Source organism: Polaribacter sp. (assembly GCF_965660385.1).
Taxonomy (GTDB): Bacteria; Bacteroidota; Bacteroidia; order Flavobacteriales; family Flavobacteriaceae; genus Polaribacter.
The window spans coordinates 1-92,367 of record NZ_CBFHZT010000010.1; the positions used below are offsets into that span (position 1 = coordinate 1).

At 29.0% G+C, this 92,367-nt stretch carries 77 protein-coding genes, 1 tRNA gene and 1 pseudogene; 42 read left to right on the plus strand and 37 right to left on the minus strand.

The window, feature by feature from the left end; genetic code table 11:
- The coding region (locus ACTG3V_RS04710) for a trans-sulfuration enzyme family protein (RefSeq protein ID WP_439130986.1) at positions 1-1,132 on the plus strand (1,132 nt) is incomplete at its 5' end.
- A 33-nt stretch (positions 1,133-1,165) separates the two neighbouring features.
- Here the strand turns inward: ACTG3V_RS04710 and ACTG3V_RS04715 are convergent.
- A complete protein-coding gene (locus ACTG3V_RS04715) occupies positions 1,166-2,995 on the minus strand; it encodes an SLC13 family permease (RefSeq protein ID WP_439130987.1) in 1,830 nt (609 codons plus the stop codon).
- Between the two features lie 308 nt (positions 2,996-3,303).
- On the opposite strand from ACTG3V_RS04715, the gene bshB1 reads away from it, so the two are divergent.
- Together bshB1 and ACTG3V_RS04725 are read left to right on the plus strand one after the other, a co-directional pair.
- The gene (bshB1, locus tag ACTG3V_RS04720; RefSeq protein ID WP_439130988.1) at positions 3,304-4,020 is read left to right on the plus strand and encodes a bacillithiol biosynthesis deacetylase BshB1; all 717 of its coding nucleotides are present in this window, start codon (positions 3,304-3,306) and stop codon (positions 4,018-4,020) included.
- Between the two features lie 53 nt (positions 4,021-4,073).
- A tRNA-His gene (locus ACTG3V_RS04725) sits at positions 4,074-4,149 on the plus strand.
- 148 nt (positions 4,150-4,297) lie between these two features.
- On the opposite strand, the gene ACTG3V_RS04730 is transcribed toward ACTG3V_RS04725, so the two are convergent.
- From ACTG3V_RS04730 to ACTG3V_RS04760, 7 genes are all read right to left on the minus strand, one after another.
- Entirely contained in the window at positions 4,298-4,678 is a 381-nt protein-coding gene (locus ACTG3V_RS04730) for a helix-turn-helix domain-containing protein (protein ID WP_439130989.1), read from the minus strand.
- Between the two features lie 396 nt (positions 4,679-5,074).
- Positions 5,075-5,821, minus strand: coding sequence for a LytR/AlgR family response regulator transcription factor (locus ACTG3V_RS04735; RefSeq protein WP_439130990.1), 747 nt, complete (start codon positions 5,819-5,821; stop codon positions 5,075-5,077).
- 29 nt (positions 5,822-5,850) lie between these two features.
- Positions 5,851-7,827: a histidine kinase gene (locus tag ACTG3V_RS04740; RefSeq protein WP_439130991.1), complete on the minus strand. Its 1,977-nt coding sequence runs from the start codon at positions 7,825-7,827 to the stop codon at positions 5,851-5,853.
- A 79-nt stretch (positions 7,828-7,906) separates the two neighbouring features.
- On the minus strand, positions 7,907-9,001 hold the full coding sequence (locus tag ACTG3V_RS04745; RefSeq protein WP_439130992.1) for a hypothetical protein: 1,095 nt from the start codon (positions 8,999-9,001) through the stop codon (positions 7,907-7,909).
- 312 nt (positions 9,002-9,313) lie between these two features.
- Complete coding sequence (locus ACTG3V_RS04750; RefSeq protein WP_439130993.1) at positions 9,314-11,251, minus strand: histidine kinase dimerization/phosphoacceptor domain -containing protein; 1,938 nt, start codon at positions 11,249-11,251, stop codon at positions 9,314-9,316.
- Positions 11,252-11,348: 97 nt separating this feature from the next.
- Positions 11,349-12,056: a response regulator gene (locus tag ACTG3V_RS04755; RefSeq protein ID WP_439130994.1), complete on the minus strand. Its 708-nt coding sequence runs from the start codon at positions 12,054-12,056 to the stop codon at positions 11,349-11,351.
- Between the two features lie 139 nt (positions 12,057-12,195).
- Complete coding sequence (locus ACTG3V_RS04760) at positions 12,196-14,394, minus strand: endonuclease MutS2 (RefSeq protein ID WP_439130995.1); 2,199 nt, start codon at positions 14,392-14,394, stop codon at positions 12,196-12,198.
- A gap of 83 nt (positions 14,395-14,477) precedes the next feature.
- On the opposite strand from ACTG3V_RS04760, the gene ACTG3V_RS04765 reads away from it, so the two are divergent.
- The 12 genes and pseudogenes from ACTG3V_RS04765 to ACTG3V_RS04820 all read left to right on the plus strand — a co-directional run bounded on the left by ACTG3V_RS04765 (position 14,478) and on the right by ACTG3V_RS04820 (position 25,605).
- The gene (locus ACTG3V_RS04765) at positions 14,478-15,143 is read left to right on the plus strand and encodes a uracil-DNA glycosylase (RefSeq protein WP_439130996.1); all 666 of its coding nucleotides are present in this window, start codon (positions 14,478-14,480) and stop codon (positions 15,141-15,143) included.
- 34 nt (positions 15,144-15,177) lie between these two features.
- Positions 15,178-15,792, plus strand: coding sequence for a LysE family translocator (locus ACTG3V_RS04770; RefSeq protein ID WP_439130997.1), 615 nt, complete (start codon positions 15,178-15,180; stop codon positions 15,790-15,792).
- A 452-nt stretch (positions 15,793-16,244) separates the two neighbouring features.
- Positions 16,245-17,102 (plus strand): ATP phosphoribosyltransferase, encoded by an 858-nt coding sequence (gene hisG / locus ACTG3V_RS04775; protein ID WP_439130998.1) that lies wholly within the window; start codon positions 16,245-16,247, stop codon positions 17,100-17,102.
- Positions 17,103-17,283: 181 nt separating this feature from the next.
- Positions 17,284-18,564, plus strand: a complete 1,281-nt coding sequence (gene hisD, locus ACTG3V_RS04780) for a histidinol dehydrogenase (protein ID WP_439130999.1) — start codon at positions 17,284-17,286, stop codon at positions 18,562-18,564.
- Positions 18,565-18,745: 181 nt separating this feature from the next.
- A complete protein-coding gene (gene hisC, locus ACTG3V_RS04785) occupies positions 18,746-19,798 on the plus strand; it encodes a histidinol-phosphate transaminase (RefSeq protein ID WP_439131000.1) in 1,053 nt (350 codons plus the stop codon).
- 57 nt (positions 19,799-19,855) lie between these two features.
- Positions 19,856-20,995, plus strand: a complete 1,140-nt coding sequence (gene hisB / locus ACTG3V_RS04790) for a bifunctional histidinol-phosphatase/imidazoleglycerol-phosphate dehydratase HisB (protein ID WP_439131001.1) — start codon at positions 19,856-19,858, stop codon at positions 20,993-20,995.
- A 72-nt stretch (positions 20,996-21,067) separates the two neighbouring features.
- Positions 21,068-21,649, plus strand: coding sequence for an imidazole glycerol phosphate synthase subunit HisH (hisH, locus tag ACTG3V_RS04795; protein WP_439131002.1), 582 nt, complete (start codon positions 21,068-21,070; stop codon positions 21,647-21,649).
- 45 nt (positions 21,650-21,694) lie between these two features.
- On the plus strand, positions 21,695-21,973 hold the full coding sequence (locus ACTG3V_RS04800) for a GIY-YIG nuclease family protein (protein WP_439131003.1): 279 nt from the start codon (positions 21,695-21,697) through the stop codon (positions 21,971-21,973).
- 43 nt (positions 21,974-22,016) lie between these two features.
- The gene (gene hisA / locus ACTG3V_RS04805; RefSeq protein ID WP_439131004.1) at positions 22,017-22,751 is read left to right on the plus strand and encodes a 1-(5-phosphoribosyl)-5-[(5-phosphoribosylamino)methylideneamino]imidazole-4-carboxamide isomerase; all 735 of its coding nucleotides are present in this window, start codon (positions 22,017-22,019) and stop codon (positions 22,749-22,751) included.
- A 73-nt stretch (positions 22,752-22,824) separates the two neighbouring features.
- Positions 22,825-23,580 (plus strand): imidazole glycerol phosphate synthase subunit HisF, encoded by a 756-nt coding sequence (gene hisF / locus ACTG3V_RS04810; protein ID WP_439131005.1) that lies wholly within the window; start codon positions 22,825-22,827, stop codon positions 23,578-23,580.
- Between the two features lie 88 nt (positions 23,581-23,668).
- A pseudogene (gene hisIE, locus ACTG3V_RS04815) lies at positions 23,669-24,277 on the plus strand (bifunctional phosphoribosyl-AMP cyclohydrolase/phosphoribosyl-ATP diphosphatase HisIE); the annotation flags it as partial.
- A gap of 20 nt (positions 24,278-24,297) precedes the next feature.
- On the plus strand, positions 24,298-25,605 hold the full coding sequence (locus tag ACTG3V_RS04820) for an MFS transporter (protein WP_439131006.1): 1,308 nt from the start codon (positions 24,298-24,300) through the stop codon (positions 25,603-25,605).
- Here the strand turns inward: ACTG3V_RS04820 and ACTG3V_RS04825 are convergent.
- Complete coding sequence (locus tag ACTG3V_RS04825; protein WP_439131007.1) at positions 25,583-27,091, minus strand: hypothetical protein; 1,509 nt, start codon at positions 27,089-27,091, stop codon at positions 25,583-25,585. The genes ACTG3V_RS04820 and ACTG3V_RS04825 overlap by 23 nt on opposite strands.
- Positions 27,092-27,242: 151 nt before the next feature.
- Here ACTG3V_RS04825 and yiaA point away from each other — a divergent pair, with 151 nt between their 5' ends.
- Positions 27,243-27,731 (plus strand): inner membrane protein YiaA, encoded by a 489-nt coding sequence (yiaA, locus tag ACTG3V_RS04830; RefSeq protein WP_439131008.1) that lies wholly within the window; start codon positions 27,243-27,245, stop codon positions 27,729-27,731.
- 117 nt (positions 27,732-27,848) lie between these two features.
- On the opposite strand, the gene ACTG3V_RS04835 is transcribed toward yiaA, so the two are convergent.
- The gene (locus ACTG3V_RS04835; protein ID WP_439131009.1) at positions 27,849-28,124 is read right to left on the minus strand and encodes a hypothetical protein; all 276 of its coding nucleotides are present in this window, start codon (positions 28,122-28,124) and stop codon (positions 27,849-27,851) included.
- Between the two features lie 257 nt (positions 28,125-28,381).
- Between ACTG3V_RS04835 and ACTG3V_RS04840 the strand changes: the two genes are divergently transcribed.
- From ACTG3V_RS04840 to ACTG3V_RS04850, 3 genes are read left to right on the plus strand one after another with little or no spacing between them, the layout of a single operon-like run.
- Positions 28,382-28,522, plus strand: a complete 141-nt coding sequence (locus tag ACTG3V_RS04840) for a hypothetical protein (RefSeq protein WP_439131010.1) — start codon at positions 28,382-28,384, stop codon at positions 28,520-28,522.
- A gap of 14 nt (positions 28,523-28,536) precedes the next feature.
- Complete coding sequence (hpf, locus tag ACTG3V_RS04845; protein WP_439131011.1) at positions 28,537-28,839, plus strand: ribosome hibernation-promoting factor, HPF/YfiA family; 303 nt, start codon at positions 28,537-28,539, stop codon at positions 28,837-28,839.
- A 50-nt stretch (positions 28,840-28,889) separates the two neighbouring features.
- Complete coding sequence (locus ACTG3V_RS04850) at positions 28,890-30,008, plus strand: alkene reductase (protein WP_439131012.1); 1,119 nt, start codon at positions 28,890-28,892, stop codon at positions 30,006-30,008.
- A gap of 79 nt (positions 30,009-30,087) precedes the next feature.
- Here the strand turns inward: ACTG3V_RS04850 and ACTG3V_RS04855 are convergent, their stop codons facing one another.
- A complete protein-coding gene (locus tag ACTG3V_RS04855) occupies positions 30,088-31,455 on the minus strand; it encodes an NAD-dependent succinate-semialdehyde dehydrogenase (protein ID WP_439131013.1) in 1,368 nt (455 codons plus the stop codon).
- A 4-nt stretch (positions 31,456-31,459) separates the two neighbouring features.
- Complete coding sequence (locus ACTG3V_RS04860) at positions 31,460-33,079, minus strand: acetolactate synthase large subunit (RefSeq protein WP_439131014.1); 1,620 nt, start codon at positions 33,077-33,079, stop codon at positions 31,460-31,462.
- Between the two features lie 201 nt (positions 33,080-33,280).
- Between ACTG3V_RS04860 and ACTG3V_RS04865 the strand changes: the two genes are divergently transcribed.
- Positions 33,281-33,790 carry a peroxiredoxin-like family protein gene (locus tag ACTG3V_RS04865; protein ID WP_439131015.1) on the plus strand — a complete coding sequence of 170 codons (510 nt, stop codon included), beginning with the start codon at positions 33,281-33,283 and terminating at the stop codon, positions 33,788-33,790.
- Positions 33,791-33,841: 51 nt separating this feature from the next.
- The gene (locus ACTG3V_RS04870) at positions 33,842-34,714 is read left to right on the plus strand and encodes a YihY/virulence factor BrkB family protein (protein ID WP_439131016.1); all 873 of its coding nucleotides are present in this window, start codon (positions 33,842-33,844) and stop codon (positions 34,712-34,714) included.
- Positions 34,715-34,782: 68 nt separating this feature from the next.
- Here ACTG3V_RS04870 and ACTG3V_RS04875 read toward each other — a convergent pair whose 3' ends face one another.
- Together ACTG3V_RS04875 and ACTG3V_RS04880 are read right to left on the minus strand one after the other, a co-directional pair.
- Positions 34,783-35,730: a hypothetical protein gene (locus ACTG3V_RS04875; RefSeq protein ID WP_439131017.1), complete on the minus strand. Its 948-nt coding sequence runs from the start codon at positions 35,728-35,730 to the stop codon at positions 34,783-34,785.
- A 93-nt stretch (positions 35,731-35,823) separates the two neighbouring features.
- On the minus strand, positions 35,824-36,633 hold the full coding sequence (locus ACTG3V_RS04880) for a LytTR family transcriptional regulator DNA-binding domain-containing protein (protein WP_439131018.1): 810 nt from the start codon (positions 36,631-36,633) through the stop codon (positions 35,824-35,826).
- A gap of 160 nt (positions 36,634-36,793) precedes the next feature.
- On the opposite strand from ACTG3V_RS04880, the gene ACTG3V_RS04885 reads away from it, so the two are divergent.
- Positions 36,794-37,693 carry a DMT family transporter gene (locus ACTG3V_RS04885; protein ID WP_439131019.1) on the plus strand — a complete coding sequence of 300 codons (900 nt, stop codon included), beginning with the start codon at positions 36,794-36,796 and terminating at the stop codon, positions 37,691-37,693.
- Positions 37,694-38,211: 518 nt separating this feature from the next.
- Positions 38,212-38,415 carry a hypothetical protein gene (locus ACTG3V_RS04890; RefSeq protein WP_439131020.1) on the plus strand — a complete coding sequence of 68 codons (204 nt, stop codon included), beginning with the start codon at positions 38,212-38,214 and terminating at the stop codon, positions 38,413-38,415.
- 74 nt (positions 38,416-38,489) lie between these two features.
- On the opposite strand, the gene ACTG3V_RS04895 is transcribed toward ACTG3V_RS04890, so the two are convergent.
- The 3 genes from ACTG3V_RS04895 to ACTG3V_RS04905 are packed head-to-tail and all read right to left on the minus strand — an operon-like array spanning position 38,490 to position 45,303.
- On the minus strand, positions 38,490-39,380 hold the full coding sequence (locus tag ACTG3V_RS04895) for a transglutaminase family protein (protein ID WP_439131021.1): 891 nt from the start codon (positions 39,378-39,380) through the stop codon (positions 38,490-38,492).
- A 1-nt stretch (position 39,381) separates the two neighbouring features.
- Complete coding sequence (locus ACTG3V_RS04900) at positions 39,382-41,946, minus strand: circularly permuted type 2 ATP-grasp protein (protein ID WP_439131022.1); 2,565 nt, start codon at positions 41,944-41,946, stop codon at positions 39,382-39,384.
- A 6-nt stretch (positions 41,947-41,952) separates the two neighbouring features.
- Positions 41,953-45,303 (minus strand): DUF2126 domain-containing protein, encoded by a 3,351-nt coding sequence (locus ACTG3V_RS04905; RefSeq protein WP_439131023.1) that lies wholly within the window; start codon positions 45,301-45,303, stop codon positions 41,953-41,955.
- Positions 45,304-45,539: 236 nt separating this feature from the next.
- Here ACTG3V_RS04905 and ACTG3V_RS04910 point away from each other — a divergent pair, with 236 nt between their 5' ends.
- Genes ACTG3V_RS04910 through ACTG3V_RS04920 form a run of 3 tightly spaced genes read left to right on the plus strand, consistent with a single transcriptional unit; the run spans position 45,540 to position 49,505 of the window.
- Entirely contained in the window at positions 45,540-47,006 is a 1,467-nt protein-coding gene (locus ACTG3V_RS04910; RefSeq protein ID WP_439131024.1) for a circularly permuted type 2 ATP-grasp protein, read from the plus strand.
- A gap of 9 nt (positions 47,007-47,015) precedes the next feature.
- Positions 47,016-47,966 (plus strand): alpha-E domain-containing protein, encoded by a 951-nt coding sequence (locus tag ACTG3V_RS04915; protein WP_439131025.1) that lies wholly within the window; start codon positions 47,016-47,018, stop codon positions 47,964-47,966.
- Positions 47,967-48,014: 48 nt separating this feature from the next.
- Positions 48,015-49,505 carry a transglycosylase SLT domain-containing protein gene (locus ACTG3V_RS04920; RefSeq protein ID WP_439131026.1) on the plus strand — a complete coding sequence of 497 codons (1,491 nt, stop codon included), beginning with the start codon at positions 48,015-48,017 and terminating at the stop codon, positions 49,503-49,505.
- A gap of 164 nt (positions 49,506-49,669) precedes the next feature.
- Here ACTG3V_RS04920 and ACTG3V_RS04925 read toward each other — a convergent pair whose 3' ends face one another.
- Positions 49,670-51,685, minus strand: a complete 2,016-nt coding sequence (locus tag ACTG3V_RS04925) for a sensor histidine kinase (protein WP_439131027.1) — start codon at positions 51,683-51,685, stop codon at positions 49,670-49,672.
- 285 nt (positions 51,686-51,970) lie between these two features.
- Positions 51,971-52,711 (minus strand): arylesterase, encoded by a 741-nt coding sequence (locus ACTG3V_RS04930; RefSeq protein ID WP_439131028.1) that lies wholly within the window; start codon positions 52,709-52,711, stop codon positions 51,971-51,973.
- Positions 52,712-52,737: 26 nt separating this feature from the next.
- Between ACTG3V_RS04930 and ACTG3V_RS04935 the strand changes: the two genes are divergently transcribed.
- The 3 genes from ACTG3V_RS04935 to ACTG3V_RS04945 all read left to right on the plus strand — a co-directional run bounded on the left by ACTG3V_RS04935 (position 52,738) and on the right by ACTG3V_RS04945 (position 56,275).
- Entirely contained in the window at positions 52,738-53,427 is a 690-nt protein-coding gene (locus tag ACTG3V_RS04935; protein ID WP_439131029.1) for an ABC transporter ATP-binding protein, read from the plus strand.
- Complete coding sequence (locus ACTG3V_RS04940) at positions 53,427-55,964, plus strand: ABC transporter permease (protein ID WP_439131030.1); 2,538 nt, start codon at positions 53,427-53,429, stop codon at positions 55,962-55,964. The genes ACTG3V_RS04935 and ACTG3V_RS04940 overlap by 1 nt, the downstream gene beginning before the upstream one ends.
- A gap of 134 nt (positions 55,965-56,098) precedes the next feature.
- A complete protein-coding gene (locus ACTG3V_RS04945) occupies positions 56,099-56,275 on the plus strand; it encodes an adenylosuccinate synthetase (protein WP_439131031.1) in 177 nt (58 codons plus the stop codon).
- Between the two features lie 339 nt (positions 56,276-56,614).
- Here the strand turns inward: ACTG3V_RS04945 and ACTG3V_RS04950 are convergent, their stop codons facing one another.
- Positions 56,615-56,839, minus strand: a complete 225-nt coding sequence (locus ACTG3V_RS04950) for a hypothetical protein (RefSeq protein ID WP_439131032.1) — start codon at positions 56,837-56,839, stop codon at positions 56,615-56,617.
- Between the two features lie 614 nt (positions 56,840-57,453).
- On the opposite strand from ACTG3V_RS04950, the gene ACTG3V_RS04955 reads away from it, so the two are divergent.
- The gene (locus tag ACTG3V_RS04955) at positions 57,454-61,011 is read left to right on the plus strand and encodes an SIR2 family protein (RefSeq protein WP_439131033.1); all 3,558 of its coding nucleotides are present in this window, start codon (positions 57,454-57,456) and stop codon (positions 61,009-61,011) included.
- Positions 61,012-61,973: 962 nt separating this feature from the next.
- Here the strand turns inward: ACTG3V_RS04955 and ACTG3V_RS04960 are convergent.
- The gene (locus ACTG3V_RS04960) at positions 61,974-62,786 is read right to left on the minus strand and encodes an RDD family protein (protein ID WP_439131034.1); all 813 of its coding nucleotides are present in this window, start codon (positions 62,784-62,786) and stop codon (positions 61,974-61,976) included.
- 21 nt (positions 62,787-62,807) lie between these two features.
- Between ACTG3V_RS04960 and ACTG3V_RS04965 the strand changes: the two genes are divergently transcribed.
- The 6 genes from ACTG3V_RS04965 (at position 62,808) to ACTG3V_RS04990 (ending at position 68,565) form a co-directional block, all read left to right on the plus strand.
- The gene (locus ACTG3V_RS04965; protein ID WP_439131035.1) at positions 62,808-63,773 is read left to right on the plus strand and encodes a stage II sporulation protein M; all 966 of its coding nucleotides are present in this window, start codon (positions 62,808-62,810) and stop codon (positions 63,771-63,773) included.
- Positions 63,774-64,478, plus strand: a complete 705-nt coding sequence (locus ACTG3V_RS04970; RefSeq protein ID WP_439131036.1) for a hypothetical protein — start codon at positions 63,774-63,776, stop codon at positions 64,476-64,478.
- A 101-nt stretch (positions 64,479-64,579) separates the two neighbouring features.
- Positions 64,580-65,749: a hypothetical protein gene (locus ACTG3V_RS04975; protein ID WP_439131037.1), complete on the plus strand. Its 1,170-nt coding sequence runs from the start codon at positions 64,580-64,582 to the stop codon at positions 65,747-65,749.
- A 6-nt stretch (positions 65,750-65,755) separates the two neighbouring features.
- Positions 65,756-66,781, plus strand: coding sequence for an AAA family ATPase (locus ACTG3V_RS04980; RefSeq protein ID WP_439131038.1), 1,026 nt, complete (start codon positions 65,756-65,758; stop codon positions 66,779-66,781).
- Positions 66,782-66,800: 19 nt separating this feature from the next.
- Positions 66,801-68,132: a DUF58 domain-containing protein gene (locus tag ACTG3V_RS04985; RefSeq protein WP_439131039.1), complete on the plus strand. Its 1,332-nt coding sequence runs from the start codon at positions 66,801-66,803 to the stop codon at positions 68,130-68,132.
- Positions 68,133-68,169: 37 nt separating this feature from the next.
- Entirely contained in the window at positions 68,170-68,565 is a 396-nt protein-coding gene (locus tag ACTG3V_RS04990) for a DUF805 domain-containing protein (RefSeq protein WP_439131040.1), read from the plus strand.
- Here ACTG3V_RS04990 and ACTG3V_RS04995 read toward each other — a convergent pair whose 3' ends face one another.
- Positions 68,566-69,099 (minus strand): DUF4251 domain-containing protein, encoded by a 534-nt coding sequence (locus ACTG3V_RS04995; RefSeq protein ID WP_439131041.1) that lies wholly within the window; start codon positions 69,097-69,099, stop codon positions 68,566-68,568.
- 113 nt (positions 69,100-69,212) lie between these two features.
- On the opposite strand from ACTG3V_RS04995, the gene ACTG3V_RS05000 reads away from it, so the two are divergent.
- Positions 69,213-69,917, plus strand: a complete 705-nt coding sequence (locus ACTG3V_RS05000) for a pseudouridine synthase (protein ID WP_439131042.1) — start codon at positions 69,213-69,215, stop codon at positions 69,915-69,917.
- A 25-nt stretch (positions 69,918-69,942) separates the two neighbouring features.
- Here the strand turns inward: ACTG3V_RS05000 and ACTG3V_RS05005 are convergent, their stop codons facing one another.
- The 6 genes from ACTG3V_RS05005 to ACTG3V_RS05030 form a co-directional block, all read right to left on the minus strand.
- Positions 69,943-70,128, minus strand: a complete 186-nt coding sequence (locus ACTG3V_RS05005) for a CPXCG motif-containing cysteine-rich protein (protein WP_439131043.1) — start codon at positions 70,126-70,128, stop codon at positions 69,943-69,945.
- Positions 70,128-71,135, minus strand: coding sequence for an NADP-dependent oxidoreductase (locus ACTG3V_RS05010; RefSeq protein WP_439131044.1), 1,008 nt, complete (start codon positions 71,133-71,135; stop codon positions 70,128-70,130). Before ACTG3V_RS05010 ends, ACTG3V_RS05005 begins: the two co-directional genes overlap by 1 nt.
- Before the next feature lie 40 nt (positions 71,136-71,175).
- The gene (locus ACTG3V_RS05015) at positions 71,176-71,718 is read right to left on the minus strand and encodes a PepSY-associated TM helix domain-containing protein (protein WP_439131045.1); all 543 of its coding nucleotides are present in this window, start codon (positions 71,716-71,718) and stop codon (positions 71,176-71,178) included.
- Positions 71,719-71,768: 50 nt separating this feature from the next.
- Entirely contained in the window at positions 71,769-73,760 is a 1,992-nt protein-coding gene (locus ACTG3V_RS05020) for an alpha-ketoacid dehydrogenase subunit alpha/beta (protein WP_439131046.1), read from the minus strand.
- Between the two features lie 104 nt (positions 73,761-73,864).
- On the minus strand, positions 73,865-74,344 hold the full coding sequence (locus tag ACTG3V_RS05025) for an Lrp/AsnC family transcriptional regulator (RefSeq protein WP_068359914.1): 480 nt from the start codon (positions 74,342-74,344) through the stop codon (positions 73,865-73,867).
- 75 nt (positions 74,345-74,419) lie between these two features.
- Complete coding sequence (locus ACTG3V_RS05030; protein WP_439131047.1) at positions 74,420-75,481, minus strand: M14 family zinc carboxypeptidase; 1,062 nt, start codon at positions 75,479-75,481, stop codon at positions 74,420-74,422.
- Between the two features lie 335 nt (positions 75,482-75,816).
- Between ACTG3V_RS05030 and ACTG3V_RS05035 the strand changes: the two genes are divergently transcribed.
- A complete protein-coding gene (locus tag ACTG3V_RS05035) occupies positions 75,817-76,170 on the plus strand; it encodes a helix-turn-helix transcriptional regulator (protein WP_439131048.1) in 354 nt (117 codons plus the stop codon).
- Between the two features lie 105 nt (positions 76,171-76,275).
- On the opposite strand, the gene ACTG3V_RS05040 is transcribed toward ACTG3V_RS05035, so the two are convergent.
- The 6 genes from ACTG3V_RS05040 to ACTG3V_RS05065 form a co-directional block, all read right to left on the minus strand.
- A complete protein-coding gene (locus ACTG3V_RS05040; protein ID WP_439131049.1) occupies positions 76,276-77,589 on the minus strand; it encodes a protein kinase in 1,314 nt (437 codons plus the stop codon).
- 50 nt (positions 77,590-77,639) lie between these two features.
- Positions 77,640-80,039, minus strand: coding sequence for a M1 family aminopeptidase (locus tag ACTG3V_RS05045; protein WP_439131050.1), 2,400 nt, complete (start codon positions 80,037-80,039; stop codon positions 77,640-77,642).
- Between the two features lie 189 nt (positions 80,040-80,228).
- Positions 80,229-80,774 (minus strand): DUF4252 domain-containing protein, encoded by a 546-nt coding sequence (locus ACTG3V_RS05050; protein WP_439131051.1) that lies wholly within the window; start codon positions 80,772-80,774, stop codon positions 80,229-80,231.
- 61 nt (positions 80,775-80,835) lie between these two features.
- On the minus strand, positions 80,836-81,354 hold the full coding sequence (locus tag ACTG3V_RS05055; RefSeq protein ID WP_439131052.1) for a DUF4252 domain-containing protein: 519 nt from the start codon (positions 81,352-81,354) through the stop codon (positions 80,836-80,838).
- Between the two features lie 42 nt (positions 81,355-81,396).
- Positions 81,397-81,831, minus strand: coding sequence for a hypothetical protein (locus ACTG3V_RS05060; protein WP_439131053.1), 435 nt, complete (start codon positions 81,829-81,831; stop codon positions 81,397-81,399).
- On the minus strand, positions 81,818-82,327 hold the full coding sequence (locus ACTG3V_RS05065) for an RNA polymerase sigma factor (RefSeq protein WP_439131054.1): 510 nt from the start codon (positions 82,325-82,327) through the stop codon (positions 81,818-81,820). The genes ACTG3V_RS05060 and ACTG3V_RS05065 overlap by 14 nt, the downstream gene beginning before the upstream one ends.
- A gap of 152 nt (positions 82,328-82,479) precedes the next feature.
- Here ACTG3V_RS05065 and ACTG3V_RS05070 point away from each other — a divergent pair, with 152 nt between their 5' ends.
- On the plus strand, positions 82,480-83,955 hold the full coding sequence (locus tag ACTG3V_RS05070) for a S41 family peptidase (RefSeq protein ID WP_439131055.1): 1,476 nt from the start codon (positions 82,480-82,482) through the stop codon (positions 83,953-83,955).
- 1 nt (position 83,956) lies between these two features.
- Positions 83,957-85,462, plus strand: a complete 1,506-nt coding sequence (locus tag ACTG3V_RS05075) for a S41 family peptidase (protein WP_439131056.1) — start codon at positions 83,957-83,959, stop codon at positions 85,460-85,462.
- Positions 85,463-85,729: 267 nt separating this feature from the next.
- On the opposite strand, the gene ACTG3V_RS05080 is transcribed toward ACTG3V_RS05075, so the two are convergent.
- The gene (locus ACTG3V_RS05080) at positions 85,730-86,698 is read right to left on the minus strand and encodes a patatin-like phospholipase family protein (RefSeq protein WP_439131057.1); all 969 of its coding nucleotides are present in this window, start codon (positions 86,696-86,698) and stop codon (positions 85,730-85,732) included.
- Positions 86,699-86,791: 93 nt separating this feature from the next.
- Here ACTG3V_RS05080 and ACTG3V_RS05085 point away from each other — a divergent pair, with 93 nt between their 5' ends.
- Together ACTG3V_RS05085 and ACTG3V_RS05090 are read left to right on the plus strand one after the other, a co-directional pair.
- Positions 86,792-87,835 (plus strand): WD40/YVTN/BNR-like repeat-containing protein, encoded by a 1,044-nt coding sequence (locus ACTG3V_RS05085; RefSeq protein ID WP_439131058.1) that lies wholly within the window; start codon positions 86,792-86,794, stop codon positions 87,833-87,835.
- Positions 87,836-88,162: 327 nt separating this feature from the next.
- Complete coding sequence (locus tag ACTG3V_RS05090; RefSeq protein WP_439131059.1) at positions 88,163-88,732, plus strand: hypothetical protein; 570 nt, start codon at positions 88,163-88,165, stop codon at positions 88,730-88,732.
- A gap of 325 nt (positions 88,733-89,057) precedes the next feature.
- Here the strand turns inward: ACTG3V_RS05090 and ACTG3V_RS05095 are convergent, their stop codons facing one another.
- Both ACTG3V_RS05095 and ACTG3V_RS05100 read right to left on the minus strand, forming a co-directional pair.
- A complete protein-coding gene (locus tag ACTG3V_RS05095) occupies positions 89,058-90,626 on the minus strand; it encodes a DndE family protein (RefSeq protein WP_439131060.1) in 1,569 nt (522 codons plus the stop codon).
- The coding region (locus ACTG3V_RS05100) for a DNA sulfur modification protein DndD (protein ID WP_439131061.1) at positions 90,619-92,367 on the minus strand (1,749 nt) is incomplete at its 5' end. The genes ACTG3V_RS05100 and ACTG3V_RS05095, both read right to left, overlap by 8 nt.

Consider the following 92,367-nt stretch of genomic DNA (forward strand, 5'->3'; position numbering starts at 1 on the left):
AAATACAACCTGCGTTCATGTAGGTGAAGTAATAGACGAACAATTTAAAGGAGCAGTTTCACCAATTTATATGTCTACCTCCTATGCTTTTGATGGCGTAGATGTAAAAAGATATCCACGTTATTACAATACACCAAACCAAGAAATGTTATGTAAAAAAATAGCAGCTTTAGAAAATACCGAAGATGCATTAATTTTTACATCTGGAATGGCAGCCATTTCATCTGCCATGTTTGCATTTTTAAAACAAGGAGATCATGTAATCATTCAACAAGTAATTTATGGTGGAACCTATAATTTTATTGTCTCTGAATTTGATAAATATGGTATTGAATATTCATTTACAGAATCTGATAAAGTGGAAGATTTTATCCCTTTAATAAAAGAGAACACCAAGATTTTATATATTGAAACACCATCTAATCCGTTATTAGGTATTACAGATATGCAAGCTATTGCAGACGTTGCAAAAGAAAAGAGTATTTTAACAATGATAGATAATACGTTTGCATCGCCTATTAATCAAAATCCTTATGAATTCGGAATTGATATTGTAATTCATTCTGCTACGAAGTATATGGGAGGTCATTCAGATATTTCTGCAGGTGCTGTTGCTGCCTCAAAAGAAAATATTGAGCAAATTTGGAAAACAGCTATTAATTTAGGTGGAAATTTAAGCGATCAAACCGTTTGGTTGTTAGAACGTAGTTTAAAAACTTTAAATTTACGTGTTAAAGCACAAACAGAAAATGCTCATAAAATGGCAGTATATTTAGAAGAATCTCTAGATATTGATGCTGTTTACTATCCTGGTTTAAAAAGTCATCCGCAGTATGAAATTGCTAAAAAACAAATGAAAGGTTTTGGTGCGATGTTATCTTTTGAATTATCATCAAAAATTGACGCCATGGATTTTCAAAGAAATTTAAGATTAATAAAGCCATCTATGAGTTTAGCAGGCTTAGAAAGCACCACTGTTAGCCCCACTCAAACTACACATGCACTTTTAAGTGAAGAAGAACGCTTGGAAAGGGGGATAAAAGATGGTTTAATTCGTTTTTCTGTTGGTATAGAAGAACCAGAAGATTTAATTGCTGATATAGAGCAAGCCATAAAAAAAGCGAAGAGTTAATTCTTCGCTTTTTTTTTATGTTACATTACTATTTTAAAAAGGCCAAATTATTGGTACTAAAATTATGGTTGTAATAAAAAATAGTATAAGTAAGGGTGCCCCAACTTTTAAATAGTCCATAAATTTATAATTACCAGCACTCATAACCATTGCATTAGTAGTTGTACCAATTGGTGTTAAAAATGCTGTTGACGCACTAATAGCAATAGTAATTAATAGTGGTTCTGGTGAAACCCCTAAAGTTTGCGCAGCCAATAAAACAATAGGCGCCATTAAAACTGCGGTTGCAGAGTTGTTAATAAACTGACTAAAAGTTGTGGTTAATAAGAAAATACCACCCAATAACAGTGTTGGGTTTTCTTTACCTAACATCGCTATTAATGAATTAGAAATTAACTCAGCTGTACCTGTTTTTTGTATGGCAACTCCCATAGGTATCATTGCTGCAATCATTACAACACTAACCCAGCTTATACTTTTGTAAGCTTTTGTAAACGGTACACAACCTGTAAACAATACGATACCTGCACAAATTAATGCAGCAATTGCCCCTGGTACAGCCTTTACAACCAATAAAACAATCATTAAAATTAAAGCACCTAAAGCAATATAAGATTTTGGAGTTAAGCTGTCTACATCTTTCAACATTTCTTCAGGACTACCAACAACTACAGTGTTTTTATAATCATTTTTTAGTTCTTCGATTTTTTCCCATGGTCCTCTAATAATAAAACTATCACCAGCATTTACTCTCATTTCTTCTTCTAAGAATGGTTTTTTGTTTCTTGATGTTGCTAATAACTGAATCTCGTAACGTCTAAAATATTCTCTCATTTTTATTTGTCTACCAACTAAGGCAGATTTTGGAGTAATAAAGATTTCAGAAACACCAACCTCTTGATTAATTAAGTTTTCTCTTATTTCTTTTTTAGCAGATTCTTTTGGTAATAACCCTAAACTAAAGGTTAACATTAGTTCATTAATGTGTTCTGTAGAACCTTTTACCGTTAAAATATCATGATATCTTAACTCTGTATCATGCTCTGGAAACTCAATAAAAGGTTGTGTTCCTTTTAAACGGTTTGGATGTCTTCTTTTTAAACGAATAACGTTTACTTGATATTTGTTTTCTAGATCCCAATCGCTTAATTTGGTGTTGATTAGATTAGAGAAAGATCTGATTCTAAGTCTATAATAATCATTTTCGATTTGATAAGCCTCAATCCACTCGTGTAAAGTTGAATCTATATTAATTGGTTTATTGTTGGTTTTATTTTTTGGTAGCAACTTAAAACCAATAAATCTAAAATAAAGAATTGCAATAATTAAAAGCGGTAAACCAATTAAACCAAACTCAAAGAAAGAGAAACCTTCATAACCAGCCTCAATCAAAGCATTGTTAGCGATAATGTTTGGTGGAGTACCTGTTAAAGTAAGTAAACCTCCTGTGTTTGAGCCAAATGCAACCGGAATTAAGATTTTTGAAGGCATTGTACCAATACTCCAAGCCGAAGAAATTGTAGCAGGTAGTAAAGTAGCCACTGTACCAGTATTACTTACAAAACCAGATAAAACTCCTGAACCCAAAGTGATAATAACTAGTAATCTAGGTACACTTTTTTTAGCCAAACCAATTAATTTTTTACCAGCTAAAGCTGTCCAACCTGTTTGAGATAATCCTTCACCTATAATAAACAAGGAGGCAATCATAATTACTGTAGGGTTACTAAAACCACTTAATGTTTCACTTAAATTTAAGATGCCACATAAAAATAAACTTAACATAGAAACTAAAGCTACCACATCTGGAGAATATTTTCCCCAAATAAATAATCCAATAGTAATTGTTAGAATAATCAACATTAAAACCATAATATTTTTTTTAGTATTTATTTTGTTATTTACTGATGTAAAATTACTAGTGTAAATTACCTTTTTTTATGACGAATGTCATACTATTCAATGTAAAATTATTTTTATCATTCTCATAAAAAATCAATCATATTTTAATGAAAATTAAAAACGAAAACGAAATAGAAATCTCAGTTACATAAATTATTATTACAAAAAGATTACTTTTGATTTTTAAGTTTTCAATATTTATTAATTAATAAGATAATTTTTTTTAATAAAAAGAATATACGAGAGAAAATAAAGATAATAATTAAACAATGAAATTAGATATTTTAGCATTTGGTGCGCATCCTGATGATGTAGAGTTAGGTTGTGGTGCAACCATAGCCAAAGAAATTGCTTTAGGAAAAAAAGTTGGTATTGTAGATTTAACAAGAGGCGAATTAGGAACCAGAGGTTCTGCAGATTTACGTGCTACAGAAGCAAAAAATGCCGCGGATATTTTAGGAGTTAGTGTTCGTGAAAATTTAGGTTTTGCAGATGGCTTTTTTACAAATGATAAAAATCATCAATTAGAAATCATAAAAATGATTCGTAAATATCAACCAGAAATTGTTTTATGTAATTCTGTAAAAGATAGACATATTGATCATCCAAAAGGGAGTCAGTTGGTTTCTGACGCCTGTTTTTTAAGTGGATTGTTAAAAATTGAAACATCAATAGGAGGGAAGTTGCAAAAACAATGGAGACCAAAACAAGTATATCATTATATACAGTGGAAAAATATTGAACCTGATTTTGTTGTTGATGTTAGTGATTATATTGACACTAAAGGAAAAGCAGTAATGGCTTATGCATCTCAATTTTTTGATCCCAATAGTAAAGAACCAGAAACACCTATAACAAGTAAAAATTTTATAGATAGTATACATTATAGAGCAAGAGATTTGGGAAGGCTTATCAATGTTGATTTTGCAGAAGGTTTTACCTCAGAACGTTACGTGGCAATAGAAAGTTTAGAAAAATTAATTTAATTTTTTCTTTTTTTTAAACTTAAAATATAATTATATTTGCACCCGCAACAAATGGTGGTTGTAGCTCAGTTGGTTAGAGCGTCGGTTTGTGGTACCGAAAGTCGTGGGTTCGAGCCCCATCTTCCACCCATTTTTTTCAAAAACCTATCTTAACGATAGGTTTTTTTTGTGATTAAAAATTCCTTATAAAATATTTTAGGTTTTTAAATTCAATGAATTTAAAAACTAACAAAACCTATTTTGATTTTATCAACTTAATTTATTGAGCTTAGTTTTTTTAATGAGAATTTTTAATAGAATCTTCAATATTGGATAGTTTTTGTAAAATGTCTTTTGACAAGTCTTTAAATTCTTCTCTAACAATTTTTTTAATATGAACTTCAATTGGTGACGCTTCTGGAGTGTCTTCCTGTTCAAATAGAATGGAATTACTTTTATAATTTCCATTACCAGTAAATAACCACATAGGATCTATACCTTCAATGTGGTCTAAAATTCCTAATAGTATAGTTTCATTTGGTTTTTTTGTATAATTTACAACTGCACTTACTAATTGTTGAGAAACCCCAATGAGTTTAGAAAATTCTCTTTGATTTAATCCAGTGCTATTAAAAACCTCAATAACTCTATTTGCTCTTTGTTTATCTGTATTTTTCATAATACGATTTCAAAGGTAATATATTTTTACCACAAATGATGATTTTGAAATTAATATCTGTGGTTTTCTAATGTTAGAAAAATTGATTCGTATAACAATTACAAGAGAACCAAATAAAAAGACTTTTTTTCAAGATTGAAGACTATTGATCTTTACAAAATTTAAATCATTGGAATATTCATATAACATGATAATCTAGTTATAGAATTTCGTTTTGTTTGTCTTTAAGAATTAGGTCCATAATCAATTTTTTTTTGAACTGAACGAAGTCTTTTGATGTTTATAAACATGTTTAATAGATGGATATCGTTAAGGATTTAGGATATTCTTTAGACATTGAATTTAAAAACTACTATTTATAATACATAAAATGTGGTAATATACTACAAATAATGATTATTTTTTTAATGCGGAAATTATTTCGCTTTTTTTCCTTGCTGAGACTGGGATGTTAGTTGTGTCTTTTAATACTAAATATCCACCATCTGACTTTATAAACTCTTTAATAAATGATTTATTTACTAAATGACTTTGATGAACTCGTAAAAAATTTACTTCTTTTAAAATATCTGCATAGTATTTCAAGGTTTTAGAAACCAATATTTTTGATTGGTCTTGCATATAGAAGGTTGTGTAGTTGTTATCTGCCTTGCATCGAATTATATCTTTTATGGGCACCACAATAATCTTTTCTGATGTATGCAATGATAATCTTGATGGTTGCTCTGTGGGCTTATTAACAAGTTGCTTTAAGACGCTTAATTGCTCTGTTTTAGGATGTATCTGTTCTTTAACTCTATGAATTGCTGTACTTAAATCTTCTATGGAATACGGTTTTAGAATATAATCTACAGCAGCAAATTTAAATGCTTTTATAGCATATTCTTCACTGGCAGTAACAAATATAACCTTAGCAGTGAGGTTGGATATAATTTCTAAAATATCAAATCCAGTGCCATCACCTAACATAATATCTAAAAATAAAATATCAGGTTTCTTTGTTTGTAGTAACTTTGATGCTTCTACAACGCTTGAAGCTTTTCCTATAATTTCTATTTCTGGGTGATATTCTTCGATATCATTACATAATAACTCCAAAGCTTCTGGAATATCATCTACCACAAATGATGTAAGTTTGTTCATTTCTAAAAATTTTATTCTTATTGATATGATTAATAATCAGTTTTTAAAGGTATTTTAAAACTAACTTTAGTTCCTTTTATAGCTTTATGCGCTATAATCTCATTAATCTCTAAAAAGCTTTTAGTATTTATGGCTAGCAAACGCTCTTTAGAGACCTTTAACGCAACTGATTTATAGGTTGAATTTACTTTTCTTTTTTGAGATTGGTAAATTCCTATGCCATTATCTTTAATTGTGCAATGTAAAAATTGGTGTTTTACATCAAAATTTAGTATAATTTCCCCTTTAGTATTTTTTTCAAAGGCATGTTTTATACAATTTTCTACAAAGGGTTGAATCAACATTGTAGGGATTAGTATTTCTTCTGGATCTATGTTATTTAAATTGGTATTTATATAATAATTAAAAGTTTTTGAGCTCATTCTTTGTTCTAATTCAATGTAATTTTTCAATAACAATATTTCTTCTTTTAATGTTGTTTCTTCTTTTCTAGAGTTGTTTAAAATTCCTCTTAATAAAACAGAAAATTTAGAAATAGTATTATTTAATTCTGTAGTTTCACCACTATTTCCCAGAGCTTTAATTCCATTTAAAACATTAAAAATAAAGTGTGGATTCATTTGAAGTTGTAATGCTTTTTGCTCTAAAGAAAGTAATCGATTTTGTAATTTTAGTTGATGAATCTTTTTACTGTTTATAGTGTTTATACGCTTTAAATAGAAATCTAAAGAAAGGTAACCAGCTAATAAAAAGGTAATTACTATTGAAAATATAAACCAAGCTTGTTGATAAAAAGGCGCATCAATAATAAAAGAAAACGTTTTTATTGAGCTCTTTTGATTGCCAATTTTAGATTGTATTTTAAATTGATATTTACCCGGAATTAAATTGGGGAATTGAACAGTATTATTAAATGACCATGGAGAAAAATCTTTATCAAGCTGATATCTGTATTGTATTTTTTTAGGATGGGATAAATTAACTGTTTTAAAAGTAATTGAAATGTTATTTTCTAAATGAGATAATTTTACCCTCTTTTTTGATAATAAAGTGTCTGCGTTTTGATGGTTTACTTGAAAGTTTTCGAAATAAATATCAAGTTTTTGATTGGTTATGTTTTTAAAAGCTGTTTTTTTTAAAATATATATTCCTTTTGCTGAAGCAATATAGATTGTATTTAAATTATCTTCAAAAACATTATAAATGGTGTTGGTTTGTAAAGAATTGTATTTGTTTATTTTTTGTTTAAAGGTAAAAGAGGGGAGTGTAAAAATCTCAATTCCGCTTGTTTTTGAGCAGATCCAAACCTCATTTTTTATTCTTTTTATCGAATTGATATCACTTATACTTTTAAAAGTATTTATGATTGAGTCATTTTTTATTTCAACGATATCATGATTTACTTTAGTAGCAATGAAGCTGTAATAAGATTTATCTATAGATGTAAAAATATCTTTTTTATAATTTATTAAAACATTAGTATTCAATAAATTATCAACTTTATATAAACCATTACTTGATGCTATAATTATACCTTTTTCAGTTGAGATAATATCATGAATAGAGGAGGAGTTTAGAGTAGAATTGATTTGAATTGGCTGTAATTCTGTGTTTTTTAAACTATAGAGACCTTCTATAGTGCCCACAATAACCTTATTTCGGTGTTTTATAATTGACAGTACTGCTTTTGATTTTAAAAACTGTATTTTCGATTTATCTTTAACCAATAATCCATTTTCTAAACCAGCATAAATTGTAGTACCATCAATAAAAAGATTGGTGGTTTTTTGAGTAGTAATAACTGTAAAATCATCACCATCAAATTTCACTAATCCTTTTTCTGTAGCTATCCATAAATATCCAATATTATCCTGTTGTATATCATAAACAATATTACTAGGTAAACCCTCTTTAATTGTTAAATTTTTAATGCTGTAATTTTGGGCATCAATTTTTACATGTACTACTAGTAAAACAATAATGATATATTTCTTTAAACCCCTCATAAAACAAACTTACTAATTAAAACGTCACCATACTATTTTGTATAATGACGTTTTTTGCAATCAATTTCCCCTTTTTCAATTATTTTATGGCATATAAACGTTTATTATTGGTATCTGGAGTTATGTATTCTAAATCTCCATAAGGTTTTATTAATGGTTTTAAAACTACTAATACTGTTGTTTTTCCTTTAATTGTTAATGTACTGTTGTGCATTGAGTAAGTCCATCTGAATTTTTCTATTGGTATATGAAGTTGTTCAACTTCATAAAATAATGGTTCTTGTTGCTCAATAAAATCAATAAGTTCATCTTGATTTTCAAAACTTGGTACTTCTTCATCAGAATTATGATAATCCAATTCAAATTTTAAAGGAATTGTGAATTGTTTCGTATAAGCTTCACCTATAAAACGTTCTTTAGAGTTGTTTAAAGCGTCCAACCAATTAATATCTTTTTCTTCGGCATATTTTTTTGCAATTTCTTTAGATAAATCAACTTTACCAGGTGAATTTGCAGTTGGATAAAATACATAATATGGTTTGGCTAAATAATGTTGTGTAAATTCGCCATCAAAAATAGTATAATATGGAGATGCTACAACATTTGGTAATTCGTCTGCACATAAAGCATCTTTAAAGGTATCTAATAATTCTTTGTTTTCGCCTAAACCATTTGCATGAAAAATTATTTTAGAATTTGCGTTTACACTTTCTTGTAAAATTGGTAAAGTACCTTTTGTAATATGCTTTCTTAGGCTTTCTGTACTTACTTTTTCTCCTTTAATTACCGTTTCTAAGGTTAAACCTTTAAATGCATTGCTTTTATTAACAATATGAATTTCCCCATAAGGCAGGTTAGTTTCGTTGTGATTTAACCAGTTAATAATTTCTTCTAATGAATATTGGTCTTCCACAATTTGATAGTTATGATCTTTAAAAAAAACTCTTGCGTTTTGATAAAAGGTTTCATTCCCTTTATCATATCCTGTAATAAAAACTAAAGGGTTTCTAGTAACAATAGCTTCAGCTTCTTGAAAATTATCAATAGTGTTTTCTGTGATTTCTGTTTTTAAATCATCATTTGTGGTAACTTCTTGATGGTTACAATTTGTTAGCATGCCTGATGTTAAAATTATTGCTGCTGCAAATACTGATTTTTTAAGTGATAGGTTCATAATTTTTATATTTTTAGTGTTAATACACTGTAAAAGTAGTACCTAACTTTACTTAAATTTTGGCTGTTTTAGAATTCGTATTAAGTAACTTAGAATTCGTTATTTCTTAAATTGATTGCATAAAAAAAACCTCACAAATTTTAATTATAAAATTTATAAGGCTCATAAATAGAAAATTGGGGGAATTATTTACTATTGAGTACAAGTTTACAAATTTATCTTAAAAAACAAGAAAATATGTTGTAAAGTACTTTTAGATTGTTGTAAAGAATAGTTTTGTTGTTGTTTGAAATTTTCTAATCTCTAATTTTTTTATGCATTAAAACTAAAGCTTATATGTACTCCTTCTTTTGTATTTATTTCAGCTTCTTCACCTAATTGATTGACCAATCTGAAAATTAAATTAAGACCTATGGATTTCGTTTTATCTAAATTTTCATAATCAAAACCTTGTCCATTATCTTTATAAGAAAAAAGATAATTATTGTCCTTTTCATAAATTGATATTGTAATTACATTTTTTGTTGTATTGGTAAAAGCATATTTGTAAGAATTGGTAATCAATTCATTTATAATTAAACCTAAGATTGTTTTTTTATCATTATTTATATACAAATTTGGCTGAATATCAATATAAAAATCAACTTTAATTTCTGGATTTGTTATAGAGTTTATTAAATAATCTTTTAATGTGGTAACATAACTTAATACATCTATTTCATTCAATTCATCTTGAGAAAATAAGCTATTATGAATTTTAGATAAAACTTTAATTCTATTTATAGCTGCATTAAAATGTTGTTTTGATTTAGTGTCTTTTAATTTTGATGCTTGTAAGGAAATAACACTACTTACCATTTGTAGATTGTTCTTTACTCTATGGTTCAATTCTTTTAATAAGATTTTATTACTATTAAGTGTACACTCAATTTTGTTTTTTTGTGCCTCTACAATTTTGTTTTTTTGTTTTACATTATAATATAGGTATAGCAATAAAAGAAACAGAATTACTACTATAAATGAGGTTACTAAATAGATTTTAATTTTATTTGATTTAGCAATATCTACTGCCTCTAAATTAGCTATTTGATGTTGTTGTCTTTTTATTTTATCATTTAAAGCTAGTGTATTTAAAGATTCAATATCTTTTTGCATAATTTTTTGCTTATAAATAGAGTCAGAAGTTTTTATGTAGCGATTTTTAAAAAAAAGTGTAGAATCTTTATTTCCTAATTGGCTGTAATATTCACTTTTTAACTTGTAGTATTGATCTTTATATTTTTTTATTTTATTAATATAGACTCTTGCCTTTTTAAACTGATTTGTTTTAATGTAACAAAGTGCTATTCTGCGATAAGATTTATCAGAATCTATCCAGTTTTTGCCATTATAATAACTACTTATAACTTTAATTTCATTAAGGTATAAAGGAATAGCTTCTTTGTATTTGCCTTTTTTTAAAAAACAAGTAGCAATATTTCCTCTGGTTACACTAAGCATTAACGTTATATCTTTTGCCTTGTATGTGCTATCTTTGGTAATTTGATTTTTAAATAAAGTTATTGCTTTGTTGTAATGGTAAATTGCGGAATCTATTTTATTATCATACATATAATAAACTCCAATGTCATTATTATGAAAAGCTTGATTATACAAATCATAATTTTTATAACTAGGTTTATCATAACCAATATATTCTTTGTAACTTTTTAATGCCAAATCATATAACCCCATGTTGTAATAAGCAGAATGATAATTTACTGCACCTTTACCACAAACTTTAAATTTTTCTTTATTGATTTTTATCAATTGTAAGTTATTGTCTTTTTTATGGTAGCACCACTCAACGATATTTAACAAATTACATAAAAATCTATTTTTATTCGGGATCTTAAATTTTGAATAGTAAGTTGATAAGCCTAATTCTATTGCTTTATCTAGATTGTAATTAGTTTGGTATAAATAAACAAGAATAAAATTTATATATACTACTTCTGTTTGTTGATTATATTTAGTTTTTTGTTTTTCAAAAAAACGAATCCACTCATCAATATCTTCAAATTCGTTATTACTAACATAAAAAAACCTATTAAAATACCGGTATTGCTCAATTATACTTTCTATTTTTTGAATTTCTTTGAGTTGGTTGGTATCTTGAAAAAGATTATTAGAAAATGATTGTAAACTAGATAATAGAAAAAAGACAACTATGAGCGCTGTTTTAAAAGACTTTATGAATAAACATTTCATTTTTTATAAAATTGTGGAATATCAATAGTTTAGAATTATAATATACAATTATACGAATTAAAAAAACTCGAAAAATTGTTTCAATATATGGTAAATATTAATTCACTAAAGATTTTAAATACGTTTTAAATTCTTTAGAAACAGATATTTTTACATTATTTATAAATACATAATTCAAGTTAAAACTTTGAATTTCGTTACTATTTATAATGTAAGATTTATTACATTTAAAAAAGTTAGGAGGTAAGTTTTTTAGAAAATCTTTTAATGTATTCCTTACTACAAACTTTTCGTTATCTTTTGTAAAAATTTCTATATAAATATTGTTAGACTTTATGTAATATATATTTTTGGTGGCAACTTTATGATAAAGATTGTTTTTCTTTAAAAATAAGAATTTTTTATGCGATGGTTCGTCTTGATTATTTTTTATAAAGTTTGTTAGGGCTATTTCTATACTGGTGTAGATAGTGTTATTATCAAATGGTTTTACTAAATAGGCTGCAGGCAATGTTTTAGCTGCCTCGCTAATAGTAGTATCATCTAAATTAGAAGTTAGAAAAATAAAAGGTATTTTTAAATGCTGATTGATAAATTTAGCCAAATCAATACCTGTTTTATTGGTCGCTAAATTAATATCAATTAAAACCAAATCTGGACTGTTATTTGTTAAAAAATCAATCGCTTTTTCATAAGAAATTACATTACCACAAACATTGTAACCAAAGTTTTCAATGATTTGTTGCAAATCGTCGGCTATAATAACGTTGTCTTCAACAATCAGTATTTTAAATTTTGTGGCCAAATGAGTAATAATTTCAACTAAATGTAAGAAAATTTATAGAATTATAAAAAATATTTAATAATTATAAATTAATAGTATTACCTCTATAATAACAAAGTTTAGCATTTAACTTCGCGATTTTAAGAATAGTGAATTTTATTTACTTAACTTTTTGTACAAGTTCTAATTTATTTAGCGTAGTTTTCGTGGTAAAAATACCATAATTGATAGTTACATTTTTTCGGTCAATTTTATCAATAGTACCTACAGAATTAGAGTCTCTAATTCTTACTTTATCATTTACTTTAAAAATGTATTCAGATTTTGCCTTAGCAATTTTAGCTTCTTCTATTTTCTTTTCTTTTCGCACTTCAACCACCTTTTCTAATACCTCTTTTTCAACCTTTTTTATGGTTTCTTGCAGTTGCTTTTTCACAATTTTAGCCTTTTGCTTTTGCGATTTTGTTTTTGGTTTTACAGGATTTTTCTTAACATGTTTCACTTTTTCATCAGCCACCCACTTGTTAAAATTTACATTCAACTCCTTTTTATTATTGGTTTGAAAGTATTTGTTTAACAGTTCATTCGTTTTTCTTCCTAAAGCTAACATTTTTTGATTCTGGTCATACAATTCTTGAAAACCAGCCAATTTATCTTTGATACGTTGTTCTTTTTCTTGTAAACTTTCTAAATGTTCTTGTCCTTTTGTTTTTTGCTTTTCTAAACTATCAGAATTTTTTTGAAGTCTATTTCTTTCTTTTTGTAGTTTAGAAATTGTTTTATCTAAACGAACTTTTTCAGTTTCGACGCGTTTTTTAGCTTTATTAATCAAACTAAAAGGAATTCCGTTTTTCTGAGCCACTTCAAACGTAAAAGAACTACCTGCTTGCCCTACAAATAGTTTGTATAAAGGCTCTAAAGTACGCTCATCAAACTGCATATTTGCATTGGTTACATGGGTTAATTCGTTGGCCAAAACTTTTAGGTTAGAGTAGTGGGTAGTGATAATGCCAAACGCTTGTTTATTATAAAATTCTTCTAAAAAAATTTCAGCCAAAGCACCTCCTAATTCTGGATCAGAACCTGTACCAAATTCATCAATTAAAAACAAGGTGTTTTCATTACATTTTCGTAAAAAATAACGCATATTTTTTAAACGATAACTATATGTACTTAATTGATTTTCAATAGATTGGTTATCACCTATATCTGTTAAAATTGTATCAAAAATATAAGTTTCACTACGTTCATCCACAGGAATTAAAATACCACTTTGCACCATTATTTGCAGCAATCCAATGGTTTTTAAAGTGATGCTTTTACCACCAGCATTGGGTCCAGAAATAACAATAATTTGTTGTTTTTCATTTAGCGTAATGGTTTGTGCAACTGTATCAATTTTTTGTGTTTTATTTTTTTTCCACAAAACAGGATGGTAAGCATTTTTAAAAAATATCTTTTTTTCTTTAGCTATTTTTGGCAGAATGGCATTCATTTCCACTGCATATTTTGCTTTTGCACCAACAGCATCAGTATGTATTAAAAATTCAATATACTCTTTTAATAAAGAAACCATTGGTCTAATGGTATCACCTAAAGCACGTAAAATTTTTACAATTTCTTGTTTTTCTTCGTACACTAAATTCTGATATTCTCTACTATAAGCCAAAGTAGCTTGTGGTGCAATATATACAATACCTCCAGATTTTGATGAACCCAATAAACTCCCTGCAACTTTTCTTCTATACATTGCAGAAACTGCCAAAACACGCTGATTGTCAATTACAGTTTCTTTAATATCATCTAAATAACCAGCAGCTATCGCTTTTGATAAAGCAGATGAAAAACTAGCTCCAATTTTACCGCGAATATTGTTAATGTCTCTTCTTATTTGTTTTAAAGCTGGGGATGCACTGTTTTTTACTTCACCAGAAATATCTATAATTTTCTTGATTTCATTATCAATATACGTAGTGAATTCAATTTGTTGTGAAAGTGCAAAAAAGGTGGGAAACTGAATTTGAAACTTCTTAAAAAATTTAATAAGCTCATTTACAGTTAATGAAGTCGTAGCTATTTTTAAAAACGCTTCAGTTTCTATAAAACTATTTTCTATAGCTAAACGTTTTACGCTTTCGGTGATATTATCAAAACCATGATTCGGAATTCTGTTTTCACTCTCAAAAGAGGCTAAGTATTCATCAACCAAATGTAATTCTTTAAAAAGTTGTTTTCTACTATGAATTGGTTTGGTTTCAAATATGCGCTCTTTTCCTAAACCAGTTATACAAAATGCTGAAATGTGTTGTAAAACTGTAGAAAACTCTAAATCCTGTAATGTTTTTTCTGAAATATTCAAATTTGTATCTTTACGAACTCATAAAGACCTCACAAGCTTTTAAAACCTGTGAGGTCTTTAATTCGTTACAAAAATAATAAACAATGCAAGTAAAAATAGCTGATTCTTGGAAAAATATTTTACAACCAGAATTTCAAAAACCATACTTTACAGAATTGGTAAATTTTGTAAAAAAAGAGTATCAAACGCATACTTGTTACCCAAAAGGCAATGCTATTTTTGCTGCTTTTGATTTTTGTGCTCTTAACGATTTAAAAGTTGTTATTATTGGTCAAGATCCTTATCATGGGCCAAACCAAGCGAATGGCTTATGTTTTTCTGTAAAAGACGAAATTGCTCATCCGCCTTCATTAATCAATATTTTTAAAGAAATTACTACAGATTTGGGAGCAGAATACCCAAAAAGTGGAAATCTAGAAAAATGGGCAAAACAGGGAGTTTTGTTATTAAACGCTACTTTGACAGTAAGAGCTCATGAAGCAGGAAGTCATCAAAAAAAGGGATGGGAAACCTTTACAGATCAAGTAATTCAACAAATATCTAATCAAAAAGAAAATGTAGTTTTTTTACTTTGGGGCGGATTTGCAAAAAGGAAAAAAAAATTAATTGATACCAAAAAACATCATATTTTAGAATCTGGGCATCCATCTCCTTTAAGTGCAAATAGAGGATATTGGTTTGGTAACCAGCATTTTTCTAAAACAAATACCTATTTAAAATCTATTGATAAAAGACCAATTGATTGGTAATTTCATAAAAGTAAAAACCAAATCAATACACTAAATGTTAGAAACCTTATTATCTTTTGCAATCGCAACTTCAGTTTTAGCTATATCTCCTGGTCCAGACAATATTTTTGTACTAACTCAAAGTATCGTAAACGGAAAAAAATATGGCTTAGCTACTGTATTTGGTTTAATTTCAGGCTGTTTGGTGCACACTACTTTATTGGCATTCGGAGTTTCAGCAATAATAAAACAATCGGAACATCTCTTCTTAAGTATCAAAATATTTGGCGCTATTTATTTGCTTTATTTAGCGTATAAAGTTTTTCAATCGGATGCTAATATTATTCTATCAAAGAATCATACAGAACAGAAAACCACAACGCAATTATTTAAACAGGGCTTTGTTATGAATGTTTTAAACCCAAAGGTTTCTATTTTCTTTTTGGCTTTTTTTCCTGGTTTTTTATTTTCGGATAGTATTTCTACTGTAATTCAGTTTTACGTTTTGGGTTTATTGTTTATGCTGGTTTCATTCATTATTTTTTCAACAATAGCAACTTTAGCAGGGGCAATTTCAGAAAAAATTAAAACTAATCATAAAATTGGTTTGTATTTAAAATGGATGCAAATTGGTGTTTTTGTGTTGATTGCTGGGTTTATTTTACTATAGTTTAGCTTTCTTTAAAAAATATAAAAGCAGTAGTTTTACTTAAATTTACTTATTAAAATCTTTCACTTTAAAATACATAATCAAATGGAAATTCATTCTTGTCGAGACATAAATTTTAACAAAAAAACAAAACTTGATAAATATTATAGACATCAAAAAAAAAATCATTATCATTTGGATGATATGAGAAATTAGTATGATATTTGCAATGTATTTAAAGAACAATGAAATTTAATCAAGCACATCACCATCATTTTTACAATTGCTCTCAAGCGATGTAGAAATGTATTGATTAAAGTCTAATATATTATACAAACCCGTTTGAGAAAATCAAACGGGTTTTTTATTTGCAAAATGCTCCTTTTGAGAAACAAAAGGTTTCAGACGAATTGTCATTCCCATGAATATGGGAATCTAAAAAAAATTAAAAAATAGTTCAAAAACACAGTAAAATGAACAAATTAAGAATTGCAGTACAAAAATCAGGAAGGTTAAACGAAGATTCTATGAGAATCTTAAAAGACATTGGCATTTCTATAGACAATGGCAAAGACCAATTAAAAGCAGCAGCTAGAGATTTTCCTGTAGAAGTATTTTATTTAAGAAACGGAGATATTCCACAATATTTACAAGACGGAGTAGTAGATGCAGCCATCATTGGCGAAAATGTATTAATAGAAAAAGGCAACAATATTGAGTTTGTAGAACGTTTAGGTTTTTCTAAATGCAAGGTTTCTATTGCTGTGCCTAAAGAGTCAAATGCTAGTTCTTTAAAAGATTTGGCAGGCAAACGTATTGCAACTTCGTATCCAGAAACGGTAAAAAAGTTTTTAGCATCACAAAATATAGAAGCAAATCTGCACATTATTAATGGTTCTGTAGAAATTGCCCCAAATATTGGGTTGGCAGATGGTATTTGCGATATTGTTTCCAGTGGTTCAACACTCTTTAAAAACGGTTTAAAAGAAATTGAAGTTTTATTAAAATCAGAAGCTGTTTTGGCAGTTTCTCCACAAATATCAAAAGAAAGAAAAGCCATTTTAGAGAAAATTCAATTTAGAATTCAGTCGGTTTTAAAAGGCAGAAATTCTAAATACGTTTTGTTAAACGCACCTAACCAAAAATTAGAAGCAATATTAGCATTATTACCAGGCATGAGAAGTCCTACTGTTTTGCCATTAGCAGAAAAAGGTTGGAGTTCTGTACACACCGTAATTTCAAAAAATCAGTTTTGGGAAATTATAGACGAGCTAAAAGCCAATGGAGCAGAAGGCATTTTAGTTTGCCCAATCGAAAAAATGGTGCTTTAAATTTTAATAAAAAATTTAAAGCAAGCTGAACTTGTTTCAGTTTTTAATTTTAAAAGACGAATATTTTTTTTGGGCGTTTTAACGGGCTTTCCGCACTCGCTTTTTTTCAGAAAAAGAAAAAAGAGCTCAAACAATTGCTACAATCCCTAACGCTCACGCAAGTTAATAAGAGAATAGAATTATGAAAGTAATTAGTAATCCATCAAAAAAAGACTGGTCTCAAATTTTAGAGAGACCTACAAAAACAGTAGATGATATAGAAGCTATTGTAAACGATGTTTTTACAGAAGTAAAACAACATGGAGATACAGCTGTTGCTAAATACACAACAAAATTTGATGGTGTCACTTTAGAAAACAATCTAGTTTCTAACTCAGAAATAGAAGAAGCTATCAATTTGGTTTCAGATGATTTAAAAGAAGCTATTAATGTTGCAAAAACCAATATCACTAAGTTTCATAAAGCTCAAAAAACAACAAAAGTAGCTTTAGAAACCACAAACGGAGTGTCTTGTTGGCAAGAAAAAAGACCTATTACTAAAGTAGGTTTGTACATTCCTGGTGGAACAGCACCTTTGTTTTCAACAGTATTAATGTTGGCAATTCCTGCACAAATTGCAGGTTGTAAAGAAATTGTTTTGTGTTCTCCACCAAATGCAGCAGGTAAAATTCACCCAGCAATTTTATATACAGCCAATTTATGTGGAGTTACTAAAATTATTAAAGTTGGCGGAATTCAAGCAATTGGCGGTTTAACTTTTGGTACAGCAACCATTCCTCAGGTTTATAAGATTTTTGGTCCAGGAAACCAATTTGTAACAGTTGCAAAACAATTGGCAACCAAATTTGGAGTTGCTATAGACATGCCTGCGGGTCCAAGTGAATTGTTAGTAGTAGCAGACGACACCGCAAATGCAAGTTTTGTAGCTTCAGATTTGTTAAGTCAAGCAGAACATGGAGTAGACTCTCAGGTTATTTTGGTATCTACTTCTAAAAACCTAATTTCTAAAGTAGAAAAAGAAATCAATACACAAATTTTAGAGTTACCAAGAGTTGATATCGCCAAAAAGGCAATAGAAAATTCGAAGTCAATTTTTGTGGAAACAGATGAAATTGCACTAGAGCTGATTAATGAATATGGTCCAGAACATTTTATTGTTTGTACTAAAAATAATGACTTTTATGTACAAAACATAGAAAATGCTGGTTCGGTTTTTATTGGTAATTATACACCAGAAAGTGCAGGAGATTATGCATCAGGAACCAATCATACATTACCCACAAACGGATTTACAAAAGCATATTCTGGGGTAAATTTAGATAGTTTTACAAAAAGTATTACATTTCAAGAAATTAGTAAAAAAGGAATTCAGAATATTGGTAATGCCATTGAATTAATGGCAGCAACAGAAGGTTTACAAGCGCATAAAAATGCGGTTTCTATAAGGTTGAAAACTTTATAGAAACCGTACTGAACTTGTTTCAGTGCCTTTATTGAGAAATAAAAAAGACCTTTCAGGTTTTTAGAACCTGAAAGGTGTAGAATAAAAGTAATATTGTCGTTAAAAAATAGAAAATAAGACACTTTTATGAGATTTCTCAATCACTTTTCAAATTCATTTCGAAATGACAACAGAAAGAAAAATGAAAACAAATTTCAACATAAATAATCTTATCAGAGAAAATATCAAATCTTTAAAACCATATTCCTCAGCAAGAGACGAGTATAAAGATGTTTCTATTGATGAAATGGTATTTTTAGATGCCAATGAAAATCCGTTTGAAAATGGTGTAAACAGGTATCCAGATCCGCAACAAAATTCGGTAAAAGACTTATTGTCAGGTATTAAAAATGTATCTAAAAAAAATATTTTATTAGGTAATGGTAGTGATGAAGTGTTGGATTTAATTTTTAGAGCATTTTGTGAGCCAAAAGAAGATAACATCATCACTTTACCACCAACTTATGGTATGTATTCGGTTTTAGCAAACATCAATAATATAGAAAATAGAGAAGTTTTATTAAGAAATAATTTTCAACCTAATTTAGATGAAATTTATAGAGCTGAAAGTACAAAAACAAAAATTCTGTTCTTATGTTCACCAAATAATCCATCAGGAAATAGTTTCAAAAAAAGCGAAGTAAAACATTTGCTTGAACATTTTAATGGCTTGGTAGTTATAGATGAAGCTTATATCGATTTTTCAGAAAAGAAAAGTTGGTTAGAAAAATTAGAAGATTATCCAAACTTAATCATCACCCAAACCTTGTCTAAAGCTTATGGTTTGGCAGGAATTAGATTAGGAGTTTGTTATGCTTCTGAGTCAATAATTGCTATTTTAAACAACATAAAACCACCCTATAACGTAAACGAGTTAACGCAACAAAAGGCTATTGAACGTTTGCAAAAGGTAGAAGTAGTACAAGAAGAAATCGTAAAAATTAAAGCCGAAAGAAATCAATTAATTGCTCGATTAAAAGAAATCAATTTTATTGAAGAAATTTACCCAACAGATTGTAATTTTGTGTTGGTAAAGGTAGATGATGCCACAAAACGATACAATCAATTAGTAGTAAAAGGAATTGTGGTTAGAAACAGAACCTCACAACCTTTATGTGAGAATACCTTGCGTTTTACAATTGGAACGAATTTGGAGAATGAAAAGTTGATTCGTGTTTTAAAAACAATCGAATAATGTAAATAAAGACCTCACAGGTTTTAAAAACCTGTGAGGTCTAAAAAATAATAGATAATGAGTAAGAAAGTATTATTCATAGACAGGGATGGAACATTAGTTCTAGAACCACCTGTAGATTATCAATTAGATAGTTTAGAAAAGTTAGAATATTATCCAAAAGTATTTCAATACATGGCAAAAATTGCCTCAGAATTGAATTACGAATTGGTAATGGTAACCAATCAAGATGGTTTAGGTACAGATTCTTTTCCAGAAGATACATTTTGGCCAGCTCAAAATAAAATCATTGCTGCTTTTGAAAAAGAAGGTGTTGTGTTTTCAGAAGTTTGTATCGATAAAACTTTTCCACATGAAAATGCTGAAACCCGTAAACCAAGAACAGGATTGTTAAAAAAGTATTTCTCAGAAGATTACGATTTAAAAAATTCTTTTGTTTTGGGTGATCGAATTACAGACATGGAATTGGCGAAAAACTTAGGCGCAAAAGGAATTTATTTATCAGAAAACCCAGAGTTAGGGGCTGATGAAATTGAGTCAGACAAAAAAGAAATAGTCAATTGTATTGCATTAACTTCTACAGATTGGTCAGCAATTTATCAATTTTTAAAATTAGAAGATAGAGTTGCAGAAATCACCAGAAACACCAATGAAACTAAGATTTACATCAAACTAAATTTAGACGGTTCTGGTAAAAATGATATTTCTACAGGTTTGCATTTTTTCGATCACATGTTAGATCAAATTGGGAGACATGGAAATATGGATTTAACTATTAAAGTTGATGGTGATTTAGAAGTTGATGAGCACCACACCATAGAAGATACCATGATTGCCTTTGGTGAATTATTCAACAAAGCTTTAGGTAATAAATTAGGCATCGAAAGATATGGTTTTTGTTTGCCCATGGACGATTGTTTAGCACAAGTTGCAGTTGATTTTGGAGGTAGAAATTGGTTGGAATGGGATGCTGAATTTAAAAGAGAAAAAATTGGGGATATGCCAACAGAAATGTTTTTTCACTTGTTTAAATCATTTACAGATGGTGCAAAATGTAATTTAAATATCAAAGCAGAAGGTGTAAACGAACATCACAAAATAGAAGGTATTTTTAAAGCTTTTGCAAAAGCCATGAAAATGGCTGTAAAAAGAGATGCTAATAAAATGTTTTTACCATCAACCAAAGGAGTGCTTTAAGAGTGTTGAGTTATAAATTTTTAGTTTTGAGTGATTCACTTAAAACTAATAACTAAAAATTAAAAACTAATTATGAAACTCATAATTATCGATTACGGTGCAGGAAACATCAAAAGCATTCAATTCGCTTTTAAACGCTTAGGTGTTGATGCTGTTTTAACAAATAATGTTGATGAAATAAAAGCGGCTGATAAAGTAATTTTCCCAGGAGTTGGTGAAGCAAGTTCTGCCATGAAAATGTTGCAAGAAAGTGGATTAGACAAAGTGATACCTACTTTAAAACAACCTGTTTTAGGTATTTGTTTAGGCATGCAGTTGATGTGTAATCACTCTGAAGAAGGAAATACAAAAGGGTTAGGGATTTTTGATGTAAACGTAAAAAGGTTTTCTAATTCAGTAAAGGTTCCACAAATGGGTTGGAACGTAATTTCTGATTTGAAATCCGATTTGTTTACAGGAATAAAAGACAAAGAATTCATGTATTTGGTACATAGTTTTTACGCAGAACAATGTGATGAAATGATTGCCAAAACAGATTATGAAATTGAATATGCATCAGCATTACAAAAAGATAATTTTTATGGAGTTCAGTTTCACCCAGAGAAAAGTGGAATTATAGGTTCAAAAATTCTTGAGAATTTTTTGAACCTATAATTCCATTCTGAACTTGTTTCAGAACCTTATATTAAAAATCAAAAATTGAATTATTATTGCTATATATTATCGAATAAAAATAGAAAAGTTTTATACATTGGGTATACAGATAATTTAAAAAGAAGAATTTCTCAACATAAATCTGGCAATGGAGCATATTTTACAAAAAAATATAACGTATTTGATTTAGTTTATTTTGAAATATTTGAAGATAGTAATTCAGCAAGAAAAAGAGAGAAACAAATAAAAAATTGGCACAAAGAATGGAAATGGAATTTGATAAAAAAGTATAATCCAACCTTTATAACACTAGAAATAAAATAAAAAGACCCTGAAACAAGTTCAGGGTTGATTAACAAATTAATCAATGAGAATAATACCAGCCATAGACATTATAGAAGGTAAATGTGTTCGTTTAACAAAAGGCGATTATAACACCAAGAAAATATATAATGAGAATCCGCTAGAAGTTGCGAAGGAGTTTGAAGCTGCAGGAATTGAATATTTACACGTTGTGGATTTGGATGGCGCAAAAGCAAGTCAGATTATAAATTACAAAGTGTTAGAACAGATTGCAACCAAAACCAATTTAAAAATAGATTTTGGAGGAGGATTAAAAGCGGATAAAGATTTAGAAATTGCTTTTAATTCAGGTGCAAATCAAATTACAGGAGGAAGTATTGCTGTTAAAAATCCAGCAATTTTTAAAAGTTGGATTGAAAAATACGGATCTCAAAAAATCATTTTAGGTGCTGATTTTTATCCAGATAATTCTGGTGGAAAAATTGCAACCAATGGTTGGCAAGAGGAGAGTAGTTTAGAATTAATTCCGTTTATAACTGATTATCAGCAAAAAGGAATACAATATGTAATTTGTACAGATATTTCTAAAGATGGAATGCTACAAGGACCAAGTTTTGAGACCTATGCTAACATATTGTCAGAAGTAAAAGATTTAAAATTAATTGCTTCTGGAGGAATATCAACTTTTGATGAATTGCCAAGATTAGCAGAAAATGGTTGTGAAGGAGTCATCATTGGAAAAGCGATTTATGAAAATAAAATTAGTTTAAAACAATTAGAAAAATTTATAATTAGTTGATGGTTTTTAGTTTTTGGTTAGTAGTTTAAATGCAACAACCAACAACCAACAACCAACAACCAAAAACCAACCTATGTTGACAAAAAGAATAGTACCTTGTTTAGATATTAAAAACGGAAGAACTGTAAAAGGTGTCAATTTTGTAAATTTAATTGATGCAGGAGATCCAGTTGTTTTGGCAAAACAATATGCAGATTTAGGAGCAGATGAATTGGTTTTTTTAGACATAGCTGCTACTTTAGAAAATAGAGGAACTACTTTAGATATGGTTTTAAAAGTGGCAGAACAAGTTAATATACCTTTTACTGTTGGTGGAGGAATTTCTTCTGTGGCACATGTAGATGCTTTGTTAAAATGTGGTGCTGATAAAGTTTCTATCAATTCATCCGCAGTAAAAAGACCTGAATTAATTAATGAATTGGCAGATAAATTTGGGAGCCAATGTGTAGTTGTTGCTATTGATGCAAAACAAATTGAAGGCGAATGGTTTGTACATTTGGCAGGTGGAACAATTCCTACAGAAATCAAATTATTTGATTGGGCAAAAGAAGTGGAAGAACGTGGAGCAGGAGAAATTTTGTTTACTTCTATGAATCATGATGGAACAAAAGCTGGTTTTGCAAATGAAGCGTTAGCACATTTATCAGCATTGGTAAATATTCCAATTATTGCTTCTGGTGGAGCAGGAACGGTACAACATTTTGTAGATACCTTTACCATTGGAAAAGCAGATGCAGCTTTGGCAGCAAGTGTTTTTCATTTTGGTGAAATTCCTATCTTAGAGTTAAAAAAAGAATTAAGAAGACAAAATATACCTGTAAGAATATAAGAATAGTTTATAGTTGTTGGTTTCTGGTTGATGGTTTGAGTTAGAACCAAAAACCAAAAACTAAAAACTAAAAACCAAAAACCAAAAACCAAATAAAATGAATATAGATTTCAATAAAAATAACGATGGTTTAGTGCCAGCAATCATTCAAGATGCAACTACAAAAAACGTTTTGATGTTAGGGTACATGAACGAAGAAGCTTTTGCAAAAACCCAAGAAACCAAATTGGTTACTTTTTTTAGTAGAACTAAAAATAGACTTTGGACAAAAGGTGAAGAAAGTGGAAACGTTTTAAATTTAGTGGATATAAAACTAGATTGCGATAATGATACTTTGTTGATTCAAGTAAATCCTAATGGACCAACTTGTCATAAAGGATCCGATACTTGTTGGAACGAAGAAAATAATTCGAATTTTGGTTTCTTTTCTGCTTTAGAAAATGTTATTGCTGAGAGAGTTGCCAATAAAGATACACAAAAATCTTATGTAGCAAGTTTGTTTGCAAAAGGAATTAATAAAATAGCACAAAAAGTAGGAGAGGAGGCTGTAGAAACTGTTATTGAGGCAATGGATAACAATGATGAGTTATTCTTATATGAATCTGCAGATTTGTTGTTTCATTATTTAATGCTGCTCCAAGCTAAAGGGTTTACCTTAAGAGATATAGAGGCTGAACTTAAAAATAGACATAAATAAATTGTATTGAAATTTTCGTGTTGAAAAATCCAAATTCACTTTCTTTTATAAAACCAAAAAAGTTTCCGTTTTTCTATGGATATGTTGTGTTGGTTTTTGGAAGTATAGGCGTTTTATTTAGTATTCCTGGGCAAACTGTAGGGGTATCTGTATTTACAGACCCTGTAAAAGATGCTCTCGGTTTAACTAGAAATCAATTTAGTAACGCATATATGATAGGCACTTTAGTAAGTGCTTTTTTTGTAACCAAAGCTGGTCGATTATTTGATAAATTTGGCGCAAGAATGGTAGGTTTTTTAGCGGCTATTTTATTAGGAATTTCATTATTGATTTTTTCTTTTTCTCAGAGAATATCCAACTCAATACAATCTATATTGGATTCACCCTCTTGGATTATACCCTTCATCTTACTATGTTTTTTATTCTTTTTAATTCGTTTTTGTGGTCAAGGTGTTTTAACCATGTCATCTAGAAATATGATAATGATGTGGTTCGATAAAAATAGGGGTAAAGTAAACTCTATAAGCAGTATTACCATTTCACTTGGTTTTTCTAGTTCACCAATATTTATAAATTATTTAATAGATAGCCATGGGTGGGAAGTGAGTTGGCAAATCTTAGCGCTTTGTTTATTGATTTTTAGTTTTTTTGTATTGCAATTTTACAGAAATAAACCTGAGGATTTTGAAATGATACCAGACGGATTTAAAAGTGCCACAAAACAAAAGCAAAAAGCTAAATCAGAGCTAAATTTTAATTTAAAGGAAGCTAAAAAAACAAGAGCATTTTGGATGTTTGGTTTAGCATTAGCTTTTAGTAGTTTTTTAATTACAGGATTTACCTTTCATGTAGTTTCTATTTTTGAGTCTAATTCGTTTACAAAAACAGAAGCAATTGCTATTTTTTTGCCCATTTCTTTAATTGCAATTACAGTATCTACGATTGCTAATATTTTAAGTGATTATATTGCCCATAAAATTTACTTATTTATAATGATTTTTAGTGGAATTTTAGCCATTTATGGTTTGTTAGTGCTAGAAAATGCAATGGGTATTTATTTTCTAATTGCAGGTATGGGGGTTTATAGTGGCTTATTTGCAGTAGTTAATGCAGTGACTTGGCCTAGGTATTTTGGTAGAAAATTTTTAGGAGAAATAACAGGTAAAGTAGCCAGTTTTTTGGTAATAGCAAGTGCAATTGCACCTAGTTTATTTAGCTATAGTTTTACATCTTTTGGTAGTTATAAATTTATCAGCTATATCTTATTACCCTTTCTTATTTTTATGTTTTTTGCTGCCTTTAAAGTTAAGAATCCACAGATGGATTAACCAAATCTAAAGTAACTGAATACGTGTCTTTTTTTATCATTTTTGCTTTTAACCAGGCATAAAAACTCATCATAAAAATGTCTTCCTTTTCTTTTTCAATCCAATTCAAAGAATTTTCAACTTTTTCATAAAAACTTTTTGAAGTTACTTTTTCTGGGGTTTTATAATAACTTTCTATTAGTTTTATAAAAGTAACTACATTTTCTTGATTCATGTTTTTAAGTTGTTCAAAATAATTGCGTTTAAAACTTTTTAAACGAGATTCAATAAAAGTAATATTCCCTAAGTCTATTTGTACAAGAATTTCTAAGATATTTTTTTTAATAGTCCATATTATCCCGGCTTTTTCTACATACCATTGGTCTGTGTGATATAATTTAGCCAATAAATTACTTGCTTTTTCGTTTTGGTTTTGTTGTGCATAAAATACAATTAAAGACAAATGTAAATCTAACTGTTCAACCGATTTAGATTTCTTTTTCTCTACTAAAGGGCGTAAAGTATTTATGGCAAAATCTTGATTTCCAATATAATTATTGTTTAAAGCGACTAACAATGTATATTTTATTTCAAATTCTTTAAAATATTTTTTTTGATCTTGCTGCATGTGCAAATTCATGAGTTCTAAATAATGTAAAGAAGCTGCAAATTTTTTATTTCTAAATAATGTGTTTGATATGATATAAAGCACCTCAATATGATAAAACAATTGTTTGTTTTTAGAAGAATGATGTTTTAAAATTTGATAGGTTTCTAATAAAAAACCTTCACTATTCCAGTATGCAAAGTTTTGTGAAGAAGATATATTTGTAATTTGAATAATTTGATATAAAGATTTGAAAGACAACACATCAGGTAATGATTTTGAATTCTCTTTCAAAGTATCTTCTATCATTGTTCTTATATCGATTACTTTTTGTTGATGATTTATTTCTATTAATGTTTTTCTAATTTTAGCATATGCAATATTCAAATTTTCTTCTATTTGATGTAATCTTTGATTTTCTTTGAAATTAGCCACTAATTCATCAAAATTAATATTATCATTATGATGTGCATATTCAATTTTTGTATGATAAATTTCATTAAGAATAGAATATAATTGATACTTTTTAGCAGTTTCTTCTGCCTTTGCTATAATTTTATACCCAACCTTAATTTGTCCTTTTTTTAAAAATGTTCTTGCAGCTATGATGTATTTTATCATTTGCATGTCTAAAGAATGTTCTTCTTTTAAGTTGCTATTAGCTGTAAAATCAATTAAAGACTGAAACAAACGTTTTCTTAAAGCGTGCAAAGCGGGTTTATGATCTTTTTGATACAATTGAATACAAATTTCTGCAGCAGACAAATTATAATTAGCCAAAAGTTTCACTAATTTTATATTCTTTGCATCTCTTCTTTTGTTCTTTTTATCTAAATAAGCGATAAATTCTTGTTGTTTTTCATTAGTAAACGAGCTTATTATATCTTTTAAATCTATCATTAAATCGTCAGTAATATTTTTATAAATATAAGTTATTGTTTTAATATATGATAATATGTGATTTTTTAAGTCGTCAGTAATATTAAATTATTGTGTTTTGTAGTTTGTTTTTATAGCTCAAATTTGTAGTATAATTATTAAACTAAACATTATGAATTATCAAACAAAAATGTCTTCTAAAGAAGAAACAAAAAAACAAAGTACAAAAGGAAAAGTGATCAATAATTTTCTTCAAAAACCTACATCAGCTTACGTTGGTGCAACTTGGGGAATTTTAATTATAGGTTTGCTTGCCTATTGTATTGGATTATGGAATGCTACAATGCAATTGAATGAAAAAGGCTATTATTTTGCCATTCTTTTAATGGGTATTTACGCTGTAATTTCACTACAAAAAGCAGTTAGAGATAAAGCAGAAGGCCTTAAAGTAAGTGACATGTATTATGGTATAAGTTGGGTTATTGTAATTGCTGCATTGTTGTTACTAATTATCGGTTTAAGAAATGTAGATTTGCTTTTAAGTGAAAAAGGTTTTTACGGAATTTCTTTTTTATTGAGTTTATTTGGAGCTATAACAGTACAAAAAAACATACGAGATATTGACTACATCAACACTTTAGCTGAAGAGGAAAAAAGTTAGTTTGATAATGGTTTTATAAACCAAAACCTCATAAGTTTAGGCTTATGAGGTTTGAAAATATTTTCAGTTTTTATTAAAATTAATAACTGAATCTTTTTATTGATTTTTTTTATTTCATTATTTCTTAGTAATAGTGTTTATTTCTAAATTTTCATTGTCTTCACTACCTAGGCTAAAATGTTTATTTTCCTCGTCTTTCAACACTTTTTCATTTTGATGATTTTTAGAGTTTCTTCCTGGTATATCTAAGTTTTTACCACTAAAATCTATGTTTTTATCTCGATTTTTTAAATATTGATCTTCATGACCATCTCTTCTTAAATTTTCGTTTTTATTACCTAGAATTTTTAAATCTTCTTTTGTAATTTCTGAGTTGTATTTTTTTTCTTTCATAATATAATGTATTGTTATAAGTGATTTTTATTTCATTTATTAAAGCTAGCATGCTTTACTGAAATAAAATATCTTAATGAGTATTTAATTTTTTAAATTAACATTCTTCTTAGCATTCTTTGACCTCAAATAAATTAAATTTTGATGCATTTCAAAAATGCAACGTATTTAACTTTTAGTAATTTCTTTTAACAACTCATTAACTGATAAACCGTCTAGTTTACTATAATTTTAAGTGAATCTTAAAAAAAATAATGATGAGTATAATTAAAGAAAATAAAAAGTTTGAAAGAAAAAAAACACAAGAAACAACTTTAAATCCTGATGGAAAGCTTGACAAAAATAAAAAGTTCGACATCAAAAATAAAACAATAAAAGAGCAACAAACCAAACACTAATAAAATAAAACATTATGAAATTTATATTTGAATATGACAATGTTGAACAAAGTAATAGGTTAGAAGCTTATGCAAAAGAAAAATTAGCAAACCTGCATAAAAAGTACAGTTTTGTAACAAGAGCAGATGTTTTCTTTAAAACTGAAAACACATCTAATGATAACAAAGGAATGATTTGTAATATTAGATTGAGTGTTCCAGGGCCGAGATTATTTGCAGAAGCTAGTAAAGAAAATTTTACAAGTTCTATTTCTGAATCTGTAAATGAGTTAGAGAAACAGTTAAGAAAAAAGAAGGAAAAAATGTTAACCTATTAGGCAATGTTCAGCGAACAAATTTATGTAAAATCAACAAAACACATCACAATATGAAAAAACAACCTTTACTACAAAATTTTAATAACATAGATAGTCTACCACTTAAAAATAGGGTAGTTATGGCACCAATGACACGAAATCGTGCAAATAATGATGGTAATTATCCAACTGAAGATTTACAAGGACTATATTATGCACAAAGAGCATCTGCAGGATTAATTATTACAGAGGGTTCTCAAGTATCTAAAGAAGCTGTGGGTTACATCAATACACCTGGCATACATAGTGAACAGCAAATTGCTGGCTGGAAAAAAGTTACTGAAAAAGTTCATGAAAACGGAGGTAAAATTTTTATTCAGCTTTGGCATGTAGGGCGAATTTCGCATCCAGATTTTCACAATGGAGATTTGCCTTTAGCTCCATCAGCAATAAACCCTAATGAAACCGTATATGCGCCAGATGGTGAAAAGAAAACAGTTACGCCTAAAGCTATGACAAAAGAAGATATTAAAAGAACTGTTAATGATTTTAAAACCGCAGCAAAAAACGCAATCTTAGCTGGTTTTGATGGTGTAGAGATTCATGCTTCTAATGGATATTTATTTCATCAATTCTTTAACAAAACTTCTAATAAAAGAACGGATGATTATGGAGGTAGCATAGAAAATAGAGCACGTTTCTTTTTTGAAGTTTTAGAAGCGATTAAAGAGGTATTGCCAGATAAAAAAATAGGTGCTAGGTTTAACCCTTCTTTAAATGGATTATTTGGCATGAAAATGGACAAAGAAACGATACCTACTTTTGAGTATATTATAAAAAAACTGAATAATTATAATTTAGCATACATACATTTATCAGAACCATTTACGGATATTTCTGATATTCCATACGCAGTACAAAATATTGCGGAACATTTTAGACCTCTATACAATGGAAATTTAATGATTAATGGAGGCTTTAATCAAGAAACTGGAAATAAAGTAATTGAAAACGGCTTTGCAGATTTAGTAGCTTTCGGTAAATTATTTATATCAAATCCTGATTTAGCTGAGCGTTTTGAAAAAAACTTAGAACTTGCAGATTGGGATAATGACACTTTTTACACGCCTGGAAATAAGGGGTATACAGATTACGAAAAAGCGAAAGAGAACCAACTTACATCTGTGTAGAATTAATTTATTAAATGCAACAAAAAAAAGCTTGTAGAAATTTCTACAAGCTTTTTTTAGTGTTTTTTTGAGCAATATATTAATCTACCCAAATTGTTTTTGTATTTACAAATTCTTTTATACCATAGCCAGATAATTCTCTACCATAACCACTATTTTTAATTCCTCCAAAAGGTAATCTGGGGTCAGAGGCTACTAATTTATTCACAAAACTATTACCTGCTTCTAGTTGAAGTGCAATTTTTTCACCTCTTTTTACATCACTTGTAAAAACACCAGAACCCAAACCAAATGCAGAATTATTCGCCAATTTAATTGCTTCATCTTCATCTTTAGCTTTAATTACAGAAGCTACAGGGCCAAATAATTCTTCATCAAAAGCAGTCATTCCAGGTTTTAAATCTGTTAATATTGTTGCAGGGTAGTAGGCACCTTTTTGCTTTGGTATTTGTCCACCTAAAATTAATTTTCCACCTTCTTCAATTGTTTTTTGAACTTGTTGATGAAGTTCATCTCGTAAATCAACTCTAGCTAAAGGGCCATAATAGGAATCTTTTTCAGTTGGATTCCCCATTTTAGCATTTTTCATTTTTTTAGTAAACAGTGTTAGAAAATCATCATATATTTTTTCTAAAACAATAAATCTTTTTGCGGCAATACAAGTTTGACCATTATTTTGTAATCTTCCATATAAAGCAAGATCAGTTACTTTTTCTAAATCTACATCTTCTAAAATGATGTAAGCATCAGATCCACCTAGTTCTAAAACACTCTTCTTTAAATTTTTCCCTGCAATTTCTGCAACAGAACGTCCTGCAGGTTCACTACCTGTTAAGGTTACAGCTACAATACTTTTATGTGCAATGATGTTTTTAATTTCGCTAGATGATACATTTAAATTGGTAAATACACCATCAGGAAAACCAGCTTTTTTAAATGCATCTTCTAAAGCAAATGCACAACCTTGTACATTTGATGCATGCTTTAAAACCCCTACATTACCTGTCATTACTGCAGGCGATGCAAAACGAATAACTTGGTAAAATGGAAAATTCCAAGGCATAACTGCTAAAGTAACTCCTAATGGTTGAAAAGTAACATAGCTTTTATGAGCTTCAGTTTCTATATGTTTATCCGCTATTAAAGTTTCTATATTTTTTGCATAATATCTACAAATCATTGCGCATTTTTCAATTTCTGCTTCAGATTGTTTGAGAATTTTCCCCATTTCTTCAGTAGCTAAAATTGCATATTTTTCTTTATTCTTATCAAGAATATCCGCTAAATTATACATGAATTTAGAACGTTCTTCTAAACTTGTTTTTTTCCAAGAATGATAAGTTTTGTTGGCTTTATCTATTTTTTTAAATGCTTCTTTTTGAGATATTCTTTCGTAAGAAGCTATTTCTTTTTCTGTTGTTGGATTTATACTTACTGTTGTATTCATTTTTTTAACTTAAAATTTTTTCATTTAAGGAATAATCAATAGCTAAATCTATTAAGTGTATTCCTTTTTGGTGTATTACTTTTTTAAACGTTTTTTTAAATTCAATTACAGAATTTGGTTTGTAACCTTTTGCTCCAAAACTCTCAGCATATTTTATAAAGTCTGGATTACTGTACTTTAATCCAAATTCTTCAAAGCCATCATTTTTTTGTTTCCATTCAATCATTCCATAAGCATTATCATTTAAAATAATAATAACTAAATCTAATTTCATTCTAATGGCTGTTTCTAATTCTTGAGAATTCATCATAAAACCACCATCACCATTTATAGAAACTACTTTTTTATTGGGATTAAGTTCTTTGGCCATAATTGCAGACGGAAAACCAGCACCCATAGTTGCCAAGGCATTATCTAGCAATAAAGTGTTTTGACTATAGGTTTTATAGTTTCTGGCATACCATAATTTATAAATTCCGTTATCTAGAGTGATGATGCCATCTTCTGGAACAATTTCTCTGGTAATTTTGACCAAAGTTTGTGGTAAAATAGGAAATCTATCATCATTCTCATAAACTTTATTTTGTGCATCAATTTGATTTTTTATCTCAAAATAAAAATCATTTTTTGTATTGATTTTAGTTTTAAGCGCTTCTGTAAGTTGATGAATTGTAGTGGCAATATCGCCAATTAAACTTAAATGCGGAAAATAGACTTCGTTTATTGCTGCACTAAAAAAATTAATATGAAGCACTTTCTTTTCATCAGAATGATTCATTATAAAAGGTGGTTTTTCTATACTATCATGTCCAACATTTAAAATCAAATCTGTATGATCAATAGCTTTGTGTAAAATATCATCTGAAGAAAGTGCAGCTGTACCAATGTAAAGCGGATTTCTTTCATCTACAATACCTTTACCCATTTGTGTGTTTATAAATGGTATTTTTAATGTATTTACAAAATTAGTCAATGCTTTACAAGCACTTTTTCGATTTGCACTTGCTCCAATTAACAATAAAGGAGATTTTGCATTTAACAAATAGCTTTTGGCTTCATCTAAAGAAGATTGATTTACACTAGGTATTTTGGTTTCTGTTATATTAAAAAGAGTATTATTTTCTACGTCATCTTGTGCAACATCTTCTGGTATTTCTATATGAGCAACGCCAGGTCTTTCTTCTTGTGCTTTTCTAAAAGCTTCTCTAAAAACAGCTGATGTATTTTTACCACAGGTTAATTGTTTAGAAAATTTAGTTAATGGTTGTAACATTTTTACAACATCAATAATTTGAAAATTACCTTGTTTACTTTCTTGTATAGGTTTTTGACCTGTCAGCATAACCATTGGCATAGCACCTAATTGTGCATAGGCAGCTGGTGTAAATAAGTTTGTAGCTCCAGGTCCTAAAGTAGCCAAACAAACTCCAGCTTTACCAGTAAGCCTTCCGTAAGTTGCAGCCATAAAACCAGCACCTTGTTCATGCCTAACTGTTATTAGTTTAATTTTTTTTGAGGTTCTTAAAGACTCTAAAAGGTCGAGATTTTCTTCTCCAGGCAATCCAAAAATATATGCAACATTTTCATTTTCTAATGCTTTAACAATTAAATCTGAAGTTTTCATGTAGTTGATTTTTCAAAATTAACTCCCTAAATTAATAAGAACTTGAGGGGTTTTAAGGAAAATCAACCCTAAAAAAAAGTTAATCTTATGCAGATTATGTTACAAAGAGTTAAATTTTTAATCGCGTTAATAATTGACTTAAATGCACAAATTAACCCAAGTGTAAATTTTTAATTTAGCGTATAAAATAAATAAGTAAAAATGATAAAACCTAGAGAGAAAACACCAGATTTAACCATAAACTTAATCAATGATACTCAATGGACTTTAAATGAGCAAAACCCTGAAAACTTTACCCTAATAATTTTTTACCGAGGAAAACACTGCCCAGTTTGTAAAAAACAATTACAAGAATTACAAAAAAATATACCTAAATTTACTGAAAAAGGAGTAAATGTAATCGCTATTAGTGCCAATACTAAAGAATTAGCCAAAGAAACGTATAAAGAGTGGGATATTGAAAACATTCCAGTTGGTTTTAATTTCCCAATTGATGAAGCGCGTAAATGGGGTTTATTTATCTCGAAAGCAATAAAAGACGATGAACCAGATACTTTTTTTGAACCAGGATTATTTTTAATTGATAAAAATGAAAAAGTGTATTGGGAATCGATACAATCTATGCCTTTTGGTAGACCAAAATTTAGTGAAATATTAAATGGAATTGATTATATTTTAGAAGAAGATTATCCTGCTAGAGGCAAAGCTTAAAAAAATTATCTTCACTAAATACAATAATATTCATAATGTAAAATAACGCAATTGAACACCAACTTTAAAATATTTCATCTACCCAAACTACTATTCCAAACTGGTAAAAATTGGCTTAATAATGAACCTTTTGCCTTAAGTGCAATAGTGGCTTATTATGCAATTTTATCTTTGCCTGCTTTGCTGGTAATTATTTTAAATTTAGTAGGTAATATTTGGGGTAAAGATATTGTACAAGGAGAACTTTTAGATGAAATTACTGCTGCTGTTGGTACCCAAACTGCAGAATCTATTCGACAAATGATGTTAGATAGAGGTAATGAATCTGTTTCTATTTTTACTACAATTGTAGGTTTTGGTACATTAATCTATGGTTCAACAGGTGTGTTTTATCAACTACAGGCAGCTTTTGATAAAATTTGGAAAGTGAGTGAAGAAGCCAAACCAACAGGAATTGTAGAGATTTTAATAAGCAGACTTAAAAGCTTCGGGTTTATTTTAATCATCGGTTTTTTATTGTTGATTAGTTTTGTATTAACATCACTTATAAGTGCTTTTAGCAAACGGTTGGAAAGTTTTTTACCCAATTCACTTTTTGATTATATGTATATTTTAGATTTTTTTATATCACTACTATTTATTTATGCTCTTTTTGCAGCAATGTTTAAATATTTACCATCTAAAACCTTACGATGGAGAGCGGTTAGTATTGGTGCAGGAGTTACAGCTATTTTGTTTGTTATCGGTAAATTTTTAATGGCTTGGTATTTTAGAGAAATGGAACCAGGGTCTACTTATGGAGCAGCTGGTTCTGTAATTTTAATTATGCTTTGGGTTTCTTATTCTAGCTTAATTTTATTTTTCGGTGCGCATTTTACAAAAGTATTTTCAGACCGTTATTTAATTGAAAAACCAAAACATTAATTTGTTATGTAAAATGAAAAAACCCTCTAATAAAAGAGGGTTATCTAATTAAAAGCACCATAGAAAGTTTAATACTCATTCATTAGAATTACTTTTAAATTTGGGTAGTTTTCTTTTAACTCTTGTTCTAAACCAATAACATGAGAGGCACCTACCATAACTATATTTTTTATTTTCTGTGATGCCAAAACTTGATTAGCAATATTCTTAGCCATTCTCATATTACGTTCATTCCAATATTTTTTTCCTTCTAAACATCCTTCAGAATCTTCTGTAACATAACTAAAAGAACTCATTTTATGCAATGTATTAAGAGATTTTCTTTTGTTAGTGTGTTTGCCTAATTTTCTTAAAATAGCTGGAATTTTTGCAGCATTATATTGTTTTTTATTAATTTTAGAACCTACTGCATTGCTACCATTTTTACGGCCTTCTTTTACACATTTATTCCAAGCAATATGGTATTCTTTATTTGTTTGCTGATCGTCCATATTATGAACTTTTAAATTTTTGTAAAGTGCTAATTTATAGGTTAAATCACCATCTTCGTGTCTCGTAGGTTTTTTAGCACCTTTAATTCCGTACTTTTTTAAATATAACATCAATTCGTAATTTCCATTATCCCTTTGGTATAAATAAGAACTGATTAAAAAATCAATTTCTGATGATGTTAGTTGGTGATATTGTTTACTTACTAATGTATCAAACTTATTTTTATTGAAATTAAATGTCTTTTGAATACTGTCTGATTTTCTATAAAAATTTTGATATCCTTTAGACCATCCATTTTTTAAATATTCCCAAGATTTATCATCATTTGCCATAGGCGATTCTACATAAATAGCTTCAGGATTGTATTTCTTTGCAAACTTCAACATAGGTTTGTAACTTTTTTTTACAATTTTTGGTACTGTATGCATCGTACCAATAATTAGAATTTCTTGCTGTTGTTTTTGGGCTGATAAATTAAAAATTGATATCAATAAAAGAATGGTTAAAGTGATTTGAGTTTTCATAATTCTAAATTTTGTGATTAAACTTTCTGAAACAAAATTACAGATCAACTTTCAATAAACTCAATAATATAAAGGGTTTGGGGCGAAATGCAGCTATTCTGTGGTAGAATTCAGAATGCTTTTTACGTTGTTTTGATACGTTCTAGAGACTGGCACTTCTATGTGGTGAAATAAAATTGCAAACAGTTTGCTTTTCTCTGTTTTCCATTGTAAAAAATGATATGGATTCACTACATAAGAACGATGTGTTCTTAAAAGTTCTGGAAATTCATCAGCAATAACCGACAATTTATTTCTAATTAACGTCTTCTTTAATTCTTGTCCGTTTACATAAAAAACTTCAATATAATTATCTGAAGATTGAATGCAAATAATGTCATTTAAAAATAAACGTAAGCCTTCGTAATTTCCTTCACCTTTAATTTCTATTTTTTTAGCATCCGTTTTTTTATCCTTGTATTTACCAAAAGCAAAACGACCAAAAATAATGATTGGTAAAATTGTTGCAATTGCAGGCAAAAAAATGTTTGTAAACATGTACCAAAACTCATAAGGGTTTCTTTCATTCGCCATTATAATATATAAATAATAAGCACGAGCAATACTTATAGCACAAACGCAAAAAGTAACAATGAACAAAAACTCACTTAAAATAGTCCATTTTTTATCATTCTTATTAAAAAGAAAATACTGAAAAGGTAAAAATAGGAGGTAACAAAATCCTCCAATCATACTATATCCTGATAAGAAAATTAGTTTTTCATCTTCGTTAAATTCATGGACATCTAAAGGCTCTGTAAAATAAAGAAAAATAAAAATCCATATTGCCAAACCAAAAGCAATAATAACGTGATGTTTTACAGAAGAATCAAAAGGGTATTTGGATTTTAAAATTTGTTTCATAAACGTTTCATGTAGTATTGAAAAACAATTTTAAATTTTCAATATTTTTCTATTCTTTTTTACAAAAGATTAATTTCAAATATACTATTTCTAAACTTTGTTTTAAAAAAATCAATAGCATTAATAATAGTAGTATTTTTGAACTTTTAAATTATAAAACTTGAAAAACTCTAAAGTACTCATTGTCTTATCTTTTATTGCTATTTATGTAATTTGGGGTTCTACCTATGTTTTTAATAAGGTTGCAGTTACAGAATTACCTGCCTTTTTTTTAGCCTCTATTCGGTTTTTTACTGCGGGTTGCATTATGATTTGCATTGCATATTTAACGAAAGCAAAATTAAAAATATCAAAAAAGGAATTTAAAAATATTTGTATTACTTCGTTTTTCTTTTTGGTGTATGGTAATAGTGTATTTGTTTGGGCTTTGCAGTTTGTAGATAGTGGTTTTGGTTCTTTAATTGCTTCTACAAATCCTTTATATGTGCTTATTATGATGCGCATTATTGATAGAAAACCAATGCAAAAGAAATCTATTTTAGGGGTGATTTTAGGTATCTCAGGAATGATTTTATTAGTAAGTCAACAAGAACTAACAGCTTCTAAAAATAGTATAATTGGTATTTTGGTAATGTTAACTTGTGTATTAAGTTGGAGTTATGGAAGTATTTTTGTTTCTAAAGCTACATTACCCAAAAATTTTCTAGTAAGCACTGGTTATCAAATGATTATTGGTGGAGTGTTTTTAGCATTTTTAAGTGGTACGTTTCAAGAACCTTGGTCTTCTCCAATTTCTTGGACAACTAATGTTCAAATCTCAATGTTTTTATTAGTAGTTTTTGGAGGTATTATTGCTTTTACTTCATTTAATTATTTACTAAAAGTGGTATCTCCAGAAAAGGTATCAACTTCGGCTTATGTAAATCCTGTAATAGCGTTATTTATGGGATGGTATTTTTTAGATGAAATATTTACTTTACAATCTATAATTGCTTCTATAATATTATTAACTGGTGTGTATTTTATTACTTCAAGAAAAAAAATAATAAATAATAAATAATGTTTTATTTTTTGATTGAGTTAATATGATATTAATAACTTAGAACCTTAATAAAGAAAATTTCATATTAAATTAACAATTTAATAAAAAAAGGGCTACATTTGTTTTAATCTTAAACATACCCCTAATGAATCACTCTAATCTAACTGCTATAGAGCAGTCTGTACTAAAAGCTGTGGAAAAAGAACACCTCACCAGTTTTGAAATTTTAAAGAAAGTTGAAAACGTTACTCTTATTTTATCCTTATATAATATCTTAGATAAGCTTAATAGTAAGGGTGTTATAAAGACGTACGTAAAACAAAATCGTAAGTATCATTACGCTTCTTAAGTTTTTTTTATTACGAGTTTTTTGTCTTTTATAATTTTTAAAAATTAGTTTAACCGTGTTTTACTCATTTTTAACCATTTATCGACAAATAAGCGCAATACGCATAACTTATTAAGGCTTTTGGCTAATAATTTTAAGTCAAACTCATATAAATTGTAATTTTATCTCGTCTCTAAATCACAAAACTATGCAACTTAATAATTTAACAGAACAGCAAATATCAGTATTAAACGCAATTAAAGATGAACCTTTAACAAGTTTTCAAATTTTAAGAAAAGTTGAAAATGTAAACATGATTTTATCACTTTATAATATTATGGATGAACTTAAAAATAAAGGTGCATTAAGAACAATTACAAAGAAAAATGTGAAATATCATATTGCTTCTTAGTACTATTTATTGCACACTAAAATAAGCATGCTTTAAAATTATTCATAAGTGTATAATTTTAAAGCATTTTATATTTAAAAAAAAGGTCTAATATCTACAGCAACTTCTAAAGTGCTTTCTCCAGAACCATAAATAACACCTTTTAAAGGTGGCACATCATAATAATCTCTACCATAAGCAACAGTGATATGTTGATTTTTAGGGATTTGATTGTTTGTTGGATCAAAATCTACCCAACCAAAATCTGGAATATAGACAGAGAACCAAGCATGAGAGGCATCTGTACCAAATAACTTTTCTTTTCCTGGTGGAGGAAAAGTTTCAATATAACCACTTACATATCTTGCAGGTAAACCCATAGAACGTATACAAGCAATGGCAACTTGAGCAAAATCTTGACAAACCCCTTTTTTTTCTTCCATAACTTCATCAATAGGAGTAGTTACAGTACTAAAACCGGCATCAAATTTAAATTCTTTAAAAATACGTTGCATTAACTCGTTAGTAGCCTCAAAAACAGAACGTTCTTTTTGAAAAGAAACCTTGGCATACTCATTAATTTTAATTGAAATGTTTTTGATAAAAACTGAATCTAAAATAAACTGTTTGGCTGCTATAATTTCTGGTGATAAAATTTTTAATTTAGCTAAGGCTTTTTCTAAGGTGATGCTTTTACATGCTTCTGTTATCACTGCGTTTTTTTGATGTTCAAAAGAACGTTTTACCTTACTTGTTGCAGTTACTACTAGTTTTTTATGCTGTTTTTCAATAGAAAAATGTGCAACTGAATTTCCGAAAAAATCTATATTTTCTTTAAATACTGTTGGTTTAGGTTCTATTTCTAATTCATATTCAAGCAATTCTTGACCAACAAACGTTTTGGGTTTTAAAATTGCTAAATTATGGCAATAGGTTACTGTATTTGAGTAATTGTATGTTGTTTTATGAATGACAGAAAAAACCATATTAAAAGGTATAATTTTGGTTAACTAACTGTATTTGTTCGTCAGAATGATTAAAATACATATCTGTTAAAGACATTGAAGTATTGTGAATCAAATCACTCAATGAAGCTAATAATTCCTCTAATTGAGATCTTGTATAGCCATTTTCATCAACTTTAATTAAGGTACTTGCTTTTGTATTTTCAATGACATCACATGCATTTAAAATTGCTATTTCTAAAGCCGTATGTTCGGTATCATTATTTCTTTTTGGCAATTTAAAAATATCTCTACGAATTCTGTTTATTTGATATTTTAAGGATCTAGAATATTTATCATCTAACAAAATTAGTTTGATAACGTTTTCAACATCTAAATAAGATTTAAAACTATATCTGTAAATGTTTAAACTTTCATGACTATTTAATAAAGATTCTAAGATTTCATACTCCACATCCTCATTATATGAAATGGTTAACAATGCTCTCGATTTATCTATAGTCATAATGGCTTGTTCCATTTGCAAACCAATAAAATAAAGCAATAAGCCTTGATCTACTAAAATACTTTCTTCAATTAAACCAATAAAAGCGATTAGTTTAGTAATCACTGTATCTAATAATTTGGTGAGTTTTTGTACATTATGATGGTCTTTTTTATCAAAATCTCTCCAAACTTTTTTAAGCATATCATAAACACGCCACATATCTTTAGACCAAAGATTTCTTAACGTGTAATACGAGTTATTGAATGACGAAAGTGCATGTGCTAAACTTCCCATTTTTGTTTTATCAAACAAAACTATGGCAATTTCTTCTAGTGGATTTTCAATTGCTTTTTCTTTGTTTTTACCTGTAAAACCTGGAAAAATAGAGGTTAAATGCGTGATAGATTGGTATAAGATGTGTAAACTCTCAGTGTCAGATTCACGTTTATTAAATTCAGAATTGCTCATCTGATTTAACACCATTCTAATATATCTAGCAGTTACCAAAGTTCTTGCTAGGTATCTTCCAGACCAAAATAAATTTTCAGCAGTATTACTTGGTAAATTTTCGATACCAGAAAAATTATTTGTATTTGCATGATGCCAATAAAATCGCTGACGTTTTTTAAAGGATTTATTTGCATTATTGGTAATCCAAAAATCTTTACTTGTACCCCCTTTTTGATTAGAAACTCGTAACTCTTCTCTCTCTGCAGCTACTCTAACTAAACCTCCAGGCATGATGCTGTAAGACTTATCTTTAGCCACAGCAAAAGTTCTACACATTACTTTTCTGGGTTCTAAACTATTTTTTGTAAGGTTTGGAGCCGTAGAAAATGAAATTTTTTCTTGTGCTACAAAACGATACGGTTTTGTTAAAATTTCTTTTTTTAAGGCTTCAATTTCTTGATCACTTAAAAATTCTCCAAAATAAATGTGTTCTCTCTGTGTATTATCTATAGGTTTTACAACCAACTTTCTAATATTTTCTAGAACATATTTGCGTTCTTTTTCTTGGCCACACCACCAAGACGCAATTTGAGGTAAAATTAAATCTTCTTTTAAAAAGTATTTACAGATTGAGTTCATAAAGGGAATTAATCCTGGGTTTTCTAAAACGCCACTTCCAATAGGATTGATGATGGATACATTTTGTTGTCTTACAACATTTAACAATCCTGCAACGCCTAAATATGAATCTCCTTTTAGTTCTAAAGGATCTGAGTAGGCATCATCTACGCGTCTGTAAATTACATCAATCTGAATTAAACCTTTTAAGGTTTTAATCCAAACTTTGTTGTCTCTAACCACTAAATCATTTCCCTTTACTAAAGGATATCCTAAAAATGATGATAAATAGGCATGTTCAAAATAAGTTTCATTATGAGGCCCTGGAGTTAAAATAACAATCGTAGGATTTTCTTTATTTGTTGATGCTGAATTCATCAATAAATCGTTAAAATCTTTAAAAAAACCAAAAGGTTGTTTTACATTGATTTCTTTAAAAAAATCAGGTACAACTTCTCTAACAGAAAACCTGTTTTCTAAAGCATATCCCATTCCAGAAGGTGCCTCAGCTCTATCATTAACTACCCACATTCTTCCATCTGGACCTCTAGCCAAATCTGCAGAATGCATTAATAATTGTTGGGCATTATTAAATTGAATTTGATGACAAGGTCTTAAAAAGCCACGATGTGCATAAATAATTTCTGAAGGAACTATTCCGTTTGTAATAAGTTCTTTTGCTCCATAAATATCTTTTAAAACCAAATCTAAAAGGTGTGCTCTTTGTTGCAAACCTTTTTCTATGGTTTTCCATTCTTTTTGGTCTAGTACAAACGGAATAATATTTAAATTCCAAGGTCTATTTAACCCATTAGGATCGTTATAAACATTGTAAGTAACTCCATTTTCAGACAAAAGCCAATCCAAATCATCCTGCCTTTTATTCAATTCAGCCATTCCTAATTTAGAAAAATTGGTTAACAATTTTTCCCAAGTAGGGTTTATGCTCATATCAGATTTTAAAACTTCGTCATAATTTTCAAAATCCTTAAAATAATCACTAAAAAAAGAGGTTATCGGTATTTTTGTCAATCTGTTTTATTTTTTGAGACGCAAATCTAAGGTATTTGGATATTCTGGGTTCACAGGAATCTCTTTAAAACTGAATTTTTTTGAACTTCCTTGTTTTGCCACAGATCTTCCAATATCATTTTTGTTGTCTAAACTACGTTCTTTCTTCTTTTCTTTTTTGGTTGATATTTCTCCTTGTGTATGTCCGAAGTCCCAGAATCTATTGATTCTACGAGACTCTGCTTCAAAACTATTTACAGGATATGTTTCGTAAGATCTACCTCCAGGATGTGCTACAAAATAAGTACAACCACCAATAGAGCGTTTGTTCCAAGTATCTACAATATCAAAAACCAAAGGCGTATCTACACCAATTGTTGGATGTAAAGCAGAGTAGGGGTTCCAAGCTTTGTAACGAATTCCTGCTACATATTCTCCATGAACTCCAGAGCTTTTCAATTGCACTTTTACACCATTACAAGTTAATGTATATCTTTCATCTGTAAAATTAGAGACTTTTACTTGTAATCTTTCTAAGGATGAATCTACATATCTTGCAGTTCCACCACCAGCCATTTCTTCACCTAAAACATTCCAAGGTTCAATTCCTGCTCGTAATTCTAAATGAATATTGTTGATATCCACCATGCCATATAATGGAAAACGGAATTCAAAAAATGGATCAAACCAATCTTCTTTAAATTTATAACCAGCTTTATTTAGTTGATTTACAATATCTTTAATGTCTTCTCTTACAAAATGTTCTATTAAAAATTTATCGTGTAATTCTGTTCCCCATCTTACCAAATCATGTTCGTAAGGTTTTTTCCAAAACCAAGAAACTAAGGTTCTTACCAATAAGTTTTGCATCAAACTCATTTGTGCATGTGGTGGCATATCAAAACCTCTTAATTCTAAAATACCCAATCTTCCAGAAGAAGAATCTGGAGAATATAATTTATCAATACAAAATTCAGCTCTGTGCGTATTTCCTGTTAAATCAGTTAATAAATGACGGAATAATCGGTCTGTTAACCAAAAAGGGACTTCACCATCTTTTGGAATTTGACTAAATGCAATTTCTAATTCGTATAAACTATCATGTCTCGCTTCATCAACTCTTGGAGCCTGACTTGTAGGGCCAATAAAAGAACCAGAAAATAAATATGATAATCCTGGGTGATGTTGCCAAAACGTTAATAAACTTCGTAGCAAACTTGGTTTACGCAACAATGGACTATCTTTTGGAGAAACACCACCTAAGGTTACGTGATTTCCACCACCAGTTCCTGTGTGTTTACCATCTAACATGAACTTTTCTGTGCCTAGTCTTGATTTTTTAGCTTCTTCATAAATGGTAAAAGTTGTATCTTTTAAATCTGACCAACTATGAGAAGGATGCACATTTACTTCAATCACACCTGGATCTGGCGTAATTTTCATCGATTCTAAACGATTGTCATGAGGTGGTCCATAACCTTCTAAAACCACAGGGATTTCTAATTCTCTTGCGGTTGCTTCTATTGAAGCTAATAAATCTAAATAATGAGCAGCTTCTTCTAAAGGTGGTAAAAATAAATGCAATTTACCATCTCTAACTTCTGAACACAATGCAGTTCTTACAAAATAATTTGGCATATTTTGCGGAATCCCATTTTCTAAAAAGTTTTGATGACGTTTAGAAACTAGTTGTCTAAAACTTGGCAAACGCTTCTTTTTAGAAAATAAATCTGGCTCGTAAATAGGAAACAGTTCGTGTTCTGGTTTTTGTTGCAAAGAATTTAAAGGCAAACGCAATCCAAGAGGAGAATTTCCTGGAGTTAAATACATATGATTTCTCCTAAATGTCCATTCGCTACTAAACCATTTACCTTCGGTTTTATTTAATGGTAATACATAACCAACAGGTTTTGAAGTACCATTTTCTAAAATTTCATTAATTTTTTGGGTTGCTAAAGTCGCATCTTTGTCATCTTCAGGATTATAATCAACAGGCATGTTACCTTGCTCATACATCAATAAAAATGCATCTTCAAAGGTTGGTTTAATATGATTTGGAGTTACACCTAAATATTGTGTTAGTTTTTCTAAAAATATAATATCTGCGTTTTGTGGCAGTTCAGTTTCTGATGCAATTGCCGCTAATAAATCTGGGTTGAACCATATTTTTCTGCCATCTTTTCGCCAACATAATTCAATAGACCATCTTGGTAATGGTTCTCCTGGATACCATTTTCCTTGTGCATGATGTAAAAATCCACCTTGTGTAAATTTATCGAGAAAACGTTTGGATAAATCTTTGGCTAAAGCACGTTTATGCTCACCATCTGCAGCTGTGTTCCATTGTTCGCTTTCCATATCATCAATAGAAACAAACGTAGGTTCACCACCCATAGTTAAGCGAACATCGTTTTTTTGCAATTCTTTTTCAACCTTTTTCCCTAATTTATCAATAGCCTTCCATTGATCTTCAGTATACGGTTTTGTAACTCTAGGTGATTCAAAAATCCTTTTTACAGAATTTTCGAATTCGAAGGTAGTTTCACAAACATCAGACAAGCCAAAAACAGGAGCAGCACTTTCAAAAGAAGGAGTACAAGCTAAAGGAATATGCCCTTCACCAGCTAACAAACCAGAAGTTGCATCAAAACCAATCCAACCAGCACCAGGTAAATATACTTCTGCCCATGCATGTAAATCTGTAAAATCTTCTGCAGGTCCAGAAGGCCCGTCTAAAGATTGTTCATCAGACTTTAATTGTACCAAATAACCCGAAACAAAACGTGCACCAAACCCTAAATGACGTAAAGTTTGCACAAATAACCATGCATAATCTCTACAAGAACCATTTTGTTGGCCTAAGGTTTCTTCACAGGTTTGTACACCAGGTTCCATACGAATATTGTAATTTAGATATTCGTAAATTTTTCTGTTGATATCAATTAAAAAATAAATGGTTTTACGAGGCGTCATATCAATAGACGCTATAAAATTTTGTAATAAAGGCCCTTTTTCAGTTACTTCTAAATACGGTAAAAGCTCTTTTTTAATCGTTTCATTATATTCAAAAGGAAATTCTTCTGCAGATTCTTCCACAAAAAAATCAAAGGGATTTATGGTTTTTAAATCTGCAATTATCTCTACATCAATAGAAAGTTCTTCTGTTTTATCAGGAAAAACAACTCTTGCCAAATAATTACCAAAAGGATCTTGCTGCCAATTAAAAAAGTGGTTTTCTGGTTTAATTTTTAAAGAGTAAGATTCTATTGGGGTTCTTGAGTGTGGTGCAGGCCTTAACCTAAAGATATGTGGAGAAAGCTTTACTGAGCGATCGTATTTGTATTTTGTTTTATGAGAAATTACAATTTTTAATGCCATAAACGACTCTTTAATGTTTTATTGTTGTGTATTATTTGTGAAATTACTAAAACCAATACAAATATTACAAAATAATTCTCATATTTCAGTAATTATTGTATATTTAATGAAAAAGATTATTTAATGAATAAAAATCATGGTTTTCTTAATTTTAGCTAAAATAATTTAATTATTTGAGTAAATCACGTATGTTTGTTAAATATTAATTTATTAAATTTACATAAAAAGTATTTAATTTGAAAGCACCTACCAATTTACCTATCTTTTCTTCTTATGAATTTGATTCAAGGTTTTACGATGAGATTTTTACGGAAAATAACGAAGTTAGAAAAGTGTATGAAACTTTATTTAATTTATTTAATGAATATTCCGTTGATGATTTTGTAAATTTAAATGATAAAGCCAAAGATGCTTTTTTTAATCAAGGAATAACTTTTCAGGTGTATGGAGATAAAGAAACAAAAGAAAAAATATTTCCTTTTGATTTATTTCCAAGAATTATAGGACACAAAGAATGGTGTAAAATTGAAAAAGGAGCTTTACAACGAAGCAAGGCTTTAAATGAGTTTTTATGGGATTTATATCACGATCAAAAAATAATTAAAGATGGTATTGTGCCTATAGAATTGATTAATTCTTCTGTAAACTACTTAAAGCAAATGCAAGGTTTTAATCCTCCTGGAGGTATTTACAACCATGTTTCTGGAACAGATTTAATTAAACATTCAGATGGTGAATATTATGTTTTAGAAGACAATATTAGATGTCCTTCTGGAGTAAGTTATGTTGTAGGAAATAGGGATGCTTTAAAAAGAACATTGTTTGGGGTTTTTAATCATTATCAATCTTATAATGTATCAGATTATGGTCAAAATTTATTAGAAATTATAGAGTCCGTAAAACCAAAAGGGGTAGATATTCCTAAATGTGTTGTTTTAACTCCTGGGGTTTATAATTCTGCTTATTATGAACATTCGTTCTTAGCAAAACAAATGGGTGTAGAGTTGGTAGAAGGTCGTGATTTATTTATAGAAAATGACTTTGTTTACATGAAAACCATTAGAGGTTTGGTTAGGGTTGATGTAATTTATAGACGTGTAGATGATTTATTTATTGATCCATTAGAATTTAAAAAAGATTCTTTGTTAGGTGTTCCAGGTTTGTTTAAAAGTTATATGAAAGGGAAAGTTTGTTTGGTAAATGCACCAGGAACAGGGGTTGCAGATGATAAAGCTATTTACACCTATATGCCACAAATTATTAAATATTATTTAGATGAAGAGCCTATTTTGAATAATGTTTATACCTACCATTGTAGCAGACCAGATGAATTGAAATACGTTTTAGAAAACGTAGATAAATTAGTAATTAAACCAGTTGATGAATCTGGTGGATATGGCATTTCTATTGGAAACAAATTAACCAAAGAAGAAATAGAAAAAGTAAAAGCCACAGTTAAAGAAGATCCAAGAAAATATATTGCACAACCTATTATGTCGCTTTCTACACATGCCACATATATAGAAGAAGAACAATCTTTTGAACCAAGGCATGTAGATTTAAGAACTTTTACTTTACTAGGTAGAGATAAAGATTTTGTGTTAAAAGGAGGTTTAACAAGAGTTGCATTAAAAAGAGGAAATTTAGTAGTGAATTCTTCACAGGGTGGAGGATCTAAAGATACTTGGGTATTAAAAAAATAAAACAGTTTTATGTTAGCAAGAGTAGCCAATAATTTATTTTGGATGGGGCGTTATTTAGAGCGCTCAGAACATATCGCAAGATATATGAATGTCAATTATTTTTCATCATTAGATGCACCTACAGAATTGTCACAGTCCAGACAATTTGTATTGCGTTCTATGTTATTTGTAGCTGATGAAGAAGAATTAATAGAAGTGAAAGAACTGGATGAAAAAAAAGTACTCTATGATATTGGTTTAAATCCAGAGAAACAATTTTCTATTTTATCTTCTATTCAAAATGCACAACAAAATGCAAATGGAGCAAGAGATTTAATTTCAACTGAATTATATGAATCTATAAATACTTTAAATAGAGCTGTAAAAATCTATGATAAAGATCGGTTTGTAAAAAACGGATTGTTTGATTTCACTACAATGATTACTGCTAATATTGCATCATTGAGAACCAAAATAAGAGGTACACTTTTGCATGATGAAGTGTATGCTATTATTATGCTAGGAATTTATATAGAAAGAGCCAACCAAGTAATTCGAATTATCAATTCTAAATACAATGATGCCTTAGTAGAAAATGTAAATTCTGGTGCATCTGTAACAACAAGTTTCGAATGGACAACCTTACTAAAATGTGTTCAGACTTATGATATGATGCGAAGATATTACAGAAAAATTCCTTCAAGTCATAATGTTTTAGATTTCTTAATCTTAAACCCATATTGCCCACGTTCTATTATGAATTCTTTGAACTGTATCCAAAACTATATTGGGTTTTTATCTAAAGATGAAATTCCACAAAAAGATACTGCTGCGTTTTTAATTGGTAAATTAAAATGTCAACACCAATATACAACCATCGAAGACGTTCAAGGTGATTTAAAAGGTTTTATTGAAAAATTAGTAGAAGATTTATCTTTAGTTGGTGTAAAAATGCACAAAGATTACTTTAGTTTAGATTAATCTTCCATAATATTTTACTGTTTCAAATAATTCTCTTATTTTAAGGGTATGTTATTTTATGACAAGAAAATACTTTTTACCCTATTCACAATTCTTTTTTTCTTAAGCGCATGCCAAGAGAAAAAGCAACCAGAAATCATTCAAAAAACCGCTGGAATAAATGAAATTGTTGCCAATTCGTCTGATAGAGATTATCAAGAAATAAAAAAAGACGGAGTTTTAAGAGCTTTAGTAGTCTACAGCAGTACAAGTTACTTTTTATACAAAGGGCAACCCATGGGCTTTGAGTATGAATTATTGCAACGATTGGCCAAACATTTAAATTTAAAATTAGAAATAGTTGTTTCTGATAATTTAGATACGCAATTTGAAGTATTAAATAGGGGAGATGTAGATGTAATTGCGCATGGCATGACTATTACCAACCAGCGCAAATGGGAAGTAGATTTTACAGAGCATTTGTTTTTAACCAAACAGGTTTTGGTACAAAAAAAACCAGATAATTTTAGAAAAATGTCTTGGAGTACACTCCAAAAACACGTTATTGATGACCCACTAGATTTAATTGGCGATACTGTTTCTGTTCGTAAAAACTCTTCGTACGTGGAGCGTATTGTGAGTTTAGCAAACGAAATTGGAGGTGAAATTTATATTGATACTTTAGATAGCAAACTGTCTACAGGTGAAATTATTGATATGGTAGTAGATGGTAAAGTAAAATATACCATTGCCGATGAAAATTTAGCCAAAATTAATGCTTCAAGTAATCCTATTTTAAAAATCGATGTCCCTATCTCATTTTCTCAGCGAATTGCTTGGGTAACTCGAAAAAAATCAAAGAATTTTAAGAAGGTGATCAATGAATGGATTGTCTCTGAAAGAAAAAATTTAGATTATTTTGTTATTTATAACAAATACTTTAAAAATAAGCGGTTTTTTAAACGCAGAATTAAAAGTGATTATTATAGTTTAACGAATAACCAAATTAGTGAATATGATGATTTGATTAAAGAATATACCCAAAAATTAGGTTGGGATTGGCGTTTGTTGGCCTCGCAAATTTATCAAGAATCTAAATTTGATCCGAAAGCAAAATCTTGGGCTGGCGCAAAGGGGTTAATGCAAATAATGCCACCAACAGCTGAAGAATTAGGGATTACAGATGTAACTGATCCTGTACAAAGTATTCGAGGAGGAACTACCTATTTGAATCAGATTTATGAGCGTTTTACAGATGTACCTGATGAAATTAATCGAATTAAATTTACATTAGCCTCATTTAATTGTGGTTATGGCCATGTTAGAGATGCACAACGTTTGGCAGCAGCAAATGAGCTAGATCCTTTAATCTGGGAAGATAATGTTGATAAAATGTTGTTAGCACTTCGATTTCCTAAAAACTATAATAAGGAAATCATAAAATATGGTTATGTAAGAGGTACAGAGCCTTTTATTTATGTAGAGCAAATTTTTGATAGATTTCAGCATTATAAGCAATTTATTGAAGATGATGACCAAAAAAATGAAACAACACAATAAATTGTAATTGAGCATCTTATTTCAATAGCCATTTATTTACGGTATTAAAAACCAACTACGTTTTCAACAAAAAATTACTAGTTCAATGATCAATGTTTAAAGTAGATTTTAGGCAAGGACAGGCTGTTTATTGAGATTAAAATTAAAAAATTTTTAAAGGCTAATTACATGGTTTCATCACCTTTTTGCCATGAAAAACGAATGGTTAATCCTTTTCCTTTTTTAGATGATACTGAAATAATTCCATCATTATTTGCCACAATTTTTTTAACGATAGCCAAGCCAATCCCTGTACTATTTACATCTTTAGCATTGGTTTCTAACTGACTGAAAATTTTAAATATTTTTTGATGATATTGTTTGTCTATTCCTGGACCATTATCACTTATAGAAAATAGATATTCGCCTTCTTTAAGACGAAACTTAATGGTTATAATGGCCTCATCTTTATCATTATATTTTATAGAATTGCCCATTAAGTTTTGAAAAACATGTTCAAACTCTAATTTATTAGCATATACTTTTAAGTCTTTTTTAGGGAGTATTAAAGTGCTTTTCTTTTGGTGTTGTATCAAGTCAAAAACCTTCTGTAAAGTAACATTACAACTAAACCATTCTTTATGTTTCTTGCCCTTAGCCACTTTAGAATATTCCAAAAGTCCGTTTATGGAAGATTCCATTTTAGAGATCACCTCTTTCATCATTATGATATGCTTAGACGTATTATCATCTAAAGTATCTTTTAAATCCTCTTCTATAAATGAAGCTAATGAATATACAGATACCAAAGGTGTTTTTAAATCATGTGAAACAATGTGGTTAAAATCTTCTAACTCTTCGTTGTTATTTTCTAAAAGTTTTAAGTTTTCTTCTAGTTGTAAATTTACAGCTGTAAGTTGTTTCGATTTCATAGAAATTTCTTTTTTCTGAGTTAATGCTAGTAAATTAGCGTTTTCAAGTTCTTTAAAAGAAGTTGAGAATCTCCTTAACAGTAGCATTGAAATCAACAAAAACACAAAAATGTACCCAAATTTCACATAAATTAAGGCTATTTCATGCTGTTTTATAAAAAATATAATGTTTGCTAAAAAAACAGCAGTGGCTATTGCCATAACTATTAACAAAAGTTTAGTGGCCTTACTTTTGGCCAAAATAGCTTTAATTATTGTAAAAATGATGTACGCAATATTTAACATCATAAAAACTAAGAAAACAGGTATTAAGTAGGTAAAATGTGGAGCTGGCAAAATAATTGCAGCTAAAATTAAAATTACAGTACTATATTGTATAAATTTCTTAAACCAATAATGCACATATTCTTCTAATACAATTACAAAGAACATACTGGCACTATAGCCTACAATATATGAGGCTATATACTCTGTTTTAGCCAGAAAAACCCAACTAATTTCTTTAAATAAATGAGAAAAAGGAGCATACCTATCATTTAAAGTGTGATAAGACAAGGCAATACACATTAAAGAAAAATACAGAACAGCTTTATCTTTATTCCAATACAATACATAAAAAATTAACAAAAGTAAACCAACAAAAGAAAAACTTCCAACAGCAGTCATATCTGCCATAATTTGTAAAGATTTTTTTTGAAAAAGATATTCAGTTACTCCTAAAAGAATTGGTTCTGTAATTCCAGCATTTTTGTTATAAAAGTTGGCTACTTGTATTACTACTTCAAAATTGGTGTCATTAGAGTTTAAAGGAATAATTTTAGTAAACCTTCTATGCAATGTTGTTTCTTTTGTAGTACCAATGTTACCAGATTCTAAAATAAACTTTCCATTTATCCATATTTTATAAGCGCCAATAATTCTTGGTATGTATAATGATGTATTGGGTCTTTCTTTAGGTATTGTAAAACTTTTCTTATAGGTAGCATACCCAAAAGCAGGTAATTTTTGATTATCCTTATCAACATAATTAGTCCAAGACGCAAGTTCAACTAAATTTAAAGGCTTCTGATTTGTAAAATCTTTGGGGTTGATAAAAGTATTCCAATAAAATTCCCAATTCTGATCTAATTTTATCCCTTTTTTTTGAAATAATTTATCATTATTAAAGTAAGTAGAATAATTTTCATTTTTTTGTTTATCAACTGAGTAAACACATTGAACAATTGCTACAAATAAAATAAATCGTGTTATGAATTTTAAAAGTGTCATTTATTGGTTAGGGGATCATCATTGAGATATTAAAAGTAGTTAAAATTGTTAAATTGACAAAAATAAACGCAATAACTATGCATTTTTTAAACAGTTACTTTTTTAAAAAAAGTGATGTAATATTCATATTCCATAAAAAAACAGCACTTCATTTAATGATTTAATAATTTTACAGAGCTATTGGTGAGATTTAATTTCGCGCACAAAACACATGTTCAAAGTTAGTACAGGTTACTCATTGTGCACAAGAATTGAAAGAAATAAGGTAGGGTAGTAGTGATTTGCTTATAATAAGGTTTCTAAAATTTGCCAAACATTATCTGCCAATATTTTGTGTCCTTTTTTAGTAGGATGAATGCCATCTCCTTGGTTTAATTCAGGGATACCACCAACATCTTTTAGTAAAAAAGGAATTAAAGCGATGTTGTTTTTTTGAGCCAAATCAGGAAAAATATTTTTAAATTCAGTAGTGTAATCTTGCCCCATATTTGGTGGTATTTGCATACCAGCTAATACAATTTTAGTATTAGGATATTTTTTTTGAACAGCATCAATTATAAATTGTAAGTTATTTTTAGTTTCAGTTAAAGGTACTCCACGTAAACCATCATTGGCACCTAATTCTAAAACAAAAATACCTGGTTTTTGGTTTAAAACCCAATCAATTCTATTTTTACCACCAGCTGTAGTTTCTCCGCTAACACCCGAGTTTACTACAGTATATGCCAAGCCTAAACTATCAATTTTTTGTTGAATAATACCTGGATAAGCATCTTCTACATCTTCTAAACCATAACCCGCAGTTAAGCTATCCCCAAAAAAAACAATTCTTTTTGTAGCGCTATTTTGTGCTTTTTTTACTTCAGTTTTGGTTGTAGTGGCGTTCTCATTTTCATCAGCCTTTGTAGTTTTATTTTTACAAGTAGTTAAAAGAATCACCAATGAAAAATAACAAAAATTTAAGAAAATCTTTTTAGTTCTATTGTGCTTATTCTTTGTCAATTGTCTATTTTTCAGCATCAGCATGTTTTAAGCAAAAAATTAAAAATATAATGTCAAAGATATTAAAGATTAATGATTTAGAAAAAACTTACACCAGTGGTTCTAAAAAATTGACAGTAATTAGCAATATTTCTTTTGAAGTAGAACAAGGTAGTGTTTTTTCTATTGTTGGCCCATCTGGTAGTGGAAAAACTACGTTGTTAGGCTTGTGTGCAGGACTAGATTACCCAACCTCTGGAACTATTGAATTGTGTGGAGCTAATTTACAAGATTTAAATGAAGATGAACGTGCTGCTTTACGCAATAAAGAAGTCGGTTTTATTTTTCAGAATTTTCAATTGTTACCTACTTTAACAGCTTTAGAAAATGTAATTGTGCCATTAGAGCTACAAGGTGATAAAAATGCAGGGAAATATGGAAAAGAATTGTTAGAAAAAGTAGGGTTGGCCAATCGTTTGCATCATTATCCATCACAATTATCTGGAGGTGAGCAGCAAAGAGTGGCATTAGCAAGAGCTTTTTGTAACAAACCCTCAATTTTATTTGCTGATGAACCAACAGGAAATCTAGACGAGGAAACTGGTGAAAAGGTAATTCAATTACTTTTTGAACTCAACAAAGAAGCTGGTACAACCCTTGTAATTATTACTCATGATTTAGATTTAGCCAACAGAACCCAACAAATATTGCGATTAAAAGGAGGGAAAATCATCTCAAACCAAAAAACAGTTTTAGAATAATGAGCAAAAAATATGCTAAAGCCGGTTTAAAATGGTTGATAAAAATGGCTTTGAGAGATGGTAAAGCTAGCTTGTCTAGATTGCTACTTTTTATGGCTTCTATTATTTTAGGAATTGCAGCAGTAGTTTCTATTCAGATGTTTAGTGATAATTTAAAAGATAACATTCAAAAGCAATCAAAATCGCTAATGGGAGCCGATTTTATTATTGATAGTCGAGAAAAACCTTCTAAAAAAGTGCAAGCCATTATTGATTCTTTAGGTGCAGATGCCTCTGAAGTCAATTTTGTATCTATGGCAGCTTTTCCAAAAAATGATGCCACAAAATTGGTAAAAGTAAGAGCTATGGAAGGTGCTTTTCCTTTTTATGGCAATATCACCACAACTCCAGAAAATGCTGGTGCTCATTATCAAAAAAAAGGTGGTGCTTTAGTAGATGCTACATTACTTTTACAATATGAAATTAGTCCAGGAGATTCTATAAAATTAGGTAAAGTAACCTTTCCTATTGTTGGTGCGTTAAAATCAATTCCTGGTAGTACAGCAATTTCATCATCTGTGGCACCAACTGTGTTAATTCCTTTTCGTTTTTTAGAGCAAACAGAACTGTTACAATTGGGTAGCCGAAAAGAATACCAATATTTCTTTAAAGCCCCAACAATGGATTTAGCTTTATTAGATCAAAAAATAGACCCAATTTTAGATAATGAAAAAGCAGATTTAGATACCCATAAAAGTACCAGTAGAAATTTGGGCAGACGCTATGAAAATGTAAGTCGGTTTTTAAATTTAGTGGCTTTTATAGCACTCTTGTTAGGTTGTATTGGCATTGCGAGTTCTGTACATATTTATATCAAAGAAAAATTAAATAATGTTGCCATTCTTAAATGTTTAGGAGCCTCTAGAAAGCAAAGTTTTTTCATTTATTTAATTCAGATTATCGGAATTGGATTTATGGGAGGTTTTATTGGCTCTGCAATTGGTACAGGTTTACAATTCGCTTTTCCCTATCTATTACAAGACTTTTTACCTTTTAGTGTAAGCATATCTATTTCAGTACAACCAATATGTATGGGGATTGTATTAGGGGTTTTAATGGCTGTTTTATTTGCCTTATTGCCACTATTAAATACTTGGTATGTATCGCCTTTAGAAGTGTTAAGAGGTAGTGAAAACAATTTACAAAAACCCAAAAAAGCAAGGATAATTGTTACTTTAATTATTTTAGTTGCTATCTTTTTGTTTTCATTCTGGATGTTAAAAGATGCTATTCGTGGTATTGTTTTTACCATTGGTATTTTAGTAACCTTTGCAATAATGGCAGGGATTGCTAGCTTGTTTATCAAACTAATTAAAAAATATTATCCAAATTCTTGGAGTTATACCAAACGTCAAAGTTTGTTGAATTTATTTAGACCAAATAATCAAACTATGGTGTTGGTTTTGTCTATTGGTTTAGGAACTTTTTTAATTAGTACGTTATATTTTACCAAAGATATTTTATTGGCAAAAACATCGTTAGAAAACACCAAAAATGATGCAAATATCATTTTAATGGATGTACAAAGCAAACAGGAAACTGCGCTTTTAGATCGTTTTAAAGAAAAAAAATTAGAGGTAATTGATAACATTCCCATCATTACAATGCGTATGTATAGTATTCGAGGTAAATCTGTCAACGAAATCAGAAAAGACACCACTGTAAAAATGCGTAAATGGATGCTAAATCGTGAGTTTAGAGTAACTTATAGAGAAAACCTAGCTGAAACTGAAGAAATTATAGAAGGTGAGTGGATTGGAAAAGCAGAAAATACGCAACCTATACCTATTTCTATTTCAGAAAGTATAGCCAGAGATGCCAATTTAAAAATCGATGATGAATTGGCGTTTAACATTCAAGGTGTGGTGTTACAAACCAGAGTAAGTAGCATCAGAAAAGTAGATTGGGGTAGTATGCAAGTAAATTTTTTAGTACTTTTTCCTACGGGTGTTTTAGAAAATGCACCACAATTTAATGTAATGACTGCTTTTGTACCTAATGAAGAACAATCAGCAGCCTTGCAAAGAGATTTAGTAAAGAATTTTCCGAATGTAACTATTTTAGATTTACGCCAAGTGTTTACCATTATTGAAGATATTTTAGATAAAGTTTCTTGGATTATTAACTTTATGGCATTCTTTAGCATACTTACCGGTTTTATAGTGTTGATTGGTTCTGTTAGAAACAGCAAATATCAACGAATAAAAGAAAGTGTATTGTTACGTACATTAGGTGCAAAAAGCAAACAAATTCTACAAATAACCGCTTTAGAATACGTGTATTTAGGTGTTTTGGGGAGTTTAACAGGCATTTTATTATCCTTAATTGGGAGTCAATTATTAGCCACTTTTTTATTTAAAGAAGCTTTTATACCCACAGCAATTCCGTTTTTAGTATTTCTACCAGCTATAACTTTATTAGTGGTTTTTATTGGTTTAAGTAATTTAAAATCAGTATTAAAAAGTCCGCCTTTGGCTGTGTTGCGTAAAGAGGTTTAAAATTAATTTCTATTTTTTAAGTAATGCTTTCATGATTTTGATGTTCAATGAATTGCAAAAAGATTACACATTATTCTTCAATTCTTCATTATTTATGTAAATTACAGTAAATCAGAAATTAAAAACAATAAACTATGCGTAATTTATACCAAATCATTGCAATGCAGTTACCTATAGGAACGCCAAATCCAGATGATAATAAACCAATAGATTTATCAGACCCTTTTGAGGTTATTGTTTTTATTGTACTGCCTATTTTGGTAATTATTTTCTATTTTGTTAGAAAAAGGCAAAACAACAACAAAAAATAATACTAACTATACATTTTGATAAAATTCTGTCAATTCGAGTGAATTTTACGATTGAAATGAGTGAAATTTGTATCGAGAATAAGAATTTTAGCTGCTAAATTAGTTCTCGATACGATTTTTCGTTCCTCAAAATCACTCGAACTGACATATTATGAAATTCTGTCAATTCGAGTGAATTTTACGATTGAAATGAGTGAAATTTGTATCGAGAATCTCGTTAAGCTTGATATGACAGGGATTTTAGCTTCTAAATTAGTTCTCGATATAATTTTTCGTTCTTCAAAATCACTCAAACTGACATTTTCGAATATTTTAATTTCAAAATAAACAACAGGTATATTACTTTTTGCTACCTGGATTGGTATCTAATTCTATATTTTCTATAGGTTCTTTTTGGGTAATTTTTTTATGTATAGTTTCAGAATGTCTATCGTTGGTTAAGGGTCTTGCTGTTCTACTACCTGGAATGTCTAAATTATTTTTCGCACTTTCAGGTTCATTTTTGCTTTTCTTTAGCGGTTTTCCGGTATTATTTTCAGTTTGTACATTTTTTTGATCTTTCATTGTCTTTATTTTTAGTGTGATTTTTTAAGCTTGTCAATTTAACAACATGCTTTATTCTATTGTTCTAAAATTAATCAAAATCAATTTTAAGTTTGACTCAAACCAATAAAATTTTAATGCTTTTGGAAATTTGAGGATGTTATTGTTGAATTAAAAAATGTTTTAGTAGCTTACGAAACTAAAATTCTTATATCTACAATTGTTATAAATAGCTTGAAAAACAGCTATAAAAAATATAATTTAAAATGCATTTTAATGTTCTTTATGGCGCCTGTTCTGAACTTGATTGAGGATTACTTTGCTTTGGTAAAAAGCTTTAGAAAAAACTTATCTTCTTTATTTTTTTCTTCTAAAATCATTCTTTAAAAATGTAATGAAACCGAATTTATGAGGTTCAAGAATTCCAATTTTACGAAACGACAATAGGAGAGTAGTGAAATGTGTATGGAATGACTATTAATTAATATTTATATTCTTTAACGTAAATAAATTTTTATAAATTTCACTATATTTAAATTTTAACTTGATTAAAAATTTAAAGCGAGATAGTTTATTATTAATAAAATAAATGTAGGACTAGAATATTAATTTTTAATATTAACCAGATAACTTCAATGAATAATATAATAATTCCAAGTGCACTTAAAAAAGCGATAATAAAAAATAACATTGTTTTATTCGTAGGAAGTGGAACCTCCTTAACACTTAATATGCCAAGTTGGGATAATTTAGTTAAGAATATAATAGATTATATAAGCGAAGAAACTGGAAATCAAGACTTGAAAATGTTTAAAGATATTCTGGTACCTGGAGGAATGAACCCAATAGATGTTCTTACCCAAATAGAAAAAAAAGGTTATCGAAAATTTGCATTAGATTATTTAGGGAATAATTTAAGGTTAAAGGAGGAATCTGATTTAGAATTACATAAATTATTATTTGATCTTTGCCCAAGAATTATAACAACAAATTATGATCATGCATTTGAACAAGCATTAGGAGATGGTGTGCATGTAGTAAGTAATTATAGTAAGCATGGGATTTCAAATTTATCTGATAAGAAAGAATATATTTTTAAAATTCATGGGGATGTTAATGATCCTGATAATTGTGTGTTATTTCAATCGGATTATGAAAAATTTTATATAGAAAAAACAAGTCAGCAGGATTTATTTACAACACAATTAAAAAACTCCATACTCAATAAGACAATTATGTTTGTTGGTTTTGGTATGAACGATCCATATGTAAAAGAGATTATGGATCATTTATATAAAATAACTGAAGGAATGATGAAACGTCATTATTTATTCACAACTAATAGCAATTTTGAAATTCCATATATAGAGCCGATTATTCTAAAGGATTATACGCAATTAAAGGGTGTAATTAAAAAATTAATAGAAGAAGTTAGTATTGAGAAAGAATCAGAAATTGTTACTCAAGAAGAAATTGTTACTAATACAGCAGATGAACTAACATCAACATTCCACATGCTTTCATCATGTCCTATTGATAAAGATTATGAAGTTAATATTGATTATTATTTAAGGGCATTTAATAAGTATGATATAGATTTAAGAATAAATCCATCAAACATAGAGTCTATTAGAAATTGTGAAAATGGATATCTAATATTTTTCACTAAAACAATCAAGGGAAGTTTGATAATTGAAGATGAATATTTAAAATCACGACAAATTACTATAGATGAATTATTAGAAAATGTATCAAAAAGTATTTTAGGAATAATAATTTTCACAAACGATTTACCATTCATCGAAGATACTTTTAAAACTGATATACCTTGTCTAATTATTCAAGAAGAAAATCAATCTAAAATCAAAAGAAAAATTGATTTAATCCTTTATAAGCTTTCAAATAATAAAATTGATTTTATTACTCAAAATGAGAGAAATTTAAGTGAAATCAATTTTTCAAAAATTAAATTAAACAAAGGGAAACCTAATATTATTAGAAATTCAACTAAAGCATCCAGATATATTGACAAAAAATTATTAACGCATTTTGTTGGAAGAAAAACAGATGTAGAAAATATTGCAAGAAAAATTATTGATTTAGAGTTTCAAGATAAACTTTTAACAATTAAAGGGTCTGGTGGAATAGGGAAAACAACTATAATAATTAAAACAGTTTTTGAGTTAGCTAAAAGAAACCTATTTAATCAAATTGAATATATTTCGTGTCAATCTATATCTACATATGAGAATTTACATTATCAAATATCTAATTGTTTAAACATTGATTCAAATATAAATATTATTGAATCACTTCAATCTTCTTTTAATGGAAATAAAAATATAGTAATTATTTTAGATAACTTTGAGACTTTATTACAACTTTATGAAAAAAGCAAAGTTTTAGATTTAGTATCTAAAATTTGTGATTATTGTATAGTTATTACAACTAGTAGACAAATACTTGATCTTGATTTTGAAGAGTTATACGAATTAAGAAACTTAACTACTGAAGAAGGAATTGAAGTGTTTAAAAATTATTATAAAGGGAAACTAAACTCCGAAGATGAGAAAATTTTGAGATTTGATATTGTTGAAGAACTATTAAATAATAACCCATTAGCAATAAAGATTATATCGAAAGGAACACCAAAGTCAAAAAGTCTAGAAACTTTAAAAGAGGAATTGCAAGAGAATATTTTTAACAATGAAAATATTGATAAAATCTTTGAGAACCCTGAGGACATCAATATAGAAAAATCAAATTCTCTATTCTATTCAATAAAATATTCTTACGATCAATTAAATCCAAACGAAAAATTTGCATTCGAATTGCTTTCACTTTTTCCAGATGGTATACACATTGAGAATTTAAAAAAATTCTCAAAAGAGAATAAAAACTCTAAAAATAGGATAACTGATAGAGAAATTAAATCATTAGATGATAAATCTCTTTTAGAGAGTAGTAGTGGGTTTTTAAAGCTTCAATCAATTGTAAATAGATTTTCTACTCATCAATTTAATAATAGATCAGAATCTATTAAAAAAAATTATTTCACACTTTGTTTTGAGTATAACGATTTCTTTATTAATTTTTTACAAAAAATATTAAAAACTTCAGAATCCCTGCCAATACAAGATGATAACATAAACAACTATCTTAAGTGTATTGATTTTATGGAATATATTGATAAAACGAATTTAGATAAATTAGATTTTGTTAATTCATTATCTATTTTCTTTAGAAATATTAATCAACATAAAGAATTTCTTGAGAAAATTCAAAAAGATAGTTTTAAAAAATTGTTTAATGAAAATAATTCAGAAAAGAATTTATTAAAGATAATTGAATTGCAAATTATTTATTGGTGTATAGATTTTGATTATGCCATTAATAATCTAAAAAAAATATTTACTAATGAAGATATTCAAAAATTAAATTTCAATAATAAGGTTGATAAATCATCTTTTGTGAAAATATTTAATTTATTAACTTGTGAAGGTGAGAGTAAAAATTTCATTACTGAATTAATCAATAGGTGGGAATTAAAAATCACTATAATAGATGATTTATTTAGATTAGGATTTATAAATATTTCTAACGATTTAGTTAAATATGAAACGGATTTTACTTTTGGTGAATATGATATATTATTAGAAAATAATAAACTGAATGTTGAAGAATTAGATATTTACATTTCTAGTCTATATAAAAAAGAAACATTAGAATTAATTCAAATAAATTATTTAAAACTAAAATTAATACCAGACTTCAAAGTTGATACTAGTGTCTTTGTCGTTACAAATCCATATACTCAAGGAATGATATTCTTAATAGAGGCGTTAATGGAGAATGATAATGACAAAAAACAAGGTCTTTTTGAATCTTCTTTAAACAAATTAAAACACATTAAATATTACTATGTGGAAGCTATATTCCATTATTGTTCGTTTTTATTAATTAACAACAAAAATCAATTATTTCAAGAACAACAATTGATTGGATTGAATTTATGTAAAAAATATAGTTACAAGTATTTAGAGTATAAATTAAATAAGTTATTAGATGAAGATTTAGTTTATAATGAAGAACTTTTATATAATGAATTCGAAAGTATAGATAGAAGAACTTTTGATTTATACATTGAGCAGCTTTTTATTGAGAGAAAAAACGAATTTAAAAAGTTTAAATAATTAATTATAACTCGACCTAATATAATTTTGGTAAAACAATAGGAGAGAGGAAAGTAATATTTTAGGTAGCTAACAATACATTTTATTAAGTTTTCCCAATTATAAAACATTTCTAATAATTGTCTTAAAAACTTCTAATTTATCCTAAAATATAGTGTAACGAAACGTGATTGTTTCCAAAATTATATGTGAGTCTTGATTTTTTTGTTTAGCTCACACGTTTTTATTTTTTTGAGTTCGTGAATCTCCTAAAGTCGATTTCTTTTTTCATCAAGGAAAAAAAGAAAATAATTAAAGATTAATAGTAACTATGTTTATTTTCTATTTAACATAATAATTATAGCACTAATCAAAAAAAGGTTGATTATAACTACCAAATAGAACAAGTGCATAGAATTTTATTTTTACTCACTATTTTTATTAATTCTAAAGGGTTTAAAAGGAGTTCGTGAATCTCGTAAAAACTCGATTTTATAAAATTTATGCTCTTGTGGAAAGCTGACGAAAATGTTAATGGAAAAAAATTACAGCACAATTTTAATTGATATTAGAAATTTTGAAGAAATCTAAAAATTAGCTTTTGTGCGGCTGCAAGCGTTGGAAAATTGTGTTTAAAAAAATTACTGCGTAGCATAATTATTATTAATAAAAACAATCGAGCGTTTAAGCAAGAGGCAATTTAATACTTCAATAATTCAGCACAGGCTCCATGGCGAATTATAGCTATCAAATAAACCTACAAGTTAATAAGCCGTAATTTAGCTCATGCGTTTACATTTTCTTTGGAATTCGTGAATCTCCTAAAGTCGATTTCCTTTAACAAAATATCTATCGATATAAACCTAAAGACGTTATATCTGATATTATGTATAAATAGCCTGAAAAACGGCTATACAGAAATTACTCTATATTTGTACTATAATTTACATTATGTAAAATAGAATATTTTAAACCCCATTCAACTACATGTTTTGTGTGTAGTAATTGTAATCCTTTAAAATTACCCCAATAAACTCCTTATCACTTTTGTGTATCGATTTAATATCGGTTACTTCTATAATTTTACTTCGCAATTTTATCAAAGTTTTATAATCGTTGCCTTTTATGGCAGATTTAAACGTTTCTTTAATAATTCGTGCATCGTTGTCAGACAACTTTATCACATTCGGATATGTAGGCACATAACTTTCCTTAATATTTTCTAAAATCGTTTCTGAAAAAGACACAGTATCTTTTATAGAAATCACAACCGTATTTGCAATAATATCTCCAAAACGCTGACTTTTATTAGTGAATAATATCAACAGAAACCCTACCATTTTGCCAAATATAAAAATGGCTGTCAATAACGATTCTTGATTATTTAATCCTAACGAAGCAATATACACAAACAATAACGTAAATAAATTAAAATCTATGATTCGCAAAAACCAACGAATTATGTAGTCTGTTATCGAAGGTTTAAAGCCATCTTCATTAATCACCTTAATTTTTAAGATTTTCTTCCCTAAAGTTTGTCCATCCATTAAAATCTCAGAATACAAAGAATAAAATGTTACAGGTAAAAAAAATAAAACACCTATGGCACGAATGGTCCAAGGATCTCCAGCATCGTTTTCTTCAAACAAAGCAAAACCCAAAATTTCAATCGTAAAATACAAATAAGCGAATTTTATAACGTTATCAATAACAAAAGCCAAAAGCCTTTCAAAAACGTTCGCTGTTGTAAAATTGATATTTACATTTTGTGCTGTTTTTATTTGGAGTGTTTTCATGCAATGATTAAATTCGCTCTAATGAGAGAGGTCGCTTTTATAAAGCAAAATAAAGAAAAATGGCTTGAATTTGAACAAGGATTTATAAATAATGATAAAAAAAATCCAGATGACTTAGCCAACTTGCATATTAAGATTATGAACGATCTGGTATATGCCCAAACCTACTACCCAAAAAGCAAGGTTACTTTGTATTTAAATAAATTGGCAAAAAAAAGTTTTGATGATGTTTATGATGCCAAAAGACGTGATAAAAATGTTATTCTTTACTTTTTTTTAGATCAAGTACCCCTACTCTGTTACAAATATCGCAAATACATGTATTTGGCGTTTGCCTTTTTTTTCGTTTGTTTTTTTGTTGGATTATTATCTACTTTTAATGATGAAACTTTTGCGCGTCATATTTTAGGCGATACTTATATAGATCAAACTTTAGAAAATATTGAAGGTGGTGATGCTATGGCTGTTTATAAAAGTGGTAGCAATTGGGGAACTTTTATTGGTATTTACGACAATAACCAACGTGTAGGATTAAACATGTTTTTATCGGGTTTGTTTTTAGGCATTGGTACTGCTTTCTATATTGTACAAAATGCAATTATGGTGGCTGTTTTTCAAGCCTTTTTTTATCAACATAATAGTTTGTTTGACAGTTTAAAAGGCATTTGGATTCATGGCACTTACGAAATTTTCGGAATGATAATCGAAGCAGGTGCTGGTTTTATTATTGGTGCAAGTATTTTATTTCCAGGCACTTTAAAACGTTTAGAATCTTTTAAAGTAGGCATTAGAGATGCATTTTATATATTTATTAGCACCATACCTTTTACTATTGTTGCTGCATTTTTAGAAGGATATGTAACACGTTATAGCAACAAAGTGCCCACTATTTTTTGTTTTGCTATTATTGGTTTTAGTTTGGTAAGCATTAGCTATTATTATTTGATTTTGCCCTTTAAGGTTGCTAAAAAATACGAGGTAAAATAAATGAAAAATACAATAGCCTCCCTCCTTTTCTTTTTTGTTTGGTTTGCCAATGCTCAAGAAAATCTAGATGACTCCTTAAAAATTGCATCAGATAGTATTCAGTATATCAAAACTACAGAAATTTCTGAGGACAGAAGTTTTTCCACAAATCTTAAAGAAAAATATTCAGGAAAAGACTTTGAATACCAAGAAAATTTAACCCAAAAAAAGCAAGGAAGTTCCAATAATGCCTTTTTTGGACTGTTTTCTTTTTTTATGACAACTATTTTCCCTTTTTTGTTAGGGGGTTTTGTCATTTTTGTGATTCTAAAAGTTTTGTTGGGTTCTGATTTCAATATTTTTAAATCAAACACATCTTCTCAACAATTATCAGACAAACTCATTTATGAAGATGAAGATATACAAGAATTAAACTTAGACGCACTTTTACACCAAGCTATTAGTAATAAAGAGTTTAGATTGGCAATTCGCTATTATTTTTTATCAACCTTAAAAACATTATCTAAAAAAGAACTTATTGATTATCACAAAGATAAAACCAACGCTGAATATGTATTAGAAATAGAAAATGCAACCACTCGAAAAGAATTTTCGTACCTATTATATGTGTATTCTTATGTTTGGTATGGAGAGTTTCCTGTTGATGAAACAAATTTTAATGTAGCTCAAAACAAGTATCAATCTTTTTTAAAATCTTTAGTTTGATGCAGTTTCAAGATGTTTTTAAAAATTTGTCAGTTTCATTTCAACTGATTACAAAGTGTCACCTAAAAATAGTATCAAGAACTATTGTCGTCTTGATTACAATGCTGGTATTAACGAGCTGTAATAAAACCAATTGGAGCGAGAATTTTAGAGAAAAGGAAAAAAGTCCTTTTGGTACTTATATCCTCTACAATCAAGCCAATACGCTTTTTAATAATCAAGAAGTCGTTCTTTTAAAAGAAAATTTTTACGATTATTTGTTTAAAAACTATGATTCAATTAACGAGAACTTTGGCAACTACATTTGTATAAAACACAATGCCAACAAATTACCCAAAGATGGAATTACAGATTTGTTATCTTTTGTAAAAGAAGGCAACACAGCATTTTTAGCCTTAAATACTTTTAACGAAGATTTACAAGAACAATTAGAATTTACCACCAACAATTTAAATCGAAATGTATATAAAATTGATGATTTACGAGATTTGCAAGGTGAGTTTTATTTGAAGAATGAACGTTTTAACAATCAAAAGTTTACATTTGATAGAAATATTAGAAAACATTATTTTGTAACCTACAATGAAAAGAAAACCATTGTTTTAGGATCTTCAAAAATAGACGGAGAAAAAGTACCCAATTTTATAAAAATTTACCATGGTAAAGGTGCTATTTTTTTGCATTCAAATCCTGTAGTTTTTACCAACTATTATTTGTTAAAAGGTAAAGAACAATATACAGAGCATGTATTTTCTTATCTTAGATCTTCTACAATTTTATGGGATCCACATACCAAATACAGTAAATTTTCTAGCGAAAGAGAAGATAACCAACAATCAGTGTTTAAATTCTTTTTACAATACAAAACCCTAACTTGGTTTTTAGTGGTAGTTTTGGTAGGTACTTTACTATTTATGCTGTTTAACGCAAGAAGAAAACAGCGTGCAATACCTGCAATTCAACCTTTACAAAACACTACCATAGCTTTTACGCAAACCATAGCAAGTTTGTATTTAAAAGAGCAAAATCATAAAAATTTGGTTGATAAAAAAATAACGTTTTTCTTAGAAAAAGTTCGTACAAAATACCTACTCAACACCACAAATTTAAATAAAGATTTTATCCACAATTTAGCGTCAAAATCTGGTAATGAACTACAAAAAACAACATATTTAGTCAATACAATTATCACTTTACATAAAAAGTCAGAATGTACTCAAGAAGAGTTACTTGTGTTGCATAAAATGATTGCAAATTTCTTTAAAAAATAAATAGATATGGATACACCAACAGAAGGCATAAATGAAGAACAAAATTCTGAAAATTCAGCACATTTAGCATTCGAAAACAGAATTGATTTATCAGGATTGCAAGAGAGTGTTTTTCAGATAAAAAAACAATTGCAAAAAGTAATTGTTGGACAGAAAGAAATGATGGATTTACTCTTGGTTTCTTTGTTGGCAGATGGCCATGTTCTTATAGAAGGTGTGCCAGGAGTTGCTAAAACAATTACTGCAAAACTATTATCAAAAACCTTACAAATTGGGTTTAGCAGAATACAGTTTACACCAGATTTAATGCCTTCGGATATTTTAGGAACCTCTGTTTTTAATGTAAAAAAATCGGAGTTTGAATTTAAAAAAGGCCCTATTTTCTCGAATATGATTTTAATTGACGAAATTAATAGAACTCCTGCCAAAACACAAGCTGCACTTTTTGAAGTGATGGAAGAAAAGCAAGTAACTATGGATGGTGTTACGTATAAAATGGAGGAACCTTTTATGGTTTTAGCCACACAAAACCCAATTGAACAAGAAGGAACCTATCGTTTGCCAGAAGCGCAATTAGATCGTTTTTTGTTTAAAGTGATTATGGAATACCCTAATGCTGAAGAGGAATTGGAAATTATAATGAGAGAACAGGCCTTAGAGAATACCACGAAAATTAGTAAAATAGCAACCATTATTGAAGGTGCTAAAATTGTGGAGTACAAAACTTTGGTAAATCAAATTAAAATAGAAGCCAACTTGTTAAAATATATTGCGAACATTGTAGTGAATACGCGTTCTAATTCCTATTTATATTTAGGCGCTTCACCAAGAGCAAGTATCGCAATTTTAGGGGCTTCTAAAGCGTTTGCTGCAATTGAAGGTAGAGATTTTGTAACACCAGAAGATATTAAAAAAGCAACGATTCCTGTTTTACAACATCGCGTTATTGTTACCCCAGAAAGAGAAATGGAGGGTTTAACTAGCAAACAAATTATTGAGCAAATTATTGAAACTGTAGATATTCCTAGATAAGAGTTTAAAAAACAACACATTGAAACATTTTTACAACACATTATTTTTAAACAATAGATTTTTTTATTTGTTAGGTGGTATCGCAACTTTATTCGTTGTGGGTTTTTTTGCACCACTATTTTTTGAAATCTCTAAAATAATGTTGTTTATGTTAGTTGTGCTTGTTTGTATTGATATTTTAATGCTTTATCAAACCAAAAAAGCCATACAAATTGAACGTAATTTACCAGAACGATTGTCTAATGGTGATGAAAATAAAATATCATTACATATAAAAAATAATTATCCGTTTATTGCACACTTATCTTTAATAGAAGAATTGCCTTTTCAGTTTCAGAAACGTGATTTTATATTTCATCAGATTTTAAAAAAGAATGAGAAAAAAACAATTCATTATAATGTAACACCCAAAGAAAGAGGGGTTTATGTTTTTGGTCACATCAATGTATATGCAAATTCAGCGTTAAAATTAGCCACTAAAAAATATGTTTTAGCAGCTGAAAAAGAAGTGAAATGTTATCCTTCTTTTTTAAGATTGAAAGAATTTGATATTCAAAACTTTAATAGTGCTATTTCTTATGGATCAAAAAAATCTCGAAGAATTGGGCATTCTTTAGAATTTGAACAGATTAAAGAATATGTTTCTGGTGATGATATTAGAACTTTAAATTGGAAAGCAACCGCAAAGCGCAATCAATTAATGGTAAATCAATATATAGAAGAGAAATCGCAGTCGGTTTACGCTTTAATTGATAAAGGAAGAGCCATGCAAATGACTTTTAATGGATTAAGTTTACTAGATTATGCTGTAAATGCAACATTGGCAATTAGCAATGTAATTCTTAGAAAACAAGATAAAGCAGGGATGTTATCTTTTGCTACAAAATTAGAAGATTGGGTGGTTGCAGAGCGCAGAAATTCGCAAATGAATTTAATTTCTGAAGCATTACACAACATTACAACTAATTTTGATGAACCTGATTTTGGTACTTTATATGCTGTTGTTAAGCGTAAAATTACACACCGAAGTTTGCTTATTTTGTTTACAAATTTCGAAACTATAGATGGTTTACAAAGGCAACTCCCCTATTTAAGGGCTTTAGCAAAAAATCATTTGGTTTTAATTGTGTTTTTTAAAAATACAGAATTAGACAGCTTAATAGAAAATGAGGCAAAAAACATACAAGAAGTTTATGATAGCGTTATTGCCGAAAAGTTTAGGTATGAAAAGAAAAGAATTGTAAACGAATTAAAGAAATACGGCATACAATCTGTACTTACCAAACCAGAAGATTTAACAGGAGCAAGTATCAACAAATATCTAGATTTAAAGTCTAGAGGCTTGTTTTAACAAAATGTATTTCTAAATTCGCAAAAAAAATATAACTATGAATTGGTATCTTAAAGTTTTAAAACAATATTTCGATTTTTCTGGACGAGCAAGACGTAAAGAATATTGGATGTATCTTTTGTTTCATTTCATTTTTACGATGGCAACTATTTTTTTAGATACTTTATTAGCTACTGAAATGAATGAAGTTGGCTTTTTTTATCTGATATATATTGTTTTAAATATTATACCAGGTATTGCAGTTTCTATAAGAAGACTTCATGATCTTGGCAAAAGTGGTGCTATGCTTTTAATAAATTTAATTCCTTTTATAGGCCCAATTTGGTTTTTGATATTAACTTGTATGGAAGGACAATCTAAACCTAATAGATGGGGAAATAATCCAAAGGGAATTGGAAATGATACACTCATTAATCAAATAGGTACTGAATAACTATTCTGTTTGCCAATTACCCCTGTAGTTGATAGAATTTCTATGGCTGCTAATTACACTTAAAGTTGCAGCATGATTTGCAAATAATGTTAAGGTAAGTCTTAGATTTTCATCTGGTTTTTTTACATCATATTTAATGATATAATTATTTTTTTTAGCATTGAACTTGGTTTCAGTTGGTATAGATTTACCTATAAATTTTAAACCAGCATCTGCTGTACCATAAGTACCTCCCATTCTTCTTACACCATAATAAGGCATATCTAAATGAATACTATCGTTTTTTACTCTTAAAAAATTAGGATTCCCAATCAAATTAATATTACCCAAATTACTTCCCATTGGTAATAAGTTTTCTAAACCGCTAACATTAGCCATTGATATTGGTTGGGCATCATTGGCAACAAACTCAAACTTATTATTTTCTACTGTTTCTTTTAAATTATTCAGCTCTGTAATTGTAACTGTACTTTTACAAGCTACATAAAAGCAAGAAATAACAAAAATGGATATTATCCGAAGATTAAAACTCATAAAATGCTGATATTTAATTATTTAAATTTATAAAAAAAGAATTATAATTTTGATAAAAAAATCATAATTTTTTGAAAAGAAATAGTGGTATTTTTATCGTTTTTTAAAAGCAAATGAGTTTAAAAATTATATTTGAAGATGATTATTTGGTTTGTGTAGGGAAACCCAATAACGTGTTAGTACATCATGCATACCACTCAAGAAATGTGGCAGATGAAACCTCTTTATTGCAAATGATTCAGACCGAAATCAGAATAAAAACCTATCCTATTCATCGATTAGACAGAAAAACATCTGGAATTATTTTATTGGCAAAGCAAAAAGAATTTGTTTCTAAATTTCAAGAATTGTTTACTCAAAACTCCATTCAAAAAACGTATTACGGAGTTGTTCGTGGTTTTGCTCCGGATGAAAAAACAATTGATTCTCCTGTTAAAGGAAGGGATGCCAAAGTTCATAAAGATGCTTTAACAAACTTAAAAACCTTAGAAAAAATCACTTTAAATATTCCTGTAAAACCCTACGATTCATCACGTTATAGTTTAGTAGAATTGCTTCCTAAAACAGGTAGAATGCATCAATTGCGCGTACATACCAATAAAATTAGTCATCCTTTACTTGGTGATGCCAAATATGGCGACAAAAATCATGATACTATGTTTCATGAAAATTTTGGCTGGAATAATTTATTTTTACATGCAGGTAAATTAGAATTTACCCATCCTTTTACAACAGAAAACCTTGTTTTAAAAGCATCTTTTCCAAAAGATTGGATTGCATTGTTTAAAGAATTTAATTGGAATAATCCATTAATATAACAAAGCAACATGCTCGTTATTAATGCTATTGCTCTATAGATTGAGCATGGAAGGCAATCAATTCTCCACCTTCAAAAGTTGGTGAAACTTCAATAGGATTGCAGCAAACCTCACAATCTTCTATATACGTTTGTTGCCTAACACTAGTATCTAAAATCATTGAAATATCTTCCCAACAATAAGGACATTGAAAAAAATGTTCTAATTCCATCAGTTTTCAATTACTTTTAAAACTAATTTTCCTTTTTTATCGCCAGAAAACAAACGATTATAGGTTTCATGAAAGTTTTCTATACCTTCATAAATCGCCTCTTTTGATTTTAATTTGCCTTCTTGCATCCAAGTGCCCATTTGTTTAGCGGCTTCGCCAAATTTATTGCTATAATCCATAACCACCATTCCTTGCATGGTAGAACGAGTTACTAGAAGCGATAAATAATTGCTTGGCCCATGTATTCTTGTTTTGTTATTGTATTGCGATATAGCACCACAAATTACCACTCTTGCATGCATTCTTAATTTACTTAAAGCCGCATCTAAAATTTTTCCACCAACATTATCAAAATATACGTCAACACCTTTTGGGCATTTTTTCTTTAAAGCCGAATAAATATTTTCAGATTTATAATCAATAGCATCATCAAAACCCAATTCGTTGATCAAGTAATCACATTTTTCTTGTCCGCCAGCAATACCAATAACAGTACAGCCTTTAATTTTTGCAATTTGTCCAACAACGCTACCTACAGCTCCTGCAGCTCCAGAAATTAAAACAATATCCCCTTGTTTAATTTTACCAACTTCTGTAATTCCAAAATAAGCGGTCATTCCTGGCATCCCTAAAACACCAATATATTTAGGCATTGCAGCCAAACGTGTGTCTACCTTATACCAACCATCACCATTGGTTACAACAAATTGTTGTACACCACCCCAACCTGTTACTACATCACCAATTTGAAACTTAGGATTTCCATTATTTTTAATGACTTTACCAATTGAACCAGCTCGCATTACATCATTTAAGGCCACTGGAGGAATATAAGATTTGGTATCATTCATCCAACCACGCATTGCAGGATCTAAAGAAATATAGTGTTGCTCAACCAAAACCTCTCCTTCTTCTAGTTCAGAAATGGGATTTGATTCTAGTTGCCAAGTATCAGCATCTGGAACACCCACAGGACGTTTTTTAAAGATGATTTGTTTGTTTGTCATTGGTTTTAAATTTATTTTGAAAACCTAAAAATACTATATTTTAAGGAAAAAATATTAGAAATAATAACGGGAAAATTAATCCTAGGGCAGCTAATTTCCATCCTCTTTTACTAAAACCATTTTTACCAGCAGGTATCAATATTCCTGTTATTGCAATCAATAACATTGCTGCACCAAATATATCTGAATACCAGATCCAAAATTTATTGGTTGTTTTATGCAAATACATAGTATGACCAATTATAGGTACTTTTCTTTTAAACTCTAATGTACCTTTTGTTTCAGTTAATTGCATATCTAAGATTCCATTGTCTTTAAAGTAAACTCTTAAGGCACCATTTCGTATGCGATGACTATCGTATTCAGCATCTAAACCTTTGGTATTTGCAATTAAGAATTCTTTGGTGATATCTTTTTGATTCTCTGGAAGTTGAAGTGTAACTTCTTTGCTATCAAAAGTGTAATTCATTGGATACCAATCTTGTCTGTGGTTTAATATAATCCCTGAAAAGGAAAATGCAATAATTAAACCCACATAAAAATAGGCAAAATCTCGGTGTAAACTTCTATTTGTAACTTTCATTTTTATAATTTTGAAGTCGCAAATATATTTAGATTAAATCTAAATAAAAATTAATATTTGTATAATTTTAATATTTCTTCTACTAACCTACTTTTACTTAAATATTGTTTTTCTAATTGTTTTTGAAAGGGTATTGGCGTATCTAAAGCAGCAACTCTTTGAACAGGAGCATCTAAGAATTCAAAACAATTTTCATGAATTAATGCTGAAATATCGCTTGAAATACCACCAAACAAAGAATCTTCCTGTACAATTAATGCCTTACCTGTTTTTTTGACAGAGGTATAAATTGTTTCCATATCTAAGGGCTGTAAGGTTCTTAAATCAATAACATCTGCAGAAATTTCTGGATGATTTTCTAAAACCTCTAAAATCCAATGTACACTTGATCCATAACCAATTAAAGTGATGTTTTTTCCTTTTTTTAAGAGATTGGCTTTACCCAATTCAAAAGTATAATAGTCTTCTGAAACATCTTGATAAACAGCTCTATATAATGCTTTATGTTCAAAAAACAACACAGGGTTTGGATCATTAATTGCAGCAATTAACAAACCTTTGGCATCTTGAGGAAAAGCAGGATATACTACTTTTAAACCTGGAGTTTTGGTAAACCAGGCTTCGTTAGTTTGACTATGAAAAGGCCCTGCACCAACTCCTGCTCCACATGGCATTCTTATAACAACATCAGCATTTTGATTCCACCTATAATAAGATTTTGCCAATAAATTAACAATCGGGTTAAAACCAGAAGAAACAAAATCTGCAAATTGCATTTCTACCACTGCTTTTATGCCATTAACAGACAAGCCATAAGCAGTACTTACAATAGCAGATTCGCAAATAGGAGTATTTTTTACACGTTCTTTGCCAAACTTTGCTACAAAACCATCTGTTATTTTAAAAACACCTCCATATTCAGCAATATCTTGCCCCATAATTACCAAGTTTGGATGTGTACTCATGGATAATTGCAAAGCATCAGCAATAGCATCTATAAAACGAATATTTTTTTTAGTTGATGATAGTTGTATATTCTTAAAATTAAAAGGTTTAAAAACATCATTTAGCTCCGTTTCTAAATTGGGTATAATTTCTTCTTCATTATAAGCCAATTGTAAATGTTCGTTTATTTCGCTATTAATTTCGTCTGTAAAGCTTTTTTCAATTGCTGTTGTTAATATTGATTTTGTTTTTAAAAAATCAGCAAAGTTTGATATTGGATCTTTTTGTTCCCAAAATTGCATTAATTCGTCAGGTACGTATTTTGTGCCACTTGCTTCTTCATGACCTCGCCTTCTAAAGGTTTTAAATTCTAATAAAATTGGTCTTGGATTTTTTCGAATACTTTTTGCAAGTTCATCAACCTTTGTATATACATCAATAATATTATTACCATCTATAACATGACTTTCCATACCATAGCCCATTCCTTTGTCAGCAATATTTATGCAATTAAATTGCTCTGATGTTGGGGTTGACAAGGCATAACCATTATTTTCAATACAAAATAAAACAGGCAAGCTCCATACAGAAGCTACATTTAAAGCTTCATGAAAATCACCTTCACTAGTGCCTCCTTCCCCTGAAAAAACAGCACAAACTTTCTGATTATTTTTTAATTTGTTGGCTAAGGCAATTCCGTCTGCAACACCTAATTGAGGGCCTAAATGAGAAATCATTCCGACAATTTTAAATTCTTGTGTTCCGAAATGAAAACTTCGATCTCTGCCTTTTGTAAATCCATTACGTTTTCCTTGCCATTGAGCAAAAAGGCGATATAAAGGAATATCTCTACTTGTAAATACGCCTAAATTTCTGTGCATGGGTAAAATATACTCATCTTTTTGTAAAGCTAAAGTTACCCCAACAGCAATTGCTTCTTGCCCAATACCAGAAAACCATTTGGTTATTTTTCCTTGACGTAATAAAATCAGCATTTTTTCCTCAATCAATCGAGGTTTTAGCATACTTTTATATAAATTCAATAAAAAAGCATTATCTAAATCAGACTTTAAATTATACTCAATATTATTAGCCATAAATTACCAATTATACAATAACAAACATACAGATAAAGAAGTTTATTCCATAAAAAAATCCTTATCATTTTAGTGATAAGGATTTTAATTACATCTTTTTATTTTTATAATTCTGCAAAAATTGCATGCATCATTCTTTTCTTATCGTTGATACTTTCTTCTAGTGCAATCATAGTTTCTGTTCTGTTTACACCAGGTACATCATCTATTTGATAAATAATATCTTTAGCATCGTTTGTGCCTTTTGCTCTTACTTTACAAAAAATATTGTATTTGCCAGCGGTTACATAAGCTACAGTAACATTTGGTATTTTTCTTAAATTTTCTATAACACTCTGCGTCATTGAGGTTTTTTCTAAATAAACACCAACATGTGCTATAAAAGAATAGCCCATTTTTTCATAATTTAAGGTTAGTGTAGAACCTTGAATGATACCTTCATCCTCCATTTTTTTAACTCGAACATGAATAGTCCCAGCAGAAACTAGTAGTTGTTTGGCAATATCAGTAAAAGGAGTTCTAGCATTTTCTATTAAAATATCTAAAATTTGATGATCAATTTCGTCTAAGATAAATTTTTTCATTTTTAAGTATTATTCAATTATCGAAACAAATTTATAAATTAAATTGAATTAAACAAGTAAAAAACTGACAAATACTTAATTAATTTCCTTGTCGAAAACGATTTCGATGTGTCCTATTTTATCATTGAGGTCATTTTCACCTATAACCTTGTCTAAATGTGATATAAATTTGCCTTCAACTATATTATCTTGATATTGATAGGCAATATCTTTTTTAGCATCTTTATACCTATGAATAACATCGTAAAAAACTTTAACATTATTTGGAATGCTAAAATAGGGTTCAAAAAGCTTAAAATCACTGCTAGATGCAATATGATAAAGCCCTTGAACTATAGCATAAAAAGTATATTCTCTTGTAATTTCTCTGGTATAATCTTCTGTAAAATGACCAGATTCAATTAAAATGGTGTTATATCCTAATTTTTGAAAATTATCTCCAGTTGCAGTAGGGTAAAACTCATCTGTATACCTACCCACAAAATTAGGAATTATTTTTTGTAATAAACGATTCATGGCAACAATAACATTCATCGTTTCTTTTCTGCCTTTAGTTAATGCTCTTGTAACTTCTTCAGATGGCGCTAAAAAAGAAATAGTTGCTGGGTTTTTAGTGCCTTCTACTCCAAAAATAGTTCTCTGATCATGTAAATTAAAACAAAATTGAGGATTAAATTCCTCTAAGGTTTTTCTTAATAATTTACTTTCTATGGCAGTTTTATCAACGGCATCTCTATTTAAATCAACCTTATTGGCATTAACCCTTGTGTATGCTTGAGCACCATCAGGATTTAGCATGGGTATAAACAACAAAGTACACTCTTTTAAAATAGTTTTAAATAGGGTATTATCATCATTAGAAAAGCAATTGAATACATCAAATAAAGCTTTTGTACCTGTGCTTTCGTTTCCATGCATTTGAGACCATAACAAAATTTTCTTTGAACCAGAACCAATTTGCAAGGTATAAATTGGTTTTTGTTGTTCTGAAAAACCAAGTTGTTTGATTTGAAAACTGTTTTGATGTTTTTGAAATAAACTTTCGATATCTTTTAAAGTTATCCACTTCCCAAAAAGAGCCGTTTCTTTTTGCGCTTTAAAAATATCATTTAAAATTTTTGGTGATAAAATATCCACAGATGTTGCTATTTAATGCTACAAATTTACACTTTTGATGATTACTCCACAACAGTAATGCTATATATAAATGAACTAATTATTACATGCGTAAACCACTTCAAAGCCCAAGTTGTTACTTTTGTAAACTGCCTTAACTCTAATATCACTCCTAAAGTTTATGCTGTTTGTAAATACTTGAATTAATAATCATATGCACCTAAATATCATTATTTTATATTTAATTAAATAAACTATTAGTATAAGTAAAAAATTATAAATAATAGGTAAAGTTATAACACCTGTTGCTGGCTGCTTTTTCTTTTTTTACATTTGTAACATAATAAACTTTTACAATGTTAAACAGTACTGCATTTTCTAAACGAATAAAATTACTGATGGAATATTATGAATTATCGGCTGCTTCTTTTGCTGATAAAATTGCTGTACAACGTTCAAGCATCTCACATATTTTATCTGGTAGAAATAAGCCTAGTTTAGATTTTGTGCTAAAAATTACTGCTAATTTTAATGAAGTTGATATGGAGTGGTTGTTAAACGGAAAAGGAAATTTTCCAAAAAAAGAGGTGAAATCAATCTCAGAAAACACCCCTACTCTATTTTCTAGCGCTGTTAAAAATAAGCAAAAAGAGATTCAAAGAATTGTTGTTTTTTACAATGATGGTAGTTTTGATGAGTACATGAAGTAAAATACTACTGCAAGTAAAAGATCAATAGAAATTGAATTTGTATATCTTAATTGTCTAACTTTAAATTTCAGAAAATAAGTTTTAAGTTTATGAATAATTAAATGATTATCTATTTAATTTAAAAGATAACTCTTTAACGATTTCAATAAAACTTGGTCTATTTTTAACATTAAAATCAAAACAACGCTGTATTAGTTTTTGTAAATCTAAATATAAAGAACTCTCACTTTCTGCTTTGTCTACTAAAGTTAAAAGGTCATCTAATAAACAACCAAAAGCCCTTACTTCTACCCTTTCTATATTTTTTGCTATTGAAGAATTTGTATCATAAAAAGTAGCCGCACCAAAATCACCAAATAAGATTTCTGATGTTTCATTGATTAAGATATTATGCGCATATAAATCGCCATGATTAATGCCTTTACTATGCAAATGCCCTGCCACTGAAGCCATATTTGAAGCAACCTTTACTATAGCCTTTAATGTAAAAGAAGTTGTCGTTTTAAAAGTATCTCTTGTACAAGAAACCAAACTAGGTGGATTACCCAAGTTGATAAAATCTGGAGTAATGAGTTCCATTAATAAACCATTTCTATTTTCTGGATGATTTTTAATTTTACCTAAAATTGGGATTAAGTTTTTATGTTTACCAGCAGCAATAGAAGCTTTCATTTCGTCTTCTGGCAATCCATCACTAGTAACAGCGCCTTTAAATACTTTTATAGCAACAGCTTTGTTTTTAGAAATCCAATGTGCTTTAGAAATTACTCCTGATGCTCCTTGTCCTAACAACTTATTGATTGTAAAATCTTTCCAATCATAAGATGGCATCACGTTATTGATATTGACGCTGTGTGTAGCCGGATTTCCATCAAAAGCAACCCAAGATAATTTTGGTAAAGAAAATAACCATTCTGGAATTGTTTTGAGTTTGTTTGATGAAATTCTGAGTAATTCTAAATTTTGGCAGTTTTCCATTTCTTTGGGCAACTCTTCAATCGAATTACCAGCCACTGGAAATTTTTGTAAATATTTACAATTCCCAATACTTTTCGGAAGCTCTTTTAGATTGTTATCCGTTAAAATCAACCATCTTAATAATGGCGGAAAAGCATTTTCTGGAATTGTATGAATTTGATTGGATTTTAAGCCAATCATACTCAATAAAGGAAGTTCTGCTAGTATTTTTGGGTATTCAGTAAACTTGTTATTCCCTAAAAAAATAGTTCGAATATTTTTTAGTTGAACAATATCATTAGGTAATGCTGATAAATGATTGTTAGATAAATCTAAAATTTCTAGTGATTCTGATAAGGAGTAGATTTCTTTTGGAAATTCGGTGAGACCACAAGATATAGTAACTCTTTTTAAACCTTTTAATTTACCTGACTTTAAATCTTTTAAAGTTTGCATTGCCATTTGAGTGTTTTAGGCAAACATATGCAATAATATTTAGGATGAATTAAAAATTATAACAATTTAGCCATCGCAGTTTTAATAATTTCTATATTTCGTTGTTTATTGGTGTTATCTGTTTTTTTCTGATCATTAATCATATTTCGCATTAAGTTAATGACTACCTTATCAAAATTAAACCCTTTAAACTGGTTGCCTTTTATTACCATATCTTCCACTACATTCTGTATTGCCTCTGTGTTATTGCTTTCTGATATTTGTTTAAATGCTTTTTGATACAACTCTTTAGTTGTGTTATCATTTGTTAAAAACATTCCTGAAACCACAGATTTAGCTATGAAAGGTAATTCAGACTCGTCTTTTTCTTCAATAAAAATTTGGGTTAGTGGTGTTGCTAAAATTTTTCGAACTTCGTCTGGTAATTCTTTAGATTTTTTTATGGCTAACTCTTTATCAACATAATACATAGACACCAAAGCTTTGCCTAAAACTGAATATGACTTACTATTGAGCGCATCAACAAAAATTGGTTTCAATTCAGGATCAGTTAATTTCCCCAAAGTATGTATGGCTTCTGCTTGCACCAATGTTTTAGGGTCGTTGTTGGCCAATTGCATAATTTTTCTAATCGCATCTTTTTTAGAAAATTTATTAATTAAATCTATTTTTTGTAAGGCTAAAATTCTAATTTTATAAGATTCATCATTTAAGGCATCAACAACTGCGTTAAAAACATCTTTATCTTCTTGTTTTGTAAGTAATTGCAACAGCGCTTCTCTTCTGTGTGCAAAATTATCTGCATTTTTTAGTTGATATATATATTCACTTAATACTTTATTTTCATTAATGTCACAAACCAAAACATTATCTGCATTAACCTGAATTAAATTTGGCTGACTAGTATATGGAAAGGTAAAGGAAGCGTCATTTGCCTTAACAAAAACGGTATGTCTCGTTCTTTTATCACCTTCAAAAATATCGATAGTAAAAGGAAATTGAAATGTTTCTCCTTGCAACTGAATAATGTTTACAGTAACTGTTTTTTGTAGGGTATTGTAATCGTAAGAAATTTCGATATTTGGATGATTTGCACCATAATACCATTGGTTAAAAAACCAATTTAAATCTTTACCTGTAAGTTCTTCAAAAACCAAACGTAATTGATGTACTTCTGCAGTTTTATATTGGTATTGGGTTAAATAGTTTTTTAATCCTGTAAAAAAAGCTTTATCACCTAAATAATTTCGTAACATGTGCAGTATTGCTCCACCTTTATTGTAATTAACTAAATCAAAGAGGTCTTCTCTATTATCATAGGTAAAGCGAACTAAAGATTTGTTGTTATTTTGCCCTTTTTTGTAGGCTTCAACTTGCTCAAAATAATGCATTTCTGCAGCTACTTTTCCATATTTATGTTCTCTCCATAAATACTCTCCATAATTTGCAAATGATTCATTTAAAGTAACATTAGACCAACTTTCTGAGGTAACTAAATTTCCAAACCAGTGATGCATAATTTCATGCGCAATTGTATTTTCTTGTACATTATTATCAACTAATTGCCCTGGTTTTTGGTAAGCTTGCTCACCATGTACTACTGCTGTTGTGTTCTCCATAGCTCCAGAAACATAATCTCTAACAACAATTTGACTGTATTTGGACCAAGGGAATTCCACCCCCAATTTATCAGCAAAAAATCCAATCATTTCTGGGGTTAACCCAAAAATTGCTTTGGCATAAGGAGCATATTCTTTTTCTACATAATAATTTACAGGAATGTTTTTATAAAAATCGTTGATAATTTCGAATTCACCAACTGCCATAAAAGCCAAATAAGGCGCATGTTTTTTAGTTAATTTCCAATAATCTGTCCTATTTTCTCCTTGTATTGTTTGATTTACCAAAACACCATTAGAAAGTGTTTTGTATTGATTGGGAATAGTTATATAAATTTCTTGCGTCATTTTTTGGTTTGGTGCATCAATGGTTGGGAACCAAGCAGAATTTTCTTGGGTTTCTCCTTGTGTCCAAATTTGAGTTGGTTTGTTTTTATCTAAACCCTCAGCATTGATAAAATATAAACCTTTTGCATCTGTGATTTCTTGAGTTATTTTATCTTTTACTTTTTCAGGACGCGCAATATATTTGATGTAAATGGTAAATTCTTCATCTTTTTGATAGGTTTTTGGCAAATCGATTATGAGTTCATATTCATCATAATGATACCCCAAGTCTATGGCATTCATGGTAACTTTTTGAATGACCATAGAATTTGCATCTAAAGTAATTGTATTGGTGCTGTAAAAGTGAGGTTTAGCTGTTATCCAAGCTTCACCATTCATTGTTTTATTTAAAAAATTAAAATCGACTTTTAATTTTGTGTGTACTAAATCATGAATTTTTTCTCTTTCTGATTTATACGCTCCACTTTGAGCAAAATTGATGGTACTCATCAGTAAAAAACAAAAAACTATTATTTTTTGAAATTTCATAAATATCATTTTCTTCAAGCTCCAAAAATACTAAATATGATTATAGAAGCTGTTAATGAGCAGTTAAATTCAAAAAGCATACCAAATGACACTAAAAAAGCTGTAATCTCTTTAGAAATTACAGCTTTTTTTTAATCCTTAAATGTTGGTTTAATTTCCACCAAACCCTTTCATAAAATTTGCTAAAGCATCACTATTGCCATCCATTTTTACGCTATTCATCATTTCAATAATTTTGGCAGGGTTCATATTATCGCCCAATAATCTAGCTACGCCTACTCCTTGCTTATCTCCATAACCAAAAGCAATTACTTCATCAATAGCATCAGTATCCCCAGAGTAAAATACTTTTACGTTCATTCCTTTAAATTTCATCGCCATTAAATCTTTGTAGTTACTATTATCTGTAAAAATATTTTTTAATTTGGCTTTTTCCGTTTCATAGTTGGTTGTATTATCTGCTGTTTTAGGCAAAAAAGCATAATTAATTTTTTTAATACTTTTTATGGTTTCTTTTACTTGGTCAGAAACATCAGCTTTAGCAGACAAAATAGAGCTTACAGGTAAATCTCCTGTAAAAAAACCTTCTTTTCCACTGGTCTCTACTAAATAACTTTGCAAAGATTTTTCGTTTTTACAAGAACTAGCCAACACAACTAGAAAAACTAGTGTACAAATTGTGGTTAATTTTTTCATTTTTAATATTTTATTTAAAAGGTCAGGTTTAAGCAATTAAATCTGACCTTTTTTAGGTTAATTACTTGTTTTCTTTTACAATCTTGTCTGTGTATTCAGACATTTTATTAATGTCTATATTACCAGTTAAAGACAATACCATTGCTTCAGATACACCTTTGGTTTTTTTATCTATACCTTTTACAAACATTAAAACTTCACTAACATAATCTTTATTGCTTGTAGCTTTTACATAGATTTTAATACGAGAACCATCTTCTTTAATTCGCATTAATTGGGTTAATTTCTTAGATTTAATTGATGTATTTACCATGCTTTCCATTTTAGATGCGATATCTAAATTATTAGTAGAAAACATTTTAAATTCTTTTAAATCGCCAACCATTTCAAAAGCTTGTATTACTTCATTGTCATCTGATTTAACATCTTTAGGCTGAAACTTTTTTAATAGCTGAAAAGCATCTTTGGTAACCACTACCATATCTACACCATCCATATCTTCTAAACTATCGAAAAGTGACTGTGCACTGGTAACCATTGGTGCTACAATAAATGCCATTAATAATATTATTTTTTTCATAATTTCTGTGTTTACTTGGTTTTACTAATTTTTACTTGGTTTTTATTTTAAAGCTCTATTGGCTTTGTCTTCTTGTTTATACAATTGTGCTACTGCTTGTTCTCCTTTCTTTAAATTAGTAGACAACAATTGTAATCCTTTATTTACTTGTGCGTAAATTCTTTCTGCTTCTTTTCTTTGTTTGTATTCTTGGTATTCTTGTTGACCAATAAATACACTAAATAAAAGTACGATTGATGCTGCTACAGATAACCATTTAAAGTTTCTCTTATTCGATTTCTTAGGTTCTAACTTTATGGTTTTGGTATACGTTTCATCTTTAGTGGCAGAAAAATAGTTGAACATATAACTGTACTCTTGCAAATGTGGTGCAACATCCTCTTTTGTAAAATAGTCTTTTAGGATTGCCTCTTCTTGCAGCGTTGTTTCTGCATTCTCGTATTTTTCTACTAATTTTTCTATGTTAGCTAACTCCATAGTTGTGTTTTTTAATTAATGCTTCTCGTATTGTTTTTCTTGCTCTAGATAATGCCACTCTTACTGCAGTAGGTTTCATATCTACCATTTTACAGATTTCTTCAAAATCATACTGCTCAACATCTCTTAATTGAATAATAATTTTTTGTTGCTCGGGTAAATTTTCTATCAATTGGTGCACTTGGTTTACACTGTCTTGATATTCCATTTTCTTATCTAAAGACGTTTCTTTCTCTTTATAATTACTGTGTACTAATGTTAAATTACTGGCTTGTTTGCTTTTTAAACGATCGTAACAATAATTTTTTGTCATGGTCATTGCAAATGCTTCTACATTTTTATAATTCCCAATTTTTTCTTTGCTCCTCCATAGTTTAAAGTATAATTCTTGTGTAGCATCTTCAGCTTCTTCCGTAGAAACTAACAAGCGCTTTGCTAAACGAAAAACTTTGTCTTTAAAGGGTAAAACAACTTTTAAAAAGTCTGATTGGTTCATTGGTGATAATTGTTTTTCTGATATTTTCTTTTCTTTTTTATCAGGTTTACATCATTACGACGAAGCACAATATATTTTGTTACAAATTATGATTAAAAAAATACTATTTCTCTTTATATTGCGTTAAAATAACAGTATTTACTTGATATTTTATGATTAGAAAAATAGTGAATTTCTTTAGTTTTATGGCTATCGTTTTGGTTTTTCAGCACTGCTCAAAAGATGCTTACGAATTGCCAGAAGATTTAATTGTACATGATTTTGTTTGGAAAGGGTTAAACGCTTATTATTTGCATCAAGATCAAATTGACAATTTAGCAGATAGAAGGTTTAATTCTGATGAAGAATTAAATGCTTTTTTAAGAGGCTTTACAGATTATAATCAACTTTTTAATAGTTTGTTATTACCTAGTGATGTAAAATCAACTTTAATAGAAGATTACACTTTAATTACAACACCTGAGCCTAGAAGCAGTTTTACAAATGGCTTAGAATTTACTGTATTTAAAGAGCAAGATTCTGATACTTTACTGGGGGCAACTTTAGATGTTTTACCACTTTCCTATGCTGCCTCGCAAAATATTGCTAGAGGTGATTATTTTTTTGCAATTGTTGATACAGCCAAAGACACCATTGCCTTAAGAGCTGATAATTATGAAGACGTTCTTATCAATTATACACAAGATACTTTAAAATTGGTGAAGGCTATTTATGATGGAGTTGATGTAACTGAAACCAACGAAGTTGTTGAATTGGTTAAAAAAAATTATACACACCCTGCAATTCATTTAGAAAAAGTAATCTCTAATGGTCCAAACACCATTGGTTATCTAATGTACAATAACGATTTTTCTACAAATTATAGTAACGATTTAAATACTACTTTTTTAAATTTTAAAAATCAATCTGTAAATCAATTAATTTTAGATTTACGTTATAATATTGGTGGTGGTAGTTTTGCGGAAAACATAGCTCAATTAGCCCAAATGATAACTGGTCAATTTCCTGAAGAGACCATTATAAAAGAAGAATGGAATGCAAAAGCGCAGACTTGGTTTTTAGAAAATCAACCTGATGCTTTGCAAACAAAATTCCCAACAATGTTAAATGAAACGACACCTATTGAAAGTTTGAACTTAACAGAAGTCTACATCATTTTAAATGGAAATAATTTTACAGGTTCTTCCGCTGTTGAGTTGCTAATTAACAGCTTAAAAGCACATATTAATGTGCATGTTATAGGGAACCAAACAGCAGGAAATAATACAGGTGCTATTACTTTATACGATTCTGATGATTATAATTTTGAGTTAAAAAATGAAGCGCATGCTGTAGCAATTCAACCTTTAGTGTTAAGTTTCTTAAATAATAACGACGAAACTTATGAAAACGGATTTTCACCAAATATTGACCTTTGTTTACAAGAAATTGCTAATGAATTGGGTGTTTTGGGACAAGATTCAGACCCAATATTACTACGAGTTTTAAACTATATAGCTACAGGCAATGCAGTTTCTAATAACAATTGTAACCCAAATAATATAGAATATTTGTATAACAGCATCGATAATCAGAGAGAAATAGATAAAGGTGTATTTATAAAACAAGATTTACCAAATACAAATTAATATGAAAACATTTTTTAAGCTTAGTATCCTTTCAATTGTATTGCTGCTTATTTCATGTTCTAAAAAAGAAGGTGAATTAAATACCACTATAGATGATGAATTTATAGTTACTGTGGAAGATGAAATTAATTTTTTTATTTGGCGCGGTTTAAATTTGTATTATTTGTGGCAAGAAGATGTTGCAGATTTAGATGATGATAAATTTAAAGTAAGTGAAAATACAATTAGTTTAACAGAGCTTTACACTTTTTTTAGAAAATACAATTCACCTGAAGAAACTTTTGAAAACTTATTGAACAGACCAACAGATCGTTTTTCTGTTATAGTTGACGATTATGTTGATTTAGAAAATTCTTTTCAAGGTTTAAACCTTTCTACAGGAATGGAGTTTGGTTTGGTAAGATATAGAGATACACCAAGTAATATTTTTGGCTATGTACGCTATGTTGTGCCGAATTCTTCTGCAGCGACTAACAACGTTGCTCGAGGTCAAATTTTTAATAGTGTAGATGGGCAACAATTAACAGAAAACAACGCCTTTGCTTTATTATTTGGCAGCAATACAAGTTTTTCAATTGGTTTAGTTGATTATAATAATGGAAACCCAACTGCAAATGGAATTGCAATTTCCTTAAACAAAACCGAAGTTCAAGAAAATCCTATTGCAGTAGCAAAAGTAATTACAGAGGGTACTCAAAAAATTGGGTATGTAATGTACAATCAGTTTGCCTCAAACTTTGATGCACAATTAAATGCAGTTTTTGCTGATTTTAAAGCAGAAAATATCGATAATTTAATTGTAGATTTAAGATATAATCCTGGAGGTTTTGTGAGTTCTGCAACTTATTTAGGAGGCATGATTACTGGGCAATTTAACGGTCAGCTGTTTTCGAAAAATGTATGGAACAGTAAAGTTATGAATGCTTTTCCTGCTGATAACTTTACCAATAATTTTAGAAATGAAATAAGAAATACCGATTCTAATGGCAACGTAATTTTGCAAGAAAACCTGAATAGTTTAGGCTTAACTAAAGTATACTTTATAACTTCAAACGCCTCAGCTTCAGCCTCTGAATTGGTTATAAATGCTTTAAGTGCTTATATTGATGTTCGTGTTATTGGTACAACAACAACAGGTAAACAAGAAGGCTCCATAACATTATATGATTCTGAAGGTTTTTCAAAAACAGGAGCTAATTTGAAACAAAATCATACCTATGCAATGCAACCTATTGTATTTGAAATTAGCAACAAAGATGGTGTAAATTATAGAAATGGAATTGTACCAGATAGTGAGGCTTTTCCAGGAGTTTTTTTACCAGAAAATTTTGGAAATCTCGGAGTTTTAGGAGAGCGTAGTGATCCTTTATTGAATGAAACTCTAAATTATATTAGCACAAATGCAAAAACAACAGAAAAATCTTATAAAAACATACGTTTAAAAGAGATATATCATTCCAAATTAGCATATCCTTCTAAAGATAACATGATTGTTGATTTAAAATAACGTGAGTTCAATTTAACTTCTCAGGTTCAAATAGATTTATTTTTTTGAAAATCAAATTGTTGCCATTTCAGGCCAAACATAGTGTCGTTGCCAATTCTCAAATTAAAACTAAAATTTCTCCATTTTAGTGGTAATGGCATTCTTTTAAAATCATAAAAAACCTAACTAACTACTAAACCCTGTTTTTTAAGTCGAACTCACGTTAAATAAGAAGTGGAAATGGGTTGCAAAGCGTTCAGCAAAACATGCTGGTAAAAGCATAATGAATTAAATGTTTAAGTTTTCCACATTACTAACGCCTTCCTCAATTTCTTGATCAGTTAACACATCTGGCCTAAATTCACTCATTAATTCCTCGCGTTTAGATTTTGCATATTTAAATCCAGATTTCCACCAGGCTCGCATTTTAGTTTCATCAAAAACCAAAGAATTCGTGGTCAATACAGTAGGTGTATAATACAAATTTAGTTTTACATTTTTATTACTCGCCGCTAATTTACCAATCGTAATGTTATGCCTTTCTACATGTGTAAGCATAAAATCAAAAACATCAAACAGTAAAGAAAACGGATTTTTGGAATGCAACCTGTTAATTTGTGTAACCTCAGTTTCTAAAATTATCGCATCAATTTCAGTTGCCCCTCTTAAAATGGCTTCTCTAATTGGCACTAGAGAACCAAAACCACCATCTGCATATTGTTGTTTGTTTTTTTCTAGTAAACTCATAAAAGGCACGTAATTGCACGAACCCCAAATCCAATCACAAAAATCATCATAACTACAATCGTTACTCGATTTATATTCAATTTGATTGGCTGTTAAATTAGATACTGTAACCACAACTTCTTTGTTAGATTTAGAAATGGCTTCATACATTTCTTTCGTAATGTTATCTCTAATCAACCTCCTTAAATTTTTACTTTCTCCAAAGGTTTTTCTACCTTTTAAAAAATTGATTAAGGTATTAAAGTGATTGATACTTACTATTTTTTCGCCAGCAACTTTTTTTATCACAAAAGGATTGTTACTAAATATCGTTTTTTGATTCACGTTGGTATAGAGTTTTTTCAACTCGTCTAACATGCCTAAAGCCAAATGAGACACCATTAAACTACCTGTAGATGTACCTACAAACAAATCGTAGTCTCTATGTTCTTTTTTCATTAAATATTGCGCAACGCCACCTGCAAATGCGCCTTTGCTTCCACCTCCAGAAATCACCAATGCTTTTTTCATCAAAAAAATAATTTGTTTACAAAAAGAAATCCGTAAGACTACCTTACGTTTCTTTTAAAATGGTTTATTTTAGTCGTATAAAAATAATCAAAAATGAAAAGAATATCACTATTAATTCTTGCTTTCCTTTTTATAATTTCTTGTACAAAAAATTACCAACCTAGAATAATAAATGCTATTGATATCAAAGAATTTAAAGTACCGAATACCAGTATAAGGGCTATAAAAGCTGTGGATGAAAAAACTGTGTTTTATGCTGGTTCTCAAGGTGATGTTGGTTTTAAAACAGCTCAAGGAGTTTCTTTAAATGGCCTAAATATTAAATATCAAGATTCAATTGTACCACATTTTAGAAGTGTGGCATTCAATGGTAAAGATTATTTTGCGCTTTCTGTGGGAAATCCTGGTTTATTGTATCAAATTTCTGAAGGCAAGTCTCAGCTTGTTTACAAAGAAACACATGAAAAGGTTTTTTATGATGCCATGACTTTTTTTGATGACAATTTACACGGAATTGCAGTAGGTGATCCTACAGAAAATTGTGCTTCTATTATCTTAACAAGTGATGGAGGAAAAACTTGGCAAAAATTATCTTGCGATAACTTACCAAAATTTGAAGAGGGCGAAGCATTTTTTGCAGCGAGTAACACCAATATTAAAACTATTGATAGTACTGTTTGGATTGCTTCTGGAGGGGCAAAAGCTAGAATATTAAAGTCTGACGATTTTGGACAAACTTGGTCAATTTACAATACCCCCATTATTCAAGGTAATGGGCCTCAAGGTATTTATACTATTGATTTTGCTGATAAAAACAACGGAATTATTATGGGTGGCAATTATGCGAAACCATTAGCAAATAAAGCAAATAAAGCCATTACAAATGATGGTGGTAAAACGTGGACATTAGTAGCAGACAACCAAAACCCCAATTATAAAAGTTGTGTGCAATATGTACCCAATACCCATGGAAAAGAAATTTTTGCTGTAGGTAAAACAGGTGTTTCTTTTTCTAATGATGGTGGAAACACTTGGAAAGAAGTTGCTAAAGAAGGCTATTATGCTATTGATTTTGTAGATCAAAATACAGCTTGGTTAAGTGGTCCTGAGAAAATTGGGAAATTAGTTTTAGAATAATGAGCTCCTTTTAATTTCCCTAAAGGGGAAAAAAGAAAAAAAAGAGAACAATATTTAAATGCTTATTGACAAACCATTTTAATTAAATGATTTTTAAGCGATTAAATTAATTTTTGATGTCTGTTCGAGCGCAGTCGAGAACTATTGGATTGGTAAATATAGGTTTCGACTGCGCTCAACCTGACATGCGTCCATAAATTATAAATTTATTTAAGTAACTATCTATTGACCTATAAGAGAAAAAAATCAAATTTGAAGGATTTTATAAGGTATGCTTTAGTGCAATTTGTGTAAACTGTGACTTTTTAATCAAATCTTTGAAAACCAATGAAATCTAAACCAAAATATATTTTTTATCTTTCACTAGCCTCACTCCTATTCTTTTCTTGCAATAAAAAATCAGTAATTCATAAAGATTTTGATTGTAAAACAACAACTTTTACAAATCTAGAAACTGTGGATGATGTTAAGGATTTGTTTGCTATTGATTTGCCTAGCAATTGGACAACAAATTTATATACTGATGAAATTCAATCATCCATATACACTGCAGATACTGCAAAACAATTAACAGAAACTGTTTTGTTAGATGTTACTTACATTGAAAATAAAATTGATTTTAATGAAGCTTTTTTGCGAAAACAAGAGCAAGAACACTTGGCCAAAAACCTCATAAAAACAAAAACAAAAGCATTTCAGTTTTTAGAAAAACCAAGCCTTTTGATGCAATTTAAAGGCAAAAAAAGTAAATTTAAGTATCAAGTTTGCCATGTATTCATCAAATTAAATTCCTCTAATTTTATTTATGCAAAGACCGAAGTTTATGGAGATTCGTTAGTAAATCAACGCTTTTGTGATGCTTTTTCTTTAATAGAGCGCATTAAATTAAAGAAATAGTTGCCAATGTTGTTGTTAAATTATTATACTTTTATAACCTTGGTTGCTTTAAAGTTCTTGTATAAGATAAGTTGCGTGGCTTAAGAAGTAAATTTACTATATAAAACACGAACGGTGAAATTCCGAGGGAATTACCAAAGTGAGCTATAAACAGCAATAAAGTTTATACTGTGTTGTAAACTGGCTTTATTTCGTTCAGCTTGGTTTTCCTATATTTTTCTATTAGTACAAATGTGAGCTTTGGCGTTAAAGCTCTTTTATTTTTTTTGATTTGGCAGTTATGAGCGTGGCAAAAAAAATAAATGTACTTGAATATAGCTTCTGCTTAAATATTTTCCTCTTTTTTAGTTTTCCACCATTGCTTTAATTCAATTAGTTTTGGTTCTCCTATATTTATTATAGCTTTTCCTCCTTCAAGTTTATCTAATTGAGTGTTCAGTTTAACTTCACTGTTTACACTACCAAGAAATGGAATAATTCTCTTTGTAGATTTATCTTTAACATTAGCACAAATAGGAAATTGAATTTGTGACATAAAATTAAAATCTTTATAAACAAAATCTTGAGTTTCTTGAGCAATTAAGATTATAATTATACCCATAGAACGTAATTCTCTCAACATTGACTCAATTACAGGTCTTGCATTTTTATGTTGTAGAAAATTTTGAGCTTCATCTATAATTATAACGTGTTTTAAAGCTTTTATATTATTTGTAACAGCTGTATCGCCAGATTTTTTAATACTATCATACATAAACTTCAAAAGATTAAATGTTACAAATTGTTTAATCTCTATTGTAACCTCTGAAGGCATTGAAATGTATGTACTTTGATTAAATATAGAATATGACTTTGATTCATCATAAATACCAGAGTTAATTAGTTGTTGAATTACACTAGTAGTTGTGTCAAATTTGCCTTTATTTTTCTCTAAAATATTTTCTAATAATTCGTCTAATGTTGGTGAAGAATTATTGTCAAAATAATAGTCTTTTATTTCTCTTACCAAGCTAGCAGATTGAACTTGACCAATACTCTTAAAAAATGTTCTTAAATCACTTGCAAAAGATTCTATATAGTTTTGATTACTTAAATCATAGTTTTTTAATGGGCTAAAAGGAAAACCGTTTTGATGCTTTATATCTATGAAATTAGATTTAGTTGAAGATAAAAATGTATCAAGTTTTTCTTTAGTATCTGTACCTTTAAAATCAAAAAAAGTAAAGTTTAGTTCATATTCTGTTTGTTTGGAAATTTGATAAATTAAATCAAAAACTAATTGTGTCTTTCCTGAACCTGTTGTACCTGCAATACCAAAATGACGACTTGTATATTCTGTTTCGTCATTAATTTTAATTTTAATAGGTTCTCCATTGAGTTCGTTTCCTAGGTTTAATTCAATAGGTTTATTTGTGCTATTGATTAAATTAGTAGTTGTTGCTGTTTTGTGAGAACTTGAAATATACACATTAGATTTCCTTTTGTGTAATCCTTTTTTTACTGGTTTCAATAAAAGTGAGATATGTTCTCCTTTCGTGATGTCACTATTGTTTAATTTATTATTCCAGATTTCAAGACCATCTTTTAAATGAAGTTTATAAAGCTTAATAAATTCACTTTCTGTTAATTCTTTATTATAATGTTGATCGAAAATAGTTTTATAAAGAGTAAAATTATCTACGTCATTAACTAAACGACCAAAGATGTTACTTGTAGGTGTATATTCTCTTCCGTTTTGAGGTAGACTATTTTCGTTTTCGTGAAACAGACGACCTTTTTCAATACTTAATGACAAAGCAATTCTTCCTGTAATTGTATCTCTCTTAAAATTATAGATATTTGTAATTCTATCTAATAATTCTGTACTTTCTGAATCTATTTTAAATCTAATCATTGCTTGTAGTATTAAAATAACCGTTTTTTAAATTTGTATTTGCTCCATCATTAAATAGTAGATAAGATTTTGAAATGTTTTCTGAAATATCTTTATAACGTTTAGGTGTAATTTCACTATTTGTTGAAAATAGTACTACTTGTTCTGAGAGAGCTGGATAATATTTTTTTGTAATGTTATCTCTGTGTTCTTCATCTAGTCTACCAAGAGGTGTATCTATAAATATTGGTAAACTTTGAATTGATTCATTTAATATTGCTTTAATTAAACACGAAATATAAATTTGTTTTTCACCTGATGATAAACTTTCTTTTCTTATTTCATTATCATCTTGATCTAATAATGTAATTTTCATTCCTTGACCTGAAGCTAGAATGGTAACTTTGACATCTTCAATAAATTTACTATTGTTTTTATCACTATCTAGTTTGTGCATTAAAATTTTTAACTCGCTTAAAATTGTTTTTTCAAGACTATTTTTGTGTTCACTTTTCTGTTCTTCTAAGAATGAATTTAAGACGTCAATGTATTTTTGACTTTCTTTAATTTTTAGTTTATTTTGTTCATTTACATCTACCCTTTTCACCAACGTTTGTAGTTGTTGATTTAAACGAACTATATCACTTTCTAATTTCTTTATTTTCTCTTTATTCCCACCAATTTGTTCCTTACTTATATCTCTTTTGTATTCAGCAGTTTCTTTTTCAGATATTGCCTCTAAAATATATTCGTCTTCTTGATCTGCATCAACTTTACTCAAAGTTTTATTTAATTCTAAAAGTTTAATTTGTACTTCATTAAATTCCTCAATTGTAGTCTCGAATAAACCTTTAGATTGCTCATTAATTAAGTTTATAGCATCTTTAATAATATTTTTTTCTGAATTATTCAAATCGTGCTCAAATTCTAATTCTTGATAATCTCCATTATCACTAAATAACTCTGAACCTAAATTTTTAGCTTTTTCGTAATAAAAGTTTTTGTCTCTAAAAGACATTGTAGAATTGTCTGGTTCAGGTGGTTTATTAAAAAGAAGCTCAATAAAATTCTCAATTTTTTCAGAATTTTCTTTTGATGAGCTTTGTGATAATTCGTTTTTTTCTTGAATTTCAAGATGTTCGCTTACTTCTTCAAGTTTTCCGGATAGAATAGTTAAAGGGATTATTTCGCTTAATTTATTAAATTTTTCGGATAATTCAAGTCTCTTTTCTTGTAACTTTTCTATTTCAGCTGAAATCGATTCTCTATCAAATATAGAATTGCCTTGTTTACTGTGTTGTGATATAAAATTATCGTATTTCCTGATAGATTTCTTTAAATCATCAATCTCTTTGAGCTTTTCGGCATTATCTTCTTCAAGCTTTTCTATATTGAGGTTAAAGAGGTCAATAGCTTTTTCTTTATCTATAATTTGTTCTTGTAAAATTTTAGTAGCTCCTTCTTTTTTAAGAGAATTTATATAAAACTCTATATCTTCAATAAGTGTATCGTAAATATCTAATCCTAAAATTTTACCTAATGCATCATTTATAAAACTACCTTCTTCTTTAATTGATAAGTTGGCTATTTCAGATATTTTTTCTGCATCAAAAAAGACAAATTTTGCAGCATCTATCGGAATTATATAATCATTTATAAAGTTAATTTTATCTGCTTCATCATCAAAAATTTCCATTTTTGAATCGGCATCTAAAATCATAAGTTCTTCACTCATACTAGAAACATTAAATTTCCTAGTAAT

Coding starts and splice junctions, on each gene's coding strand:
- ACTG3V_RS04715 (WP_439130987.1), bottom strand. CDS start 2,995: ATGTTGATTATTCTAACAATTACTATTGGATTATTTATTTGGGGAAAA.
- bshB1 (WP_439130988.1), top strand. CDS start 3,304: ATGAAATTAGATATTTTAGCATTTGGTGCGCATCCTGATGATGTAGAG.
- ACTG3V_RS04730 (WP_439130989.1), bottom strand. CDS start 4,678: ATGAAAAATACAGATAAACAAAGAGCAAATAGAGTTATTGAGGTTTTT.
- ACTG3V_RS04735 (WP_439130990.1), bottom strand. CDS start 5,821: ATGAACAAACTTACATCATTTGTGGTAGATGATATTCCAGAAGCTTTG.
- ACTG3V_RS04740 (WP_439130991.1), bottom strand. CDS start 7,827: ATGAGGGGTTTAAAGAAATATATCATTATTGTTTTACTAGTAGTACAT.
- ACTG3V_RS04745 (WP_439130992.1), bottom strand. CDS start 9,001: ATGAACCTATCACTTAAAAAATCAGTATTTGCAGCAGCAATAATTTTA.
- ACTG3V_RS04750 (WP_439130993.1), bottom strand. CDS start 11,251: ATGAAATGTTTATTCATAAAGTCTTTTAAAACAGCGCTCATAGTTGTC.
- ACTG3V_RS04765 (WP_439130996.1), top strand. CDS start 14,478: ATGCAAGTAAAAATAGCTGATTCTTGGAAAAATATTTTACAACCAGAA.
- ACTG3V_RS04770 (WP_439130997.1), top strand. CDS start 15,178: ATGTTAGAAACCTTATTATCTTTTGCAATCGCAACTTCAGTTTTAGCT.
- hisG (WP_439130998.1), top strand. CDS start 16,245: ATGAACAAATTAAGAATTGCAGTACAAAAATCAGGAAGGTTAAACGAA.
- hisD (WP_439130999.1), top strand. CDS start 17,284: ATGAAAGTAATTAGTAATCCATCAAAAAAAGACTGGTCTCAAATTTTA.
- hisC (WP_439131000.1), top strand. CDS start 18,746: ATGAAAACAAATTTCAACATAAATAATCTTATCAGAGAAAATATCAAA.
- hisB (WP_439131001.1), top strand. CDS start 19,856: ATGAGTAAGAAAGTATTATTCATAGACAGGGATGGAACATTAGTTCTA.
- hisH (WP_439131002.1), top strand. CDS start 21,068: ATGAAACTCATAATTATCGATTACGGTGCAGGAAACATCAAAAGCATT.
- hisA (WP_439131004.1), top strand. CDS start 22,017: ATGAGAATAATACCAGCCATAGACATTATAGAAGGTAAATGTGTTCGT.
- hisF (WP_439131005.1), top strand. CDS start 22,825: ATGTTGACAAAAAGAATAGTACCTTGTTTAGATATTAAAAACGGAAGA.
- ACTG3V_RS04825 (WP_439131007.1), bottom strand. CDS start 27,091: ATGATAGATTTAAAAGATATAATAAGCTCGTTTACTAATGAAAAACAA.
- yiaA (WP_439131008.1), top strand. CDS start 27,243: ATGAATTATCAAACAAAAATGTCTTCTAAAGAAGAAACAAAAAAACAA.
- ACTG3V_RS04835 (WP_439131009.1), bottom strand. CDS start 28,124: ATGAAAGAAAAAAAATACAACTCAGAAATTACAAAAGAAGATTTAAAA.
- ACTG3V_RS04840 (WP_439131010.1), top strand. CDS start 28,382: ATGAGTATAATTAAAGAAAATAAAAAGTTTGAAAGAAAAAAAACACAA.
- hpf (WP_439131011.1), top strand. CDS start 28,537: ATGAAATTTATATTTGAATATGACAATGTTGAACAAAGTAATAGGTTA.
- ACTG3V_RS04850 (WP_439131012.1), top strand. CDS start 28,890: ATGAAAAAACAACCTTTACTACAAAATTTTAATAACATAGATAGTCTA.
- ACTG3V_RS04855 (WP_439131013.1), bottom strand. CDS start 31,455: ATGAATACAACAGTAAGTATAAATCCAACAACAGAAAAAGAAATAGCT.
- ACTG3V_RS04860 (WP_439131014.1), bottom strand. CDS start 33,079: ATGAAAACTTCAGATTTAATTGTTAAAGCATTAGAAAATGAAAATGTT.
- ACTG3V_RS04865 (WP_439131015.1), top strand. CDS start 33,281: ATGATAAAACCTAGAGAGAAAACACCAGATTTAACCATAAACTTAATC.
- ACTG3V_RS04875 (WP_439131017.1), bottom strand. CDS start 35,730: ATGAAAACTCAAATCACTTTAACCATTCTTTTATTGATATCAATTTTT.
- ACTG3V_RS04880 (WP_439131018.1), bottom strand. CDS start 36,633: ATGAAACAAATTTTAAAATCCAAATACCCTTTTGATTCTTCTGTAAAA.
- ACTG3V_RS04890 (WP_439131020.1), top strand. CDS start 38,212: ATGCAACTTAATAATTTAACAGAACAGCAAATATCAGTATTAAACGCA.
- ACTG3V_RS04895 (WP_439131021.1), bottom strand. CDS start 39,380: ATGGTTTTTTCTGTCATTCATAAAACAACATACAATTACTCAAATACA.
- ACTG3V_RS04905 (WP_439131023.1), bottom strand. CDS start 45,303: ATGGCATTAAAAATTGTAATTTCTCATAAAACAAAATACAAATACGAT.
- ACTG3V_RS04915 (WP_439131025.1), top strand. CDS start 47,016: ATGTTAGCAAGAGTAGCCAATAATTTATTTTGGATGGGGCGTTATTTA.
- ACTG3V_RS04920 (WP_439131026.1), top strand. CDS start 48,015: ATGTTATTTTATGACAAGAAAATACTTTTTACCCTATTCACAATTCTT.
- ACTG3V_RS04925 (WP_439131027.1), bottom strand. CDS start 51,685: ATGACACTTTTAAAATTCATAACACGATTTATTTTATTTGTAGCAATT.
- ACTG3V_RS04930 (WP_439131028.1), bottom strand. CDS start 52,711: ATGCTGATGCTGAAAAATAGACAATTGACAAAGAATAAGCACAATAGA.
- ACTG3V_RS04935 (WP_439131029.1), top strand. CDS start 52,738: ATGTCAAAGATATTAAAGATTAATGATTTAGAAAAAACTTACACCAGT.
- ACTG3V_RS04940 (WP_439131030.1), top strand. CDS start 53,427: ATGAGCAAAAAATATGCTAAAGCCGGTTTAAAATGGTTGATAAAAATG.
- ACTG3V_RS04945 (WP_439131031.1), top strand. CDS start 56,099: ATGCGTAATTTATACCAAATCATTGCAATGCAGTTACCTATAGGAACG.
- ACTG3V_RS04950 (WP_439131032.1), bottom strand. CDS start 56,839: ATGAAAGATCAAAAAAATGTACAAACTGAAAATAATACCGGAAAACCG.
- ACTG3V_RS04955 (WP_439131033.1), top strand. CDS start 57,454: ATGAATAATATAATAATTCCAAGTGCACTTAAAAAAGCGATAATAAAA.
- ACTG3V_RS04960 (WP_439131034.1), bottom strand. CDS start 62,786: ATGAAAACACTCCAAATAAAAACAGCACAAAATGTAAATATCAATTTT.
- ACTG3V_RS04965 (WP_439131035.1), top strand. CDS start 62,808: ATGAGAGAGGTCGCTTTTATAAAGCAAAATAAAGAAAAATGGCTTGAA.
- ACTG3V_RS04970 (WP_439131036.1), top strand. CDS start 63,774: ATGAAAAATACAATAGCCTCCCTCCTTTTCTTTTTTGTTTGGTTTGCC.
- ACTG3V_RS04975 (WP_439131037.1), top strand. CDS start 64,580: ATGCTGGTATTAACGAGCTGTAATAAAACCAATTGGAGCGAGAATTTT.
- ACTG3V_RS04980 (WP_439131038.1), top strand. CDS start 65,756: ATGGATACACCAACAGAAGGCATAAATGAAGAACAAAATTCTGAAAAT.
- ACTG3V_RS04990 (WP_439131040.1), top strand. CDS start 68,170: ATGAATTGGTATCTTAAAGTTTTAAAACAATATTTCGATTTTTCTGGA.
- ACTG3V_RS04995 (WP_439131041.1), bottom strand. CDS start 69,099: ATGAGTTTTAATCTTCGGATAATATCCATTTTTGTTATTTCTTGCTTT.
- ACTG3V_RS05000 (WP_439131042.1), top strand. CDS start 69,213: ATGAGTTTAAAAATTATATTTGAAGATGATTATTTGGTTTGTGTAGGG.
- ACTG3V_RS05005 (WP_439131043.1), bottom strand. CDS start 70,128: ATGGAATTAGAACATTTTTTTCAATGTCCTTATTGTTGGGAAGATATT.
- ACTG3V_RS05010 (WP_439131044.1), bottom strand. CDS start 71,135: ATGACAAACAAACAAATCATCTTTAAAAAACGTCCTGTGGGTGTTCCA.
- ACTG3V_RS05015 (WP_439131045.1), bottom strand. CDS start 71,718: ATGAAAGTTACAAATAGAAGTTTACACCGAGATTTTGCCTATTTTTAT.
- ACTG3V_RS05020 (WP_439131046.1), bottom strand. CDS start 73,760: ATGGCTAATAATATTGAGTATAATTTAAAGTCTGATTTAGATAATGCT.
- ACTG3V_RS05025 (WP_068359914.1), bottom strand. CDS start 74,344: ATGAAAAAATTTATCTTAGACGAAATTGATCATCAAATTTTAGATATT.
- ACTG3V_RS05035 (WP_439131048.1), top strand. CDS start 75,817: ATGTTAAACAGTACTGCATTTTCTAAACGAATAAAATTACTGATGGAA.
- ACTG3V_RS05040 (WP_439131049.1), bottom strand. CDS start 77,589: ATGGCAATGCAAACTTTAAAAGATTTAAAGTCAGGTAAATTAAAAGGT.
- ACTG3V_RS05045 (WP_439131050.1), bottom strand. CDS start 80,039: ATGAGTACCATCAATTTTGCTCAAAGTGGAGCGTATAAATCAGAAAGA.
- ACTG3V_RS05050 (WP_439131051.1), bottom strand. CDS start 80,774: ATGAAAAAATTAACCACAATTTGTACACTAGTTTTTCTAGTTGTGTTG.
- ACTG3V_RS05055 (WP_439131052.1), bottom strand. CDS start 81,354: ATGAAAAAAATAATATTATTAATGGCATTTATTGTAGCACCAATGGTT.
- ACTG3V_RS05060 (WP_439131053.1), bottom strand. CDS start 81,831: ATGGAGTTAGCTAACATAGAAAAATTAGTAGAAAAATACGAGAATGCA.
- ACTG3V_RS05065 (WP_439131054.1), bottom strand. CDS start 82,327: ATGAACCAATCAGACTTTTTAAAAGTTGTTTTACCCTTTAAAGACAAA.
- ACTG3V_RS05070 (WP_439131055.1), top strand. CDS start 82,480: ATGATTAGAAAAATAGTGAATTTCTTTAGTTTTATGGCTATCGTTTTG.
- ACTG3V_RS05075 (WP_439131056.1), top strand. CDS start 83,957: ATGAAAACATTTTTTAAGCTTAGTATCCTTTCAATTGTATTGCTGCTT.
- ACTG3V_RS05080 (WP_439131057.1), bottom strand. CDS start 86,698: ATGAAAAAAGCATTGGTGATTTCTGGAGGTGGAAGCAAAGGCGCATTT.
- ACTG3V_RS05085 (WP_439131058.1), top strand. CDS start 86,792: ATGAAAAGAATATCACTATTAATTCTTGCTTTCCTTTTTATAATTTCT.
- ACTG3V_RS05090 (WP_439131059.1), top strand. CDS start 88,163: ATGAAATCTAAACCAAAATATATTTTTTATCTTTCACTAGCCTCACTC.
- ACTG3V_RS05095 (WP_439131060.1), bottom strand. CDS start 90,626: ATGATTAGATTTAAAATAGATTCAGAAAGTACAGAATTATTAGATAGA.